This is a genomic window from Enterobacter sp. ENT03, from assembly GCF_019218745.1.
In the GTDB taxonomy this organism is placed as follows: domain Bacteria; phylum Pseudomonadota; class Gammaproteobacteria; order Enterobacterales; family Enterobacteriaceae; genus Enterobacter_D.
This window is the reverse complement of sequence record NZ_JAHUXA010000014.1, coordinates 1-110,914: the sequence shown is the minus strand read 5'-3', so window position 1 is coordinate 110,914 and position 110,914 is coordinate 1. Positions and strand designations below refer to the sequence as shown.

At 55.9% G+C, this 110,914-nt stretch carries 104 protein-coding genes; 71 read left to right on the top strand and 33 right to left on the bottom strand.

Going from position 1 to position 110,914, the window contains the following annotated elements; translation table 11 throughout:
• Positions 1 to 70, top strand: a 70-nt coding sequence (locus KW828_RS21965) for a hypothetical protein (RefSeq protein WP_232927287.1), incomplete at its 5' end; no start/stop codon positions are given.
• A gap of 125 nt (positions 71 to 195) precedes the next feature.
• Here KW828_RS21965 and yhhY read toward each other — a convergent pair.
• Positions 196 to 684, bottom strand: coding sequence for an N-acetyltransferase (gene yhhY, locus KW828_RS16790; RefSeq protein WP_218337466.1), 489 nt, complete (start codon positions 682 to 684; stop codon positions 196 to 198).
• Between the two features lie 76 nt (positions 685 to 760).
• Entirely contained in the window at positions 761 to 1,543 is a 783-nt protein-coding gene (locus tag KW828_RS16785; protein ID WP_218337465.1) for a DeoR/GlpR family DNA-binding transcription regulator, read from the bottom strand.
• Between the two features lie 309 nt (positions 1,544 to 1,852).
• Between KW828_RS16785 and KW828_RS16780 the strand changes: the two genes are divergently transcribed.
• The 7 genes from KW828_RS16780 (at position 1,853) to gntK (ending at position 10,163) form a co-directional block, all read left to right on the top strand.
• Positions 1,853 to 3,262 (top strand): PTS transporter subunit EIIC, encoded by a 1,410-nt coding sequence (locus tag KW828_RS16780; protein WP_218337464.1) that lies wholly within the window; start codon positions 1,853 to 1,855, stop codon positions 3,260 to 3,262.
• 69 nt (positions 3,263 to 3,331) lie between these two features.
• Complete coding sequence (locus KW828_RS16775) at positions 3,332 to 4,774, top strand: M81 family metallopeptidase (protein ID WP_218337463.1); 1,443 nt, start codon at positions 3,332 to 3,334, stop codon at positions 4,772 to 4,774.
• 38 nt (positions 4,775 to 4,812) lie between these two features.
• Complete coding sequence (locus KW828_RS16770) at positions 4,813 to 6,231, top strand: Xaa-Pro peptidase family protein (protein WP_256350233.1); 1,419 nt, start codon at positions 4,813 to 4,815, stop codon at positions 6,229 to 6,231.
• Between the two features lie 319 nt (positions 6,232 to 6,550).
• A complete protein-coding gene (locus KW828_RS16765; RefSeq protein WP_218337462.1) occupies positions 6,551 to 7,588 on the top strand; it encodes an oxidoreductase in 1,038 nt (345 codons plus the stop codon).
• Positions 7,589 to 7,710: 122 nt separating this feature from the next.
• Positions 7,711 to 8,406, top strand: a complete 696-nt coding sequence (locus tag KW828_RS16760) for a pirin family protein (protein WP_218337461.1) — start codon at positions 7,711 to 7,713, stop codon at positions 8,404 to 8,406.
• 102 nt (positions 8,407 to 8,508) lie between these two features.
• A complete protein-coding gene (gntR, locus tag KW828_RS16755) occupies positions 8,509 to 9,504 on the top strand; it encodes a gluconate operon transcriptional repressor GntR (RefSeq protein ID WP_088221003.1) in 996 nt (331 codons plus the stop codon).
• A gap of 137 nt (positions 9,505 to 9,641) precedes the next feature.
• Positions 9,642 to 10,163 carry a gluconokinase gene (gntK, locus tag KW828_RS16750; RefSeq protein ID WP_218337460.1) on the top strand — a complete coding sequence of 174 codons (522 nt, stop codon included), beginning with the start codon at positions 9,642 to 9,644 and terminating at the stop codon, positions 10,161 to 10,163.
• 69 nt (positions 10,164 to 10,232) lie between these two features.
• On the opposite strand, the gene KW828_RS16745 is transcribed toward gntK, so the two are convergent.
• On the bottom strand, positions 10,233 to 10,826 hold the full coding sequence (locus tag KW828_RS16745) for a YhgN family NAAT transporter (RefSeq protein ID WP_218337459.1): 594 nt from the start codon (positions 10,824 to 10,826) through the stop codon (positions 10,233 to 10,235).
• Between the two features lie 176 nt (positions 10,827 to 11,002).
• On the opposite strand from KW828_RS16745, the gene asd reads away from it, so the two are divergent.
• The 6 genes from asd (at position 11,003) to glgP (ending at position 21,791) form a co-directional block, all read left to right on the top strand.
• Positions 11,003 to 12,109, top strand: coding sequence for an aspartate-semialdehyde dehydrogenase (gene asd, locus KW828_RS16740; protein ID WP_218337458.1), 1,107 nt, complete (start codon positions 11,003 to 11,005; stop codon positions 12,107 to 12,109).
• Between the two features lie 236 nt (positions 12,110 to 12,345).
• On the top strand, positions 12,346 to 14,532 hold the full coding sequence (gene glgB, locus KW828_RS16735; RefSeq protein ID WP_218337457.1) for a 1,4-alpha-glucan branching enzyme: 2,187 nt from the start codon (positions 12,346 to 12,348) through the stop codon (positions 14,530 to 14,532).
• On the top strand, positions 14,529 to 16,505 hold the full coding sequence (gene glgX / locus KW828_RS16730; protein WP_218337456.1) for a glycogen debranching protein GlgX: 1,977 nt from the start codon (positions 14,529 to 14,531) through the stop codon (positions 16,503 to 16,505). The genes glgB and glgX overlap by 4 nt, the downstream gene beginning before the upstream one ends.
• A gap of 14 nt (positions 16,506 to 16,519) precedes the next feature.
• Complete coding sequence (gene glgC / locus KW828_RS16725) at positions 16,520 to 17,803, top strand: glucose-1-phosphate adenylyltransferase (RefSeq protein WP_218337455.1); 1,284 nt, start codon at positions 16,520 to 16,522, stop codon at positions 17,801 to 17,803.
• Positions 17,804 to 17,891: 88 nt separating this feature from the next.
• The gene (gene glgA / locus KW828_RS16720; RefSeq protein ID WP_218337454.1) at positions 17,892 to 19,325 is read left to right on the top strand and encodes a glycogen synthase GlgA; all 1,434 of its coding nucleotides are present in this window, start codon (positions 17,892 to 17,894) and stop codon (positions 19,323 to 19,325) included.
• Positions 19,326 to 19,343: 18 nt separating this feature from the next.
• Positions 19,344 to 21,791 carry a glycogen phosphorylase gene (glgP, locus tag KW828_RS16715; protein ID WP_218337453.1) on the top strand — a complete coding sequence of 816 codons (2,448 nt, stop codon included), beginning with the start codon at positions 19,344 to 19,346 and terminating at the stop codon, positions 21,789 to 21,791.
• Between the two features lie 100 nt (positions 21,792 to 21,891).
• Here glgP and glpD read toward each other — a convergent pair whose 3' ends face one another.
• Positions 21,892 to 23,397 carry a glycerol-3-phosphate dehydrogenase gene (glpD, locus tag KW828_RS16710; RefSeq protein ID WP_218337452.1) on the bottom strand — a complete coding sequence of 502 codons (1,506 nt, stop codon included), beginning with the start codon at positions 23,395 to 23,397 and terminating at the stop codon, positions 21,892 to 21,894.
• Positions 23,398 to 23,602: 205 nt separating this feature from the next.
• Between glpD and glpE the strand changes: the two genes are divergently transcribed.
• Genes glpE through KW828_RS16695 form a run of 3 tightly spaced genes read left to right on the top strand, consistent with a single transcriptional unit; the run spans position 23,603 to position 25,583 of the window.
• Positions 23,603 to 23,932, top strand: a complete 330-nt coding sequence (gene glpE, locus KW828_RS16705; RefSeq protein ID WP_218337451.1) for a thiosulfate sulfurtransferase GlpE — start codon at positions 23,603 to 23,605, stop codon at positions 23,930 to 23,932.
• A gap of 44 nt (positions 23,933 to 23,976) precedes the next feature.
• Positions 23,977 to 24,807, top strand: coding sequence for a rhomboid family intramembrane serine protease GlpG (gene glpG / locus KW828_RS16700; RefSeq protein WP_218337469.1), 831 nt, complete (start codon positions 23,977 to 23,979; stop codon positions 24,805 to 24,807).
• A 17-nt stretch (positions 24,808 to 24,824) separates the two neighbouring features.
• Positions 24,825 to 25,583: a DeoR/GlpR family transcriptional regulator gene (locus KW828_RS16695; RefSeq protein WP_218337450.1), complete on the top strand. Its 759-nt coding sequence runs from the start codon at positions 24,825 to 24,827 to the stop codon at positions 25,581 to 25,583.
• A gap of 10 nt (positions 25,584 to 25,593) precedes the next feature.
• Here KW828_RS16695 and malT read toward each other — a convergent pair whose 3' ends face one another.
• Positions 25,594 to 28,299 carry an HTH-type transcriptional regulator MalT gene (malT, locus tag KW828_RS16690; protein WP_218337449.1) on the bottom strand — a complete coding sequence of 902 codons (2,706 nt, stop codon included), beginning with the start codon at positions 28,297 to 28,299 and terminating at the stop codon, positions 25,594 to 25,596.
• A gap of 587 nt (positions 28,300 to 28,886) precedes the next feature.
• Between malT and malP the strand changes: the two genes are divergently transcribed.
• On the top strand, positions 28,887 to 31,277 hold the full coding sequence (gene malP, locus KW828_RS16685) for a maltodextrin phosphorylase (RefSeq protein ID WP_218337448.1): 2,391 nt from the start codon (positions 28,887 to 28,889) through the stop codon (positions 31,275 to 31,277).
• 8 nt (positions 31,278 to 31,285) lie between these two features.
• Positions 31,286 to 33,376 (top strand): 4-alpha-glucanotransferase, encoded by a 2,091-nt coding sequence (malQ, locus tag KW828_RS16680; protein ID WP_218337447.1) that lies wholly within the window; start codon positions 31,286 to 31,288, stop codon positions 33,374 to 33,376.
• A gap of 42 nt (positions 33,377 to 33,418) precedes the next feature.
• Here the strand turns inward: malQ and gntT are convergent, their stop codons facing one another.
• The 3 genes from gntT to gntX form a co-directional block, all read right to left on the bottom strand.
• Positions 33,419 to 34,735 (bottom strand): gluconate transporter, encoded by a 1,317-nt coding sequence (gene gntT / locus KW828_RS16675; RefSeq protein ID WP_218337446.1) that lies wholly within the window; start codon positions 34,733 to 34,735, stop codon positions 33,419 to 33,421.
• A 508-nt stretch (positions 34,736 to 35,243) separates the two neighbouring features.
• On the bottom strand, positions 35,244 to 35,819 hold the full coding sequence (gene nfuA, locus KW828_RS16670; protein WP_088220986.1) for a Fe-S biogenesis protein NfuA: 576 nt from the start codon (positions 35,817 to 35,819) through the stop codon (positions 35,244 to 35,246).
• A gap of 58 nt (positions 35,820 to 35,877) precedes the next feature.
• On the bottom strand, positions 35,878 to 36,561 hold the full coding sequence (gene gntX, locus KW828_RS16665) for a DNA utilization protein GntX (RefSeq protein ID WP_218337445.1): 684 nt from the start codon (positions 36,559 to 36,561) through the stop codon (positions 35,878 to 35,880).
• Between the two features lie 37 nt (positions 36,562 to 36,598).
• On the opposite strand from gntX, the gene bioH reads away from it, so the two are divergent.
• Both bioH and KW828_RS16655 read left to right on the top strand, forming a co-directional pair.
• On the top strand, positions 36,599 to 37,372 hold the full coding sequence (bioH, locus tag KW828_RS16660) for a pimeloyl-ACP methyl ester esterase BioH (RefSeq protein ID WP_218337444.1): 774 nt from the start codon (positions 36,599 to 36,601) through the stop codon (positions 37,370 to 37,372).
• Positions 37,373 to 37,490: 118 nt separating this feature from the next.
• Entirely contained in the window at positions 37,491 to 37,760 is a 270-nt protein-coding gene (locus KW828_RS16655; RefSeq protein ID WP_218337443.1) for a YdgH/BhsA/McbA-like domain containing protein, read from the top strand.
• A 33-nt stretch (positions 37,761 to 37,793) separates the two neighbouring features.
• Here the strand turns inward: KW828_RS16655 and feoC are convergent, their stop codons facing one another.
• From feoC to greB, 5 genes are all read right to left on the bottom strand, one after another.
• Positions 37,794 to 38,030, bottom strand: a complete 237-nt coding sequence (feoC, locus tag KW828_RS16650; protein WP_218337442.1) for a [Fe-S]-dependent transcriptional repressor FeoC — start codon at positions 38,028 to 38,030, stop codon at positions 37,794 to 37,796.
• Positions 38,031 to 38,041: 11 nt separating this feature from the next.
• Positions 38,042 to 40,363 carry a Fe(2+) transporter permease subunit FeoB gene (gene feoB / locus KW828_RS16645; protein ID WP_218337441.1) on the bottom strand — a complete coding sequence of 774 codons (2,322 nt, stop codon included), beginning with the start codon at positions 40,361 to 40,363 and terminating at the stop codon, positions 38,042 to 38,044.
• Between the two features lie 32 nt (positions 40,364 to 40,395).
• Positions 40,396 to 40,623 carry a ferrous iron transporter A gene (gene feoA, locus KW828_RS16640; protein ID WP_088220980.1) on the bottom strand — a complete coding sequence of 76 codons (228 nt, stop codon included), beginning with the start codon at positions 40,621 to 40,623 and terminating at the stop codon, positions 40,396 to 40,398.
• Positions 40,624 to 40,961: 338 nt separating this feature from the next.
• Positions 40,962 to 43,295, bottom strand: a complete 2,334-nt coding sequence (locus tag KW828_RS16635) for a Tex family protein (RefSeq protein ID WP_218337440.1) — start codon at positions 43,293 to 43,295, stop codon at positions 40,962 to 40,964.
• A 98-nt stretch (positions 43,296 to 43,393) separates the two neighbouring features.
• Positions 43,394 to 43,867, bottom strand: coding sequence for a transcription elongation factor GreB (gene greB / locus KW828_RS16630; protein WP_088220978.1), 474 nt, complete (start codon positions 43,865 to 43,867; stop codon positions 43,394 to 43,396).
• Between the two features lie 160 nt (positions 43,868 to 44,027).
• Between greB and ompR the strand changes: the two genes are divergently transcribed.
• Together ompR and envZ are read left to right on the top strand one after the other, a co-directional pair.
• Complete coding sequence (gene ompR, locus KW828_RS16625; RefSeq protein ID WP_001157751.1) at positions 44,028 to 44,747, top strand: two-component system response regulator OmpR; 720 nt, start codon at positions 44,028 to 44,030, stop codon at positions 44,745 to 44,747.
• Positions 44,744 to 46,090 (top strand): two-component system sensor histidine kinase EnvZ, encoded by a 1,347-nt coding sequence (envZ, locus tag KW828_RS16620; protein ID WP_218337439.1) that lies wholly within the window; start codon positions 44,744 to 44,746, stop codon positions 46,088 to 46,090. Before ompR ends, envZ begins: the two co-directional genes overlap by 4 nt.
• Positions 46,091 to 46,171: 81 nt before the next feature.
• On the opposite strand, the gene pckA is transcribed toward envZ, so the two are convergent.
• From pckA to KW828_RS16595, 5 genes are all read right to left on the bottom strand, one after another.
• Positions 46,172 to 47,791 carry a phosphoenolpyruvate carboxykinase (ATP) gene (gene pckA, locus KW828_RS16615; RefSeq protein WP_218337438.1) on the bottom strand — a complete coding sequence of 540 codons (1,620 nt, stop codon included), beginning with the start codon at positions 47,789 to 47,791 and terminating at the stop codon, positions 46,172 to 46,174.
• Between the two features lie 306 nt (positions 47,792 to 48,097).
• On the bottom strand, positions 48,098 to 48,976 hold the full coding sequence (hslO, locus tag KW828_RS16610) for an Hsp33 family molecular chaperone HslO (protein ID WP_218337437.1): 879 nt from the start codon (positions 48,974 to 48,976) through the stop codon (positions 48,098 to 48,100).
• A 24-nt stretch (positions 48,977 to 49,000) separates the two neighbouring features.
• Entirely contained in the window at positions 49,001 to 49,402 is a 402-nt protein-coding gene (gene hslR / locus KW828_RS16605) for a ribosome-associated heat shock protein Hsp15 (protein WP_218337436.1), read from the bottom strand.
• Positions 49,399 to 50,082 (bottom strand): GMP/IMP nucleotidase, encoded by a 684-nt coding sequence (yrfG, locus tag KW828_RS16600; RefSeq protein WP_218337435.1) that lies wholly within the window; start codon positions 50,080 to 50,082, stop codon positions 49,399 to 49,401. Before yrfG ends, hslR begins: the two co-directional genes overlap by 4 nt.
• Positions 50,083 to 50,144: 62 nt before the next feature.
• Positions 50,145 to 52,280: an intracellular growth attenuator family protein gene (locus tag KW828_RS16595; RefSeq protein WP_218337434.1), complete on the bottom strand. Its 2,136-nt coding sequence runs from the start codon at positions 52,278 to 52,280 to the stop codon at positions 50,145 to 50,147.
• 320 nt (positions 52,281 to 52,600) lie between these two features.
• Between KW828_RS16595 and nudE the strand changes: the two genes are divergently transcribed.
• Positions 52,601 to 53,161 carry an ADP compounds hydrolase NudE gene (gene nudE / locus KW828_RS16590; RefSeq protein ID WP_218337433.1) on the top strand — a complete coding sequence of 187 codons (561 nt, stop codon included), beginning with the start codon at positions 52,601 to 52,603 and terminating at the stop codon, positions 53,159 to 53,161.
• 36 nt (positions 53,162 to 53,197) lie between these two features.
• Here the strand turns inward: nudE and mrcA are convergent, their stop codons facing one another.
• A complete protein-coding gene (mrcA, locus tag KW828_RS16585) occupies positions 53,198 to 55,750 on the bottom strand; it encodes a peptidoglycan glycosyltransferase/peptidoglycan DD-transpeptidase MrcA (RefSeq protein WP_218337432.1) in 2,553 nt (850 codons plus the stop codon).
• Between the two features lie 121 nt (positions 55,751 to 55,871).
• Between mrcA and KW828_RS16580 the strand changes: the two genes are divergently transcribed.
• The 20 genes from KW828_RS16580 to KW828_RS16490 all read left to right on the top strand — a co-directional run bounded on the left by KW828_RS16580 (position 55,872) and on the right by KW828_RS16490 (position 73,575).
• Positions 55,872 to 56,654 carry a pilus assembly protein PilM gene (locus KW828_RS16580; protein ID WP_218337431.1) on the top strand — a complete coding sequence of 261 codons (783 nt, stop codon included), beginning with the start codon at positions 55,872 to 55,874 and terminating at the stop codon, positions 56,652 to 56,654.
• Positions 56,655 to 56,662: 8 nt separating this feature from the next.
• Positions 56,663 to 57,193 (top strand): PilN domain-containing protein, encoded by a 531-nt coding sequence (locus KW828_RS16575; protein ID WP_218337430.1) that lies wholly within the window; start codon positions 56,663 to 56,665, stop codon positions 57,191 to 57,193.
• Positions 57,177 to 57,638, top strand: a complete 462-nt coding sequence (gene gspM, locus KW828_RS16570) for a type II secretion system protein GspM (protein WP_218337429.1) — start codon at positions 57,177 to 57,179, stop codon at positions 57,636 to 57,638. The genes KW828_RS16575 and gspM overlap by 17 nt, the downstream gene beginning before the upstream one ends.
• A complete protein-coding gene (locus KW828_RS21960) occupies positions 57,628 to 58,083 on the top strand; it encodes a HofP DNA utilization family protein (protein WP_256350228.1) in 456 nt (151 codons plus the stop codon). Before gspM ends, KW828_RS21960 begins: the two co-directional genes overlap by 11 nt.
• Positions 57,968 to 59,188, top strand: a complete 1,221-nt coding sequence (gene hofQ, locus KW828_RS16565; RefSeq protein ID WP_256350227.1) for a DNA uptake porin HofQ — start codon at positions 57,968 to 57,970, stop codon at positions 59,186 to 59,188. Before KW828_RS21960 ends, hofQ begins: the two co-directional genes overlap by 116 nt.
• 350 nt (positions 59,189 to 59,538) lie before the next feature.
• Positions 59,539 to 60,060 carry a shikimate kinase AroK gene (gene aroK, locus KW828_RS16560; RefSeq protein ID WP_072571245.1) on the top strand — a complete coding sequence of 174 codons (522 nt, stop codon included), beginning with the start codon at positions 59,539 to 59,541 and terminating at the stop codon, positions 60,058 to 60,060.
• 54 nt (positions 60,061 to 60,114) lie between these two features.
• Positions 60,115 to 61,203, top strand: coding sequence for a 3-dehydroquinate synthase (gene aroB / locus KW828_RS16555; protein ID WP_218337427.1), 1,089 nt, complete (start codon positions 60,115 to 60,117; stop codon positions 61,201 to 61,203).
• A 90-nt stretch (positions 61,204 to 61,293) separates the two neighbouring features.
• Positions 61,294 to 62,628 (top strand): cell division protein DamX, encoded by a 1,335-nt coding sequence (gene damX, locus KW828_RS16550; RefSeq protein ID WP_218337426.1) that lies wholly within the window; start codon positions 61,294 to 61,296, stop codon positions 62,626 to 62,628.
• A 67-nt stretch (positions 62,629 to 62,695) separates the two neighbouring features.
• Positions 62,696 to 63,508, top strand: coding sequence for an adenine-specific DNA-methyltransferase (gene dam / locus KW828_RS16545; RefSeq protein WP_218337425.1), 813 nt, complete (start codon positions 62,696 to 62,698; stop codon positions 63,506 to 63,508).
• Between the two features lie 39 nt (positions 63,509 to 63,547).
• Positions 63,548 to 64,225, top strand: coding sequence for a ribulose-phosphate 3-epimerase (gene rpe, locus KW828_RS16540; protein ID WP_218337424.1), 678 nt, complete (start codon positions 63,548 to 63,550; stop codon positions 64,223 to 64,225).
• Positions 64,218 to 64,979, top strand: a complete 762-nt coding sequence (gene gph, locus KW828_RS16535) for a phosphoglycolate phosphatase (protein WP_218337423.1) — start codon at positions 64,218 to 64,220, stop codon at positions 64,977 to 64,979. Before rpe ends, gph begins: the two co-directional genes overlap by 8 nt.
• The gene (gene trpS, locus KW828_RS16530; protein WP_218337422.1) at positions 64,972 to 65,976 is read left to right on the top strand and encodes a tryptophan--tRNA ligase; all 1,005 of its coding nucleotides are present in this window, start codon (positions 64,972 to 64,974) and stop codon (positions 65,974 to 65,976) included. The genes gph and trpS overlap by 8 nt, the downstream gene beginning before the upstream one ends.
• A 175-nt stretch (positions 65,977 to 66,151) precedes the next feature.
• Positions 66,152 to 67,057 (top strand): GntR family transcriptional regulator YhfZ, encoded by a 906-nt coding sequence (gene yhfZ / locus KW828_RS16525; RefSeq protein ID WP_218337421.1) that lies wholly within the window; start codon positions 66,152 to 66,154, stop codon positions 67,055 to 67,057.
• A gap of 10 nt (positions 67,058 to 67,067) precedes the next feature.
• Positions 67,068 to 67,430, top strand: a complete 363-nt coding sequence (locus KW828_RS16520; protein ID WP_218337420.1) for a PRD domain-containing protein — start codon at positions 67,068 to 67,070, stop codon at positions 67,428 to 67,430.
• Between the two features lie 83 nt (positions 67,431 to 67,513).
• Positions 67,514 to 68,677 carry a YhfX family PLP-dependent enzyme gene (locus KW828_RS16515; RefSeq protein ID WP_218337419.1) on the top strand — a complete coding sequence of 388 codons (1,164 nt, stop codon included), beginning with the start codon at positions 67,514 to 67,516 and terminating at the stop codon, positions 68,675 to 68,677.
• Positions 68,677 to 69,903 carry a phosphopentomutase gene (locus KW828_RS16510; RefSeq protein WP_218337418.1) on the top strand — a complete coding sequence of 409 codons (1,227 nt, stop codon included), beginning with the start codon at positions 68,677 to 68,679 and terminating at the stop codon, positions 69,901 to 69,903. The genes KW828_RS16515 and KW828_RS16510 overlap by 1 nt, the downstream gene beginning before the upstream one ends.
• Positions 69,900 to 70,778, top strand: a complete 879-nt coding sequence (locus tag KW828_RS16505) for a phosphotriesterase-related protein (protein ID WP_218337417.1) — start codon at positions 69,900 to 69,902, stop codon at positions 70,776 to 70,778. The genes KW828_RS16510 and KW828_RS16505 overlap by 4 nt, the downstream gene beginning before the upstream one ends.
• 10 nt (positions 70,779 to 70,788) lie before the next feature.
• A complete protein-coding gene (locus tag KW828_RS16500; protein WP_218337416.1) occupies positions 70,789 to 71,142 on the top strand; it encodes a DUF2620 domain-containing protein in 354 nt (117 codons plus the stop codon).
• An 11-nt stretch (positions 71,143 to 71,153) separates the two neighbouring features.
• The gene (locus tag KW828_RS16495; protein ID WP_218337415.1) at positions 71,154 to 72,458 is read left to right on the top strand and encodes a YhfT family protein; all 1,305 of its coding nucleotides are present in this window, start codon (positions 71,154 to 71,156) and stop codon (positions 72,456 to 72,458) included.
• Between the two features lie 10 nt (positions 72,459 to 72,468).
• The gene (locus KW828_RS16490; RefSeq protein ID WP_218337414.1) at positions 72,469 to 73,575 is read left to right on the top strand and encodes an aminotransferase class I/II-fold pyridoxal phosphate-dependent enzyme; all 1,107 of its coding nucleotides are present in this window, start codon (positions 72,469 to 72,471) and stop codon (positions 73,573 to 73,575) included.
• Between the two features lie 50 nt (positions 73,576 to 73,625).
• Here KW828_RS16490 and KW828_RS16485 read toward each other — a convergent pair whose 3' ends face one another.
• The 6 genes from KW828_RS16485 to tsgA all read right to left on the bottom strand — a co-directional run bounded on the left by KW828_RS16485 (position 73,626) and on the right by tsgA (position 80,621).
• Complete coding sequence (locus tag KW828_RS16485) at positions 73,626 to 73,796, bottom strand: YhfL family protein (RefSeq protein WP_088220952.1); 171 nt, start codon at positions 73,794 to 73,796, stop codon at positions 73,626 to 73,628.
• Between the two features lie 198 nt (positions 73,797 to 73,994).
• Positions 73,995 to 75,368 carry a siroheme synthase CysG gene (cysG, locus tag KW828_RS16480; protein WP_218337413.1) on the bottom strand — a complete coding sequence of 458 codons (1,374 nt, stop codon included), beginning with the start codon at positions 75,366 to 75,368 and terminating at the stop codon, positions 73,995 to 73,997.
• A gap of 18 nt (positions 75,369 to 75,386) precedes the next feature.
• Positions 75,387 to 76,193 carry a nitrite transporter NirC gene (gene nirC, locus KW828_RS16475; RefSeq protein ID WP_218337412.1) on the bottom strand — a complete coding sequence of 269 codons (807 nt, stop codon included), beginning with the start codon at positions 76,191 to 76,193 and terminating at the stop codon, positions 75,387 to 75,389.
• Positions 76,194 to 76,265: 72 nt separating this feature from the next.
• Positions 76,266 to 76,592, bottom strand: coding sequence for a nitrite reductase small subunit NirD (gene nirD / locus KW828_RS16470; protein WP_218337411.1), 327 nt, complete (start codon positions 76,590 to 76,592; stop codon positions 76,266 to 76,268).
• A complete protein-coding gene (nirB, locus tag KW828_RS16465; RefSeq protein ID WP_218337410.1) occupies positions 76,589 to 79,132 on the bottom strand; it encodes a nitrite reductase large subunit NirB in 2,544 nt (847 codons plus the stop codon). Before nirB ends, nirD begins: the two co-directional genes overlap by 4 nt.
• A gap of 304 nt (positions 79,133 to 79,436) precedes the next feature.
• Entirely contained in the window at positions 79,437 to 80,621 is a 1,185-nt protein-coding gene (gene tsgA, locus KW828_RS16460; protein ID WP_218337409.1) for an MFS transporter TsgA, read from the bottom strand.
• Positions 80,622 to 80,900: 279 nt separating this feature from the next.
• Between tsgA and ppiA the strand changes: the two genes are divergently transcribed.
• The 5 genes from ppiA (at position 80,901) to KW828_RS16435 (ending at position 84,326) form a co-directional block, all read left to right on the top strand.
• Positions 80,901 to 81,473: a peptidylprolyl isomerase A gene (ppiA, locus tag KW828_RS16455; protein WP_088220946.1), complete on the top strand. Its 573-nt coding sequence runs from the start codon at positions 80,901 to 80,903 to the stop codon at positions 81,471 to 81,473.
• Positions 81,474 to 81,580: 107 nt separating this feature from the next.
• Complete coding sequence (locus KW828_RS16450; protein ID WP_218337408.1) at positions 81,581 to 81,751, top strand: YhfG family protein; 171 nt, start codon at positions 81,581 to 81,583, stop codon at positions 81,749 to 81,751.
• Positions 81,741 to 82,343, top strand: coding sequence for a putative adenosine monophosphate-protein transferase Fic (locus KW828_RS16445; RefSeq protein ID WP_218337406.1), 603 nt, complete (start codon positions 81,741 to 81,743; stop codon positions 82,341 to 82,343). The genes KW828_RS16450 and KW828_RS16445 overlap by 11 nt, the downstream gene beginning before the upstream one ends.
• A 110-nt stretch (positions 82,344 to 82,453) precedes the next feature.
• On the top strand, positions 82,454 to 83,017 hold the full coding sequence (gene pabA / locus KW828_RS16440) for an aminodeoxychorismate synthase component 2 (RefSeq protein ID WP_218337404.1): 564 nt from the start codon (positions 82,454 to 82,456) through the stop codon (positions 83,015 to 83,017).
• 88 nt (positions 83,018 to 83,105) lie between these two features.
• Positions 83,106 to 84,326 (top strand): aspartate aminotransferase family protein, encoded by a 1,221-nt coding sequence (locus KW828_RS16435; protein ID WP_218337403.1) that lies wholly within the window; start codon positions 83,106 to 83,108, stop codon positions 84,324 to 84,326.
• A gap of 81 nt (positions 84,327 to 84,407) precedes the next feature.
• Here KW828_RS16435 and KW828_RS16430 read toward each other — a convergent pair whose 3' ends face one another.
• Both KW828_RS16430 and crp read right to left on the bottom strand, forming a co-directional pair.
• Complete coding sequence (locus tag KW828_RS16430; protein ID WP_218337468.1) at positions 84,408 to 86,492, bottom strand: YccS/YhfK family putative transporter; 2,085 nt, start codon at positions 86,490 to 86,492, stop codon at positions 84,408 to 84,410.
• A gap of 53 nt (positions 86,493 to 86,545) precedes the next feature.
• Entirely contained in the window at positions 86,546 to 87,178 is a 633-nt protein-coding gene (crp, locus tag KW828_RS16425) for a cAMP-activated global transcriptional regulator CRP (RefSeq protein WP_000242758.1), read from the bottom strand.
• A 305-nt stretch (positions 87,179 to 87,483) separates the two neighbouring features.
• Here crp and KW828_RS16420 point away from each other — a divergent pair, with 305 nt between their 5' ends.
• A complete protein-coding gene (locus tag KW828_RS16420; RefSeq protein ID WP_088220939.1) occupies positions 87,484 to 87,888 on the top strand; it encodes an OsmC family protein in 405 nt (134 codons plus the stop codon).
• Positions 87,889 to 88,068: 180 nt separating this feature from the next.
• On the opposite strand, the gene KW828_RS16415 is transcribed toward KW828_RS16420, so the two are convergent.
• Genes KW828_RS16415 through KW828_RS16405 form a run of 3 tightly spaced genes read right to left on the bottom strand, consistent with a single transcriptional unit; the run spans position 88,069 to position 90,197 of the window.
• Complete coding sequence (locus KW828_RS16415) at positions 88,069 to 88,938, bottom strand: phosphoribulokinase (protein ID WP_072571264.1); 870 nt, start codon at positions 88,936 to 88,938, stop codon at positions 88,069 to 88,071.
• Positions 88,939 to 88,961: 23 nt separating this feature from the next.
• Positions 88,962 to 89,180: a YheU family protein gene (locus tag KW828_RS16410; RefSeq protein ID WP_072571265.1), complete on the bottom strand. Its 219-nt coding sequence runs from the start codon at positions 89,178 to 89,180 to the stop codon at positions 88,962 to 88,964.
• The gene (locus KW828_RS16405) at positions 89,181 to 90,197 is read right to left on the bottom strand and encodes a hydrolase (protein ID WP_218337401.1); all 1,017 of its coding nucleotides are present in this window, start codon (positions 90,195 to 90,197) and stop codon (positions 89,181 to 89,183) included.
• Positions 90,198 to 90,467: 270 nt separating this feature from the next.
• On the opposite strand from KW828_RS16405, the gene mdcA reads away from it, so the two are divergent.
• The 8 genes from mdcA (at position 90,468) to mdcH (ending at position 97,531) form a co-directional block, all read left to right on the top strand.
• Complete coding sequence (gene mdcA / locus KW828_RS16400) at positions 90,468 to 92,123, top strand: malonate decarboxylase subunit alpha (protein WP_218337400.1); 1,656 nt, start codon at positions 90,468 to 90,470, stop codon at positions 92,121 to 92,123.
• The gene (locus KW828_RS16395) at positions 92,123 to 92,983 is read left to right on the top strand and encodes a triphosphoribosyl-dephospho-CoA synthase (RefSeq protein ID WP_218337398.1); all 861 of its coding nucleotides are present in this window, start codon (positions 92,123 to 92,125) and stop codon (positions 92,981 to 92,983) included. The genes mdcA and KW828_RS16395 overlap by 1 nt, the downstream gene beginning before the upstream one ends.
• A gap of 9 nt (positions 92,984 to 92,992) precedes the next feature.
• Complete coding sequence (gene mdcC / locus KW828_RS16390; protein ID WP_072571269.1) at positions 92,993 to 93,292, top strand: malonate decarboxylase acyl carrier protein; 300 nt, start codon at positions 92,993 to 92,995, stop codon at positions 93,290 to 93,292.
• Positions 93,285 to 94,121 (top strand): biotin-independent malonate decarboxylase subunit beta, encoded by an 837-nt coding sequence (locus KW828_RS16385; protein WP_218337396.1) that lies wholly within the window; start codon positions 93,285 to 93,287, stop codon positions 94,119 to 94,121. The genes mdcC and KW828_RS16385 overlap by 8 nt, the downstream gene beginning before the upstream one ends.
• Positions 94,118 to 94,918 carry a biotin-independent malonate decarboxylase subunit gamma gene (gene mdcE / locus KW828_RS16380; RefSeq protein ID WP_218337395.1) on the top strand — a complete coding sequence of 267 codons (801 nt, stop codon included), beginning with the start codon at positions 94,118 to 94,120 and terminating at the stop codon, positions 94,916 to 94,918. The genes KW828_RS16385 and mdcE overlap by 4 nt, the downstream gene beginning before the upstream one ends.
• 127 nt (positions 94,919 to 95,045) lie before the next feature.
• The gene (locus tag KW828_RS16375; RefSeq protein ID WP_218337394.1) at positions 95,046 to 96,005 is read left to right on the top strand and encodes an AEC family transporter; all 960 of its coding nucleotides are present in this window, start codon (positions 95,046 to 95,048) and stop codon (positions 96,003 to 96,005) included.
• Between the two features lie 3 nt (positions 96,006 to 96,008).
• Positions 96,009 to 96,629 (top strand): malonate decarboxylase holo-ACP synthase, encoded by a 621-nt coding sequence (locus KW828_RS16370; protein WP_218337392.1) that lies wholly within the window; start codon positions 96,009 to 96,011, stop codon positions 96,627 to 96,629.
• Positions 96,629 to 97,531, top strand: coding sequence for a malonate decarboxylase subunit epsilon (gene mdcH / locus KW828_RS16365; RefSeq protein WP_218337391.1), 903 nt, complete (start codon positions 96,629 to 96,631; stop codon positions 97,529 to 97,531). Before KW828_RS16370 ends, mdcH begins: the two co-directional genes overlap by 1 nt.
• Before the next feature lie 205 nt (positions 97,532 to 97,736).
• Here mdcH and KW828_RS16360 read toward each other — a convergent pair whose 3' ends face one another.
• A complete protein-coding gene (locus KW828_RS16360) occupies positions 97,737 to 98,672 on the bottom strand; it encodes a LysR family transcriptional regulator (RefSeq protein ID WP_218337390.1) in 936 nt (311 codons plus the stop codon).
• 2 nt (positions 98,673 to 98,674) lie between these two features.
• Entirely contained in the window at positions 98,675 to 100,579 is a 1,905-nt protein-coding gene (locus tag KW828_RS16355) for an ABC transporter ATP-binding protein (RefSeq protein WP_218337389.1), read from the bottom strand.
• 148 nt (positions 100,580 to 100,727) lie between these two features.
• On the opposite strand from KW828_RS16355, the gene kefG reads away from it, so the two are divergent.
• The 4 genes from kefG (at position 100,728) to slyD (ending at position 103,979) form a co-directional block, all read left to right on the top strand.
• Complete coding sequence (gene kefG, locus KW828_RS16350) at positions 100,728 to 101,282, top strand: glutathione-regulated potassium-efflux system ancillary protein KefG (protein ID WP_218337388.1); 555 nt, start codon at positions 100,728 to 100,730, stop codon at positions 101,280 to 101,282.
• Positions 101,282 to 103,087 carry a glutathione-regulated potassium-efflux system protein KefB gene (kefB, locus tag KW828_RS16345; RefSeq protein ID WP_218337387.1) on the top strand — a complete coding sequence of 602 codons (1,806 nt, stop codon included), beginning with the start codon at positions 101,282 to 101,284 and terminating at the stop codon, positions 103,085 to 103,087. The genes kefG and kefB overlap by 1 nt, the downstream gene beginning before the upstream one ends.
• 9 nt (positions 103,088 to 103,096) lie before the next feature.
• Positions 103,097 to 103,297 carry a YheV family putative zinc ribbon protein gene (locus tag KW828_RS16340; protein ID WP_088220925.1) on the top strand — a complete coding sequence of 67 codons (201 nt, stop codon included), beginning with the start codon at positions 103,097 to 103,099 and terminating at the stop codon, positions 103,295 to 103,297.
• Between the two features lie 94 nt (positions 103,298 to 103,391).
• Positions 103,392 to 103,979 carry a peptidylprolyl isomerase gene (slyD, locus tag KW828_RS16335; RefSeq protein ID WP_218337386.1) on the top strand — a complete coding sequence of 196 codons (588 nt, stop codon included), beginning with the start codon at positions 103,392 to 103,394 and terminating at the stop codon, positions 103,977 to 103,979.
• A gap of 76 nt (positions 103,980 to 104,055) precedes the next feature.
• Here the strand turns inward: slyD and KW828_RS16330 are convergent, their stop codons facing one another.
• Positions 104,056 to 104,274: a protein SlyX gene (locus tag KW828_RS16330; RefSeq protein ID WP_218337467.1), complete on the bottom strand. Its 219-nt coding sequence runs from the start codon at positions 104,272 to 104,274 to the stop codon at positions 104,056 to 104,058.
• Between the two features lie 230 nt (positions 104,275 to 104,504).
• Between KW828_RS16330 and fkpA the strand changes: the two genes are divergently transcribed.
• The 9 genes from fkpA to KW828_RS16285 form a co-directional block, all read left to right on the top strand.
• Positions 104,505 to 105,326, top strand: a complete 822-nt coding sequence (fkpA, locus tag KW828_RS16325; protein ID WP_218337384.1) for an FKBP-type peptidyl-prolyl cis-trans isomerase — start codon at positions 104,505 to 104,507, stop codon at positions 105,324 to 105,326.
• 210 nt (positions 105,327 to 105,536) lie between these two features.
• Complete coding sequence (locus KW828_RS16320; protein WP_218337383.1) at positions 105,537 to 106,259, top strand: transcriptional regulator; 723 nt, start codon at positions 105,537 to 105,539, stop codon at positions 106,257 to 106,259.
• Positions 106,259 to 106,645, top strand: coding sequence for a sulfurtransferase complex subunit TusD (gene tusD, locus KW828_RS16315; protein ID WP_218337382.1), 387 nt, complete (start codon positions 106,259 to 106,261; stop codon positions 106,643 to 106,645). The genes KW828_RS16320 and tusD overlap by 1 nt, the downstream gene beginning before the upstream one ends.
• On the top strand, positions 106,645 to 107,004 hold the full coding sequence (tusC, locus tag KW828_RS16310) for a sulfurtransferase complex subunit TusC (protein ID WP_218337381.1): 360 nt from the start codon (positions 106,645 to 106,647) through the stop codon (positions 107,002 to 107,004). The genes tusD and tusC overlap by 1 nt, the downstream gene beginning before the upstream one ends.
• Before the next feature lie 7 nt (positions 107,005 to 107,011).
• The gene (gene tusB / locus KW828_RS16305) at positions 107,012 to 107,299 is read left to right on the top strand and encodes a sulfurtransferase complex subunit TusB (protein WP_218337379.1); all 288 of its coding nucleotides are present in this window, start codon (positions 107,012 to 107,014) and stop codon (positions 107,297 to 107,299) included.
• 123 nt (positions 107,300 to 107,422) lie between these two features.
• Positions 107,423 to 107,797 (top strand): 30S ribosomal protein S12, encoded by a 375-nt coding sequence (rpsL, locus tag KW828_RS16300; RefSeq protein WP_003023654.1) that lies wholly within the window; start codon positions 107,423 to 107,425, stop codon positions 107,795 to 107,797.
• A gap of 95 nt (positions 107,798 to 107,892) precedes the next feature.
• Positions 107,893 to 108,363, top strand: coding sequence for a 30S ribosomal protein S7 (rpsG, locus tag KW828_RS16295; RefSeq protein WP_072571286.1), 471 nt, complete (start codon positions 107,893 to 107,895; stop codon positions 108,361 to 108,363).
• Between the two features lie 94 nt (positions 108,364 to 108,457).
• Positions 108,458 to 110,572: an elongation factor G gene (gene fusA, locus KW828_RS16290; protein ID WP_218337377.1), complete on the top strand. Its 2,115-nt coding sequence runs from the start codon at positions 108,458 to 108,460 to the stop codon at positions 110,570 to 110,572.
• Between the two features lie 71 nt (positions 110,573 to 110,643).
• Positions 110,644 to 110,914, top strand: a 271-nt coding sequence (locus tag KW828_RS16285; RefSeq protein WP_048955487.1) for a GTP-binding protein, incomplete at its 3' end; no start/stop codon positions are given.

Genomic DNA, 110,914 nt, shown 5'->3' with positions numbered 1-110,914 from the left:
GTGGTACAGCACGAAAGTGGGGGTGATCGACCTGAAGAAAAAGTCGATCACCATGGGTAAAGGATGTTAAAAAGTGTTCACCATGTCCCCGAACACCTGTCTACCATGTCCCCGGACTGTACACCCGTGGGGAGAGGGGGGTATGGCATCGGTTTATGCCCTCTCCCTTGGGGAGAGGGGTAGGGTGAGGGGACGCTATTTCAGCCGCGCCATAAACAGCGCATCGACATATTCACCGTTGCGCAGCGCGTAATGTCTGCCGGTGCCTTCGGTTTCAAATCCATATTTACGGTACAGCGCCAGCGCGGGGGCATTATCGGTAAACACCGTCAGCTCGGTGCGCTCAATGCGCAGCCAGTTGTCGCACAGGTTCACCATCTCACGCACTAATGCGCTGCCAACGCCGCGATTGCGGAAGTCGGGCGATACGCTGATGCCGAAAGTCGCAACGTGGCTGCGGCGTGGATTCGGCTCAACGCTCAGGACCAGATGGCCTGTCACTACGCCGTCAATACAGGCCACAAGATGGCGACGACCCGGCTGCGGTTTTAGCCGCTCCTGCCACATTTCCATCGAGGGATGCGGAATTTGTAGCGTGTCGTGATAGACCTCCGGCTGGGCATTCAACTGGCGTAATGCTTCTGTATCGCTCGGCTGTGCATGGCGGATCACGATGTCGCTCATTCCTTCTCTCCTGTGGGTGAAATATCCCTTTTAACATCAGGTACTCTGCGATGTGCGTCAACTGCCATTTTTGTGACTAAGAGGAAGTGTGACTCAGACTCGTGGCTGAGATAATACGAGTAATTTTATGTATGGCGCAAAAGAGCGGTGCATTCTCATCGAGATCGGTGACAATTAAATCAACGTCATTTAAATCAGACGCTTTATGTAAATGTGTTAAACCAAATTTTGTATGGTCGGCCACGACGATAACCTGTTGTGCCTGGCGCATTATCGCTTTTTTTGTATAAGCATCTTCTTCATTGGGAAGGGTGATCCCTGAATTCAGATCAATACCTTCTGTGCCAATAAACGCAATATCAAAATTTAATTGTTTAATATAATCAACGGCTTGTATGCCTAGAAAACCTTGAGATAAACTGCGGTATTTACCAGGGATTACATTCAGAGTTATCGATTCGTATTTAGAAAGCGCATTCATCGCAAGAAGCGAATTAGTATAAAAGGTACAGTCTTCAGTACGGAATATTTCTTTTGCCACGGCGAGGGTTGTGGTTCCCGTTTCGATAAACACTGAGCTTCCTGGTTTCACCAGTTGCTTACACCAGGCAGCAATGCATTTTTTACCATCCGGGTTTGCTTCTTCTTTGAGGCTCATCGGGTACTCAGAGCTGTTCCTCTCACAGGAGATAGCACCACCGTAAATCAACTGTATTGCACCGGTACTCGCCAGCGCTTTAAAATCCCGATTGATAGTCATGGTCGAAACATTCAGCTTACGGGCCAAATCCTGCGTGTTCACCTCGCCATTAACCTTAATGGTTTCAAGAATATAGATTTGCCGTTTGGTTTGTTTCATCAAACTTTCTCTCATAGGTATTATCAGAGCGCTAGTGCTCATTAAATACTGATAAAACAACAAATTACACTTGTTTATAGACGTCCGGCAAGCATAAACCCCTCAGTTCCTTATTTCTGCTGCTCTTCTGTGAGACATAGCACAGTTGGGTGTTATTTTGATGTTTTTGCGTGATCTGCTGCTCATTTAATGATCAGAATATAACACAAATAAACATTTTATGTTTATTGTGTTGTCTTGTAACAAAGTGCAGACCCCTGATGAAGCTTTTATTATCAAATCTTATAACTCTCGCAAGGAGGGAGTGTTATGGGTAAATATACGGAAATGTCCAGGCTTGCCGTGGGGCATCTTGGTGGGAAAGAAAATATAAGTCATGTAACGCATTGTGCTACCAGACTTCGCATAGATTTTATAAAAAGAAGTAATATTAATTTCGAGGCACTGAAAACCCTGCCGGATTGCGCAGGTGTTATAAATAAAGATAAACAAATCCAGATTATTATCGGGCCGAATGTAAATGATGCCTGGCATGATTTTGTTGAGGTTTCTGGCTGGAAAAATAGTGCAGGCGAGAGGGGCAGCGTCGACGAAGAGGAAAGTGGCCCACGTAATGTCTCCTGGTATTTGAACAAGTTCGGAAACTTTGTATCACCCATTTTTATGCCTGTGGTTCCGGCAATGATTGTCGGCGGTATGATCCTGGCTATACGAAACCTGCTAATGAACTACTTTGGCATGGACATCAATAGCGGGACGGCAAACGTATTACTGGCAATATTTCAGGCTGGCTTTACCTTTCTACCTGTTTATATTGGTTATACCCTGGCATCGCAATTGAAAATGCAACCTATTATGGGCGCATTTCTGGGTGCGGTATTGCTGACGGAAAGGATAAATGATGTCGCTGGTCTGAACTTTCTCGGAATACCGATCCCGCAGATTGATTACGGTTCTGCCATTTTGCCGATAATTCTCGGTGTTTTTTTCATGTACTACGTCGATAAAGTGCTGAAAAAAGTCATTCCTGAAGCCGTTATCTACTTTGTAAAACCCCTGCTGACCATGTTTATCGTAGTACCGGTACAGCTAATCATACTAGGGCCTATGGGGACTTACTTAAGCGGCGCGATCGGTGATTTCTGTATATGGTTAGGCGATGCCGTGGGTTTCCTTTCGCAACCTATTCTGGCCGCGGTTTATCCGTATATGGTGATGCTCGGCATCGATAAGGCGATTTCCCCTATTTCTGTCCAGCTAATCGCAACCATCGGCTTCAACTCGGTTACCGGGACCATGGGGTTTATCTCGAATATCTGTATTGGCGCGACAGCTCTGGGAGTTGCCAGCAGTATTAAAAATAATAAAGCCCAAAAAGGTATGATTGCCTCCTTTGCCATTACTGCGTTGTGTGGTGTCACCGAACCCGCATTTTATGGCAGTTTGCTGGTGCGGCCCCGGGTGCTTATTGGTACCGCCATGGGAGCTGTGAGTGGTGGGATTATTGCCGGAATAATGGGGCTTCGCTCTTTCGTTGAAGGCGGCTGTCCGGGACTATTAACCTTTTTATTCTTTGTTGATAAAAGTGGCAGCCTGCATTACGTGATCATTGCCGCGGTTGTTGCCAGTGTTGCGATACTGGTGTCGTTTGTCGCCACCAGAATTATTTTATCCCTGGATGATAAAAAGCAGTTTAGCAACCGTAAGGTATTTGAATGATTGCGATCTTATAATCGTTTTCAACAGGTGAAAGTGATTTCTTATATCCTGATAAACAAGGAGTATAAAATGAAAGTGCTCGTTGGTCATTTCATGACGGAGTCGAATGCAAATATCCCACTTAAAAATAAAATCAGCGATTTTCTTTTATCATTCGGCGACGAATGTATTGAAAGAATGCATGTGGGAGCTGTTTTCGCTGAAGCAGGTATTGAATTAATCCCGGCAGTGTATGCGGATGCAGGTTCTTCAGGCGTCATAACTAAAGAGGCCTTCGACTACATTGAACATTGTTTCTTAGACGCGACGCAAAACCACCTGCATGAAATTGACGGCATTTATCTGATGTTGCATGGCGCCAGTCAGGTTGAAGGCCTTGGCTCGGGCGATCATCATATCCTGAAGAAAATCCGTGAAATAGTCGGAGCTTATATGCCTGTTGCCGTGGTATGCGATCCTCATGGTAATTTATGTGAGGATTATGTGAATGCTACCACGCTGATCCGCAGTTACAGAGAGTCGCCCCATACGGATAGCCTTGATACCGCTAAACAGGTGGCGTCAATGCTCTGTAATCTCCTGAGAGAGCGTCAGAATATTCACTCTGTCTATCGTAAACTACCTATGATCTTAGGCGGCGAACAAAGCGTCTCATCCGATGAACCTGTCAAAAGTATCAATCTCTATATGAATGAGCTGGAAAATGATCCACGGATCATGAGCGTCAGCTGGCATCCAGGATATATACGCCATGATACGGATGTCGCCGGATGTGGGATCGTTGTTGTTCCCGCTACGGCAGGCGATCAATCTTATGCTGAGGAGATAGCCGATCGACTGGCAGATTACGTGTGGAATAAACGGCATGAATTTCATTATACCGGGTTAACCGCGCAGCCTGATGACGCTTTAAAAATGGCTCTGGAGTTCAATGATAAACCGGTATTTATTACCGACTCTGGCGATAACACCACGTCGGGCGCTACCGGATGGAATACTTATATTTTGCGCCAGTTTTTAGAGGTCGGCGATCTGACTAAAAAGGTGTTGTTTGCCAATATTTGCGATCCGCACACTTATCAGCAACTTAGTCAGCTGAGAATGGGTGAAGAAGCGCATATTAACCTTGGCGTCAATTATGATGAGATGTCCAAAAGCGTTGACCTTGACGTTACTGTTAAAGCCAGTGGCGAATTACGCGGTTATATGCTTCATCCTCATGATGCCTGCTATGGATACAGTGTCACTGTGTCAGTCAAGGGACGACCTGTTGATATTGTCGTAGCCAGCACCCGGCAAACAATGGCCGAGCATCATCAGTTTACTGGCGCAGGGCTGAACTGGGATGAATATGACATCATTGTGGTTAAGCAGGGCTATATTTTCCCCGAGCTCAAAGATAAAGGAAAATTATGTGTGATGTCTCTGACCCTGGGCGCAACGCCGCAAAATACACGCGCTATTCCTTTTAAAAGAATTATGCGGCCCATGTTCCCAATTGATGATATGTAACATGTCGCTTTGCACGCTGATTGGCAAAAGAGGTTAAGATGAAAAAATATGACATAAGCCTTAAAAAAATCCGGCCACCCGAGAAAGACTGTGCAGGCACGCCTGTGGTACTTACTGATGAAACCATCCAGCATAGAAAAAACAAAATACTCACCATGATGAAGCAACGTGGTCTTGAGCAGCTGGTGATCTATGGTGATGTGGAGCATTGCGGCAATTTTGAGTACCTGACCGGTTTTTTTACCCGCTTTGAAGAAGCGCTGATGATTATTAACGTCGATGGTGAAATCACCCTGGTCCTCGGCAATGAAAATCTCAACAAAGTTAGTAAGGCGCGCGTCAAAGTCAGGGCGGTGCATTTATCGCATTTTTCACTGCCTAATCAACCCAACAGAAGCGATAAGTCGATTAAAGAATTGCTTGTTGAAGCAGGCATTCGTGAGAATGCGCGCACCGGTTTAGTTGGCTGGAAGATGTTTACCGATGCTTCAGAAATCAATAAAAAAATTTATGATCTTCCGTCTTTTATTGTCGATACCATTCGCAATATCGTCGGTGATGAAACCTGTTTGACGAACGAAACCGATTTATTTATTGGGGAAAACGGTGTCAGAACGGTCAACAATGCTAACGAAGTCGCGCACTATGAATATGGAGCAGCGTTAGCCTCCGACTGTATTCTGGATGCGATGAACAAGCTGGCTCCTGGCGTTACCGAGCAAGAATTAGGTGATTGCCTGGTGCGTGCAGGGCAACATACCAATATTGTCACTATAGCCGCCAGCGGGCCGCGCTTTATTAAAGGTAATCTATTTCCTGGCGACAACACGGTGAAGTATGGGGATACGATTTCGTTGACCGTCGGGTATCGCGGCGGCGCTTCCAGCCGAGCCGGATATGCCGTAAACGGTGATAATCTCTCATCCAGCGGGGCGGAAAATTATCTGGAGGCCATTGCTAAACCCTATTTTGCGGCCTATGTCCACTGGCTGGAGGTCATTAACGTGGGTATGCGCGGCGGGGATCTGTTCGATTCTATCGATGCGATATTGCCACGCACAAAATATCACTGGTCGCTTTGTCCAGGCCACTTGACCGCTGAAGAAGAGTGGATGTCTTCTCCCATTTATGAAGGCTCTCAGCAAACATTGCTTAGCGGAATGATCCTGCAAATTGACATCATCCCTTCCATACCCAACCTTGGTGGCGTTTCCGCTGAAAGCACGGTACTGCTGGCAGACGAACAGTTGCAACGGGAAATTCAGCTTCAATATCCTCAGCTATGGCAGCGGATGCAGCGGCGCAGACAATACCTTATCGAAACACTGGGGATACAGCTGTCCGCGGACATCTTACCGATGTGCAGTACGGTAGCTTATTTGCGCCCCTGGTTACTGGATAAGGACACCGCCTTTGTCTGCCATTTTTTACAAAAAGGGGTAGACAAGTGCGAATGATAATGATTATTATTGCCATGCGTTCAGGGGGACCGCTACGGTAAACCTGAAAGCACGACATTGCTCACATTGCTTCCAGTATTATCTTAGCCAGCCGCGTGCTGGCTTTTTTTTTGCCATTTTTAGCCTGGCTGACGTGCCATTTTGCTCCCGGGATGTGCTCGGGTTCCTCACGTACAGAGAGTACGCTCCGGACCCTGCGCGCTTGCCGTAAGCAAACTGACTGCGACGCCGACGGCAAAGTCCGTGAGACAAGTCGATTAAAATCCTGATCGGTATGCGCTATGGTTATGAAAGTAACCTTAAAAAGGACGATACCATGACCCTGCATTGCGCATTTATTGGATTTGGCAAAAGCACCACGCGTTATCACCTTCCGTATGTTCTCAACCGCAAAGATACCTGGCATGTGGCGCATATCTTCCGTCGCCATGCGAAGCCGGAAGAGCAACAGCCGCAGTATCAGCACATCCATTTCACAAGCGATCTGGATGAAGTGTTAAAGGATCCGCAGGTCAAACTGGTGGTGGTCTGCACCCACGCCGACAGCCATTTTGAGTACGCGAAACGCGCGCTGGAAGCGGGGAAAAACGTGCTGGTGGAAAAACCGTTCACGCCAACGCTTGCCGAAGCAAAAACCTTGTTTGAACTGGCGCGAAGCAAAGGGCTGACCGTCACGCCGTACCAGAATCGCCGCTTTGACGCTTGCTTCCTGACGGCAAAAAAAGCCATCGAGAGCGGAAAACTGGGGGAGATCGTCGAAATTGAAAGCCATTTCGATTACTTCCGCCCGGTGGCGGAAACCAAACCCGGCCTGCCGCAGGACGGCATGTTTTACGGGCTTGGCGTGCACACTCTGGATCAGATCATCTCGCTGTTTGGCCGCCCGGATCATGTCTCTTATGACATCCGCAGCCTGCGTAACAAAGCCAACCCGGATGATACTTATGAAGCGCAGCTGTTTTACGGCGATCTAAAAGCCATCGTCAAAACCAGCCACTATGTGAAAATCGATTACCCGAAATTTATCGTTCACGGCACCAAAGGCTCGTTTATTAAATACGGTATCGACCAGCAGGAAACCAGCCTGAAGGCCAATATCATGCCGGGCGAGGCGGGCTTTGCCGCCGATGACAGCATCGCCATTCTGGAGTACGTCAACGACGCTGGCGAAACCGTGCGTGAAGAGTGGCCTGCGGAAACCGGCGACTATGGCCGGGTGTATGACGCGCTGTATGCCACCCTCACCCAGGGACAGCCGAATTATGTCAAGGAATCTGAAGTAATGACCAACCTTCAGATCCTGGAACGCGGCTTCGAGCAGGCCTCGCCCTCCACGGTAACCCTCGCAAAATAAGCGGATTTGGCTCCTCTGCACTTGTTCACTTTTTTTGAACAGAGGAGTCAATTTTCACCCTCTATCATCCCGAATCGATTGCGTCCACACTTACTCCATCGAAAACAGACGGGGATGAAAAAATGATTTTCTTACGCAAAGCAAACGAACGTGGTCATGCAAATCATGGCTGGCTGGATTCCTGGCACACTTTCTCTTTCGCAGATTATTACGATCCGAACTTTATGGGTTTCTCTGCGCTGCGCGTCATTAATGATGACGTGATTGATGCAGGCCAGGGCTTCGGCACCCACCCGCACAAAGACATGGAAATTCTGACCTACGTGCTGGAAGGGGCGGTTGAGCACCAGGACAGCATGGGGAATAAAGAGCAGGTTCCGGCAGGTGAATTCCAGATCATGAGCGCCGGTACTGGCGTGCGTCACTCGGAATACAACCCGAGCGCCACCGATAAGCTGCACCTGTATCAAATCTGGATCATTCCAGAAAAAACCGGCATCACGCCGCGCTACGAACAGCGCCGCTTCGACGCCGCGCAGGGTCGCCAGCTGGTGCTGTCGCCGGATGCCCGTGACGGTTCGCTGAAAGTGAATCAGGATATGGAGCTGTCCCGCTGGGCGTTGCTGAAAGATGAGCAGTCCGTTTACCAGGTGGCCGCAGAACGTCGCATCTGGATCCAGGTGGTGAAAGGTGAGGTGTCCATTAACGGCACCAAAGCCAGCACGGCTGATGGTCTGGCAATCTGGGATGAGCAGGCGCTCTCTATCCATGCCGACAGCGACAGCGAAATTCTGCTGTTTGACCTGCCGCCAGTTTGATCCCGCTTAAATAAATAACACAACCTCCCTCTATCTCCGGGGAGGTTGTCTGCTGTCCGTGATAAACTGGAGCGATGTTTTCCCGTTTATCTTACAGGCACGATGAAAAAGAAAAGACCCGTACTTCAGGACGTTGCAGATCGCGTTGGCGTGACCAAAATGACCGTCAGTCGGTTCCTGCGTAACCCGGAACAAGTCTCCGTCGCGTTACGAGGCAAAATCGCTGCTGCGCTTGATGAACTGGGCTACATTCCCAATCGCGCCCCCGATATTCTCTCCAATGCTACCAGCCGCGCCATTGGCGTGCTGCTGCCTTCCTTAACGAACCAGGTGTTTGCCGAAGTGTTGCGCGGAATCGAAAGCGTCACCGATGCGAACGGCTATCAGACTATGCTGGCGCACTACGGCTATAAGCCGGAACTGGAAGAAGAGCGGCTGGAATCGATGTTTTCCTGGAATATCGACGGGCTGATCCTCACCGAGCGCAGCCATACCCCGCGCACGCTAAAAATGATCGAAGTGGCGGGCATTCCGGTGGTGGAGCTGATGGACAGTAAATCCCCGTGCCTTGATATTGCCGTCGGTTTCGACAACCTGGAAGCGGCGCGTCAGATGACGGCGGAAATCATCAGCCGCGGCCACCGCCACGTTGCCTATCTGGGCGCACGTCTGGATGAACGTACTATTATCAAACAGCAGGGGTATGAGCAGGCCATGCGTGAAGCCGGTCTGACGCCCTACAGCGTGATGGTGGAGCAATCATCCTCCTACACTGCCGGAATTGAACTGATGCGCCAGGCGCGTCGCGAATATCCGCAGCTCGACGGGATATTTTGTACCAACGACGATCTGGCCGTCGGTGCCGCTTTTGAGTGTCAGCGCCTGGGATTAACCATTCCCGGCGACATGGCGATTGCGGGTTTCCACGGCCACGACATTGGTCAGGTGATGGAGCCGCGTCTTGCCAGCGTCCTCACGCCGCGCGAACGCATGGGGCGCATCGGGGCTGAACGTCTGCTGGCGCGCATCCGTGGCGAAACCGTGACGCCCAAAATGTTAGATTTAGGTTTCACCCTGTCGCCGGGCGGATCCATCTAGTCTGACAAATTTGAAGTGGCTCACATTTATTCACTTCTGGCGCGAATGGATATTGCTTCTCCGCATCCCCGGCATGAAAATGTTACCGATAACTGTTACCCGTAACAATTCACCTTAGTACAAGTGGGAGCGACGCCTTGAGCACGACTAACCTTGATCACCATGTCTATGTCCTGATGGGCGTATCAGGCAGTGGTAAATCCGCTGTCGCCAGCGAAGTGGCGCACCAGATCCAGGCCGCCTTTCTTGATGGCGACTTCCTGCATCCGCGCAGCAACATCACGAAGATGGCCGCAGGCGACCCGCTGAACGACGACGACCGCAAGCCGTGGTTACAGGCGCTCAATGACGCCGCTTTCGCCATGCAGCGCACCAATAAAGTGTCGCTGATCGTCTGTTCCGCGCTGAAAAAGCGCTATCGCGATCTGCTGCGCGATGGCAACCCGAACCTCTCCTTTATTTACCTGAAGGGTGATTTCGATGTGATCGAAAGCCGCCTGAAAGCACGTAAAGGCCACTTCTTTAAAACGCAGATGCTGGTGACGCAGTTTGATGCGCTCGAAGAGCCGGGTGCCGACGAGCAGGATGTGCTGGTGGTGAATATCGATCAGCCGCTGGAAGGCGTTGTTGCCAGCACCATTGCCGTCATCAAGCAGTAAAGCAGAGCAGTAAAGCGGGTAACAAGACAGGAAGCCGGGTGAGGCGCAGGCCACGACCCGGCTTTTTTATTAGCTTTTCATCCACGCCCGGATGCCGTCCAGGAACATCTGGGTGGCGAGCATCACCAGGATTAGCCCCATCAGGCGCTCCAGCGCGTTCACGCCTTTATCCCCCAACAGACGCAGAAACAGCGACGACTGCAACAGGATCGCCACGGTACCGCCCCAGGCGAGCAGCAGCGCGATCACCAGATGTCCCATCTGATTCGGATACTGATGCGAGAGCAGCATCAAAGTGGCGAGCAGCGTCGGGCCTGCCACCAGCGGGATCGCCAGCGGTACAATAAACGGCTCTTCGCCCGCGGGCAGCCCGTGGCTGCCGCCGGTTGCGCTGGGGAAAATCATCTTGATGGCGATTAAAAACAGAATGATGCCACCCGAAATAGACACCGTTTCGGCGCGCAGATTAAGGAACGACAGGATCTTCTCGCCGGCAAACAGGAAAATCAGCATCAGCAGCAGGGCGATCAGCAACTCGCGGATCATAATGGCCCGGCGGCGCTTCGGCTCCGTGTGTTTGAGCACCGACATAAAAATGGGCAGGTTGCCGAGGGGATCCATAATCAGGATCAACAGCACTGCGGCGGAGATGATTTCGTTCATTTAATACTTTCCCTAATACTCGCCCCAGATTTTTTGCCTATAAGCTCTATTTCTGATGACGTCGCTATCATTGATTAATTTCACTTGCGACTTTAGCTGCATTTTGTAAGGTGAAGGGACGCCAGTCGGAAACTGGTTCGCACACACAGCACACACCTTCGCAGGAAAAATACGCTATGAAAAATGTTGGTTTTATCGGCTGGCGCGGCATGGTCGGCTCCGTACTCATGCAACGCATGGTAGAAGAGCGCGACTTCGACGCCATTCGCCCGGTTTTCTTTTCAACGTCCCAGTTGGGTCAGGCCGCGCCGACATTCGGTTCCACACCGGCTGGCACCCTCCAGGATGCTTACGATCTGGATGCGTTGAAGGCACTCGACATCATTGTCACCTGCCAGGGCGGCGATTATACCAACGAAATCTATCCAAAGCTTCGTGAAAGCGGCTGGCAGGGTTACTGGATCGATGCTGCCTCGTCACTGCGTATGAAAGACGATGCCATTATCATTCTGGATCCGGTTAACCAGGACGTGATCACCCGTGGTCTGAACGAAGGAGTGAAAACCTTCGTTGGCGGCAACTGCACCGTCAGCCTGATGCTGATGTCCCTCGGCGGCCTGTTTGCCGAGGATCTGGTGGAGTGGGTGTCGGTGGCGACCTACCAGGCGGCGTCCGGCGGCGGTGCGCGCCACATGCGCGAACTGTTAACGCAAATGGGCCAGCTGCATCACCATGTCTCTGATGAACTGAGCAACCCGGCGTCGGCCATTCTGGATATTGAACGCAAAGTGACGGCCCTTAGCCGCAGCGGCGAACTGGCGGTGGACAACTTCGGCGTACCGCTGGCGGGCAGCCTGATCCCGTGGATCGACAAACAGCTCGACAACGGCCAGAGCCGCGAAGAGTGGAAAGGGCAAGCAGAGACTAATAAAATCCTGCGCACCTCGTCGGTGATCCCGGTCGACGGCCTGTGCGTCCGCGTCGGTGCGCTGCGCTGCCACAGCCAGGCGTTCACCATTAAACTGAAGAAAGATGTGTCCATCCCCACAGTTGAAGCACTGCTGGCGGCGCATAATGAGTGGGCGAAAGTGGTGCCTAACGACCGCGACATCACGATGCGTGAACTGACGCCGGCGGCCGTCACCGGTACGCTGACGACGCCAGTGGGCCGTCTGCGTAAGCTCAACATGGGGCCGGAATATCTCTCTGCCTTTACCGTCGGTGACCAGCTGCTGTGGGGTGCCGCCGAGCCATTACGGCGCATGCTGCGCCAGCTGGCGTAAACGGTTTACTCAAAGCGGAGGTGCGGTGTCACCTCCTTTTTTTTGCGTAAAACATGGCGTTAACGCAAATGTTTTAAATAAGTCAGGAGATAAACACAGCGTTGGCTATGCTTTATGTTGGGCGTAGTCCCGGCAAAGCGAAAACGCCGGTGCGCCATTCAGGCCAAAAAAGTGCCGCCATCCGTGGTTTGTTCACGGCTGAACGCTATGGCACACATATAAAAGGATGAAAAAACATGTCCAGTCTTGTCGATAGAGACGTGATTAACGCGCTAATTGCAGGCCACTTTGCGGATCCTTTTTCCGTACTCGGCATGCATTACACCGATGCCGGACTGGAAGTCCGCGCATTGCTCCCTGACGCCACCGAAGTGTGGGTGATAGAAACCAAGACCGGTCGCAAGCTCGCCAGGCTTGAGTGCCTCGATTCACGCGGTTTTTTTGCCGGTATCATCCAGCGTCGCAAAAATCCCTTCCGCTATCAGCTTGCCGTCGTCTGGCACGGTCAGGAAAACCTGATCGATGACCCGTATCGCTTCGGCCCGCTGATCCAGGATCTCGATGTCTGGTTGCTGTCGGAAGGCACCCACCTGCGCCCCTATGAAACGCTCGGCGCGCACGCCGACACCATGGATGGCGTGACCGGCACCAAATTCTCCGTCTGGGCGCCGAACGCCCGCCGCGTCTCGGTGGTTGGCCAGTTCAACTACTGGGATGGCCGCCGCCACCCGATGCGTCTGCGCAAAGAATCCGGCATCTGGGAGCTGTTTATCCCCGGCGCCCATCATGGCCAGCTGTACAAATTCGAGCTGCTCGACGCCAACGGCAATCTGCGCATCAAAGCCGACCCTTATGCCTTCGAAGCGCAAATGCGCCCGGAAACGGCCTCGGTGATCTGCGGGTTGCCGGAAAAAGTCGTGCAGAGCGAAGAGCGTAAACGGGCCAATGACTTCGATGCGCCGATCTCCATTTATGAAGTGCATCTTGGCTCCTGGCGTCGGCATACCGATAACAATTTCTGGCTCAGCTATCGCGACCTGGCGGACCAGCTGGTGCCCTACGCCAAATGGATGGGCTTTACCCATCTGGAGCTGCTGCCGATTAACGAGCATCCGTTCGACGGCAGCTGGGGCTATCAGCCAACGGGCCTCTACGCGCCGACGCGCCGCTTTGGTACCCGAGACGACTTCCGCTATTTCATAAAAGCCGCGCACGCCGCAGGCTTAAGCGTGATCCTCGACTGGGTGCCGGGCCACTTCCCGGAAGATGACTTTGGTCTGGCCGAATTTGACGGTACGGACCTCTATGAACACAGCGATCCGCGCGAAGGCTATCACCAGGACTGGAACACGCTGATTTATAACTACGGTCGTCGCGAAGTCAGCAACTACCTGATCGGCAACGCCCTGTACTGGGTGGAGCGCTTCGGCATTGACGCCCTGCGCGTGGATGCGGTGGCCTCAATGATTTACCGCGACTACAGCCGCAAAGAGGGGGAGTGGATCCCTAACGAGTACGGCGGCCGCGAAAACCTCGAAGCCATCGAGTTCCTGCGCAAAACCAACCGCGTACTGGGCGAACTGGTGCCTGGCGCGGTGAGCATGGCGGAGGAGTCCACCGATTTCCCTGGCGTGTCCAGACCGTCAGAGAACGGCGGGCTGGGCTTCTGGTACAAGTGGAACCTCGGCTGGATGCACGACACGCTGGATTATTTCAAGCTTGATCCTATCTACCGCCAGCATCACCACGACAAGCTCACGTTCGGGATGCTGTACAACTACACCGAAAACTTCGTGCTGCCGCTGTCGCACGATGAAGTGGTCCACGGTAAAAAATCCATTCTCGATCGCATGCCGGGTGACGCATGGCAGAAGTTTGCCAACCTGCGCGCCTACTACGGCTGGATGTGGGCCTTCCCTGGCAAAAAACTGCTGTTTATGGGCAATGAATTCGCGCAGGGTCGTGAGTGGAACCACGACGCCAGCCTTGACTGGCATCTGCTGGAAGGCGGCGACAACTGGCACCACGGCGTGCAGCGACTGGTACGCGATCTCAACCACACCTACCGTGAGCATAAAGCGCTGCATGAGCTGGATTTCGATGGTTATGGCTTCGAATGGCTGGTGGTGGACGACAAAGCGCATTCGGTGTTTGTGTTCGTGCGTCGCGACAAAGCCGGCAACGAAATCATTGTTGCCAGCAACTTTACGCCAGTGCCGCGTCCGGGCTATCGCTTCGGCATTAATCAGCCGGGCAAATGGCGCGAAATCCTCAATACTGACTCGATGCACTACCACGGCAGCAATGCCGGTAACGGTGGCGCGGTTCAGAGCGAGCAGATTGACAGCCATGGCCGGACACACTCCCTGTGCCTGACCTTACCTCCTCTCTCCACGATCTGGCTGGTGCGGGAGGCGGAATGACGATACTCGCGGCAGGGAAGCCTGAGCCGCTCGGCGCGCACGTCGCCGACGGCGGCGTCAACTTCGCGCTTTTTTCCGCGCATGCGGAGCGCGTGGAGCTGTGCGTTTATGACCATGAAGGGAACGAGCAACGTTATGACCTGCCAGCCCGCAGCGGCGATGTCTGGCACGGTTTTCTCGCCGGCGCCCGCGCGGGCCTGCGTTATGGCTACCGTGTTCACGGCCCCTGGGCGCCGGAACACGGCCACCGCTTTAACCCGGCAAAAGTGCTTATCGACCCCTGCGCCCGTCGCGTTGACGGTGAACTGGTGGACGATGCGCTATTCCACGGCGGTTACGAGCGGCCCGATCCCCATGATAACGCCACCATCGCGCTGAAAAGCGTGGTGGTGAAAGACCTGTTTGACTGGGAAGACGACGCGCCACCGCGCACGCCCTGGGGCAACAGCGTGATTTACGAAGCGCATGTGAAAGGGCTGACCTACCTGCATCCGGATATTCCGCAAGCTGAGCGCGGGACTTACAAAGCGCTCAGCCATCCGGCCATGATCGCTTACTTCAAACGCCTCGGCATTACGGCGCTCGAACTGTTACCCATCGCGCAGTTTGCCAGCGAGCCGCGCCTGCAACGGATGGGCCTTAGCAACTACTGGGGCTATAACCCGCTGGCGATGTTTGCGCTGGAACCCCGTTATGCCGCCGATGCTGAGCGCGCGCGGGAGGAGTTTTGCGAGACGGTGAAAGCGCTGCATCAGGCGGGCATCGAGGTGATCCTTGATGTGGTGCTTAACCACAGCGCCGAGATCGATCTCGACGGCCCGACCTTCTCCCTGCGCGGAATCGATAACCGTAGCTATTATTGGATCAGGGACGATGGTGATTATGAAAACTGGACGGGTTGCGGCAACACGCTAAATTTAAGCCTGCCGGATACCGTGAAATATGCCGTGCAGTGTCTGCGTTACTGGGTGGAAACTTTCCATGTTGATGGTTTTCGTTTTGACCTGGCGCCGGTCATGGGGCGCACACCGGGATTTAGCCCGCATGCGCCGCTGTTCGAGGCCATTAAAAACGATCCCATGCTCAGTGCGGTGAAGCTGATTGCCGAGCCGTGGGACATCGGTGCCGGTGGTTATCAGGTGGGTAATTTCCCTCCGTTGTTTGCGGAGTGGAACGACCATTTCCGCGATGCTGCGCGCCGGTTCTGGCTGGCAAAAGATCTCTCGACTGGGGAGTTTGTCCGCCGGTTTGCTGGCTCCAGTGATGTGTTCAAACGACCGGGCCGTGCCCCTGGCGCGTCGGTCAATATGATCACCGCGCACGATGGTTTTACCCTGCGTGACTGCGTTTGTTTCAATCAGAAACACAATGAGGCGAACGGCGAGGAGAATCGCGACGGTACTAACAATAACCATAGCAATAACCATGGTATAGAAGGATTAGGTGGTTCCCTACATGTGATTGAGCGGCGTCGGGATAGTGTCCATGCCCTGCTGACCACGCTGCTCCTTTCTCAGGGAACGCCTATGTTGCTGGCCGGTGATGAACAGGGCCACAGCCAGCATGGCAATAACAATGCGTATTGCCAGGATAACGCGCTGACGTGGCTGGACTGGCGTCAGGCAAATGACGGACTGATCACCTTTACTGCGGCGCTCATTGCCTTGCGTCAGCAGATCCCGGCGTTAACCCTGAACGCCTGGTGGGAGGAAGGTGACGGTAACGTGCAATGGCTGAACAAAGATGCTCAGCCATTGCGTCCTGAGGAGTGGGCGCAAAGCGCGGGTCGTATGCAGATCCTGCTGTCGGAGCGGTATGTTATTACGCTCAACAACACGGACGACGTAGCACAAATCGTTTTACCCGACGGGGAATGGCGCGCCGTTCCCCCATTTGCCGGTGAGGATAATCCGGTTGTAATGGCTGTCTGGCATGGGCCCGCGCACGGAGTTTGCGTTTTCAAAAGGTCTTAAAAAAGGAGTTAGTCATGGTTAGATTAGATAAAAACGATCCGCTAATGTTAGCGCGCCAGCTCCCATTGAAATCGGTTGCCCTGATCCTTGCAGGGGGGCGTGGTACGCGTCTGAAAGACTTAACCACCACCCGGGCGAAGCCGGCGGTGCACTTTGGTGGTAAGTTCCGCATCATCGACTTTGCGTTGTCCAACTGCATCAATTCCGGCATCCGTCGGATTGGCGTCATTACCCAGTACCAGTCACATACCCTGGTACAGCACATCCAGCGCGGCTGGTCGTTCTTTAGTGAAGAGATGAACGAGTTCGTCGATCTGCTGCCTGCCCAGCAGCGCGTACACGGCGAAAACTGGTATCGCGGCACGGCGGACGCCGTCACGCAGAACCTCGACATCATCCGTCGCTATAACGCGGAATACGTCGTGATCCTCGCCGGCGATCACATCTACAAGCAGGATTACTCGCGCATGCTCATTGACCATGTGGAGAAAGGTGCGCGCTGCACCGTGGCCTGTCTGCCGGTGCCGATTGCCGAGGCCACCGCCTTTGGCGTGATGGCCGTCGATGAAAACGAAAAGGTCGTGGCCTTCGTCGAGAAGCCGGAAAACCCGCCCGCCATGCCTAACGATCCGACACGTGCGCTCGCCAGTATGGGCATCTATATTTTTGATGCTGACTATCTGTACGAGCTGCTCGAAGAAGATGACGCGGACGAAACGTCCAGCCATGACTTTGGTAAAGACATCATTCCGAAGCTGACGAAAGCGGGCATGGTCTACGCCCACCCGTTCCCGTTATCCAGCGTACAGTCCGATCCGCAGGCCGAACCCTACTGGCGCGACGTCGGCACGCTGGAAGCCTACTGGAAAGCCAACCTGGATCTGGCCTCGGTCACGCCAGAACTGGATATGTACGATCAAAACTGGCCGATCCGTACCCATATGGAACCGCTGCCGCCAGCGAAATTTGTGCAAGACCGTTCAGGCAGTCACGGTATGACGCTGAACTCCCTGGTTTCGGGCGGCTGCATCATCTCAGGCTCCGTTGTGGTGCAATCGGTCCTGTTCCCCCGCGTGCGGGTGAACTCATTTTGTAATATCGACTCATCCGTGCTGTTACCAGACGTATGGGTAGGGCGTTCCTGTCGCCTGCGCCGGTGCATCATCGATCGCGCCTGTCAGATACCGGAAGGCATGGTAATCGGCGAAAACGCGGAAGAAGACGCACGCCGGTTTTACCGTTCAGAAGAAGGCATTGTGTTAGTCACGCGGGAAATGCTGCGTAAACTCAAAGACTAACAGCATCAAGAATAACCTTGCGCGGAAGGGGTCCGCGCGCTGTTTTACCGTAATCGCAAACAGGCGGCGGTAATTAACAGGAGCGAGAATGCAGGTTTTACATGTATGTTCTGAAATGTTCCCGCTGCTTAAGACGGGCGGTCTGGCAGATGTTCTTGGCGCGTTACCCGCGGCGCAAATCGCCGCTGGTGTAGATACACGTGTCCTTTTGCCTGCTTTTCCTGATATTCGACGGGGCATTACCGATGCACGAGTGGTGAGCCGGCGCGACACATTCGCCGGTCCATTCACTTTATTATTTGGTCACTATAACGGCGTGGGGATTTACCTGATCGATGCGCCGCACCTTTATGACCGCCCAGGGAGCCCGTATCACGATACCAATCTTTTTGCCTATACCGATAACGTGTTGCGCTTTGCGCTGCTGGGTTGGGTAGGTTGCGAAATGGCCTGTGGCCTCGATCCGTTCTGGCATCCTGACATCGTTCATGCCCATGACTGGCATGCGGGACTGGCACCGGCGTACCTTGCGGCGCGCGGTCGTCCGGCAAAATCGGTGTTTACTGTGCACAACCTGGCCTATCAAGGCATGTTTTATGCACAGCATATGGATGAAATCGAATTGCCATCATCATTTTTTAATGTTCATGGTGTCGAATTCAACGGTCAGATCTCGTTCCTGAAGGCCGGTTTGTACTACGCCGATCACATTACGGCGGTCAGCCCGACCTATGCGCGCGAGATCACCGAGCCGCAGTTTGGCTGCGGTATGGAAGGGCTGCTGCGTCAGCGACAACTGGAAGGGCGTCTTACCGGCATCCTGAACGGTGTTGATGAGAAAATATGGAGCCCGGACCACGATCTGCTTCTGGCATCGCGTTATGATCGCGACTCGCTGGAAGAGAAAGCTGAAAACAAACGCCAGCTTCAGGTGGCGATGGGTCTGAAGGTGAATGACAAAGTGCCGCTGTTTGCAGTGGTCAGTCGCCTCACCAGCCAGAAAGGGCTGGATCTGGTGCTGGAAGCCCTGCCGGGCTTGCTGGAACAGGGGGGACAACTGGCCCTGTTAGGTGCAGGCGATCCGGTATTGCAGGAAGGATTCCTGGCGGCAGCGGCAGAACATCCAGGCCAGGTGGGGGTGCAGATTGGCTATCACGAAGCCTTCTCACACCGCATTATGGGGGGCGCTGATGTGATTCTGGTGCCAAGTCGCTTTGAGCCGTGCGGGCTGACTCAGCTCTATGGCCTGAAATACGGCACGCTGCCGCTGGTACGTCGTACTGGCGGGCTGGCGGATACCGTATCAGACAGCTCACTGGAAAACCTGGCGGACGGCGTCGCCAGTGGATTTGTGTTTGAAGACAGCAATGCCTGGTCGCTGTTACGTGCGATAAGGCGTGCTTTCGTGTTGTGGTCTCGTCCGTCGCTGTGGCGTTTCGTGCAACGTCAGGCGATGGGTATGGATTTTAGCTGGCAGGTGGCGGCGCAGTCCTACCGGGATCTGTACAACCGGTTGAAATAATTTCCAGGAATCGCTCATATGAATGCACCTTTTACGTATGCATCACCCACGCTGAGCGTCGAGGCGCTCAAGCACTCGATCGCCTATAAGCTGATGTTCACCATCGGCAAGGATCCGGCCATCGCCAATAAACACGAATGGCTGAACGCCACGCTGTTCGCCGTGCGTGACCGCCTTGTTGAACGCTGGCTGCGCTCCAACCGCGCGCAGCTGTCGCAGGAAACCCGTCAGGTTTACTACCTGTCGATGGAATTTCTGATTGGTCGTACGCTCTCCAACGCCATGTTGTCATTAGGTATTTACGACGACGTTAAAAATGCCCTCGAAGAGATGGGGCTGGATCTGGAAGAGCTGATTGACGAAGAAAATGACCCCGGTTTAGGCAACGGCGGTCTGGGCCGTCTGGCGGCGTGCTTCCTCGATTCGCTGGCGACGCTTGCACTGCCGGGCCGTGGTTACGGTATCCGCTACGACTACGGCATGTTCAAACAAAACATCGTTGATGGCCGCCAGAAAGAGTCGCCGGACTACTGGCTGGAATACGGCAACCCGTGGGAATTCAAACGCCACAACACGCGCTATAAAGTGCGTTTCGGTGGCCGCGTACAGCTGGAAGGGAAAAAATCCCGCTGGCTGGAAACCGAAGAAATTCTGGCGGTGGCCTACGATCAGATCATCCCCGGCTACGACACGGACGCGACTAACACACTGCGTCTGTGGAACGCCCAGGCGAGTAGCGCGATTAACCTCGGTAAATTCAACCAGGGCGACTATTTTGCCGCCGTGGAAGATAAAAACCACTCGGAAAACGTCTCCCGTGTGCTCTATCCGGATGACTCGACCTATTCCGGGCGCGAGCTGCGCTTACGTCAGGAGTATTTCCTGGTGTCGGCGACGGTGCAGGACATTCTTAATCGCCACTACTTGCTGCACAAAACCTACGCCAACCTGGCGGATAAGATCGCCATTCACCTTAACGATACGCACCCGGTACTCGGTATTCCTGAGCTGATGCGCCTGTTGATGGATGAGCATAAATTCTCGTGGGATGATGCCTTTGAAGTGACCTGCCAGGTATTCTCTTACACCAACCACACGCTGATGAGCGAGGCGCTGGAAACCTGGCCTGTTGATATGCTGGGTAAAATCCTGCCGCGCCATTTACAGATCATCTTCGAAATTAACGATTACTTCCTGAAGACCGTGCAGGATCAGTACCCGGACGACACCGACCTGTTGAGCCGCGTGTCGATTATCGACGAGTCCAACGGCCGCCGTGTACGCATGGCGTGGCTGGCGGTGGTGGCAAGCCACAAAGTGAATGGCGTGTCCGAGCTGCACTCCAACCTGATGGTGCAGTCGCTGTTTGCCGATTTTGCGAAGATTTTCCCGACGCGCTTTACCAACGTCACCAACGGCGTCACGCCGCGCCGCTGGCTGGCGCTGGCGAACCCGCCGCTGTCTGAGGTGCTGGATGAAAACATTGGCCGCACCTGGCGCACCGATTTGAGTCAGTTGCAGGAGCTTGAACAGCACATTGATTTCCCGAGCGTCAACCAGGCGGTACGCCAGGCGAAGCTTGAGAATAAAAAGCGTCTGGCGATCATGATCGCCCAACAGCTGAATGTGGTGGTCAATCCGAAAGCGCTGTTTGACGTGCAAATCAAACGTATCCATGAATACAAACGTCAGCTGATGAACGTGCTGCATGTGATTGCGCGTTACAACCGCATCAAGGCCGATCCGGATGCTGACTGGGTGCCGCGTGTCAACATCTTCGCCGGTAAAGCCGCGTCGGCCTATTACATGGCGAAGCACATTATTCATCTCATCAATGACGTTGCCAAAGTGATCAACAACGATCCGCAGATTGGCGACAAACTGAAAGTGGTGTTTATCCCCAACTACAGCGTCAGTCTGGCGCAGATGATCATTCCGGCTGCCGATCTCTCTGAGCAGATTTCGCTGGCCGGAACGGAAGCCTCCGGCACCAGCAACATGAAATTCGCGCTGAACGGCGCGCTGACCATTGGTACGCTGGATGGGGCAAACGTCGAGATGCTGGATCACGTGGGCGAAGAGAATATCTTTATCTTCGGTAACACCGCCGATGAAGTGGAAGCACTGCGCCGTCAGGGTTACCAGCCGCGCGATTACGTCGAAAAAGATGATGAACTGCGTGAAGTGCTGACGCAGATCGCTACCGGCGTGTTCAGCCCTGAGGAGCCGGGCCGCTACCGCGATCTGGTGGATTCACTGATTAACTTCGGCGATCACTATCAGGTGCTGGCCGATTTCCGCAGCTATGTGGATTGTCAGGATCGCGTGGACGAACTGTATCGTCACCCGGAAGAGTGGACCACGAAAGCGATGCACAACATTGCGGAGATGGGCTATTTCTCCTCGGATCGCACGATCCAGGAGTATGCCGACAAAATCTGGCATATCGATCCGGTACGGCTGTAAATCGGTAAATCGGTAAACAACAAACGGGGCCATTCAGTGGCCCCGTTTTTTATTTGCAGACCCGGCAAACTTACGCCGCCGGGCAAACCGAACGTTCGGCTTATGACGCTAACGACAGCTCGCGTTTCGCGTGGCGCGTCAGCCACTGAGAAATGCGCGACTGCTGCTCGGCGTTCAGCCACATCCCCTGTTTCGTACGACGCCAGATCGCATCGTCCAGACGACGCACCCATTCATGCTCGACCAGATAACGCAATTCTGCTTCGTAAAACTCATGGCCAAAATCTTCACCCAGATCGGCCAGCGACGTCGCGCTGGCAAGGATCAGCTCGCTGTTGCTGCCGTAAGTGCGGGCATAATGACGCGCCATTTGCTCACTGATAAACGGATAGCGACGACGCAGTTTAGCCGCGTAATCGTCACGATCGCCCTGCAGATCGCCACCCGGTAGCACGCAGTTTTTGGTCCACGCCGGGCCGATGTCTTTATAGTACGTCGACAGTTTTTCCATCGCGTGCTCTGCCAGCTTACGGTAAGTAGTCAGCTTGCCGCCGAATACCGACAGCAGTGGCGCTTTACCGTTTTCGTCGTGAATATCCAGCGTGTAATCACGGGTAATAGCCTGCGGCGAATCGGATTCGTCATCGCACAGTGGACGCACGCCAGAGTAAGTCCAGACAATATCGTCGCGCGCCAGTTGCTTTTTGAAGTGCGCGTTATAGACCTTCAGCAGGTAGTTGATTTCGCTTTCGTCGATCTCAACGTTTTTCGGATCGCCCTGATATTCCACATCGGTGGTGCCAATGATGGAAAACTCATCCATCCATGGGATCACAAACACAATACGTTTATCTTCGTTTTGCAGGATGTAGGCCTGTTTCTGCGTATGGACGCGCGGCACAACGATGTGGCTACCTTTGATCAGGCGGATACCATAAGGTGACGGCAGCTCCATCCCTTCGTCGAAGAATTGTTTCACCCACGGGCCAGTCGCATTCACCAGACCGCGCGCCTGCCAGGTGTATTTCTCGCCGGTATCAATATCTTCGGCTTCCACTACCCACAGACCGTTAACACGTTTGGCGGAGGTGGCGCGGGTACGGGTCATCACTTCGCCGCCTTTGCGCACTACCATTTGCGCATTCGCCAGTACCATGCGCGCATCGTCCACCCAGCAGTCAGAATATTCGAAACCGCGCACGATTTCGGGTTTCATTACGGATTCTGCGCCAAAACGCAAACCGGTAGACGCGGGCAGACTGGTGCGTTTACCCAGATGATCGTACATAAACAGACCAATGCGGATCATCCATGCCGGGCGTAAATGCGGGCGGTGGGGCAGGCGGAAGCGCATCGGGAAAGCAATGTGCGGCGCCATTTTCAGCAGCACTTCACGTTCGGCCAGGGCTTCGCTCACCAGGCGGAACTCGTAGTGTTCAAGGTAGCGCAGGCCGCCGTGGATCAGTTTCGAACTCGCTGACGAGGTGGCGCAGGCGAGATCCTGCGCTTCCAGCATGAGCACAGATAACCCGCGCCCTGCGGCGTCTGCCGCGATACCGGCACCGTTGATGCCCCCGCCTATCACAATCAGATCTTTGGTTTCCATGTTCGCCTCATGCACTTTCGTAAAAGCTCAAAAATGTTCGTTATCGCTCATGATAGCAAAGGAATGGCGTATTGGTAACATCAAAAAAACAATTTAGAGTGATATGCATAACATAATGGCGTTTACCTGCCGTGAGGACGTAAACTTGTCGCTAAGATGTGGGGCCAGCGTACCCGCCAGAATCAGCACAACGAAAGAGAGCACCATGGATCAATTTGAATGTATTAATGTGGAAGAAACCCATCAGAAGCTGCAGCAAAAGCAGGCGGTGCTGGTGGATATTCGCGATCCGCAAAGCTTCGCCATGGGCCACACCCCCGGCGCGTTCCACCTGACGAACGATACGCTCAGCGCCTTTATGCAGGAAAACGATTACGATACGCCGGTAATGGTGATGTGCTATCACGGCAATAGCAGCAAAGGTGCGGCGCAATATCTGCTGCAACAGGGTTTTGATCAGGTCTACAGCGTGGATGGCGGGTTCGACGCCTGGCACCGCCATTTTCCTGGCGAGGTGGCGCACGGATCGCGTTAACCCTTTATACTGTCCTCTTTTATGTGGAATAAGTGCAGACAGCGATGTTGATGATCACCTCTTTTACCAACCCGCGTATCGCTCAGGCGTTTGTTGATTACATGCAAACGCAGGGCATCACCCTGACGCTTCAGCATCATGACAAAACCGACGTCTGGCTGGCGGATGAAAGCCAGGCCGGGCGCGTCCACGCAGAACTTGAACGTTTTCTGCAAAACCCCGGCGATCCGCGTTATCTGGCGGCAAGCTGGACGTCAGGCCAGACCAACAGCGGCCTGCACTATCAGCGTTATCCTTTTATGGCGACGCTGCGCCAGCGGGCCGGGCCGTTTACACTGGCGCTGGCGGCGGTCTGTATTCTGGTGTTTATCATCATGAACGTGGTGGGTGATCAGCCGGTGATGGTATGGCTGGCCTGGCCGTACGATCCCTCCCTGCGCTTTGACGTCTGGCGTTATTTCAGCCATGCGGTGATGCATTTTTCCGTGCTGCACATTCTTTTTAACCTGCTGTGGTGGTGGTTTCTCGGCGGCGCGGTGGAAAAGCGCCTCGGCAGCGGCAAGTTAATTGTTATCACCATTATCAGTGCTCTATTAAGCGGCTACGTGCAGCATAAATTCAGCGGTCCGTGGTTCGGCGGCTTGTCCGGCGTGGTCTACGCGCTGATGGGCTACGTCTGGCTGCGGGGCGAGCGCGATCCGCAAAGCGGGATTAATTTGCCACGCGGCTTGATAGCCTTTGCCTTAGTATGGTTAATTGCCGGTTGGTTTGATCTGTTTGGCATGTCCATCGCCAATGGTGCGCATGTCACCGGTCTGGTTGTCGGTCTCGCCATGGCGTTTGTGGATACGCAGAATGTGCGAAAACGAACATAAATTTTCTGGGATATTTCATGAAGCAGACACAACGCCACGATGCCATTATCGAGCTGGTTAAAAAGCAGGGGTACGTCAGTACCGAAGAGCTGGTGGAGCAGTTTTCCGTCAGCCCGCAGACCATCCGCCGCGATCTGAATGACCTTGCCGATCAGAATATGATCCTGCGTCATCACGGCGGCGCGGCGTTGCCGTCCAGCTCGGTGAATACCCCGTGGCACGATCGTAAAGCCACGCAAACCGCTGAAAAAGAACGCATTGCCCGCAAAGTAGCAAGCCAGATCCCTAACGGCGCGACGCTATTTATCGATATTGGCACCACGCCGGAAGCGGTGGCCCATGCATTACTGGAGCACAGTAATCTGCGGGTGGTGACTAACAATCTGAACGTCGCCAACACGCTTAAAACGAAAGAAGACTTTCGTATTATTCTCGCCGGGGGCGAATTGCGCAGCCGTGATGGCGGGATTATTGGCGAAGCGACGCTGGATTTTATCTCTCAATTCCGCCTGGATTTCGGCATTCTTGGGATCAGCGGCATCGACAGCGACGGCTCACTGCTGGAGTTTGATTACCATGAAGTGCGCACCAAACGGGCGATCATTGAAAACTCACGCCACGTGATGCTGGTGGTGGATCACTCGAAATTTGCCCGTAACGCGATGGTGAACATGGGCAGCATCAGCATGGTGAATGCGGTGTACACCGACGTGATGCCGCCCGCCGGTGTGTTGCAGGTCATCAAGGATCACAATATTCAGCTTGAGCTGTGCTAAGCAACGGGGTTTACACCCCGTATCCCATCATCTTCAATAACTGCTGGGCGTGCTGCACCGCATCCTGACGATGCGCCACGCCAAGCTTCTGATACAGATTGCGAATGTGCGTTTTGATGGTGGTGGCCGCCACGGCCAGCTCCCCGGCAATCTGCTCGTTGCTGTAGCCGGAATAGATTAATCCCAGTACCTGCCATTCCCGCTGGGTCAGGGGACTGGTGCGGATCAGCTCCGGTACTTCCGGGTGATTAAGCAGCCTTTCGACAAAACCTTCATCAAAATGCGCAAACTTGTGGCGATGATGCTGGTTAATGTCGCGAAGAATACGCTGGGCGCGATGTCCTTCCAGTTCCGGCAGGGCATTAAGCTGGATCAGCTGACGCAGCTGCTGCGCCATCGCTTCCCCTTCGATCACAAAGTGGCTGATAAAGCCGGTGCGGTTAGCCAGCGTCAGCGCTTCCATCAGCACCCGCTGCGCATCGCTTTTACGGCCCGCCTGCCAGTAGAGTTGGTTCAGCAGCAACAGGTTGCGGTTCAGATCGCTCATCAGCCGCAGACTGCGCGCGTTTTCGTTTAACTCCTCCAGCACCATTTCTGCCGGATCAAAATCCCCAAGCAGGATCTGCGCACGAGCAATGTTGCGCCACTGGCTTTGCAGGAAGTGGTTATCGGCGAATTCCGGTTTCGGCGTCTGACGCAGCCACTGGGCGGCGGCATTTTTGTCGCCAATCATCTGCCAGTAGATCACCCGCACTTTATCGGCGTTGGACACCCAGTCGCTGTGATACTGACCGTTGCCGAGCAGGTTTTCCAGGCGGTTGAGATGGCTGCGGGCATTATCCAGATCGCCACGCGCCAGTGAATTTTGCACCAGCAGCGCCAGGCACTGCATCTGCTGCTGCGGCTGGTAGGCGGCGAGTACGTTCAGCCCTTCGCGGGCGGCCGCTTCGGATTCATCGAGCCGCGCCCATGCCCACAGCAGCTGCGCGCGAATGCGCAGCAAAAACTCGTGCAGCGGTAACTGCTCCAGGTGCTGCTCGCGGATCAGCGTAAAGGCTTTTTCCTGCGTTTCCCACGCGGCCTGTAAAAAGCCCTGGGCAAACAAAATTTCACTTTGCTGGATCAGACTCCACAGCGCGTAATGCCAGACATCGTGGCGACGCGCCATCTGCTCAGTCTGCTGCATCACTGTTAACGAGTTAGACAGCTGTCCTTTGCAGTGCAGCACTTCACCGTGCACCGAGGTGGCAACAATGCGGCTGTAGTAGTTCGCCAGTGGCAACTCTTCCAGCGCCACCGTCGACAGGCGCTCGGCTTCGGCGGGATCGCCGGCGTTGATGGCCACCTGTGCGCGCAGGGCGTTGAAATCGCCATGCAGGGAGCGATCCATTTCCATGTCCATCTCCTGCTCGGCGCGGGCCAGCAGGGTATTCACTTCACTGTAGCGGTACTGGCTCTGCATCAGCCACGCCTGTAACAGCACCAGACGCGGATTCTCCAGCAGGCTTTCCCAGGGCAGCGCCTTGAGGGATTCTTCCAGCAGCGCCAGTTCGCTGTGGTTAAACAGCCCCCAGGCGTGATGGAGCAGAATGTCGCGCAGCATGCAGCCATCGCCCGCCGCCAGCGCGTGATGAATGGCTTCGCTGGGGAAACCCTGCGCCATCCAGCTTTCCGCCGCCGCGCGGTGGATCTCCGGCAGCTCGGTCGCCAGTTCCCACTGACAGCGCTGACGCAGGAAATTGCCGAACAGCGGGTGATAGCTGAACCATTCACCGGAATCATCCATCCGTTGCAGAAAAAGGCCCTGACGTTCGATCTCTTCCAGGCGCATCTGCCCGTTTTCTTCGCCCGTGACACGCACAATCAGCGCATCGTTCATTGAGCGCAGCAGGGAACTTTTCAGCAACAAATGGCGGGTACTGAGATCGATATTATCCAGCACCTCATCCACCAGATAATCGGACAGATGGCTGGCGTTGATCCCGGCGAGGCGGCGCGCCGACTGGTGCGCGGCATGGTTATTTTGACGGGCGGAGAGGGCAATAAGCTGGAGCGCGGTGGCCCAGCCGGCGACATCGTCGCACAGACGGCTGCTTTCCGCCGGTTCAATAGGCCATTCCAGGCGACAGTCAAAAAACAGCTTCGCTTCCTGATGGGTAAAGGCCAGATGCTGACTGCCGATTTCCAGCAGTTGATCGCGCACGCGCAGGTTGGCAATGCCCAGCTGCGGCAGATTACGCGACAGCACCACCAGCGTCAGGCATTCCGGCTGATGGCGCAGGAAAAAGCGCATGGCGTCGTGGATCACCGGGTTGGAGATCAGGTGGTAATCATCAATCACCAGATACAGCGGGCGGTCCCAGTCTGCCAGCTCGATAAATAACTGCGCAAACAGCGATGACAGGCTGGCGTACTGGCCTTTTTGAGCAATGGCTTCGCTGGTAACGCAGTGGCCGTGGGTGGCCTGTTGCACCGCCGCCATAAAATAATTGGCGAAGCGCTCCTGTTGGTTATCCCCTTCATCAAGGGAAAACCATCCGAGATCGCTTTTCCCTGCGGCCCATTGCGAAATAAGGGTCGTTTTTCCATAACCGGCAGGACTTGTCACCAGCGCCAGGCGAAAATTGTTGGCGCCCGCAAGTTTAGCCAGCAAACGGTCACGCACCACTGTGTGGTCAAGGCGAACCGGGCGACTTAATTTAGACGGAATCAACATAGTCATCACTTCACTGTGAGGTAACGGGAAAGGCGATTTTTTTTGCGCTTCGTAATTAATAAGGAATACGTTCGGCCAGAATGCCATGTATTGCAAGTTATGTCCGAATTTGACCGCGCTTAATTTGCACTGTGTCACAATTCCATAACCTTTATGAATAATAGCTCCGAAGGGTAGCCATGGCGCATCAGCACTGAATTGTCGATAAAGCGCGCAAATGAAAAAACAGGGTTTTTTATTCCATAAAGAAGAATAATTATTATGAAAAACGGTGTCAGGTTATGACTAAAAAAATAGCCGTGACAGTGATTAAAAATTCAGCAAAACAATATTTCCGCCGCATTGCTTTTTCATGGCTGACGTATTTTCTCTAAAACAACATTTCATTTTTTTGAGCCTGTTCTGATTAATCAGCACATTGCCCCGGCAAAATGCGCGAGGCAGGGACGCTAAGTGCTCAGGATCACATTTTTTGCTCATCCCCGCTGCTCCTCCCTTTCTAATCCCTGGCGGGATGAGGTAGTCGAAACGGGAGCCAGGCACACTAGCACTAATGTTGTTTTTTACTTACAGGACCCGAGTTTTCTATGTCACAGCCCACATTTAACAAAGCACAATTCGAAGCGGCCCTGGCCCGTCAGTGGCAGCGTTTTGGTCTGCAGGCCGCAGACGAGATGACCCGGCAGCAGTGGTGGCACGCGGTCAGCGGCGCGCTGGCGGAATTACTGCCGGTGCCAGCGAAAGCGCCGGCGAAAAATCAGCGCCACGTGAACTACATTTCAATGGAATTTCTGATTGGTCGCCTGACCGGGAACAACCTGCTCAACCTCGGCTGGTATCAGGAAGTCAGCGATGTGCTTACTTCTCATGACGTTAACCTGACGGATTTGCTCGAAGAAGAGATCGATCCGGCGCTGGGTAACGGTGGGCTGGGGCGTCTTGCCGCCTGTTTCCTGGATTCAATGGCGACGGTGGGGCAGGCGGCGACCGGCTATGGCCTGAATTACCAGTACGGCCTGTTCCGCCAGTCGTTTGCCGGTGGAAAACAGCAGGAAGCGCCGGACGACTGGCATCGCGGCAGCTATCCGTGGTTCCGTCACAATTCCGCGCTGGATGTGCAGGTCGGCATCGGCGGTAAAGTCAGCAAAGACGGCCACTGGACGCCAGCCTTTACGCTTATCGGCGAAGCCTGGGATCTGCCGGTGCTTGGCTATCGCAACAGCGTCGCGCAGCCGCTGCGCCTGTGGCAGGCAAAACATGCCCATCCGTTTGATTTAACCCGTTTTAACAACGGTGATTTTCTGCGTGCCGAGCAGCAGGGCATCGACGCGGAAAAACTGACGAAAGTGCTCTACCCGAACGACAACCATCTGGCGGGCAAAAAACTGCGCCTGATGCAGCAGTATTTCCAGTGCGCCTGTTCGGTGGCTGATATTCTGCGTCGCCATCACCTTGCCGGTCGCGCCATTGCGCAGTTGCCGGACTTCGAAGTGATCCAGTTAAACGACACGCACCCGACCATCGCCATTCCGGAACTGCTGCGCGTGCTGATCGACGAGCATCAGCTGAGCTGGGACGACGCCTGGGCGATCGCCAGCAAAACCTTTGCGTACACTAACCACACCCTGATGCCGGAAGCGCTGGAGTGCTGGGATGAGAAACTGGTGAAAGCCCTGCTGCCGCGCCACATGCAGATCATCAACACCATTAATAACCGCTTTAAAACCCTGGTGGATCAAACCTGGCCGGGCGACAAAGACGTTTGGGCGAAGCTGGCGGTGGTGCACAACAAACAGGTGCGCATGGCGAATATGTGCGTCGTGAGCGGCTTTGCTGTCAACGGCGTGGCGGCGCTGCACTCGGATCTGGTGGTTAAAGATCTGTTCCCGGAATATCACCAGCTGTGGCCGAACAAATTCCATAACGTCACCAACGGCATCACCCCGCGTCGCTGGATAAAACAGTGCAACCCGGCGCTGGCCGCGCTGCTCGACACCACGCTGAAAACCGAATGGGCCGACGATCTCGATAAGTTGCAAGGGCTGGAAAAATACGCCGATGACGCCGCGTTCCGCGCGCAGTACCGCGACATCAAACGGGCGAACAAAGTGCGTCTGGCGAGCTATGTGAAAGCGCGTACCGGCGTCGACATCAATCCGGAAGCGATTTTTGATATTCAGATCAAACGCCTGCACGAATACAAACGTCAGCACCTTAACCTGCTGCATATTCTGGCGCTGTACAAAGAGATCCGTGAAAACCCGGCTGCCGACCGCGTGCCGCGCGTCTTCCTGTTTGGTGCGAAAGCAGCACCAGGTTATTACCTGGCGAAAAACATCATCTTCGCCATCAATAAAGTGGCGGAAGCGGTGAATAACGATCCCCGCGTCGGCGACAAACTGAAAGTGGTGTTCCTGCCGGATTACTGCGTGTCAGCAGCAGAAATGCTGATCCCGGCGGCGGATGTTTCTGAGCAGATTTCTACGGCGGGCAAAGAGGCCTCCGGCACCGGCAACATGAAGCTGGCGCTCAACGGCGCGCTCACGGTCGGTACGCTGGATGGCGCTAATGTCGAAATTGCTGAGCAGGTTGGCGACGATAACATCTTTATCTTCGGCCATACTGTTGAACAGGTGAAGGCACTGAAAGCCAAAGGCTACGATCCGCTGAAGTGGCGGAAGAAAGACAAAGTGCTGGATGCGGTGCTCAAAGAGCTGGAAAGCGGCATCTACAGCGACGGCGATAAACATGCCTTTGATCAGATGCTGCACAGCATGGGCAAGCAGGGTGGCGATCCGTATCTGGTGATGGCCGACTTCACCGCCTATGTTGACGCGCAAAAACAAGTGGACGTCCTGTACCGCGATCAGGACGCCTGGACGCGAGCCGCCATTCTGAACACCGCCCGTTGCGGCATGTTCAGTTCGGATCGCTCCATCCGTGATTATCAGACTCGTATCTGGCAGGCCAAACGTTAAGGAAAGCCATGGAAAGCAAACGACTTGATGCCGCCGCGCTGGCGGCGGGGATCAGCCCTCATTACATCAATGCTCACGGTAAACCGCAGTCTATTGGCGGTGAAACCAAACAGCGTTTGCTGGACGCCATGCATCGCCCGACCGCCCCGAAAAAGGGGGCGGTTCCGCCTGTTCCGCCGGTGAAGGTCTTTACCCACGGTAAAAAAATGCCGCTGCCCGTTGAAGGGAGCGGCGAATATCACTGGCGGCTCATCACCGAAGAGGGCCGGGAGTACACCGGCCAGGCCACGGGCGGTAAAGCGCTCAATCTGCCCGTGAAGTTGCCGGAAGGTTATCACCAGCTTGAGATCGGTAACGCCAGACAGCAATGGCCGTGCCGGGTGATCGTCGCGCCGAAACGCTGCTACGAACCGCTCGCGCTGCACGAAGGGAAAAAACTGTGGGGCGCCTGCGTGCAGCTCTACACCCTGCGTTCGGAAAAAAACTGGGGGATCGGTGATTTTGGCGATCTGAAAGCCATGCTGGTGGACGTGGCAAAACGGGGCGGCTCGTTTATCGGCCTGAACCCGATCCATGCGCTTTATCCGGCTAACCCGGAGAGCGCCAGTCCGTACAGCCCCTCATCCCGCCGTTGGCTGAATATCGTCTATATCGACGTGAACGCCGTGGAGGATTTCCAGCGCAGCAACGCGGCGCAGAAGTGGTGGAAACTGGCCTCGACGCAGGACGCCCTGCATGCCGCACGCGACGCCGACTACGTGGATTACGCGACCGTTACCGCGCTGAAGATTGCCGCGCTGCGTCTGGCGTGGAAAGACTTTTCTGCGCGTAAAGACAGCGATGCGCAGAAAGTGGCATTCACCGACTTTGTGGCGCAGGAAGGCGAGAGCCTGTACTGGCAGGCGGCGTTTGACGCGCTGCATGCGCAGCAGGTGAAAGAAGATGAAATGCGCTGGGGCTGGCCGGTCTGGCCGGAAGGCTTTCAGCGTACCGACAGCCCGCAAGTGAAGCAGTTTTGCGAAGACTTCGCCGACGAGGTGCAGTTCTTCCTGTGGCTACAGTGGCTGGCCTGCGAGCAGTTTGCGCAGTGCTGGGAAACCAGCCAGGGCTTCGCTATGCCGATCGGCCTGTATCGTGATCTGGCGGTGGGGGTGGCCGAAGGCGGTGCGGAAACCTGGTGCGATCGTGAACTCTACTGCCTGAAAGCGTCTGTTGGCGCGCCGCCGGATATTCTTGGCCCGCTCGGTCAGAACTGGGGCCTGCCGCCGATGGATCCCCACGTCATGACGGCGCGCGGCTATGAGCCGTTCATCCAGCTCTTACGGGCGAACATGAAAAGCTGTGGCGCGCTGCGTATCGATCATGTGATGTCGATGCTGCGTCTGTGGTGGATCCCTTACGGCGAAACTGCCGATCAGGGCGCGTACGTGCAGTATCCGGTGGATGATTTGCTGTCGATCCTTGCCCTTGAAAGCCAGCGTCACCAGTGCATGGTGATTGGTGAAGATCTGGGCACAGTACCGGTGGAGATTGTCAGCAAGCTGCGCGACAGCGGCATCTACTCCTACAAGGTGCTCTATTTCGAGAACAGCGAGAACGTCTTCCTGCCGCCGCAAAAATGGCCGCAACAGTCGATGGCGGTGGCAACGACCCACGACTTGCCGACGCTGCGTGGTTACTGGGAAGCCGGTGATTTAACGCTGGGCAAAACCCTGGGACTGTATCCGGACGAAGAGGTGCTGCGCGGTCTGTATCAGGATCGTGAGCGGGCGAAACAGGGGCTGCTGGAGGCGCTGCACAAGCAGGGCTGTCTGCCAAAACGTACCGGGCACAAGGCCTCACGTATGGCGATGACCAGCACGCTGAACCGCGGGATGCAGCGTTATATCGCGGATTCCAACAGCGCTCTGCTCGGTTTACAGCCGGAAGACTGGCTGGGAATGGCCGCGCCGGTGAACATTCCGGGCACCAGCTACCAGTACAAAAACTGGCGGCGCAAGCTGGATACCACCCTTGAGAAGATGTTTGCCGATGACGGCGTGAACAGGCTGATTAAGGATCTGGACAGAAGGCGTAAAACGGCAGGGAAGAAGTCGTAACAGGTTGCCCCTCTCCGGCTGGAGAGGGGCAAAGAATTAATGTTAAATCACCGCAGCCAGCAGCAGACAGCCTACCAGACCACATACCGAAATAATGGTTTCCAGCGCCGACCATGACTTCATGGTTTCACCGATAGTCAGGTTGAAGTACTCCTTGAACAGCCAGAAGCCCGGATCGTTTACGTGGGAGAAAATCACGCTACCGGAACCCACCGCGATAACCATCAGTTCAGGGCTGACGCCAGTGGTGGCGATCAGCGGTGCAGCAATGCCGCCAGCCGTAATCGCAGCGACCGTGGCCGAACCCAGCGCAATACGCAGTACCGCGGCAATCGACCAGGCCATAAAGATTGGCGACAAGTTGGTGGAGTGCATCATGGCGGCGATGTATTTATCCACGCCGCTGTCGACCAGCACCTGTTTGAATGCGCCGCCACCGCCGATGATCAGCAGCATCATGGCGATGATTTTGATGGAAGAGGTGATGGTGTCGGTCACATCATCCATTGAACGACCGCGGTTCAGGCCAAAGGTGAAGATGGCGATCAGCACGGCAATCAACGTTGCCATTACCGGGTCGCCGAAGAACTCAGCGTACGCCAGCAGCGGATGCCCTTTCGGCAGCACCATTTCTGCAATCGCACGGCCCGCCATCAGGATCACCGGTACCAGCGAGGTCCAGACGCTGACGCCAAAGCTCGGCATTTCTGCTTCGCTGAAGGTTTTGGCGTTATACAGACCTTCCGGGATCGGCTTATCAATCTTTTTCAGGAAGCGCGCATACACCGGACCTGCCAGAATGACGGTCGGGATCGCCAGCAGCGTACCGTAGAGCAGCGTTTTACCCATATCGGCATGGAAGATAGTGGCGATAGCGGTCGGGCCTGGGTGCGGCGGCAGGAAGCCGTGGGTCACGGAGAGCGCCGCCGCCATCGGAACGCCCACATACAGCAGCGGCACACGCGCTTTCGCGGCAATGGTGAACACCAGCGGCAGCAGCAGCACGAAGCCCACTTCATAAAACAGCGCAAAACCGACGGTAAAACCGGTCAGCACAACCGCCCACTGAATGTATTTCTGACCAAACTTATCAATAAGCGTGGTGGCAATGCGCTGCGCCCCACCGCAGTCTGCCAGCAGTTTGCCGAGCATAGCGCCGAAGCCCATGATCAGCGCAAGGCTGCCGAGCGTACCGCCGACACCCGCTTTAATAGAGGCGATCACCTTGTCCACTGGCATGCCCTGCATCAGTCCGACAGCGAGGGCCACCAGGATCAAGGCAATAAATCCGTTTAATTTAAAACGGATCATTAACAACAGTAACAAGACAACACCGATAGCAACGATGACTAATGGCATGATTTACCTGGCCTTTAATTTGTTATGGGTAACGTTGGCCCTGTGACGGGCGGTAACGGTTATCCCGAAGAGGAACAGAGAACGCATCGCACTGTCCTGGCCTGCATTTAGATTTGAACAACAGTTTAGCTGGCCGTTTTGCATTGATGCAGTACTGCTGCAAATGATACGGGTAACATATAAGGAATGAGAATGGCCCGCGCCGGGTAAATGTGAGAATTGCGAGGTGGGTCAAATTCTGAAGAATAGAATGTTAAATTTTTGTCTAGGTGTTGCCGGGTGGCGCTGCGCTTACCCGGCCTACGAAATGCCGCACGTATGTATTATGCAATACCACGTAAGCCCGGTAAGCGTGCAGGGAAGGTATCAATACGTAGGGCAAGTAAGCGAAGCATTATGGTGCCGAGAAAGTATCAATATGTAGGCCCGGTAAGCGAAGCACTACGGTGCAGGGAAGGTATCGATATGTAGGCCCGGTAAGCGAAGCGCCACCGGGCGGGGAAGGGCATCAGTAGTAAGAGTGTTCGCCGCGCTGGTGTTCGGTCAAATCGCGCACGCCTTTCAGTTCCGGGAATTCGTTCAGCAGCTGCTTCTCGATCCCTTCTTTCAGGGTCACATCGACCATTGAACAGCCGTTACAACCGCCGCCGAACTGCAAAATGGCGTAGCCTTCTTCCGTGATTTCCATCAGCGTAACGCGGCCACCGTGACCGGCCAGCTGCGGGTTAACCTGCGACTGGATCATATAATCGACGCGCTCCATCAGCGGCGCATCCTCAGACACTTTACGCATTTTGGCGTTCGGTGCTTTCAGCGTCAGCTGCGAACCCAGCTGATCGGTAACAAAATCGATCTCCGCATCGTCCAGATACGGCGCGCTCAACTCATCGACATACGCCGTCAGCAGATCAAATTTCAGGGCGGTGTCAGAAGCTTCCACTGCGTCCGGCGGGCAGTAAGAGACGCCACATTCAGCGTTTGGGGTACCCGGATTAATCACAAATACGCGGATTTGTGTTCCTTCTTCCTGATTTGCCAGCAGTTTGGCAAAGTGCGCTTGTGCAGCGTCGGAAATATGGATCATAGCAATGGCCTAATAGTTGACTATTTTACCTGGTTATAATACGCCCATCATCGAGGCTCTACAAGGTTCGACACAGGCACCATACCTGAACAGTCGCCGCGCCGCTGCGTAAAAGCAGCTGAGTAATTTCTGCGACGGTGCTGCCGGTAGTGACGACATCATCCACGATAGCGATATGGAGACCGCGTACCGGTAATTCAAGGCGAAAGGCATGGCGCAGGTTATGTTTACGCCGCCTGGCGCTGAGCTGATGCTGGGCGGGGGTGGCGCGCACACGCGTAATTGCCGTGCTCTCCCAGGCGCAGGACAGCCAGCGCGCGAGCGGGCGGCAGAGCGTATCATCCTGGTTAAATCCCCTGCGCCACTGGCGGCGAGAGTGGAGCGGCACGCTGATTAACCGATCGGGCCACGGTAATCCCCGCTCGCGGTGGGCCTTCAGAACCGCCAACAGCAGCAGGCGTGCCAGCGCCTGACCGACTTCCGGCTGGCGGGAGAATTTCAGCCGCTGGACAAGCGAACTGAGCGGCGGCGCATAGGCATTCACCATCACCAGTTGCTGCCATGGCGGCGGTTTTTGCAGGCAGCGACCACACGGCAGCATGGCAAAGGCCGCCGGTAAACCACATTGCGGGCAGACGGTCTGCGTGATGAACAGCGCACGACAGCACACCGAACAGATACCCCACGCGGCGAGCGCCAGCGGCATTCGGCATAGCCAGCATAAGCCAGGCACTGATAGCATAGCTCCCCTCCCTGTTGACTGAAGAGAAGCCTAACTGATGAATGACCTGTGGTGGGAAACCAAAGGAGAAGGAAAGTGTCATCTTGTGCTGCTGCACGGATGGGGACTGAATGCGCAGGTATGGGATTGCATTATTGCGGAACTCGCGCCGCATTTTACGCTGCATCTGGTGGATCTGCCGGGTTATGGTCGTAGCAACGGCTTTGGGGCGCTGACCCTTGCGCAGATGACGGATGCGGTGCTGGCCCGCGCGCCGGAGAGCGCCATCTGGCTGGGCTGGAGCCTGGGCGGGCTGGTAGCAAGCCAGGCGGCGCTCAGCGCTCCGCAGCGCGTGCAGGCGCTGGTCACCGTCGCGTCTTCCCCCTGTTTTTGCGCCGGGGATGACTGGCCGGGCATTAAGCCAGACGTACTGTCTGGTTTTCAGCGCCAACTGAGCGAGGATTTTCAGCGCACCGTAGAACGTTTTCTGGCGCTACAAACGCTGGGTACGGAAACGGCCCGAGCGGATGCCCGCAAACTGAAAAGCGCCGTGCTGGCGCTGCCGATGCCGGGCGAAGCCGTCCTTAATGGCGGTCTGGAGATCCTCAAAACCGCCGATTTGCGTCTGCCGCTGGCGTCGCTGCCGCTGCCGTTCCTGCGGCTTTATGGTCGCCTTGATGGCCTGGTGCCGCGTAAAATCGCCGCATTGCTCGACGAGGCGTGGCCTGCCAGCCGCTCGGTTATCTTCCCGAAAGCTGCCCATGCGCCTTTTATTTCTCATCCGCAGGATTTTTGCCAGGCGCTGCTCGACTTTACAGCATCGCTGGCCTGACACGCCGCGGGCGGGTGGCGAAATAATCAACTGACGTTAATACTTAAGGTTGTCACTGCGGCTTTGTGGGTGAAAAGCGTAATGACCTTAGAACCACCACCTTAAAGGAGTTAAGCCTATGAAACTTGCTACTGGTATTGTCGCGTCTCTGGTTATTGGTTCGCTGTCATTTGGCGTGTTTGCAGCAGAAGAGTTGCAGAAAGATAAAGTCAAAGAGATGAATCTGACCAAAATTGGCACGGTGACGGCGTCCGAAAGCACTGCGCCTATGGACGCACGCGAAGAAATCACTAAAAAGGCCGATGAGCTGGGCGGGAAGTATTTCGTGGTGACCAGCGCCGATAAAACCGGCAAAGACATTCACGCTACCGCAGACGTCTATAAATAACAGCAGCAGGCGGATCGTCGATCCGCCTGTCTGTCAGCACAACATCCACCACTCCCGCAGACAGGCTTTCCCGTCAGGACACTCCCGGCATTGCCCACTCAGACAGCCGCCTGGATCTTCCTGCACGCGCCGGGCTTTTCCCAGCGCTTCCATCCGTCCCAGCATCGCTTCCATCATCGCCAGCGGCGTCTGCAGCGCGTTGCTCAGGGTGCAGGCCTCCATTTTGCCATGCAGGGCCAGCATATCGCGGATCTCAAACAGTGAAGCCATGGCGCGTCTCCTTAGTGACAGTCACTGCCGGTACTGGCTTCGCAGCAGCGGGCAAGCTGTTTGCGGGTCGCCAGCAGGTCGACGTTCACCCGGCTTCTGGCGCGGCGCAGGCCGCCAATCACCAGCACGTTAAACAGGATCACCGCGAGGATACAGACCAGGCTGTAGCGCGGGTGCTGGCTAAAGGTAGCCGTCTGATAAAATACGGTTGCAAGGGAATAAGCAATGTTCAGCCCCCAGAGGATCGAGAAGCCCATCCAGCCGCGGCTCGCTTCACGGGCAATGGCGCCCATCACCGAAATGCAGGGGATATAGAGCAGCACGAAGATCAGGTAGCTGTAGGCCGCCGCCGGGCTGCCAAATTTCTCGCTCATCACCCCCATTGATCCCGTAGCCATTTCGCCGTCGCCTTTACTGGCTTCAATGGGGTTCGCCAGCGTGCTCAGACTTAAGGTGTCCACCAGGCTTTGCCAGGTTTCTTCTGCGGCACCCAACAGTTCTTCCGACACACTAAACTGCGTGGCATCGAAGGGCGCTTCCTGAATATTTTCCGCGGTATAGAGCGAGTTGAGCGTGCCGACCACCACTTCTTTGGCCATCGCGCCAGTAAACAGGCCGACGGTGGCCTGCCAGTGATCATTCTCCACGCCGATGGGTTTTAGCAATGGTGTGAACACCCGGCTGACCGACGCCAGCGCCGAATCGTTGATGCTGGTGGCCGCCTGGCCGCCCAGCGTAAAGCTGTTCAGGGCGCTGAGGAAAATACTGACCACCACAATCACTTTACCGGCGCGCAGCACAAATCCTTTCAGACGCTGCCAGGTTTGCAGCAGCAGGCTTTTCAGGTGCGGGACGTGATACACCGGCAGTTCCATCACAAAGGGCGAGGCTTCGCCGCGCATGATGGTGTGCTTCAGCATCAGGCCCGTGAGGATCGCCATGACAATCCCCAGCACATAGAGCGAGAACACCGCCAGCGCACCCTGTTGACCGAAGAAGGCCGACGCAAACACCGCGAAGATCGCCAGCCGCGCACCGCAGGACATAAAAGGCGCCATCATGATAGTCATCAGACGCTCACGCGGGGCATCCAGCGTGCGGGCGCCCATGACTGACGGCACGTTGCAGCCGAAGCCAACAATCAGCGGCACAAAAGATTTGCCCGGCAGGCCCAGCGACTGCATCAGGCGATCCATGACAAAGGCCGCGCGCGCCATATAGCCGGAGTCTTCAAGGAAGGAGAGAAACAGGAACATCATGCCGATTTGCGGTACCAGCGGCAGCACCGTGTTGATACCCCCGCCCAGCCCCTGAGCGAGGAAAATGGTCAGCCAGTCGGGGAAATGCAGCGTATAACCAATCCACTGAATGCCGTGGACGAAAATGGCGACGGAACCGGCGTCAAATATGGGTGACAGCGCGCCGCCAATGTTAATGGCGAGTACAAACATGACGTACATCACCAGCAGGAAGATCGGCAGGCCAAGCACACGGTTGAGGATGATCTTATCCATCGCGGCGGTAAAGCGCCCCGGCTCCGCCGTTAGGGTGTTGCTCACCGCGTCACACATGGCGGCGATAGTTTGATAGCGGGCATCAGCGATGTGCAGGCCGGGATCGTCCATTTCGTTTTTAAGACGGGCCAGCGTGTCCGGCAGATGCTGCGCCGCATCGCCCGCATAGCCACGGCTGTAAATATCACCTTCCAGCATTTGCAGCGCCAGCCAGCGGCGTTGCTGTTCCGGCATCTGCATATCCATGGCGTCGGCCAGCGTGGCGGCTTCCCGCAGCAGGGGGCGGGCATAGTGCACCAGGCTGATGGCCTGATTCTGCTGGTGGCGGTCAATCGCAAGCTTGAGGGCTTCGATGCCGCGCCCGCGCGTTGACACCAGCGGCACGACCGGGCAGCCCAGGCGGGCGGATAATGCGTCAATGTCGATGCGGATCTTCTGCTTCTCGGCAATGTCGAGCATGTTAAGCGCCACGATGCAGGGAATACCCAGCTCCAGCAACTGTAACGTCAGGTAGAGATTACGCTCCAGATTAGAGGCATCCACCACGTTGATCAGCATGTCTGCATCGCCGCTCAGAATGTAGTGGCAGGCGATCTGTTCATCGAGGGAGGTTTGCGACGAAATGGTCGTCAGAGAATAGGTGCCGGGGAGATCCACCAGCGTCACCGCATGATCGGTGGTGGAGAATAGACCTTCTTTGCGCTCCACCGTGACGCCAGCCCAGTTACCGACACGCTGACGTGCGCCGGTTAACTGATTGAATAAGGTTGTTTTGCCGGAATTAGGATTACCAATTAAACCGAGTGTTAATTTTTTCATAGTGTTGCTGCGCTCTGTGAGTCAGTCGCTTATTAACGGGATACGGCTTCTACTTCTAATAGCGCCAGATCTTTTTTTCGTAATACCAGGCTGACACGACGGGTTTCAATATGCACCGGATCGCCGAAGGGCGCGACGCGCACCACGTTAAATGACGAGCCGGGCAGCATGCCAAGCGAAAGCAGTTTCTGACGATAAGCCGGGCTGATTTCAGGCGCGAACCCGGTAATTTTCCACGCGCTGTCAGGTGAGAATGCCATAGGACCTACTTTGTTTTGTAAATCAGGGGAGCGTGCCGGGCGACGTAATCATTCAGGAGACGGGAAGGATTAGCCCGGTGACGGTGACAAAATAATCAACTGATAGAATGGTAATGAGAATGGTTTTTATCATCAACGGATAAAATGTGTGTGGATGTTATATTGGCAATGAATATGCGGGACTTTTGATATAGCTCAAAAATAAGCGAGGAAATGATTTTAAGGAAATGAATATGGAATTAACGCATTGTGTTAATAATGTGAAAAATAGTGATCTGTTAAGTTTTATTAATTATTTAACGTAAATGCCCTCTCCCGCAGGAGAGGGCGAAAAAAGATTAACGTTTTTTACCCATTGCCGCTGCCAGTGCATCCATCATCGCGCTGTTGCCGGAAGACTGAGCTTCACGACCACGTGGTTTTGCCGCGCCGCGTGCTGCCGGGCGGCTGGCCTGCTCGCGCTGTGGACCGTTGCCGCGACGGGAACTGGTTTCGCCTGGCTGTTCGTCAAGACGCATGGTCAGAGCGATACGCTTACGCGGCAGATCGACTTCCATGACCTTCACTTTCACAATATCGCCGGCTTTCACCACGCTGTGCGGATCGTCGACAAACTTACTGGACAGCGAGGAGATATGTACCAGTCCGTCCTGATGTACGCCGATGTCCACAAACGCGCCGAAGTTGGTGACGTTGGTCACCGCGCCTTCGAGGATCATCCCCGGCAGCAGATCGTTCATGGTTTCCACGCCTTCGGCGAAGGTGGCGGTTTTAAATTCCGGGCGCGGATCGCGGCCTGGTTTTTCCAGCTCTTTGATGATGTCGCTCACCGTCGGCACGCCGAAACGCTCATCGGTGAAGTCTGAGGCTTTCAGCTGGCGCAGTTCGTTGCCATTACCCATCAGATCGCGCAGCGATTGCTCGGTGGCGGCCAGAATACGCTCCACCACCGGGTAGGCTTCCGGGTGCACTGTTGAGGCATCCAGCGGGTTATCGCCGTGGTTAATACGCAGGAAGCCCGCGCACTGCTCGAATGCTTTCGGTCCCAGACGACTCACCTTCAGCAACTGCTGGCGGTTCTGGAACTGACCGTTTTCATCGCGCCAGGCCACAATGTTTTGCGCCATCATGCGGGTTAAGCCCGCCACGCGGGTTAACAGCGGCACCGACGCGGTATTCAGATCAACGCCCACGGCGTTTACGCAGTCCTCGACCACCGCATCAAGCTTACGCGCCAGCTGTGACTGGCTGACATCGTGCTGATACTGACCCACCCCGATGGATTTCGGATCGATCTTCACCAGCTCCGCCAGCGGATCCTGCAAACGACGGGCGATGGACACCGCGCCACGGATAGAGACATCCAGATCCGGGAACTCCAGCGCCGCCAGTTCAGAGGCAGAATAGACGGATGCGCCCGCTTCGCTGACGATCACTTTTTGCGCCGTCACTTTCGGGAACTGCTTTTGCACATCGAGGAAGAAACGCTCGGTTTCACGTGACGCAGTACCGTTGCCGATGGCCACCAGTTCAACGTTATGTTTTTCGCACAGCGCGGCGACTACAACGGCGGCTTTGGCAGCCTGACCGGTATGCGGATAGATGGTGTCGGTTGCGACCAGCTTGCCGGTGCCGTCAACCACCGCCACTTTTACGCCGGTGCGCAGGCCCGGATCGAGGCCCATGGTCGCGCGCAGGCCCGCAGGGGCCGCCATCAGCAGATCGTGCAGGTTACGGGCGAACACGTTAATGGCTTCGTCTTCGGCGCGCTCGCGCACGGTGCCCATTAATTCCGTTTCGAGGTGCATCAGCACTTTGATGCGCCACGTCCAGCTCACCACGCCACGACGCCAGCTGTCGGCAGGGGCGTTGTTCAGGCGCAGACCGAGATGGTCGATAATAATCTGTTCGCAGTGGCTCTCTTTGGGCGGCTCATCAAACTGCGGATCGGCGTTCAACGCCAGTTGCAGAATGCCTTCGTTGCGGCCACGGAACATCGCCAGCGCGCGGTGCGACGGCACGCTGCTAATAGGTTCGTGATGATCGAAATAGTCGCGGAATTTCGCGCCTTCTTCCTCTTTGCCGCTAATCACCGTCGCCACCAGATGCGCGTTTTTCCACAGATAGTCACGCACTTTCGCCAGCAACGCCGCGTCTTCCGCAAAGCGCTCCATCAGAATATAACGCGCGCCGTCGAGCGCGGCTTTGGTGTCAGCCACGCCTTTATCCGCATCAACAAACTTCGCGGCTTCGGTTTCCGGGTGATGGGACGGATCGTTCCACAGTAAATCGGCGAGCGGTTCAAGGCCCGCTTCAATGGCGATTTGCCCGCGCGTGCGGCGCTTCGGCTTATAGGGCAGGTAAAGGTCTTCGAGTTCGGTTTTGCTCAGCGTACTGTTGATGGCGCCAGCCAGTTCGTCGGTCAGCTTGCCCTGTTCGCCGATGGATTTGAGGATCGCCTGGCGTCGGTCTTCCAGTTCGCGCAGGTAGCCAAGACGGGTTTCGAGCTGACGTAATTGCGTGTCGTCCAGACCGCCGGTGACCTCTTTACGATAACGTGCAATGAACGGCACGGTGTTCCCTTCATCAAGCAGGCGAACGGCAGATTCTACCTGTTCGGTTCTGGCCTGAAGTTCACCCGCAATAATGCGGCAGAGCGAATTATTCATCATTTCAATATCATCTTCTGAGCAAAATCAGCCGATAGTTATACGGATTGAGGCAGCAAAATGCCAGCCGTAACGGGCGGCTTCTGGATTATTCCGGCGGGCTATTTTACATAGGTGATGTCGTTCACATACCAGGTGGCTTCCCCGCCTGGCGTCTGCACCACGGCGACGTCACCGACCTCTTTTTTCAGCAGCGCGCGCGCCATCGGCGAGTCGATAGAGATGTAATCCTTTTGACCAAAAATTTCATCGTAACCGACAATACGAAAACGGCGGGTATCGCCCTCGTCATTCTCTATTTCCACCCAGGCCCCGAAAAAGACTTTGCCTTCCTGCTGGGGGGAGTAATCTACGATGCGCAGGTTTTCCAGACATTTGGTGAGGTAGCGCACCCGGCGGTCGATCTCACGCAGCCGTTTTTTATTATACTGATAGTCAGCGTTTTCACTGCGGTCGCCCAGACTTGCCGCCCAGGTCACTTTTTTGGTGACTTCCGGGCGCTCCTGACGCCAGAGATAATCCATTTCCTGCTTGAGTTTGTCGTAACCCTCACGGGTAATCAGGGGCGTTTTCATTTTCCATGCCTTATTCTGTGAGCAAATGTACAGATAACTTGCTGTTAAATATGCTTTGTAACAATTTCGACTAGAATTCATACCAGAATTAACTGGTGGTAGGCGCACACTTTTTTAGAATACGCTTTCTAGATTGTCCGAACCTTTGGGAGTACAAACAATGCAAGAGAATTATAAGATTCTGGTCGTCGATGACGATATGCGCCTGCGTGCGCTGCTTGAACGTTATCTCACCGAGCAAGGCTTCCAGGTTCGCAGCGTCGCCAACGCAGAACAGATGGATCGCCTGTTAACCCGTGAATCCTTCCACCTGATGGTGCTCGACTTAATGTTACCTGGTGAAGATGGTTTGTCCATCTGCCGCCGTCTGCGTAGCCAGAGCAACCCGATGCCGATCATTATGGTGACGGCGAAAGGTGAAGAGGTTGACCGTATCGTGGGCCTCGAAATTGGCGCTGACGACTATATTCCAAAACCCTTCAACCCGCGTGAGCTGCTGGCCCGTATCCGCGCCGTGCTGCGTCGTCAGGCGAACGAACTGCCGGGCGCGCCGTCTCAGGAAGAAGCGGTGATCGCCTTTGGTAAGTTCAAGCTTAACCTCGGCACCCGCGAAATGTTCCGTGAAGATGAGCCGATGCCGCTGACCAGCGGTGAATTCGCCGTGCTCAAAGCGCTGGTCAGCCATCCGCGCGAGCCGCTGTCCCGCGATAAGCTGATGAACCTGGCGCGTGGCCGTGAATACTCCGCGATGGAGCGTTCTATCGACGTACAGATCTCCCGCCTGCGCCGCATGGTGGAAGAGGATCCGGCGCATCCGCGCTATATTCAGACCGTCTGGGGTCTGGGCTACGTCTTTGTGCCGGACGGTTCTAAAGCATGAGGCGAATGCGCTTCTCGCCGCGAAGCTCGTTTGCCCGCACGCTGTTACTGATTGTCACCTTGCTGTTCGTCAGCCTGGTGACGACCTATCTGGTGGTGCTGAACTTCGCGATCCTGCCAAGCCTCCAGCAGTTTAATAAGGTCCTCGCCTACGAAGTTCGTATGCTGATGACCGATAAACTGCAACTGGAGGACGGCACACAGCTGGTGGTTCCCCCTGCGTTTCGCCGGGAGATTTACCGCGAGCTGGGGATTTCGCTCTACTCCAACGAGGCTGCCGAAGACGCGGGCCTGCGTTGGGCGCAACATTACGAATTCTTAAGCCATCAGATGGCGCAGCAGCTGGGCGGCCCGACGGAAGTGCGCGTCGAGGTCAACAAAAGCTCGCCGGTCGTGTGGCTCAAAACCTGGCTGTCGCCCAATATCTGGGTGCGCGTGCCGCTCACTGAAATTCATCAGGGCGATTTCTCCCCGCTGTTCCGCTATACGCTGGCCATTATGCTGATGGCGATCGGCGGCGCGTGGCTGTTTATCCGCATCCAGAACCGGCCACTGGTGGATCTGGAGCACGCGGCGCTTAAGGTGGGTAAAGGCCAAATCCCGCAGCCGCTGCGCGAGTATGGTGCGTCTGAGGTGCGCTCGGTCACCCGGGCGTTTAACCAGATGGCGGCGGGCGTGAAACAACTGGCCGATGACCGTACGCTGTTAATGGCAGGTGTCAGCCACGATCTGCGTACGCCGCTGACCCGTATCCGGCTGGCAACGGAAATGATGGCCGAAGAAGACGGCTATCTCGCGGAATCCATCAATAAAGACATCGAAGAGTGCAACGCCATTATCGAGCAGTTTATTGATTATCTGCGTACCGGTCAGGAAATGCCGATGGAGATCGCGGATCTCAATTCGGTGTTGGGTGAAGTGGTGGCGGCTGAAAGCGGTTATGAGCGTGAGATCGAAACGGCAATGCATCCAGGCGAGATCCTGGTGCGCATGCATCCGCTCTCTATCAAGCGCGCCGTCGCGAATATGGTGGTTAACGCCGCCCGCTATGGCAACGGCTGGATCAAAGTCAGCAGCGGCACGGAACCGCACCGCGCCTGGTTCCAGGTGGAGGACGATGGTCCGGGGATCAAACCAGAACAGCGCAAGCACCTGTTCCAGCCTTTCGTACGGGGCGACAGCGCGCGCAGCACCAGCGGCACCGGCTTAGGGCTGGCGATTGTGCAGCGTATTGTCGATAACCATAACGGTCTGCTGGAGCTGGGAACAAGCGAGCGGGGTGGGTTATGCATCCGCGCCTGGTTGCCGATCCCGGTGGCGCGTGTGGCAAGTCAGGTGAAATAGAGTTAATTCACAGTGCCCGGTGGCGCAGTGAAACAGTAGGCCCGGCAAGCAACGCGCCGCCGGGCATAAAACAGATAAGATTTACAGCTTCGGTCCGGCACTCACCAGCGCTGCACCCGCCGGAGTATCGGTATACTTCTCGAAATTACTGATAAACAGCTTCGCCAGCGCTTCGGCTTTCTCCTGCCACTGTTCCGGTGACGCATAGGTATTGCGCGGATCGAGGATCGCGGTATCCACGCCCGGCAGCGTCGTCGGAATGGCCAGATCAAACATCGGCAGCGTAAAGGTTTCCGCCTGATCCAGTGAACCATTCAGAATGGCGTCGATAATGGCGCGCGTATCTTTGATCGAAATGCGTTTGCCGGTGCCGTTCCAGCCGGTATTCACCAGATAGGCCTGTGCGCCTGCTGCCTGCATGCGTTTCACCAGCACTTCGGCGTACTGCGTCGGATGCAGCGACAGGAACGCCGCGCCGAAGCAGGCGGAGAAGGTCGGCGTTGGTTCGGTCACGCCACGCTCGGTGCCCGCCAGCTTGGCGGTGAAGCCCGACAGGAAATGGTACTGCGTCTGGTTTGCCGACAGACGCGACACTGGCGGCAGCACGCCGAAAGCATCGGCGGTCAGGAAGATCACCTTAGTGGCATGGCCCGCTTTTGACACCGGCTTGACGATATTATCAATGTGATAGATCGGGTAAGAGACGCGGGTATTCTCGGTTTTTGAGCCATCGTCATAATCGACGGAGCCGTCTGCACGCACGGTGACGTTTTCCAGCAGCGCATCGCGGCGAATGGCGTGGAAAATATCCGGTTCCGCTTCTTCAGACAGTTTGATCGTCTTGGCGTAGCAGCCGCCTTCAAAGTTGAACACCCCGTCGTCGTCCCAGCCGTGCTCGTCATCGCCGATCAAGCGACGTTTCGGATCGGTGGAAAGGGTCGTTTTTCCGGTGCCGGACAGACCGAAGAACACCGCCACATCGCCTTTTTCACCGACGTTTGCCGAACAGTGCATCGAGGCGATCCCCTTCAGCGGCAGCAGGTAGTTCATGATCGAGAACATCCCTTTTTTCATTTCGCCGCCGTACCAGGTACCGCCGATCAGCTGAATGCGTTCGGTCAGGTTGAAAGCCACGAAGTTCTCGGAGTTCAGTCCCTGCTCTTTCCATTGCGGGTTGGTGCATTTCGCGCCGTTCATAACGATAAAGTCCGGCGTAAAGTCTGCCAGCTCTTCGTCCGTCGGGCGGATAAACATGTTTTTGACGAAATGGGCCTGCCAGGCGACTTCGGTAATAAAGCGCACCGACAGACGGGTGTCAGCGTTCGCGCCACAAAACGCATCGACAATAAACAGGCGCTTGCCGGAGAGCTGGCGGGTGACGAGACCTTTCAGATGCTGCCAGATTTCCGGGGAGAGCGGTTTGTTGTCGTTTTTGCCTTTGCCTTTGTCGGACCACCACACGGTATCGCGGGTGGTGTCATCGCGAACAATGTATTTATCCTTTGGTGAACGGCCGGTGAAAATACCGGTGTCGACGGCGATAGCACCAGAATTTGTCAGCACACCGCGCTCGTATCCTTCCAGACCTGGATTGAGCTCTTCCTGATACAGCGTGTCGTAATCAGGGTTGTGGACAATATTCTTAACGTCGTGGATACCATAAGCCTCGAGATCCTGCGGGGTTAAATCGTTAACGCGCATGTCACTACTCCTTAGCTAAATGTACTACCTGAGATTGTAGGGTTGTTATAGGGGTTTTAACCGCGACGGGGCTCATAGATTTACGCTTCAGGAAAATCTCACTATATAGGGTTACACCCGTCACCTGGCGAGACGAATTATGGATGTTTTGCTTTGACCCAGGGAGGAAACGTTACGCAATCGGGCTTTTTTAGAGGATTAGTCGGCGGCTTTGTGAGTGTAATCGCATTCATGAAAGGAAATTACGTAACTGTTTCATGAAGATTTTAAGAGGCGCGCCACCGGGCGGTGACGCGCACGTCAGGATTAGTGCACCTGCGGATCGGCTGGGGAGGCGTTATTGCGAATTTCCGCAATATCCATCGAATTGAACAGATAGTGATTACCGCAGTAATCACAATGCATGTCGATTTCGCCTTCTTCCGCCAGAATGCTGTCAATTTCTTCATCCGGCAGAGTGCGCAGCGCCCCGGCACAACGTTCGCGGGAGCAGGTACACTTAAACACCACGTCCTGCGGATCGTAAAGGGTCACTTCTTCTTCGTGATACAGACGCCACAGCACGTCGTTAGCCGGCAGCGTGGTCAGCTCTTCCAGCTTGATGGTGTCGGTCAGCGTCGCCAGATGCTCGAAATCATTGGCCTGAGTATCCTGCGCTGGCAGTACCTGTAGCAGCATACCGCCCGCAGCGGCTTTACCGTCGACGAGGCCGGTGCGAATGAACAGGCGCGTCGGTAGCTGCTCAGAACGCATGAAGTAATCTTCCAGGCATTCGGCCAGCGTATCGCCTTCCAGACCCACCACGCCCTGATAGCGCTCGCCTTCTTCTGGCGCAATAGTGATCACCAGATAACCGTTGCCAATGAGCGTTTTCAGATCGGCATCTTCCGGCACGTCGCCCTGCACGCGCGCAACGCCGCGCATTTCCTGCTTGTTGTTGCCATTGATAACGGCGAGGCTCATCGGGCCATCACCCTGCAACTGCACGGTAATATCACCCGCGAATTTCAGGGTGGCAGTCAGTAAACTTGTCGCGACCAGCAACTCTCCGAGGATCATTTTCACCGGCTGCGGGTAGTCATGATTTTCGAGGATATGTTGCAGGCTCCCGGATACCGATACCAGTTCGCCGCGAACGGCATAATTTTCAAACAGGTAGCGGTGCAATTGGTCGTGTTGGGCCATAGTCATCTCGTCTTAGGGTGAAGATTATTCTTTTTCACCGAATTTAAATTTTATCAGGTCGCGGCGTTCTTTCTTATCCGGACGGCGATCGGGGTGCGGCATGGTGAGGGCGTTGAGTTTACGTGCCTCGGCCATTTTCTCGCGCTTTTCAACGCTTTCTGCCGTTTCTTCGTACAGCGCCACCGCCTCAGTTGCCGGGCGGCGTTGCTCGGTGATGGCATTGACAATCACCGTGCGCTCGTCATTTCCCTGACGCAGCGTCAGCCGGGCATGCAACTCGACGATTTTACTCGGTTTGGAGCGCTGTCCGTTGTAATGCACTTTGCCGCCTTCGATCATCTCACGGGCCAGCGCGCGGGTTTTGTAAAAGCGTGCCGCCCAGAGCCACTTATCGAGACGAACCTGGGGTGCGGGTTTCTCTTTCATCGCGTCTCCTTCACACCGAGTGCGGGGATCAAACGGCGGTAATCATTTAGCCCCGGATGGCGCTGATACTGCTTCTCAGCAATACCGGAGTCAGGATTCGTAATGCCGAGGCAGTAGCGAATGCCGAACTGTGCTGCCGCATCAAGGATAGGTTCGCTGTCATCAACAAACAGGGTCCGTGCCGGATCAAGCCCGGTCTCCTGCTGTACGGCTTGCCATAATCGCTGATCCTCTTTCGGATAGCTAAATGTGTGGGTGGAAAGTAATAAATCAAGGTGTGAACCCAGGCCCGTATGCTCAAGCTTCACCGCCAGGTTATGCGGATGCGCATTGGTCAGCAAAATACGGCGTTTCCCGCAGGCTTTTAGCGCATCCAGAAACGGCACGGTGTCTTCACGTAATACCGCGCGTGCGCCCTGGGCGGTGGTCATGGCGCAAATGTCCAGTCCGAGGCGTTCACTCCAGTAATCCAGACAGTACCAGTTTAGCGTATGCTGCACGGCATGATACTGCTGGCCGATGTAATCCTGCGCTTCCTGCGGGCTAATGCCCCGCTGTGCGGCATAGGTTTCCGGCACCAGTTTTTGCCAGAAGTAGTTGTCAAACGCCAGGTCGAGCAGGGTGCCATCCATGTCCAGCAAAACGGTATCCACGTTTTGCCAGTCAATCTCAATATGCATAGAACACTCCGGGCAGAAAGCACCTTCGGCGCGGGCCGCAGAAAACGGCCGCGCGAAGGTGATCAGATCATATTTTCGGGGGAGGGGATCAGCGTCGGGTTAAAGCAGCTGTCATAGTATTGCTGAATATCAGCCAGACGAGTGCGATGACGCTGATAGCGGCGCAGCGCCTGAATGCCGTTATACAGGCTACAGATAATCAACACGGCCAGCAGCAGGGTCGTTGCCGCGTAACGCCACAGGCCGGCGCTGTCCGGCATACGGTGCAGTCTGATGTGACGGGTGCCGTTGGCGTCAGTATAAATATTGGTAATGATCCCTTCGGCGCTGAACGGTGTCTGCATCAGCATTTGCGCCAGCCGCTGAAACTCTCCCCATTGATCCTGCGCCGGATAATCATACAGCGCGACCGGCGGCCACGGTTGATCGACCAGCTCGCTGCCTTCATCGCTGGCAATCACAAAGCCGCCAGGAGCCGGGCTGTTCAGCGCCTGGGCCGCACGTGACGTTTCACGCGTAATAAAGGGCGCGGTGGACGTCGCCACAAGGTTATCCAGCGATTCGGCGCTGACCGGGCGTAACAGTACGTTCACGCCGCTGAGACGGCCAGTGCTGGCGCGGCGGGTGAGTGCGTCCCAGTCTTTGGTGTTACCAAGGTTAACCAGCGCATTTTTCAGGCGCAGACACTCATCTTCGGCGGCGCATAAATCCTGGGTTTTCAGCACGATGTCGGCAAAATCATCCAGCAGCACCATACCGGATTTTTCGATGGCGGAACGCAGGGCGGCGCTGACGCGAGAATCCTCTTCAGTCTGAGGATGCAGCTGGCGATTGACCGCCTGGATCAGCGCGCTGGCTTTAGTGACAGTATCCGATTCCGGCAACGGCAGCGGCGGCGCGTCGTTCCAGATGATCTGCGAGCAGTCGAACGGCGTAAACGGCGACTTTTGCTGGGTGCTCCAGTTACCTGCGGCATGAATACTGCACATGCCGGTACCGCGCAGGCTCAGCGTATCCCCCACGCGCACGGCTGCTTTTTCCAGTTCGCCGACGCTGGTCGCTTCAATGGTCTGCGCGCCTTTCATCCACGACACGGTAAATTTGATCGGCATATCCAGCGGGACCCAGATGATGAGCATCGCCAGCACTACCAGCGCGCCGATGGCGATAACGGCGCTACGTAACCAGTGCTGAATCGGAAAATGGGTGGCTTCATCATGCAGAGATAAAAAGCGTCCCTGACGCACAACGTGACGATCCAGATAAATATCAATGTCTGTCTGCTGCCCTAAATCCTGAGCGATATAGGGCTGCCAGTGCGGAGGATAAATCAGGTCAATGATGCCAAGGGAGATATTATTAATCTGTTCCTGATCGTTTTCACCGAACAACCCCCAGCGTTTTGGCGTGCCGCGCAGGCAATGGATCTCACGTAGCGTATTTTTGGCCGGTGGCGCAAATAATCCCCACAGCCCGGCGGCCAGCAGCATGATCGCACCGCCTGCCATCCACGGAACGAAGACATCGGGCGTCACCAGGCAGAAGAAAAACAGCAGAAAAGAGGCGCTGATCAACAGGGCTTCCCGCAGCCCGTCCGGGCGACTCAGGGCATACTCTTCCCGCGTTTGCTGACGAATATTCAGCAGCTCGATCTGCTCGCTCTCTTCGCCGCGGATCGACGCCTGGGTGGAAGTCTGCACTTCCAGCGAGTAGCCGCGTGTTTCCTGCATGTATTCACTCAGGGTATGACCGTTGAGCGAAATGACCAGCGGAAGGGTATCGGTGTAGATCAATTCCACCGCGTTTTCGTCGGTGATGTACTGTTCCCAGAACGGGGGCAAATGCACTTCTACCGCATCAAGGTAATAGCGCCATTTATTGAGATCGTCGGTGTTGATGCCGTATCGGGTGATCGAGTGCGTCACGGTAAAAACCGTGTTGCTTTGCGTATTTAGCGCCATCGCGACGGGCGGCGTGGTGGCGCCGGTCGGGCCGGGAACATCCAGCACGCGGGAGAGCGTATCAAGATAGCTTTCAACCGCACTGCGCTCATCGGCGGTTAACTTTCGCGTGGCGGCATCAGCAAAAGCCTGAGGATTTGGTAGCCGGTAGAGGCGCTTCGTCCGTCGCCTGAAAAACCACCATGCAAGAAGTGCGCAGGCAAGGCAGGCAGCGAAAAAAATCAAAATGGTGCTCATGCTTTCCCCATCTTACTTTTTTTACAGAGGTGTGGTCAGTAGCACCCTTTCCAAAAAAACGTCATCATGTGGCTGGTTTCGGGCAAGTATAAAACTGAATTCTTTTAAGCGCATACCAGCGCGCAGGATAGTAACAAAAGACACTCTGCATGCAATATCAGCAAATTCCTAATCTTAATTCAAGCTCTTGACTTTTTTAACGAAATGATGAATGTACTAGTTGACGTTACAAATATGTAAATAGAGCGCGAATGCCGTTGCCGAAACCGCTCGCTATACCGCACAATAACCCGAGTTTCCACTGTAAAGACCCCATCATAATGAGTAAATCATTGCAAAAACCCACCATTCTTAACGTCGAAACCGTCGCCAAATCACGGTTATTTAACGTTGAAAGCGTGGATCTGGAATTCAGCAACGGCGAGCGTCGTGTTTATGAGCGCATGCGCCCGTCCACGCGAGAAGCCGTAATGATTGTGCCCATCGTCGATGACCATCTGATTTTGATCCGTGAATATGCCGTAGGGATTGAAGCTTACGAACTGGGCTTCTCGAAGGGGCTTATCGATCCGGGCGAAAGCGTGTATGAAGCCGCAAACCGCGAGTTAAAAGAGGAAGTGGGCTTTGGCGCGAATAACCTGACGTTTCTGAAGAAACTCAGCATGGCGCCGTCCTATTTCTCCAGCAAAATGAATATCGTGGTGGCAGAAGATCTCTACCCGGAATCGCTGGAAGGAGATGAGCCTGAACCGCTGCCGCAGGTACGCTGGCCACTGGCTCATCTGATGGATTTGCTGGAAGATCCCGATTTTAACGAAGCTCGCAATGTCAGCGCGCTGTTTCTGGTTCGGGAATGGCTGAAGGGGCAGGGCAGGCTGTAGGTTTTTTGCCCTCTCCCGAAGGAGAGGGCTTTTGGATCAGAACAGCTCGTGCGTCTCGCCGTTATCAATGATCGTCGTTCCCACCTCATGTACCGCCTGCTGTGTCGGCTGCGTACCTTCGATGAAATACTCCTGACGACTGTTGCCACCGTTAGCCAGTTGACCCGTGCTGCGGTCGATATTCACTGTCACGATGCCCGGCGGCGGCGTCAGCGGCTCTTCAGGTACGCCTTCCAGTGCATGTTTCATAAAGGCGTCCCACGCGGGCTGAGCACTTTTCGCACCGCCTTCATAACCTGAAATCTGATCTTTAATCGCCCCCGAAGCGGTGGTGCGGCCCAGATCCCGCCGATGATCGTCAAAGCCGATCCACACAGAGGTGACTGCGCCCGGACCGTAGCCTGAGAACCACGCATCTTTCGAGCTGTTGGTGGTACCGGTTTTGCCGCCAATATCGTTGCGCTTCAGATCGCGACCTGCACGCCAGCCAGTTCCCTGCCAGCCCGGTTCGCCAAAGATATTGCTGTTGAGCGCGCTCTTGATTAAGAACGCCAGCGGGGTATTGATGACGTGCGGCGCGTACTCCTGCGCCCCGGTCTGCGCCACCAGCGCCTGATTGGCCTGGCCCAGTTGCGGCATTGGCACGACGGCATTTTGCTGCTCCTGCGAGCGGGCTACGTCTTCAACATCTTTATTTTCCAGCACGCCAGACTTCTGCGTTTCGCCGTAGATCACCGGGATGTCGCACTCCACACAGGCGATCTTCGGACGGGCTTCAAACAGCACGCCGCCCTGATCGTTTTCGATTTTGCTGATGAAATACGGATCCACCAGGAAACCGCCGTTCGCCATCACCGCATAACCGCGCGCGACCTGTAACGGCGTAAACGACGCCGAGCCGAGCGCCAGCGATTCGGTATGCACGATGTTTTGCGCCGGGAAGCCGAAGCGCTGCAAATACTCTGCCGCGTAATCCACGCCCATCGCGCGCATCGCACGGACCATCACCACGTTTTTCGACTGGCCTAAGCCCTGACGTAAACGGATCGGCCCGGCGTATTCCGCCGGAGAGTTTTTCGGCTGCCAGTCGGAGCCGGCACCCGCATCCCAGCGTGAAATCGGCACGTCGTTGAGAATGCTCGCCAGCGTCAACCCTTTGTCCATCGCCGCCGTGTAAAGGAACGGCTTGATATTTGAGCCGACCTGACGCAGCGCCTGGGTGGCGCGGTTAAACTTGCTCTGGTTGAAATCGAAGCCGCCCACCAGCGCCATCACCGCGCCGTTCTGCGGATTGATGGAGACTAGCGCGGAGTTCACATCCGGCACCTGCGCCAGCCACCAGGCATCGTCAACCTGACGCACCCAGATTTGCTGCCCGGTCTGTACCACATCGGTAACTTTACGTGGCGTGGCGCCCTGCGCGGTATCCGAACGGTAAGGACGCGCCCAGCGCATGCCTTCCATGCGCAACGAAACGGAGGTGCCGTCTGCCAGCATCGCCGTTGCTTCTTGCAGGCTGGTCGCGGTCACCACCGCAGGCAACAACGGCCCGTAGGTTGGCAGCGCTTTTAATGTCTGGGTGATTTTCTGTGTATCCCAGGCGCTTTCACCCAGCTTCCACAACACGTTCGACGGGCCGCGATAGCCGTGGCGCATGTCGTAATCCAGCACGTTGTTACGTACCGCCTGCTGCGCGGCCTGCTGGATGCGGCGTGTGATGGTGGTGTAAACGCGGTAGCCATCTTCATAAGCTTTATCGCCGTAGCGGGACACCATCTCCTGACGCACCATCTCTGACAGATAAGGCGCTGAGAAAGCGATTTCCGGGGCGTGATAGTTGGCGTCAATCGCCTCGCCGCGCGCCTGATCGTACTCCGCCTGCGAGATATAGCCTTCGCTGAGCATACGCGACAGCACCACATTGCGGCGGCTTGTAGCACGTTCCAGCGAATAGAGCGGGTTGAAGGTTGACGGCGCTTTTGGCAGACCGGCAATCACGGCGATTTCGCTGAGCGTCAGTTGATCGACGGGCTTACCGAAATAGACCTGCGCGGCGGAGCCTACGCCATAGGCGCGATAACCGAGATAAATTTTGTTGAGATAAAGTTCGAGGATCTCGTCTTTATTCATCAACTGCTCGATGCGGATGGCGAGGAACACTTCCTTTATTTTACGCATCAGGGTGCGTTCAGGACTGAGGTAGAAGTTTCGCGCCAGCTGCTGGGTGATGGTGCTTGCGCCCTGCGAAGCATGGCCGGAGAAAAGCGCCACGCTGGCAGCACGGAAAATCCCCACGGGATCAACACCATGATGCTCATAAAAACGGCTGTCTTCCGTCGCAATAAACGCTTTCACCATCACGGGTGGGATCTGATTTAACGTCAGCGGGATGCGTCTTTTTTCACCGTACTGGGCGATCAACTCGCCATCAGCGCTGTAAACCTGCATCGGGATCTGCAAACGCACATCTCTGAGCGTGGCGACATCAGGGAGTTGCGGCTCAACATATTTGTATAAGCCATAGATCGAGCCTGCTCCCAGCAGAATGCAACAGACTGCAAGGATCAATAAATACTTTACGAACTTCACCGGAGATTTCCCATTTAGTTTCACTTGGGCAGTTTATAAACAACCGCGCGGTAGTATAAAGGCAAGCCTGACGCATTGATAGCGTCGTCACTGTTGGCGGCAGATAAGGAGATCGACAGGTATGGCATTCGGGCACTGGCAAATAGGGCTGCATATTCAACAAGGTGGCGTGTACGGCATCGCGCTGGTTCGTGAGAAAGGGCAGTGGGCGCTGCGTCGCTGGTGGCAGGTTCCACTCGCCGGGGACATCGTCGTGGACGGGCAGATCAAGCAGTTTGATGCGCTCTCTCAGGCGTTGTTACCCTGGAGTAAAACGCTGCCGCGCCGCCACCGTATCAGGCTGGCATTTCCCTCCGGACGTACTCTGCAAAAGACCTTCCCCCGCCCGGCAATGCGCCTGGGCGAACGCGAGCGATTGTCGTGGATGGCGGGCAGCCTCGCGCGGGAACTCGATATGGCGAGCGACGATCTACGCTTCGACTACCGTGAAGACACCGTCCATGACGCCTACCGCGTGACGGCAGCGCAACACAAAGATGTGGCTGAACTGTTTGAACTGGCGCAGTCGTTGCGTCTCCATGTAGCCGCTATCACGCCCGATGCCTGCGCCCTGCAACGGCTGATCCCCTTACTCGCGCCCCCTGCCCGCTGGCTGAGCTGGCGCGATCCCGGCCAGTGGCTGTGGGCCACGCGGGAACGCTGGGGAAGACAGCCCGCGCAGGGTATCGATTCGCCGGAAGCGCTGGCGGCGCAATTAGGCCTCGATCCGGCGCAGGGGCAGGTGTGCGAAACATCCGCGGGCTTTGATGTCTGGTGCGCTGTGCCGCATCGCCAGCCGCCGTTACCGGTGAACGGCGATGCCTGGGCAGTCGCCATTGGGCTGGCACTGGGCGAGGAGCACTGAACGTGTACATGGTCAATCTCCTGCCCTGGCGTTCACACCGTCAGCGGCGGCATAACCGCTGCTGGTGTGGGGTGTCTGTCGCCACCGTGCTTACGCTGCTGACGACGACGCTGCTCTGCCGTCACGGCATCCAGGTGGAGCAGCGGGTTATTTATCTCACGCAGGACGCCGACGCCACGCTATTCGCCGCGCTTAACCGGCGTCACGCTGAGCGTCTGCAGGCGCAGCAGCGCTTACAGCAGCAGATAAAACGCGAACAGCAGCGCGCAGCTACACGGGAATGGCAGCTTACCCTGACGCCGCTGGCAGAACAGATGCCGGACGCGGCCTGGCTGACGCAACTGCACTATCAACCGGGGAAGCTGTCGCTGACCGGTTTTGCCACCTCGCTTGCGGCCTTATCCCGGCTTGACGGCGCGCTCAGCCACATCCCCGGCTTTCATCCCGGCACTGCCGGTGCGACCACACGGGATGCGCAGGGCCGCTGGCAATTTCAGCATCAGTTAATCGAGGATGCGGCCCATGCAGCGTTGCCTTGATTTCTGGTACGGCTTAACCACGCGGGAACGGGTGGCGCTGTGGGTAGTGCTGACGTGTTGCCTGGCCGTCTGCCTGTGGTGGATGGCGGTTCGCCCGCCAGGTAACAGACTGGCGCAGCTGAAGAACGAACGTGCCGCCCGGCAGGTAACGTTACGCCAGCATTATCAGCGAACCCATGCGTTGCGCCTGCCGGAGGCGCGGGCAGAAAGCCAGCCAGCGCGTACCTTCTCGCCGCTGGACTTTACGCCCCCGCGCGCCAGCCTGACGCGCTGGCAACCCGCGGTGAATGGCGGTGAACTGGTGCTGGCCGCGAAGTGGGCACAGGTTATGGACACTTTTGCGCGACTGGCGGAGTACGACATGGTCATTCGTGGTTTTACGCTGGAGCCGGAGGGCGAGCAGCTTCGCTTTACCCTGCAACTGGAGGCGGCCAATGATCGTTAAACGCTGGATGCTGGCCGTCATGACTTTCACCTGCCTTACCGGCATGCGGGACCCCTTTTTACCGCAGCCGGACGTCTGCCAGACGGCGCAGCTGACGCAGTGGCGCTATCAGGGTTTCGTTGCGGTGAAAGGCAGCGTCAGAGGGATCCTACGCGATGGCAGCGGAAAGTGGCATCGTGCAACCACAGGCGATCTTTTATCGCCCGGCTGGCGGGTGGGGAACATCACCGATCAGGAGATGCAAATTTTTACGGCGGCAGGCTGTGAACCGCCGCAGTGGCGATGGACACGACAGGGAGATCAACATGAAACGATGGGCAGGGATAATCATGATGTGCAGCGTACTGGCAGCAAGAGCGGAAGCGCCGAAGCCGGTCACGCTGATGGTGGACGACGTACCGGTGGTGCAGGTGCTGCAAAGCCTGGCGGAGCAGGAGAAGCATAATCTGGTGGTGTCCCCCGACGTCAGCGGTACGCTCTCGCTGCATCTGGTTAATGTGCCGTGGAAACAGGCGCTGCAGACGGTGATTGCCAGTGCCGGGCTGACGCTGCAACAGCAGGGCACAATCCTGCATGTGCATTCCCAGGCCTGGCAGCAGCAAAAGCAGGCCAGCCTCGAAGCCGAACAGGAAAAGCAGCGGCTGAACTTGCCATTAAAAGATCAAAGCATCGCACTGCGTTATGCCGATGCGGGCGAACTGGCCGCCGCGGGCGCGAAACTGCTCAGTGCCAGAGGTACGGTAACGGTGGACAAACGCACCAATCGCCTGCTGCTGCGCGACAATGCCGACACGTTACGCACCTTTAGCCGTTGGGTTGAGGAGATGGATCTGCCGGTAGCGCAGGTGGAGCTTGAAGCGCACATCGTCACTATTAATGAAAAAAGTCTGCGTGAACTGGGTGTGAAGTGGGATCTCGCCGAGGCGCCTGCCGATGCGGTGGCAAAAGTCGGGCATATGACGGCCTTAAGCGGCGATCTGTCGGTGGCCAACGCCACCACGCGGATAGGTTTTAATATCGGGCGCATCGACGGTCGCATGCTGGGCGTCGAGCTGTCGGCGCTGGAGCAGGAGCAAAAGCTGGATATTATCGCCAGCCCCCGCCTGCTGGCGTCCCATTTGCAGCCCGCCAGTATTAAACAGGGCAGCGAAATCCCCTATCAGGTCTCCAGCGGTGACAGCGGTGCCACCTCGGTTGAATTTAAAGAGGCGGTGCTCGGCATGGAAGTCACCCCTACGGTGCTGCCGGACGGGCGGGTGCGCCTGAAGCTGCATATCAGCCAGAACATGCCCGGTCAGGTATTACAGCAGGCGGATGGCGAAACCCTGGCCATTGATAAACAGGAAATCGAAACACAGGTTGAAGTGAAAAGCGGCGATACGCTGGCGCTGGGCGGCATTTTTCAGCATAAAAAGAAAACGGCCAGCGATAAGGTTCCGCTGCTTGCCAGCGTTCCCTGGCTGGGGCAGCTGTTTCGTCACGACGGTAAAGATAATGAACGGCGTGAGCTGGTGGTGTTTATCACGCCCCGGCTGGTGCCGCTGCGTTAGGGATATGCGCCGCTGCCCGCGAAAACACTGCCTGCGGGTGGCGACAGACATACGTGTGATATGCACGAAACTTGATGGTTTTTGCACTGAACTGAACTCCGGTGTTTGACGTGGGAGATGAATTAGCTTACAAGGAGTACCGATTTGAGCGTCAGATAGTCCTGACACACCTCAATTGACCTCTGTGAAGGATTGGTGATTTATTCAGTTGCCAAACAAGCCGGAGTATTGAGATAATTTTCAGTCTGATTCTCGAACTCACCATATGAGGTTTCAGTTCATGTCCTGCGGCGTTGTGTGTCTGCGAAGCGGGTTTATCATTAACGAATAGTCTTAGTAGTACCGAAAAAATGGCAGAGAAACGCAATATCTTTCTGGTTGGGCCTATGGGTGCCGGCAAAAGCACTATTGGGCGTCAGTTAGCTCAACAACTCAATATGGAATTTTACGATTCTGATCAAGAGATTGAGAAACGAACCGGAGCTGATGTGGGCTGGGTCTTCGATGTAGAAGGTGAAGATGGTTTCCGCGATCGCGAAGAAAAAGTCATCAATGAGCTGACTGAAAAACAGGGTATTGTGCTGGCAACTGGCGGCGGCTCTGTGAAATCACGCGAAACCCGTAATCGTCTCTCCGCCCGTGGCGTAGTGGTTTATCTGGAAACCACTATCGAAAAGCAATTAGCTCGTACTCAACGTGACAAAAAACGCCCACTGTTACAAGTGGATACACCACCGCGTGAAGTACTGGAAGCGCTGGCGAACGAACGCAACCCTCTGTATGAAGAGATTGCTGACGTCACCATTCGCACTGACGACCAGAGCGCTAAAGTGGTCGCAAACCAGATTATTAATATGCTGGAAAGCAACTGATTTCTGGCTAAACGTAAGCCCTCGGGTTTTAGCAACTAAGGTGGATGTCGCGTCATGGAGAGGATAAACGTCACTCTCGGGGAACGTAGTTACCCTATCACCATCGCGGCTGGCTTGTTCAACGATCCAGCTTCCTTCTTGCCTCTGAAGTCCGGTGATCAGGTTATGCTGGTCACCAACGAGACACTGGCTCCGCTGTATCTCGATAAGATCCGTCGTGTTCTCGAACAGACGGGTGTGAACGTGGATAGCGTTGTTCTGCCTGACGGCGAGCAATTTAAAAGCCTGGCAGTGCTCGATACGGTCTTCACCGCCTTGTTGCAAAAACCTCATGGCCGCGACACGACGCTGGTCGCCCTGGGCGGCGGTGTAGTGGGCGATCTTACCGGGTTTGCGGCAGCCAGCTATCAGCGCGGCGTTCGCTTCATTCAGGTGCCGACCACGCTGCTTTCGCAGGTCGATTCCTCCGTTGGCGGCAAAACGGCGGTTAACCATCCTCTTGGCAAAAACATGATTGGCGCGTTCTACCAGCCCGCTTCGGTGGTGGTGGATCTCGACTGCTTGTCTACTTTGCCTGCGCGTGAACTCTCCTCTGGTCTGGCTGAAGTCATTAAATATGGCATCATTCTTGACCGCGAATTCTTTATCTGGCTGGAAGATAACCTGGATGCATTGCTGCGTCTGGACGGGCCGGCGATGGCGTACTGTATTCGCCGCTGCTGCGAGTTAAAAGCCGAAGTTGTGGCGGCTGACGAGCGCGAAACCGGCTTACGTGCTTTACTGAACCTGGGGCATACCTTTGGTCATGCTATCGAAGCTGAAATGGGCTACGGTAACTGGCTGCATGGTGAGGCTGTCGCTGCGGGTATGGTAATGGCTGCGCGCGTGGCAGAACGTCTCGGGCAGTTCGACCAGCAGGATACACAACGTATTATTACGCTGCTCAAGCGTGCCGGCCTTCCGGTCAACGGCCCGCAAGAGATGTCCCGCGAGGCCTATTTGCCTCATATGATGCGCGACAAGAAAGTGCTGGCGGGCGAGATGCGCTTAGTGCTCCCGCTTGCCATCGGTAAAAGTGAAGTTCGCGGCGGCGTTCCGCATGATGTTGTACTTGGCGCCATTGCGGATTGCCAGCAAGCGTAACAATTAGAAAGGTCTGGCCGCGCCAGCCGTGGCGTTTTAACTTCGGGCGATATGCACGTGGTAAGCATAAGCCTATGAGTGGGGTGTTAAATGGATGAATATAAACCAGAAGACGAGCTGAAACCCGATCCCAGCGATCGTCGTACTGGTCGTTCCCGTCAATCTTCTGATCGTGACAGTGAACCGCAAATCAATTTCGATGATGTCGATCTGGATGCAGACGATCGCCGTCCTTCGCGATCCCGTAAGCCGCGTGAAGACGAGGAATACGAGGAGTACGAGGAAGAAGACGCCTCTGTGGATGAGCCGCGCGATACGCGCCGTCCGCGCAATCGCAAAAAAGCCGCCGCCGCTAAACCCGCTTCTCGTCAGTATATGATGATTGGCCTGGGCATCCTGGTGCTGTTGCTGTTAATCGTCGGTATCGGCTCCGCGCTGAAATCGCCGGTAAGCAAAAACAACAGCGAGCAGACGGCGTCCACTGAGAAAAATATCGATCTGGCTGGCAGCAACACCACCAGTAATGCCGCCGACCAGGCTAACGCAACGCAACCTGCCCCTGGCACCACCTCTGCTGAGCAGACGGCGGGCAACCAGCAGGATGTTTCTCTGCCGCCGATTTCGTCTACGCCGACGCAGGCGCAAACTGCCGCTACGCCGGAAGGCCAGCAGCGTGTGGAAGTGCAGGGTGATCTGAACAACGCGCTGACCCAGCCGCAAAATCAGGATCAGCTTAATAACGTGGCGGTAAACTCTACGCTGCCGACGGAACCGGCAACGGTGGCTCCGCTGCGTAATGGCGCTGCCGCACCGCGTCAGACCACCGATACGGCGGAACGTCAGACCGCGCCGCGCACCACCGAGCGCAAGCAGGCGGTCATTGAGCCGAAATCGCAAAGCAAACCGCAAACGGCGCCGAAAGCCGTGCCGGTTCAGCCGAAGCGTTCGGAAACCGTTATTGCCGCACCGGCGAAAACCCCGGCTGCAACCAGCACAGCACCGAAAGCAACGGCCAGCACACCGGCTAAGCCCGCGCCGACAACCTCTGCTGCCCCTGCAGCGACGGCTACCACTACCGCGCCAGCAGCGGGCACGCCGGCGAAATCCGCAGCGCCTGCCGCAACGACGGGGGGAACCACGGGTAACGTGAGTGCGTTAAAATCTGCGCCGTCCGGTCATTACACGTTGCAGTTGAGCAGTTCTTCCAACTCCAACAACCTGAACGCCTGGGCGAAGAAAGAGAATCTGAAAAACTACGTGGTTTATCAGACCTCCCGCAACGGTCAGCCGTGGTATGTGCTGGTGAGCGGTGTGTATGCTTCGAAAGAAGAAGCTAAACGCGCCGTGGCAACGTTGCCAGCCGATGTTCAGGCGAAAAACCCATGGGCGAAGCCAGTGCACCAGGTGCAGGCCGATCTCAAATAATGATTAAAGCGCAGGTTGCTGTCGGAGCTTTCTCCACAGCCGGAGAAGGTGTAATTAGTCAGTCAGCATGAAAAAGAATCGCGCTTTTCTGAAATGGGCAGGGGGCAAGTACCCCCTGCTCGACGACATCAAAAAGCACTTGCCGGAAGGCGAGTGCCTGATTGAGCCGTTTGTAGGTGCCGGGTCGGTATTTCTCAATACCGACTTTTCTCGTTATATCCTTGCCGACATTAACAGCGATCTGATTAACCTCTACGACATCGTGAAGACCCGTACCGATGAGTATGTGCAGAACGCGCGGGAACTCTTTGTTCCGCAAACCAATCAGGCCGAGGTTTACTACCAGCTGCGCGCTGAGTTTAATCAGTGCCGCGATACCTTGCGTCGGGCGGTGCTGTTCCTGTATCTGAATCGCCATGGCTACAATGGCCTGTGCCGCTACAATTTACGCGGTGAGTTCAATGTGCCTTTTGGTCGCTATAAGAAGCCCTACTTCCCGGAAGCGGAGCTGTATCACTTTGCCGAGAAAGCGCAGAACGCGTTTTTCTACTGTGAGACGTATGCGGACAGCATGGCGCGCGCCACCAAAGATTCGGTAGTGTACTGCGATCCGCCTTACGCACCGCTGACCTCTACCGCTAACTTTACCGCCTATCACACCAACAGCTTCAGCCTGGAACAGCAGGCGCATCTGGCGAAGCTGGCGGAAAATCTGCAGAAAGAGCAGATCACGGTGCTGATCTCCAATCACGATACGTCGTTAACCCGTGAGTGGTACAGTCAGGCAGAGATGTACTTGTTAAAAGTGCGGCGCAGCATAAGCAGTAATGGCGGCACACGTAAAAAGGTGGACGAACTGCTGGCTCTGTATCGCCCCTGAGCCGTTTCGCCCGCCGCTAAAACCTCTAAGGAGATGCGGATGAAACAGTATTTAATAGCCCCTTCGATTCTGTCGGCTGATTTTGCCCGCCTGGGTGAAGATACCGCGAAAGCGCTGGCAGCCGGTGGTGATGTGGTGCATTTTGACGTGATGGATAACCATTATGTGCCGAACCTGACCATGGGTCCGATGGTGTTGAAATCCCTGCGCAATTACGGCATCACCGCCCCGATTGACGTGCATCTGATGGTGAAACCGGTCGACAGACTGGTGCCGGATTTTGCCGCAGCGGGCGCGAGTATTATCACCTTTCATCCTGAAGCGTCCGAGCACGTGGACCGCACGCTGCAACTGATCAAAGAACACGGCTGTAAGGCCGGGCTGGTATTTAATCCGGCGACCTCCCTGAGCTACCTCGATTATGTGATGGATAAGCTGGACGTGATCCTGCTGATGTCCGTCAACCCCGGCTTTGGCGGCCAGTCATTTATTCCGCAGACGCTGGATAAGCTGCGCGAAGTGCGTCGCCGTATTGATGCCTCTGGCCGTGATATTCGTCTGGAAGTGGACGGCGGCGTGAAGGCGAGCAATATTCGCGACATCGCCGCTGCCGGTGCAGATATGTTCGTCGCAGGCTCAGCGATTTTCGATACGCCCGATTACAAACAGGTTATTGATGAAATGCGCAGTGAACTCGCAAAGGTCGGCCATGAATAAGAAGCAGGACATCCGGGGCGTCGCATTTGACCTCGACGGCACGCTGGTTGACAGCGCGCCGGGCTTAACCCATGCGGTAGATATGGCGCTGTATGCGCTCGAACTGCCGCAGGCGGGGGAAGAGCGTGTGATCACGTGGATTGGTAACGGGGCCGACGTGCTGATGCAGCGCGCGCTAAGCTGGGCCCGCCAGGAGCGTGCGGTTTTACGCTCATCAATGGGTAAGCCCGCGGTTGACCACGCCGATATTCCGGAAGACGAACAGGCGCGCATGCTGCGTAAACTGTTCGATCGTTATTACGCTGATGTCGTGGAAGAGGGCAGTTTCCTGTTCCCCGGTGTTGAACAGACGCTTGCCGCGCTACAGGCGCAGGGCATGCCGCTGGCGCTGGTCACCAACAAGCCGACGCCTTTTGTCGCCCCGCTGCTGGAGGCGCTTAATATTGCCCGTTTCTTTAGCGTGGTGATTGGCGGCGATGACGTTAAAAACAAAAAACCGCACCCGGAGCCGTTACTGCTGGTGGCGGAAAAACTGGGCATCGAACCGCAGGCGTTGCTCTTTGTCGGCGATTCCCGCAATGATATTCTGGCGGCACGTGCCGCAGGCTGTTGCTCTGTTGGCCTGACTTACGGCTACAACTACGGTGAAGCCATTACGCTTAGCGAGCCGGATCACGTGTTCGACCGCTTTAACGATTTACTGCCCGTGCTCGGGCTCAAGCACCGCGAGGATCAGGAAGAAAATCATGACTAAGCCCATCGTATTTAGTGGCGCACAGCCTTCAGGTGAACTGACCATCGGTAACTATATGGGTGCGCTGCGTCAGTGGGTAGGTATGCAGGATGATTATCACTGCATTTACTGCATCGTTGACCTGCATGCCATCACCGCCCGCCAGGATCCTGAAAAGCTGCGTAAAGCCACCCTCGACACACTGGCGCTCTATCTGGCATGCGGTATCGATCCGGAAAAAAGTACCATCTTCGTACAGTCTCACGTGCCGGAGCATGCGCAGCTGGGCTGGGCGCTGAACTGCTACACCTATTTCGGTGAGTTAAGCCGCATGACGCAGTTCAAAGACAAGTCAGCGCGCTATTCCGAGAACATCAACGCCGGTCTGTTCGATTATCCGGTGCTGATGGCCGCTGATATTCTGCTGTATCAGACCAACCAGGTGCCAGTGGGCGAAGATCAGAAGCAGCACCTTGAGCTGAGCCGCGATATTGCACAGCGCTTCAATGCCATTTACGGCGACGTCTTCAAAGTGCCGGAACCTTTTATTCCGAAATCCGGCGCGCGCGTGATGTCCCTGCTTGAGCCGACGAAGAAAATGTCCAAGTCCGACGATAACCGCAACAACGTTATCGGCCTGCTGGAAGATCCGAAGTCGGTAGTGAAGAAGATCAAACGCGCCGTGACCGACTCCGACGAGCCGGCAGTAGTGCGCTATGACGTGCAGAACAAAGCGGGCGTTTCCAACCTGCTGGATATTCTTTCTGCCGTGACCGGTAAGAGCATCCCGGAGCTGGAGCAGCATTTCGAAGGCAAAATGTATGGTCATCTGAAGGGTGAAGTGGCAGAAGCCGTATCCACTATGCTGACCGAGTTACAAGAACGCTATCACCGTTACCGCAATGATGAAGCTTTCCTGCAAAAAATCATGCGCGAAGGGGCGGAAAAAGCCAGCGCCCATGCCGCTGTGACGCTGAAAAAAGTGTACGAAGCAATTGGTTTCGTCGCGAAGCCGTAACTGATGTTAATGCCGGATGGCGTCGCCATCCGGTGTCTATCCGGAACCTTTTTCTCTCCGTTATCCCATCCATAATACAAAAATTGTGAAGCGCCTCGCCGTTTCCACATTCCTCGCTTGCTCCATATCTTCATTTTAATGAAAATATAAATATTCAATTTAATGAAAATTAATTATGCGTCGAACATTTATCAAGAAAGAGGGGGTAGTACTGACTACCCTGGCCCGTTACCTGCTGGGTGAGAAGTGCGGTAACCGACTGAAAACTATCGATGAACTGGCAAGCGAATGCCATTCCTCCGTGGGACTAACTCAGGCGGCGCTGAAAACCCTGGAATCATCGGGTGCCATCCGTATTGAACGACGCGGCCGTAACGGCAGTTATCTGGTCGAGATGGATAACCGTACCTTGCTGAAGCATGTGGATATTAACAACGTCGTCTGTGCAATGCCGCTGCCCTATACCCGCCTGTATGAAGGGCTGGCGAGCGGGCTGAAAGCGCAGTTCGACGGTATCCCGTTTTATTACGCACACATGCGCGGAGCAGATATTCGCGTCGAGTGCCTGCTTAACGGCGTGTATGACATGGCCGTCGTGTCCCGACTGGCGGCGGAAAGCTATCTGGCGCAGGACGGCTTACGTATCGCGCTGGCGCTGGGACCTCATACCTACGTCGGCGAACATCAGCTTATCTGCCGCAAGGGAGAGTCAGCTAGCGTGAAGCGCGTCGGGCTGGATAACCATTCGGCGGATCAGAAAATCATGACCGACGCCTGTTTTGGCGGTCAGGATGTAGAACTGATTGATCTGCCCTATCACGAAAGCCTGCAGCGTATTGCGAAAGGTGACGTGGATGCCGTGATCTGGAACGTGGCGGCAGAAGCCGAGCTGGCCGTTCTGGGACTCGAAGCCACGCCACTGACACGCGATCCGCGTTTCTTACAGGCCACGGAAGCCGTGGTGCTCATCCGCGCAGAAGATTACCCGATGCTGCAACTGCTGCGCGCCATGGTCAATAAAGAGGCGCTGCTTGCCCATCAGCAGCGTGTAGCAAACGGCGAACAGGAACCGAGTTATTAAAGGCGAATCTATGGAAAACAGACTTAATCTACTGTGCGAAGCGGGGGTTATCGACCAACCCATTTGCAGCAGCATGCGGCGTATTGTCAGGCGGCTGGACACGGAGTGGCATCTGCCGGTGCACACTGAGCAGGGCGCAATGGCGATAACCCATATGGCGAGCGCGCTCATGCGCAGCCGCCGGGGCGACGTTGTTGAACCGCTGGATAGCGAACTGCTGGCAGAAATGGCGCAATCGCCTTTCTGGCCGGCCATCATGCAGGCGCATCAGGCCTTGCTGAAAGAGTGCGATGTCACGCTTCATGCCAGTGAAGAGGGCTATCTGCTGGCGAATCTGTATGGATTATGGATGGCGGCGCAAGAGGGCGTCTGAAGTAAAGGGAAGACTGGGGTATTGCACCTTAAATATTCAGAAAAATGAATATTTAGCCGACGGATCAGAAACGAGGCACACCGATGTTTATACATGCACTAAAACGCCAGAATCCTGCGCTGATCGCAGCCGCAGTCGATCTCTGGCAGCAGGGAAAAATTGCCCCGGACAGCTGGGTTATTGATGTCGATCAGGTGATGGAAAATGGCCGACGTCTGCTGACAGTGGCGCGGGAGCAGGGCATTGCGCTCTATCTGATGACCAAGCAGCTTGGGCGTAATCCCTGGCTGGCGGAGAAGCTCCTGCAACTGGGATACGCCGGTATTGTGGTCGTCGATTACAAAGAGAGCCGTGTAATGCGCCGCGCCGGACTGCCGGTGGCGCATCAGGGGCACCTGGTGCAGATCCCCTCCCGACAGGTCAACGATGCAGTGGCGCAGGGAACGGATGTCATCACGCTCTATTCGCTGGAAAAAGCGCGTGAAGTATCAGCAGCCGCCGTACAGGCGGGCCGTGAGCAGAAAGTGATGCTTAAGGTCTACGGCGAGGATGATTTCCTCTATCCGGGTCAGGAGAGCGGCTTTGCACTGAGCAGTCTGACGGCGGTGGCGGCTGAAATACGCCGTCTCCCCGGTCTGCACCTGAGCGGGTTAACGCATTTTCCCTGCCTGCTGTGGGATGAGCACTCCGCGCAGACGGTGCCGACGCCGAATATGCACACGCTGGTCGCTGCCCGACAGCAACTGGCCGACGCGGGGATCGCCATTGAACAACTTAACGCGCCCTCGGCCAGTAGCTGCGCCTCGTTACCGCTGCTGGCGAAATACGGCGTCACCCATGCCGAGCCGGGACATGCGCTGACCGGCACCCTGCCTGCCAATCAACAGGGCGATCAGCCTGAACGTATCGCCATGCTCTGGCTGAGCGAAATTTCGCACCATTTTCGTGGCGACAGTTACTGCTATGGCGGTGGTTATTACCGTCGCGGCCATGCGCAAAACGCGCTGATCTTCACGCCCGGCACTGACACGCCGGTGGCGACGACGCTAAAGCGCGTTGATGACAGCAGTATCGATTATTACCTGCCGCTGGCGGGCGAGCACCCGGTGGGCAGTGCGGTGGTGTTCTGCTTCCGTACGCAGATCTTCGTGACGCGCAGCGATGTAGTGCTGGTGTCGGGTATTCAGCGCGGCGCGGCGCACATTGTCGCCCGTTACGACAGTCTCGGAAACGTTCTGGAGGAGTGATGGCGCGATGTGTGGTGTTGGTTATCGACAGCTTTGGCGTCGGTGCAATGAACGATGTGGCGCAGGTAAGGCCACAGGATGCGGGCGCGAATACCTGCGGGCATATCCTTGCGCGGTTGCCGCACTTATCGCTGCCGACGCTGGAAAAACTGGGACTTATCAATGCGCTGGGCTATACGCCAGGGGTAATGAAGCCTTCTGAGTGTGCGGTATGGGGTGTTGCAGAATTGCAGCACGAAGGCGGCGATACCTTTATGGGGCATCAGGAAATTTTGGGCACCCGTCCGCAGGCACCGCTGCGCATGCCGTTTAGCCGGGTGATAGATAACGTCGAGCGCGCGCTGAAAGACGCAGGCTGGCAGGTTGAACGGCGCGGTGGCGATCTGGCGTTTCTGTGGGTCAACCAGGCGGTAGCGGTGGGCGATAACCTCGAAGCGGATGCAGGCCAGGTCTACAACGTGACGGCCAATCTTTCGGTCATCCCTTTTGCCGAGGTGCAGAAAATCGGGCGCGTGGTGCGTGAGCACGTGCAGGTGGGGCGCGTCATCGCCTTTGGCGGGCAACTCGCTGACAGCCAGCGCATTCTGGACGCGGTAGAGACAAAAGACGCGCGCTTTATCGGCATCAATGCGCCGCGCTCCGGTGCCTATGAAAAGGGCTTTCAGGTGATGCATATGGGTTATGGCGTGGATGGCCAGGTACAGGTGCCGCAAAAGCTGCATGAGGCAGGTATCTCCACCGTTCTGGTGGGCAAAGTGGCGGATATTGTCAGTAATCCACACGGCCGCAGCTGGCAAAACCTGGTGGACAGCCAGCGCATCATGGACCTCACGCTCGAGGAATTTAACACGCATCCCGCGGTGTTCATCTGCACCAATATTCAGGAAACCGATCTCGCCGGTCATGCCGAAGATGTTGACCGTTACGCTGACCGCCTGCAGCTCGTCGATCGCAACCTTGCGCTACTGATGGCGGCAATGACGCAGGAAGACTGTCTGATCGTCATGGCCGATCACGGTAACGATCCGACCATTGGCCACAGCCATCACACCCGCGAAGTGGTGCCAGTGCTGGTGTATCAGCCGGGGATGACGCCCGCCCGGTTGGGCGTGCGCCCCACTTTGTCCGATGTCGGGGCGACAGTCTGTGAATTTTTCGGCGCGGCGCTGCCGCAAAACGGCACTTCATTTCTTTCGGCACTGCCACTGACAGGAGACGCGCGATGAATTTTGATCCGACGGGGTACACCTACGCCCATGAGCATCTGCATATTGATCTCTCCGGCTTCAAGAATAATCTCGACTGCCGCCTGGATCAGTACGATCTGATTTGCCAGGAGATGCGCGATCTGCGGGCCGCAGGCGTGAGTAATATTATTGAGATGACCAACCGCTATATGGGCCGTAACCCCCAGTTTTTGCTGGACATTATGCGCGATAGCGGAATGAACGTGGTGGCCTGCACCGGGTATTACCAGGATGCGTTTTTCCCGGAACACGTCACCACCCATAGCGTGGCGCAACTGGCGCAGGAGATGGTGGATGAGATTGTTATCGGTATTGACGGCACCGCGCTAAAAGCGGGCATCATTGCCGAGATTGGCTCCAGCGAAGGGGCGATCACCCCGCGTGAGGAAAAAGTGTTTATCGCCGCCGCGCGGGCGCACAACGAAACCGGATGCCCCATCTCGACCCATACCTCTTTCAGTACCATGGGGCTTGAGCAACTGGCGCTGCTGAAAGCGCAGGGCGTCGACCTGTCCCGCGTGGTCGTCGGCCACTGCGATCTGAAAGATAATCTCGACAACATCTTACGTATGATCGATCTGGGCGCGTATGTGCAGTTCGATACCATCGGCAAGAACAACTACTACCCGGACGAAAAGCGCATCGGCATGCTGCACGCGCTGCGCGATCGCGGGTTACTTAACCGCGTCATGCTCTCGATGGACATTACCCGCCGTTCCCATTTAAAAGCCAATGGCGGCACTGGCTACGGCTATCTGTTGACCTCTTTTATCCCACAGCTGCGCCATTCCGGATTCTCACAGACCGATGTGGACATCATGTTGCGCGATAACCCCTCACAATTTTTCCAATAAGGACCGACCCATGAAAAAGATTGGCGTTGCTGGCTTACAGCGTGAGCAGATTAAAAAGACCATCGAAACAGCGGCTCCCGGCTGCTTTGAGGTGTCCATCCATAACGACATGGACGCGGCGATGAAGGTGAAAGCCGGACAACTGGATTATTACATTGGTGCCTGTAACACCGGCGCAGGGGCGGCGTTGTCGATTGCCATCGCGGTGATTGGCTACAACAAAAGCTGCACCATCGCGAAGCCTGGCATCAAAGCGAAAGACGAGCATATCGCCAAAATGGTCGCGGAAGGGAAGGTGGCATTTGGCCTCTCCGTTGAGCATGTTGAGCATGCGATCCCGATGCTGATTAACCATCTGAAATAAAAGGGCGGATTATGGATCTGTATATTCAGATTATCGTGGTGGCCTGTCTGACGGGAATGACGTCGCTGCTGGCGCACCGCTCGGCCGCCGTTTTTCATGACGGTATCCGGCCCATTCTGCCGCAGCTGATTGAAGGCTATATGAACCGTCGTGAAGCGGGGAGCATCGCCTTCGGCCTGAGTATCGGCTTTGTGGCCTCGGTGGGCATCTCCTTCACTCTCAAGACGGGTCTGCTCAATGCGTGGCTGCTGTTCCTGCCGACGGATATTCTCGGCGTGCTGGCGGCAAACAGTCTGCTGGCGTTTGGCCTGGGCGCTGTCTGGGGTGTGCTGCTGCTGACCTGCCTGCTGCCAGTTAACCAATTGCTGACGGCATTGCCTGTGGATGTGCTGGGGAGCCTCGGCGAACTCAGCTCGCCGGTGGTTTCCGCCTTCGCTCTTTTTCCGCTGGTGGCGATCTTTTACCAGTTTGGGTGGAAGCACAGCTTGCTGGCTGCCGTAGTGGTACTGATGACCCGCGTGCTGGTGGTGCGTTACTTCCCGCATCTCAATCCGGAATCGATTGAGATTTTCATCGGCATGTTGATGCTGCTGGCCATCGCCATTACCCACGACCTGCGTCAACGGGGCGGCGAGGAGCTTGATACCAGCGGGTTGTCGGTCTTCGAGGAACGCACGTCACGCATTATTAAAAACCTGCCCTATATCGCCATTGTCGGGGCGCTGATCGCCGCCGTTGCCAGCATGAAGATCTTCGCCGGCAGCGAGGTGTCCATTTTTACTCTGGAGAAAGCGTATTCCGCCGGCATCACACCGGAGCAGTCGCAGACGCTGGTCAATCAGGCGGCGCTGGCGGAACTGATGCGCGGGCTGGGTTTTGTGCCGATGATTGCCACCACCGCGCTGGCGACGGGCGTCTATGCGGTGGCAGGCTTTACCTTTGTGTATGCCGTCGGTTACCTGGCGCCCAACCCCTGGCTGGCGGCCATTCTCGGCGCAGTGGTGATTTCCGCAGAAGTGCTGCTATTGCGCTCGATCGGCAAATGGCTTGGGCGCTATCCGTCTGTCCGTAACGCCTCGGATAATATTCGCAATGCCATGAATATGTTGATGGAAATGGCGCTGCTGGTCGGTTCCATCTTTGCCGCCATCAAAATGGCGGGCTACACCGGCTTCTCTATTGCGGTGGCGATCTATTTCCTCAACGAATCACTTGGCCGTCCGGTGCAGAAAATGGCGGCCCCGGTGGTCGCGGTGATGATCACCGGCATTGTGCTGAATATTCTCTACTGGGCGGGATTGTTCATTCCCGCCTGAGGAGGCAAACATGAAGACGTTTCCACTGCAAAGCCTGTCGCTTGCCGAGGCGCAGCAAAAGCAGTTTGCGCTGGTGGATACCATTTGCCGTCATTTCCCCGGCGCGGATTTCCTCGCCGGTGGCGATCTGGGGCTGAGTCCGGGGCTGAATCAGCCACGCATAACGCAACGTGTGGAAAACGTGCTGGCCGAGGCCTTTCATGCTGAAGCCGCTGTACTGGTGCAAGGCGCAGGGACCGGGGCGATCCGCGCTGCGCTTGCCGCCTTGCTCAGGCCCGGCCAGCGCCTGCTGGTACACGATGCGCCGGTTTATCCCACCTCGCGGGTGATTATCGAGCAGATGGGGATCGCGCTGATCACGGCAGATTTTAATGACCTGGCGGCAACAGAACAGGCCATTACTGAGCACCGTCCCCATGCCGCGCTGGTGCAGCATACGCGTCAGCAACCGCAGGACAGCTATTGTCTGGCGGAGATCCTGGCGATGCTGGCGCAGCACGGAGTGCCAACGCTGACCGATGACAACTACGCGGTAATGAAAGTCGATCGTATTGGCTGTGAATGCGGGGCGACCTTGTCGACATTCTCCTGCTTTAAGCTGTTCGGGCCGGAAGGTGTCGGGGCGGTGACAGGACAAGCAGACGCTATCGCCCGCATCCGCTCGACGCTTTATTCCGGCGGCAGCCAGATCCAGGGACCGCAGGCGCTGGACGTCCTGCGCGGTCTGGTTTTCGCGCCCGTGATGCATGCGGTGCAGGCGGGGGTGAGCGAGCGTTTGCTCACGCTGCTGAACAGCGGGCGTATCCCGGAGGTGAAACAGGCGGTGCTGGCGAATGCGCAGTCAAAAGTGCTTATCGTTGAGTTTCATCAGCCGATTGCGCAGGCGGTGCTGATTGAGGCGCAAAAACGCGGCGCGTTGCCGTATCCGGTTGGCGCGGAGTCGAAGTATGAAATTCCGCCGCTGTTTTACCGGCTTTCGGGCACGTTCCGCGAGGCAAAACCCGAACTTGCGCACGCAGCGATCCGCATTAACCCAAACCGCAGCGGCGAAGAAACGGTGCTGCGTATTTTGCACGAGAGCATCACGCAGGCTATCGCCGGGCAAATGCGGACGTAAAAAAACCGGGGTTTTCCCCGGTTTTTATCGGCGCAAGTGTAATTAAACGATTACTGTGCGGCCGCCGGGCCGCAGCCGCCGATGATTTTAGAAATAGAAATAGCCGGATGCAGCAGGTAGTCATAGCTACAGTTGTTGGCTTTATTCTGCACGTGACCCGTACAGGCGGAGAGGGTAGCGACTGCTGCAAACAGCACAGCGATTTTAACGATCTTCTTCATTCGATCTTCCTTGTCATTCAGAGTAATCAGCGAGTTTTTCATAATTGCGGTGGATATTTGCAAGGCGCAATATTTACATCGTCAATTATAACTGCATGATTATATTGAATTTTAAGGTGATCGCTTAGTCCGAAGCCGGACTGGTAAAGCAGGCGAAACAGTAATAAAGCCAGACGGCGCTGGCTTTATCCGGGGTTATCAATGGTTTGAAAACCAGTTGAGCTTATCGCGCAGGGCCACCACGCGACCGACAATAATCAGCGCCGGGCTTGCCACCTGGGTGGCCAGTTCACCCAGTTCATGGAGCGAACCGCTCACCACACGCTGTTTAATCGAGGTGCCGTTCTCCACCAGCGCTACCGGCATATCGCTTTCCATACCATGGGCGATCAGCTGTGCCTGAATGGTCGCGGCCTGGTTCAGCCCCATGTAAAACACCAGCGTCTGTTTTTCGGCCGCAAGGTTGGCCCAGTCCAGTTCCCCGCCAGTTTTCAGATGGCCGGTGATCAGCCGCACGCTCTGGGCATAATCACGATGGGTCAGTGGGATGCCGGAATAGGCTGAACATCCGGATGCTGCCGTGATCCCCGGTACCACCGAGAAGGGAATACCCGCATGGCACAGGGTTTCCAGCTCTTCGCCACCGCGCCCGAAAATAAAGGGATCGCCGCCTTTCAGACGCACGACGCGCTTACCGGACTGCGCGGCGCGCAGCAGGATCTGATTGATCTCTTCCTGCGGGACGCAGTGGTAACCCGCGCGTTTACCGACGAAGATGCGGTCGGCATCGCGGCGGACCAGATTCATAATGTCGTCGGAGACCAGGCGGTCATAGACCACCACATCCGCCTGCTGGATCTGTTGCAGGCCTTTCAAGGTCAGCAGCCCGGCATCGCCCGGCCCGGCACCCACCAGCACCACTTCGCCGCGCTTATCCAGCGGCTCGTTCAGCAGTTGTTCGGTGACGTCGCTGACGGCCTGGGTATCGTCATTAGCGAGCGACTGCGCGAGGCGATCGTTCACAAAGAATTTTTCCCAGAAACGGCGGCGCTCGCCCACGTTATTAAAGTGCGTTTTCACGCGATCGCGCAGTTTACCGGCATAGCCCGCAAGCTGACCCAGATGCTGCGGCAGCACGGCTTCGAGTTTTTCACGCAGCAGACGTGCCAGCACGGGCGAGGTACCGCCTGAAGAAACCGCCACCATCAGCGGCGAACGATCGATAATGGACGGCATGATAAAGCTGGCTTCTTTCGGCGCATCCACCACGTTGCAGAAAATACGACGCGCTTCCGCGGCGTCGCTGACGCGCTGGTTGACGTCGTTATCGTCAGTGGCGGCAATCACCAGCCAGGTGGTGTCGAGCAGCGCGTCGTTAAACTCGCCCGCCGCCAGCGTCAACATGCCTTCGTTTGCCCAGACGGTAAACTGGGGAGAAAAGGCCAGCGCGTTAACGGTGAGCCGTGCACCGGCTTCCATCAGCAGTCGGGCTTTACGTTCTGCGACATCGCCACCGCCGACCAGCAGGCAGTCGCGACCGTGTAATTGACAAAAGATGGGAAGATGGTGCACGACATTACCTCATTATTTTTATTGGCTCAGGGTTTCCGTGAGCGCCGCTTTCGCCGCAACGGGGCGTTCAGCGCGAGGAGTAGCATACCAATAACCCAGACCCATAAATACGGCACCGGATAACGTATTGCCGAGGGTTACCCACAAGAGGTTATGCCCGATTCCGGAGAGGGTATACGCATCACTGTGATGCCCAAACCAGGAGAGCGCGAACAGCGTCATGTTGGCAACGGAGTGCTCGTAGCCGGAGGCGATAAACGCCAGCAGACACCACCAGATGGCAAGGAATTTCGCGGCGCCTTCAGTGCGTACCGCCATCCAGATCGCCAGACAAACCAGCCAGTTACACAGGGCGCCTTTGAAGAACAGCACGCCCGCAGGCGCGGTGGTTTTTGCCAGCGCCGCAGTATGCACAAGGCTGGTATCGAGCGGTAACAGACTGCCGCCACCCCAGTTATAGAGCAGCGCGACGAACACCGAGCCAATCAGGTTACCGAGCCAGGTTTGCGGCAGGATAGTCCACATCTGGCCGTGGCTGATGGTGCCCGCTTTCACGCCAAAGGTCAGGAACATGGTGTGACCGGTGAATAATTCAGAACCGGCAATGATCACCAGCGTTAAGGCAATGCCAAAGGTTGCCCCCATCACCAGCGGACGAACGCTGGGATCGAGCAGATTGCCGAGAGTAAAAATGAGGATGATACCCAGCCCCACGTAAGCGCCCGCCATGGCGGAGCTGATCCAGAAGCCGAGGGGGTTTTGCGCCGAGAGTCGGGCAATACGCGCCGCGTTCGCGGCACACTTATTAATGGTGTCGGTAAACATAGTGATTATCCCAATGTATTGAAATAGAAAAACGTACGTAAAAAAGGGGAGGCAATGGGCCTCCCTGAATGCTTAACCGCGTACCTGCACCTGGCCATCCTTGACCCGCGCCTCGAAATGCGCGACGGAGTGGCTTTCATCTTCCATACACAGCCCATCCCGCAGACGGAAACGCTGTTTTTTCAGCGGGCTGGCGACCCACAGGTCGCCGTTGTGCTCGGCAATCAGCCCGCGCGACAGTACGCTCGCTTCAAAAAATGGGTCAATATTGCTGATGGCGAAAACCTCTTCGTCCTGACGCGGGCGAAAAATGGCCACCTGCTGATTATTCACCAGCGCGCACACGCCGGTCTGCGGAATGATGTCCGCGATGTTGCAGATAGTGTTCCACTGGCTCATACGGTTTCCTCCACCATGGTCACCGGAATACGCTCATAAGGCGTGGCCGGACGATGCTGTTGACGTTCCGGGACGATCTGCACGTTCGGATCGCGCTGCGGGCTGTTAATGAAGTGTCTGAAGCGCACCTGCGCCTGCGGATCGTTGACGGTTTCGGTCCATTCGCAGATCACCGCGTCACGCAGACGGGCCATTTCCGCTTCCAGCTGGGCGTTCAGGCCCAGCTTGTCGTCAATGATCACGCTCTTCAGGTAATCAATGCCGCCTTCCATATTTTCCAGCCATGGGGCGGTACGGGTCAGTTTGTCGGCGGTGCGGATGTAGAACATCATGAAACGGTCGAGATATTTCACCAGCGTATCGCGGTCGAGATCCGCCGCCAGCAGGTCGGCGTGGCGTGGTTTCATGCCGCCGTTACCGCAGACATACAGGTTCCAGCCTTTATCGGTGGCGATGATACCCACGTCTTTCCCCTGCGCTTCCGCACATTCACGGGTACAGCCGGACACCCCAAACTTCATTTTGTGCGGGGTGCGGATGCCTTTGTAACGGTTCTCCAGCTCCACGCCGAAGCCCACGCTGTCGCCCACGCCGTAACGGCACCAGGTCGAGCCGACGCAGGTTTTCGCCATGCGTAACGCTTTGGCATAGGCATGACCGGTTTCAAAGCCTGCTTCAATCAGCTGACGCCAGATTTCCGGCAGGTCATCTTTCTGCGCACCGAACAGGCCGATACGCTGGGAGCCGGTGATTTTGGTGTACAGGTTAAATTCGCGGGCGATACGGCCAACGATCATCAGTCCTTCCGGCGTGATTTCGCCGCCAGCCGAGCGCGGGATCACCGAGTAGGTACCGTCTTTCTGGATGTTTGCCAGGAAGTTGTCGTTCGTATCCTGGAGCGGCGTGTGCTGCGGTTTGAGCACGTACTCATTCCAGCAGGAGGCCAGCAGCGAGCCGATGGTCGGTTTACAGACTTCGCAGCCGTAGCCTTTGCCGTATTTGTGCAGCAGTTCGTCGAAGGTTTTGATGCCTTCCACGCGGATCAGGTGGTACAGCTCCTGACGGGAAAACGCGAAGTGTTCACACAGGTTGTGGTTAACTTCGATGCCCTGTTTCGCCAGTTCCGCATTCAGCACCTGGGTGACCAGCGGGATACAGCCACCGCAGCCGGTACCGGCTTTGGTTTCCGCTTTCAGCGCCGCGACAGTATGGCAGCCTTTATTGATGGCGGAGATCAGCATGCCTTTGGTGACGTCGAAGCAGGAGCAGATTTGCGCGCTGTCCGGCAGTTTATCCACGCCGATGGACGGTTTGCCGCTGCCTGCGTGGGCGGGCAGGATCAGCGCGTCCGGGTTCTCCGGCAGTTCAATGGCGTTCAGCACCAGCTGTTGCAGGTTGCCAAAGTCGCTGGTATCGCCCACCAGCACTGCGCCGAGCAGCGTTTTATTATCCGGGCTTACGATCAGACGTTTATAAACTTCTTTGCTTTCATCGAGGTACACGTAGCTGCGCGCACCTGGCGTGCGGCCATGCGCATCGCCAATACCGCCCACGTCCACGCCGAGCAGTTTCAGCTTGGCGCTGAGGTCAGCCCCTTCAAAGGCGTTGGTATTGCCGAGGATATGGTCAACCGCCACCTGCGCCATTTTGTAGCCTGGCGCGACCAGACCGTAGACGCGATTATTCCAGCTGGCGCATTCGCCGATGGCGTAGATGTCCGGATCTGACGTCTGGCAGGTGTCGTTAATCACGATACCGCCGCGTGCCGCAACCGCCAGGCCGCACTGGGTCGCCAGTTTGTCGCGCGGGCGAATACCGGTGGAGAAGACGATAAAGTCGATTTCCAGATCGCTGCCGTCGGCGAAGCGCATGGTTTTGCGGCCTTCAACGCCTTCCTGCACGATCTCCTGGGTATTTTTGCTGGTGTGCACACGCACGCCCATGCTTTCGATCTTACGGCGCAGCTGTTCGCCGCCCATCTGATCGAGCTGTTCCGCCATCAGCATTGGCGCGAACTCGATAACATGGGTTTCCACGCCGAGGTTTTTCAGCGCGCCTGCGGCTTCCAGACCGAGCAGACCGCCACCAACCACCGCACCGCGTTTACTGCGACGGGCACAGGCTTCAATGGCGTTCAGGTCTTCAATGGTGCGGTAAACAAAACAGTCCTGCGTATCAGAACCTTTGATTGGCGGGATCCACGGATAGGAGCCGGTCGCCATGATCAGTTTATCGTAATAGACCGTGCGGCCTGCGCTGGAGTGGATCACCTTTTCCTGACGGTTAATGGTGATAGCGCGTTCGCCGACCAGCACCTTAACGCCGTGCTTTTCGTAAAATCCTTCCCGCACCAGCGACAGCTCTTCAGCAGTGTGGTGAGAGAAGTAAGAAGACAGGTGAACGCGATCGTAGGCTTTACGGGGTTCTTCACAAAAAATGGTAATGTCGAACTGGCTGGCATCTGCTTTATCGAGAAGATCCTCAACAAAGCGGTGGCCGACCATGCCGTTACCAATAATAGCGAGTTTGACTTTGCTCATTTTTGCCTCGATTTCTTTTCTATTACTGCCTACCTTAACGATTCAGCAACGGCGTTTATTGATGTAAATCAATTACACCTTTACCTACCACTTAATGGGTAGATGATTGATTTCACGGGATTTTTATAAGTCTAAGAAATGTCAGGCTTTTCAGATTTGAGGAAAATCTGAGCAAAAAACAGGGTTTTTAAGAAAACGGTCTACTCCTAAAGTTCAGGCGTAATTTTCAGGGAAGGAGTAGCGATGTTGAAGCGGGGACCAGGGCAAAAAAAAGCCCCTCTCCGGGAGGAAAGGGGCGCAGAGATTAGTGCGCAGTTGCCGTTACGCCATGCTGACGATGGCGAGTCACGAAGCCCAGCACGAAGCACATGACGAAGACCACAGCGTACAGCGCATTCGCGGTGAACAGCGCCGCCTGCGGGCCGCTGTGGGCAACAATCGGGCCGGTGACGATAAAGGTCAGCATGGTGCCGATGGTGCCGCAGGTGAGAATAAAGTTAACCAGCTTCGGTGAAGCCACTTTAGTCTGCTGCGAGCCGAGCGTAATGATAGTGGTGTAGATCGCGCTGGAGAAGAAGCCCAGTGCCATGATAAACCACGCCATATGGTCGGCCGCGCTGGTGATGAACAGGTACATCAGTACCGCAGCCAGGCCTGCCAGAATGGTCAGAATGCGTTGCAGATCGAAGAAGCGCAGGATGAAGCTGAACGCCCACATGCCGACCATGTACGACATCCAGAAATCACTCACCAGTTTGCCCTGAGCGCTAACGTCCATGCCCATGCCTTTCACGTATTCCGGTACCCAGGCGATAAAGCCAAGCTGACCGAGGATGTAGCACATCGCCGCGATGGACAGGAACAGTACGCCGATGCCCCATTTTTCTTTCACTACCGGCTTGTCGCTCGGTGCGGCATGTTTGCCCAGCGCCGGGAATTCACAACCAATGGTCAGAATGAAGATGGCGACGTACACCAGGCCGATACAGGCGTAAACCCAGTACCATTCGATGCTGCGCGCCAGCAGGTAAGCGGCGACCATCGGGAAAATCATCCCGGCCATACTGAAGAAGGAGTCGGTAAACAGCAGGCGTGAACCACGCTGGCGTCCTTCGTACATCTGCGTAACCAGGAAAGTACCAATCGACATGGTGATGCCGCTGACCAGACCAAGCACGAACATGGCGGCAGAGAACAGCGCCAGGCTGTGGGTCAGCATCAGTCCGGCAACGGCCAGGATCATCAGCACAAAACCGAAGCGCAGCTGGGTTTTCAGCGGCACGATTTCCATCAGCCAGGCGTTCAGGAAGATAGAGATCAGGATCCCGGCGTTCAGGAAGGTGAAGGTGTTACTCATACTGGATACCGGCAGATTAAAATATTCTGCGATATTTCCCATCACCATCCCGGTGACGATCACCAATGCGCCGGTCAGGGCGTAGGAGAAGAAGCTGATCCATGTGAGCTTAATACGGTTGCTGTTAGTCATGTCTGGCCTGTGCATATAAGTGTAAAGCGCGTTGACAGCGCTGAGAACGGGCAGATTTTATTCAATAAAGTGATACATTTAAATGTTTAATAATGAATATGAAACTTATTGCAGTATTTATTATGAGATCGCTCACACTTTGACCCGTTATTTATCATAAATTTGTGAGGTTACAACTGTTTCAATTTCGTAAAATTAGGTAAAAGGCTGGCCTGTGGGCTACCGCCTCTTTAGAATCAACCCACTCGCTCTTTTACCGCTCTATGTTTAGGAATTCTCATGGTTAAAATGACTCTGGCGGCTGTCGCAGCTGTATTTGCTCTCTCTGCAATTTCCCCGGCTGCGCTGGCAGCAAAAGGTGATCCCCATGTTCTGTTGACCACGTCTGCCGGTGACATCGAACTGGAGCTGAATAGCCAGAAAGCACCGGTGTCTGTACAGAACTTCCTCAGCTATGTGAACAGTGGTTTTTATAACAACACCACTTTCCACCGCGTGATCCCAGGTTTCATGGTGCAGGGCGGCGGCTTCAATGAGCAGATGCAGCAGAAACAGCCAAACCCGCCGATCAAAAACGAAGCGGATAACGGCCTGCGTAATACCCGCGGCACCATCGCGATGGCGCGCACTGCGGATAAAGACAGCGCGACCAGCCAGTTCTTCTTAAACGTAGCGGACAACGCCTTCCTCGATCACGGACAGCGCGATTTCGGCTATGCGGTATTCGGTAAGGTTGTGAAAGGTATGGATGTGGCAGACAAAATTTCTCAGGTGCAGACGCACGATGTCGGCCCATACCAGAATGTGCCGACCAAACCAGTTCTGATCCTTTCCGCGAAAGTCCTGCCGTAAGCGTTTTGCACGGGCCTGTGCTGCCCGTGCTCCTCTTTGCTTCCCTGCGCAACGCCAGATTGCCGCTTATACTTGTGGCTCATGGGCGACATCAACAGGGAGGCGTCATGCCTAAAAAACTCACCGACCGGCAAAAATCCCGTCTCTGGGAGCAGCAGCGTAACGTCAATTTTCAGGCCAGCAGACGGCTTGAAGGCGTCGAGTGTGAAGAGATTAAACTGAGCGCCGATGAAGCGAACGCACGCATTGAAGCGTTAAGGGGGAACCATGAGCGATAAGTTTGGCGACGGGCGCGATCCCTATCTTTATCCTGGCCTTAATGTCATGCGCAATAAGCTTGGCATTCGTCAGGCGAAGCGTCTGGAAGAAGCCGCGTATGAATTTACCGCGCTGCGCGCCGCCACGCTGCCGTTAGGCACCGATACCCCTGGCCTGCCGCATCTGTGTGCCATTCACCACCACCTGTATCAGGATATTTTTGACTGGGCTGGCGACATCCGTGAGGTGGACATCTATCAGGGTGACACACGTTTCTGCCATTTCGATTACATCGAAAAAGAGGGCAACGCCCTGATGCAGGAACTGGAGGTGGAAAACTGGTTACAGGGCCTGGAAAAAGACGCTTTCACCGAACGCCTTGTGCACTACTATTGCGAAATTAACGTGCTGCACCCGTTCCGCATCGGCAACGGTATTGCCCAGCGCATTTTCTTTGAGCAGTTGGCGATCCACGCCGGTTTTTCGCTCGACTGGCGCGGTATCAAGCCGGATGCCTGGAGCGCGGCGAATCAAAGCGGCGCAATGGGCGATCTCTCTGCACTGACCACCATCTTCAGCAAGGTGGTCAGCGAAGCGAAAGAAGCCGAGTAAACCAATGCCCGGCGGCGCATTATGATGTGTAAGCCCGGCTGGCTTGCGCTGCCGGGCGATAAAACAGGTACAATCCCGGCATCGCATTTTTTGACTGAAAGATCCCCACCATGATCCTGCTTATCGATAATTACGACTCTTTTACCTGGAATCTGTACCAGTATTTTTGCGAGCTGGGGGCGCAGGTCGAAGTCAGGCGTAATGATGTGATTACCTTTGCCGAAATTGACAGCCTGTCGCCGGAAAAAATAGTTATCTCGCCTGGCCCCTGTACGCCGGACGAATCCGGCGTATCGCTGGACGTTATTCGCCATTACGCCGGCAAGCTGCCGCTGCTGGGCGTGTGTCTGGGACATCAGGCGATTGCGCAGGTGTTTGGTGCGCGCATTGTGCGGGCGCAGAAAGTGATGCACGGCAAAACCTCGCCGGTTACCCATACGGGGAAGGGCGTGTTTCAGGGACTGAACAATCCGTTAACCGTCACCCGCTACCATTCGCTGGTGATCGAACCCGCCTCGCTGCCTGACTGCTTTGACGTGACCGCCTGGAGCGAAACCCAGGAGATCATGGGGATCCGCCACCGGGAATGGGATGTGGAAGGGGTGCAGTTTCACCCGGAAAGCATTCTCAGCGAACAGGGGCACGAACTGCTGGCTAATTTCCTGTCGCGGTGATTATTTGTTGCCTTGTTGTGATTTTTTATGCATATTTCCTGCTTATATTTTCATGATTAATACAGCTAAGAATGGATGGGCGTGACACATGGCAACTGAAAAAAATGCAATTACCCGCGCAACATTTGACGACGTTATTCTGCCGATTTATGCACCCGCTGAGTTCATTCCGGTAAAAGGAAAGGGCAGCCGCGTGTGGGATCAGCAGGGGAAAGAGTACGTTGATTTTGCGGGCGGTATTGCCGTCACGGCGCTCGGTCACTGCCATCCGGCACTGGTTGAGGCGTTAAAAAGCCAGGGCGAAACCCTGTGGCACACCAGCAATGTCTTTACCAATGAACCGGCCCTGCGCCTGGGCCGTAAAATGATTGCGGCCACCTTTGCCGAGCGCGTGCTGTTTATGAACTCCGGTACCGAAGCGAACGAAACAGCCTTTAAACTGGCGCGCTACTATGCGTCCACCCGTCACAGTCCGTATAAAACCAAAATCATCGCTTTCCATAATGCCTTCCACGGGCGGTCGCTGTTTACGGTGTCAGTGGGCGGGCAGCCGAAATATTCGGATGGCTTCGGACCAAAACCGGCAGACATTATCCACGTGCCGTTTAACGATCTGCATGCGGTCAAAGCGGTGATGGACGATCACACCTGCGCCGTGGTCGTGGAGCCGATCCAGGGCGAGGGCGGCGTCACCGCGGCGACCCCGGAATTCCTGCAAGGGCTGCGCGAGCTATGCGATGAACATCAGGCGCTGCTGGTATTTGATGAAGTGCAGTGCGGCATGGGGCGCAGCGGTGAACTGTTTGCCTATATGCACTACGGCGTGACGCCGGATATTCTCACCAGCGCCAAAGCGTTGGGCGGCGGTTTCCCGGTGAGCGCCATGCTGACCACCCAGGAAATCGCCAGCGCGTTTCATGTCGGCTCTCACGGCTCAACCTATGGCGGCAATCCGCTGGCCTGTGCGGTGGCTGGCGCGGCCTTTGATATTATCAATACGCCGGAGGTGTTGCAGGGCGTAGGCGAAAAACGCCAGCGCTTCGTGAAACATCTTCAGACGATCGGCGAGCAATATGACGTGTTCAGCGATATTCGTGGCATGGGGTTGTTGGTGGGCGCGGAACTGCAACCGCAATACCGTGGCCGCGCGCGCGATTTTCTGCATGCCGCTGCCAGCGAAGGGGTGATGGTACTGAATGCCGGGCCGGACGTGATGCGTTTTGCGCCGTCGCTGGTGGTGGAAGAGCGTGACATCGACGAAGGGATGAAACGTTTTGCCGCGGCGGTAGCGAAAATCGTCCACGGCTAACCGTATTGCCCGGCGGCGCTGCGTTTGCACGGGCCGGGAAACTCGCAGGCCGGGTACGCGAAAGCGCCCCCGGCGAAGGTCTTAGTGTTTCTGCTTTCCTGTCCGCGTCAGCCAGATGCCGTGATGTGGACGCTGACGCCACGCCACCGACGAAATGGTGTGCATGGTGTTCAGATGTCCGATAATGCGTTGCAGATGCTGTTCCAGGGTGCTCATCGGGCCATGGGTTAACGTCTCCGGCGCTTCCAGAATATTGGCATCCCCTGAGGCTGCCGGCCCGTCATATTCCAGCCGTTGCTGACAACGCTGGAGCGCAATTTCACAGGATTCCAGATAACGCTGCGCCAGATCCGGCGTCAGCATGGTGTGCTCACGCGCCAGCGTGGTCATCGCATTAATATGCTCGACGATAAACTGGCTGTGCGTCACCCACAGTTTCATATCTTCCAGATAATGCGTGTTAAAGCCCGGTTCCTGCATCGCCTGATTGAGGGAGTTAAACAGCGTATTGTGTGCCTGATTGACGCGCATCCGCTGGTACGCCAGCGGCGTGGGCTGCGGATCGTCGCTGAGGATCAGACGGATGGCCTCCTGATCAGCCTCCAGCGCGTCGTGAGCATTCTGCCGTAACAACCCGCTCTGCCACTGGGGCCACAGCCAGACCATACCGCCAAAGGCGATCAGGCAGCCAATCAGCGTATCGATAAGCCGGGCGACAATAAACTGATCGCCACTCAGCGTCAGCAGCTGGAGTGAATACACGGCCGTGATGGTAAAGCCAACGGTCGCCCAACCATAATTCTTGCGAATAATCAGGTAGCTGATCAGCGTGATCACCAGCATACCCAGCAGCGTATAACCATCCGGTACATGAAAGTGCAAGGTGATCCCGGCAATAATCAGCCCCGCCATGGTGCCGCCCGCGCGGTGCAGAATTCGCACCCGCGTCGCGCCATAGCCATTTTGCGTCACCAGCAGCACCGTCATCAAAATCCAGTATGGCTTGGGCAGATGCAGGGCGATGCCCATCAGGCTGGCGATAGCGAGCATGACAGCAATGCGCGCCGCGTTGCGCAGTGCCGGGGATTTAAACGACAGATAACTTTTGAGCGCGGGGATCAACGGCTGGCGACGCTGCTTATCCGCCATCAGATCGCGCACATACAGTGGCCGCTGCGTGCGCAGCACCCGGGCGATACGGCTGAAGTGCCAGGCGCAGAACTGCCCGACCGGGTTATCCGGGTGCTGGTGGGCGATTTTTTCCAGCGCGCCGACCTGCTTATCCATATTAAAGCGACCGGGAAAGCGGTGATACAGGATGTCGTCTGCCAGTACCCGCAGCCGTGCGGCGACAACCTGCGCATTCCAGCGGATCACCGCTTCGGCATGGCTCTGCTCCACCAGCTTCTGCACTTCCTGCGGTTGGTGCAGGCTGACGGAAATATGTTCCTGTAAATCCAGCGCCATCTGGAATGCCCGCAGCAGGCGCTTGTAGTCGTTATGCTGATTAGCGGCGAGCATGTGCATTTGCTGATAGCACTGGCTGATCAGATCCACGGCTTTCTGCTGACGCGCCAGCAGCGGCGGCAGCGCTTTTTCCGGATCAGCATGCTGGGTTAACAGGCTGTATTTGGCTTCACAGTATTCCGCCAGTTGACGGTAGAGCAGGCTTAAGGATTCGCGCAGCGGCTGTTCGCGCCACATCCAGAACCACAGCCAGTTAAACAGCCCATACCATAGCGTGCCGGAGGCGTAGATCAGCAGCGGCTCCCACACCGGCATGTTTCCGGCAAGGCTTAGCGTAAAGATGGCGGCGATCAGTGATGCGGGAAGTAAACGCGCGTGCAGCGCGCTGATCTCCGCCGTCACGCCAAGCAGCAGCGCCAGCCCGCCGAGGATCAGTGGTAAGGGGATGCTTTCCGCCAGCAACAGCTGCACCGCGAGGCTACAGCCGGCAAACAGCGAGCCGCCAACGATCAGGCGTTTGAAGAAGCGTTTGTGCGGGGTATCGAGTCCGGCAATGTTGCAGCAGGCAGGAACGAGAGAGAAGAGTAAACCCTGTTGCAGGTGTCCTAAAGCGAGGCCGATAGCCACAGGGAGACACAACACCAGCGTTTGTCGCAGTGCGTAGTTGATTTCCGGGTGATAAATCAGCCTGCGCCACATGAGAATGCAAACAAAAACGGCGTCTTGCAAATGCAATACGCCGTTTGAGGGGCTTAGCGGGTTCCGTAAACCACGATGGTTTTACCGTGTGCAGAGATCAGGTTTTGATCTTCCAGCATCTTCAGGATGCGGCCTACGGTTTCACGGGAGCAGCCAACGATCTGACCGATCTCCTGACGGGTAATTTTAATTTGCATACCGTCCGGGTGGGTCATGGCGTCAGGCTGTTTGGCCAGGTTCAGCAGCGTCTGCGCGATGCGGCCAGTTACGTCGAGGAAGGCGAGGTTACCCACTTTCTCAGACGTGACCTGCAGACGGCGCGCCATCTGGGAAGAGAGGCGCATCAGAATATCCGGGTTCACCTGGATAAGCTGGCGGAATTTCTTGTACGAGATTTCTGCCACTTCACATGCGGTTTTTGCACGTACCCAGGCACTGCGCTCCTGACCTTCTTCAAACAGGCCCAGTTCACCGATAAAATCTCCCTGGTTGAGGTAAGAGAGGATCATCTCTTTACCTTCTTCATCCTTGATGAGCACTGCCACTGAGCCTTTAACGATGTAATACAACGTTTCCGCTTTTTCACCCTGGTGAATCAGCGTGCTCTTCGACGGGTACTTATGAATATGGCAATGAGACAAGAACCATTCGAGAGTCGGGTCTGTTTGCGGTTTGCCAAGCACCATGCGCGGTTATCCTCTGTTATAAGCTGGCTCCAGAAGCAGGATCAACACGCTGCGTCTGGGGTTGCAATCATATGCTTCCCTGTTCCTGGGAAGTGGCCGTTCGAAAATCCAGCCTTTAATGTTTGATGTCGTCTGCATACATGTACAACGTCAATGTATTACTGTAGCAGCCAGACTGTTTTAGCATAGCTTTTGCCGTGTGTCTCCTGGTGTCTCGCTTCAGCATGATGCAGGTCGCCTTCCGTTGCCAGATTTGTTATGTGCGCGTAATCTGAAGGGAAATTTACCGCGCCGGAGTGAATAAAATGCAAGCAAGAGTGAAATGGGTTGAGGGTTTAACGTTCCTGGGCGAGTCCGCTTCAGGCCACCAAATCCTGATGGACGGTAATTCCGGTGATAAAGCGCCAAGCCCGATGGAAATGGTGCTGATGGCCGCCGGGGGATGCAGCGCGATTGACGTGGTATCTATTCTGCAAAAAGGGCGTCACAACGTGACGGACTGCGAAGTTAAACTGACCTCTGAGCGCCGTGAAGAGGCGCCACGCCTGTTCACGCACATTAACCTGCACTTTATCGTCACCGGTAAAGACCTGAAAGACGCAGTTGTCTCCCGCGCCGTGGATCTGTCAGCCGAGAAGTACTGCTCGGTGGCATTGATGCTGGAAAAAGCCGCCACTATCACCCATTCGTTTGAGGTAGTTGAAGGCTGAGCCGGATAAGGCGTATCGGGTGGCGCTACGATTCCGCGACCTACAAAATGCTTTACCTGTAGGCCGGATAAGGCGTTCACGCCGCCATCCGGCAAAGAAATCAATGCCCGGCGGCGCAAGGCTTGCCGGGCCTACAGATTGGGGTAGGCCGGATAAGCGAAGCGCCATCCGGCACAAAAATCACTCGATCTTCTTCCCTTCCATCAGCCGCTGCACCAGCGGCAGCATGATCAGCTCCATCGCCAGCCCCATTTTTCCGCCCGGTACCACCAGGGTATTGATGTGGGAAATGAATGAGCCCTGCAACATCGCCAGTAGCCACGGAAAATCGATGCCTTCCAGATTGCGGAAATGGATCACCACAAAGCTTTCGTCGAGCGACGGGATCGCTTTCGCGGCAAAGGGGTTGGAGGTATCGACGGTCGGCACACGCTGGAAGTTAATGTGCGTGCGGGAAAATTGCGGCGTAATGAAGTTGATATAGTCTTCCATTGACCGTACCACCGAATCCATCACCGTTTCACGGGAATGGCCGCGTTCGCTGGTATCGCGCACCAGCTTCTGGATCCACTCCAGGTTGATGATCGGCACCACGCCCACTAACAGATCCACATGGCGCGACACGTCCTGCTGCGGCGTCACCACGCCACCGTGCAGCCCTTCATAAAACAGCACGTCGGTGGGTTCTGGCAGCGGTTGCCACGGTGTGAACGTGCCCGGCACCTGATTCCACGGCACGGCTTCATCATAGGTATGCAGATATTTACGCGACTGGCCGGTGCCGGTCAGTCCGTATTCGATAAAGGTCTGCTCCAGCAGTCCAAAGTCGTTGGCTTCCGGGCCGAAATAGCTGATATGCCGCCCCGCATCGCGCGCTTTACGGATCGCCATGTCCATTTCCGGGCGCGTATAACGGTGAAAGCTGTCGCCTTCCACTTCGGCGGCGCGCAGATCCAGTTGCGCGAAGATCTTACGAAACGCGAGGCTGGTGGTGGTCGTTCCGGCCCCGCTGGACCCCGTTACGGCAATCACCGGATGTTTGGCTGACATAGCAACGCTCCCTAAAACTGGTTTTATTCGCGAAACTGCTTCTTCGGCATGATGTTCACCGTTTCATGCAGTTCAGACCACACCAGCACCGCTTCTCCGGTTTGCAGCTGGCGCTTAACGTCGGCGACCTTTTGTTCAAGTGAACGCTCATGTTCACCATAATCAGTGCCTTCGCGCAAGACAAAGCTCTCGATCAGGCTGTCGAGCGTCTCGGTTGCCAGATCCTGCCAGGGGATAATCATTTACGCCTCCAGATATGTTGTCAGCCAGTCGGGGATGCGCTTTTCAAGCCACATTTCCGGGCGGCGCAGCGTCCCGCCAACAAAGCCCACGTGCCCGCCATGTTCTGTTAATTGGTACTCCACGTTAGGCGGTAAATAATCCGCCGCCGGAATAACATTATGATCCATAAATGGATCATCTTTGGCGTGAATGATAAGCGTCGGCTTGCGAATGTTTGGCAGTACGGGCATGGCGCTGCAACGACGATAATAGTCGATGGCGTCGGTGAACCCGTGAATGCGGGCGGTGATCAGATCGTCGAAATCACGGATACGGCGCATACGCCGCAGGCGGGCAAGATCCACCGGCAGCGAATCCGGGTACGCCTTCAGCTTGCGCATCGCGTTACCTTTTAACAGGTTCAGCAAATAGTGCTGATAAAAGCGCGAAAAGCCTTTATCCATATGATAGCTACAGGCTTCCAGCACCAGCGGGGCGGAAACAATCACCGCGGCATCAAGCGGCAAATCAGGCTCGTTTTTACCCAGCAGGCAGCCGAGCATATTACCGCCGAGCGAAAACCCCACCGCCGCCGTTGGCGCGGCGCCAAATTCACGGCGTAACCAGTGTAAAAACCAGGTGCCGTCTTCCGTTTCCCCGGAGTGATAAATGCGCTTCAGGCGATTAGGTTCGCCGCTACAGCCGCGAAAATGCATCACCACGCCGAGCCAGCCGCGGGCGCGGGCGGCATTGATCAAACCGTGGGCGTAAGGGCTGTGCAGGCTGCCTTCCAGACCGTGGAACACCACCAGCCGGGGCTTATGTTTTGCCGCGTGCGGATCGTCGCTCCAGGCGAGATCGACAAAATCGCCGTCCGGCAACTCCAGGCGCTGCCACTGAGGCGTGAACTGGAGTCGACGACGAATAAGGCGCGGCAGCATGGTTTGCAGGTGTGGATTGCCTGCGCCCGGCAGCGGGCGAAAAGACAGGTTATCGATGGGATTGTCTGAAATAGCTAAGGGCGTTGTCTGAGACATATGCGTGCAATATCTTCCTCGTAGTCTGCGCCTACTATACTCACAAACCGCGTTGCTGAGGATGAAATTGCGTTTCCAGTCCTGTCGTCTTGCCTGCCTTAGAGGCTTTTTGCGTTCCTTTTCCTGATCTCCATCACAAATTGTCACATTGATTATTACTCTCAGGCTAATGATTAAGCACAGGGCTTAATTGATGACTTTATCACCACAGCGCACACTTAGTGCAGTGTTAAGCAAATCAAAATGATGTGCTGAATCAGGAGGTTAATAATGTTATCAGGGCAAACGCCTGCACGGGTATGGAACACACGACGCACTGAGAAACAGCGTCGTCTGGCTTCTGTCCCGGTAGAAGGCAAAGTGCTGCCGACCGACGACCTGGTCGCCATGCTGGAAAAACTCATCGCCCCCGGCGACAAAGTGGTGCTGGAAGGCAATAACCAAAAACAGGCGGACTTCCTTTCCCGCTCCCTCGCCCAAGTCAGCCCGCAGAAAGTGCACGATCTGCACATGATCATGCCAAGCGTTGGCCGCAGCGAACACCTCGATATTTTTGAAAAGGGCATCGCCCGTAAGCTCGACTTCTCGTTCTCCGGTACGCAAAGCCTGCGCATTTCGCAGCTGCTGGAAGATGGCCTGCTGGAGATCGGCGCGATCCACACCTACATCGAACTCTATTCTCGTCTTTATGTTGATCTGTCGCCCAATGTGGCGCTGATCGCCGGCTACAAAGCTGACCGCAAAGGTAACCTTTACACCGGGCCGAGCACCGAAGACACGCCTGCACTGGTCGAAGCCGCAGCGTTCCGTGACGGTATCGTCATCGCCCAGGTTAACGAACTGGTGGATGACGAATGCGACTTGCCGCGCGTCGACATCCCGGGTTCCTGGATCGACTACGTGGTGGTAGCGGACAAACCTTTCTTCATCGAACCACTGTTTACCCGCGACCCGCGCCTCATCAAACAGGAACATATCCTGATGGCGATGATGGCCATTAAAGGCATCTATGCCGAGCACCAGGTGCAGTCCCTGAACCACGGTATCGGCTTTAACACCGCCGCCATCGAACTGCTGCTGCCCACCTATGGTGAACAGCTGGGGCTGAAAGGCAAAATCTGTAAACACTGGACGCTGAACCCGCATCCAACGCTGATCCCGGCGATTGAAAGCGGCTGGGTGGAAAGCGTGCACTGCTTCGGTGGCGAGCTGGGGATGGAAGAGTACATCCGCGCCCGTCCGGACATTTTCTTCACCGGTGCTGACGGCTCCATGCGCTCCAACCGCGCGTTCTGCCAGCTGGCAGGGCAGTACGCCGTCGATATGTTTATCGGTTCGACCTTACAGGTTGATGGCTATGCCAACTCCTCAACCGTGACCCGTGGTCGTCTGTCCGGTTTCGGCGGCGCGCCAAACATGGGCCACGATCCGCATGGTCGCCGTCATGCCACTCCGGCATGGCTCAACATGATCACCGAACCCGATCCCATGCAGCGCGGTAAAAAACTGGTGGTGCAGATGGTGGAAACCTTCCAGGCCGGGTCAAAACCGACCTTCGTGGAAAAACTCGATGCCATCGACGTGGCGAAAGCCTCGGGTATGCCACTCGCCCCGGTGATGATTTATGGCGATGACGTGACGCACGTGCTGACGGAAGAAGGTATCGCTTACCTCTATCGTGCCGATAGCATGGAGGAGCGCCGCGCGATGGTCGCCGCCGTTGCCGGGATCACTGATATTGGTCTTGGCGTGGACGCAAAACGTGTCGCCGACCTGCGCCGCAGCGGCAAAGTGGTTTACCCGGAAGATATTGGCATCCGCCGCACCGACGCCACTCGTTCGCTGCTGGCAGCCGGTAGCGTGGCGGATCTGGTGGAATGGTCTGACGGTCTTTATAACCCGCCTGCAAAATTCCGGAGCTGGTAATGAAACATCTGCCACAGATTGAAGCTTGCGGAGGTGCCGAATGGCTGGCGCGAACCGCCACCCAGTGTCTGATTGACGAAGCACGGTTAAGCCCGAAGCCCGGTCTGGTGGACAGTCGGGGGAATGGGGCGCATCACGACCTGACGCTGGCGCTGATGGAGTGCTCCGCGCGTAGCCTGACCCCTACGTTTCATGCCCTGGCGCAACAAAGCTGGCAACGTCCGGCAGACATTGCGCTACGGCAAACTATCGGGCGACTCGGCCGCGAAGGCGAACAGCAGATGATGGCTGCTACCGGCGGCGTAAATACGCACCGTGGCGCGATCTGGGCGCTGGGCCTGCTGGTCAGCGCGGCGGCGATGCTGGGCGGCAACGCCTCTGTACAGGCGATAGCGAATGTCGCCGCACAGCTGGCGCAACTGCCGGACGCCGCCGCGCCGAAAGTCTTTAGCAAGGGGCTGCGCGCCACTCACCGTTACCGGGTACCGGGCGCGCGGGAAGAGGCGCAGCAGGGTTTTCCGCACATCGTCCGACTGGCGCTGCCGCAACTGCATGCCAGCCGTCAACGCGGCGGTACTGAAACCCAGGCGCGGCTCGATGCGCTGATGGCGATCATGACCTCGCTTTGCGATACCTGCGTGCTGAACCGCGCCGGGATGACCGGGCTTGAAACCATGCGCGATGGCGCAAAAGCCGTGCTGTCAGCCGGCGGCACGGCGCAGCCTGCGGGCCAGCGTGCTCTGGCGCGACTGGATGCGCAGATGCTGGCGCTTAACGCCTCGCCGGGCGGTGCGGCTGATTTACTCGCCGCCACGCTACTGCTCGATCGTATCGCGACCTTGCCCTATTTATCTGATTAAGAGGATGTTATGGAACACATTACGATCTCTTTGCCTGCCAGCCGCACCCTGAGCGGTAAAGCACTGGCAGGCGTCGTTGGCTCCGGGGATATGGAGGTGCTTTTTACCGCCGACCAGGAGCAGACGCTCACTGTTGATATTACTACCTCCGTGGACAACAGCCGCGGACGCTGGGAAGCGCTGTTTAACCGTCTCACCCTGGCAGGCAGCCTGCCGTCCGGCAAGCTGGTGATCCACGATTTTGGTGCGACGCCTGGCGTGGCCCGCATTCGTATCGAACAGGTTTTTGAGGGGGTGAGCCATGCGTAATGACCGCAGTTTTATCGAATTAAAAGCGCGTGAACGCGCCCGCACGCTGCTGGACGACGGCAGCTATCGCGAACTGCTTGATCCGTTTGAAGGCATTATTTCTCCGTGGCTTGGGCCGCAGGGCATCGTGCCGCAGGCCGATGACGGCATGGTCGTGGCGAAAGGCACGATTAACGGTCAGCCGGCGGTGGTGATTGCCATCGAAGGCACCTTCCAGGGCGGCAGCATGGGCGAAGTGTCCGGCGCGAAAATGGCGGCGGCGCTGGAGTTAGCGGCGGAAGATAACCGCAACGGCATCCCGACGCAGGCGGTACTGTGCCTCGAAACCGGCGGTGTACGCTTACAGGAAGCCAATCTGGGGCTGGCGGCGATTGCCGATATTCATGCTGCCATTGTTGATCTGCGTCGTTATACGCCGGTTATCGGCATCGTGGCCGGTACCGTGGGCTGCTTCGGCGGTATGTCGATTGCAGCCGCGCTGTGCAGCTACCTGATCGTCACCCGCGAGGCGCGTCTCGGTCTGAACGGTCCACAGGTTATCGAACAGGAAGCCGGGATCGACGAGTACGACTCCCGCGATCGTCCGTTTATCTGGAGCATGACCGGCGGTGAAGTCCGTTATCAAAGCGGGTTTGCGGATGCGCTGGTTGGCGATGGGGTGAATGCCGTGAAAGGCGCGATGAACGACTTTATCGCCAAAGGCGTGCCGGAAAAACATCGCACCGATAACTACCAGTGGTATCTGGATCGTCTGACCCAGTTCGACACCCGCAAACAGGCCGATGCCGAACAGATCAAAGCGCTCTTTGCCGGGGAGGAAAAAGCATGAATACGACAGTAAGCCGTGGCGCATTATGGCTTGAAAAACTGGCGCCCAACGCATCACGTCTGAGCGGGTTATGCCCGTCTGTACAGGTGGCTGACGGTGAAATTAACGGTGAAGCGGCACGTTTTATCGCCGTGGTACCGGATGCGCACAATCACTATCCCCGCGCGGCTAAAGGTGAACTGGGGCTGCTGGAAGGCTGGACGCTGGCAAAAGTGGTTAGCGAAACCATCGCCGCCGACGCCGATAAACCGGTTAAACGTCCGATTGTGGCGGTGATTGATGTGCCGAGCCAGGCCTATGGCCGTCGCGAAGAAGCGTTTGGTATTCATCAGGCGCTGGCCGGTGCGGCGGGGGCTTACGCCAATGCCCGTCTGGCGGGTCACCCGGTGATTGGTCTTATCGTCGGCAAAGCCATGTCCGGTGCGTTTCTGGCGCACGGCTACCAGGCCAACCGCCTGATCGCCTTCAACGACAGCGGCGTGCTGATCCACGCGATGGGTAAAGCGTCTGCCGCACGTATCACGCTGCGTACCGTCGAGGCGCTGGAAAAACTGGCGGCGACCATTCCGCCGATGGCGTATGACATCAGCAACTATGCCACCCTGGGGCTGCTGGATCATCTGCTGAACATCAGCAACCCGGATGCGCCTTCCGATGCCGATCTGGCGGAGGTAAGCACCACGCTGCAACAGGCCATTCACGACGCCCGTCAGGACACCACGCTTAAAAACCGTCTCGGTGCCGACAACCGTCGCAGCTCGTCCATCGTGCGGGAGCGCATGCGCCAGAGCTGGTAAGTAGTAAAAAAAGACCTGCCGGAATGACCGCCCCGTGGGCACACTCTCTGTGCCCACGAGGAAGCGTGCATCTGAAAAATAATAAACATCGCGTCAGTGCTTACTCAATTCCTTTATAGGTGATTTTATGACTTACGTAATTGTTCATGCCCTTGCACCGATTTTTATCATTATGCTGCTGGGATTCTGGGCCGGTAAGGCCGGAATGGTTGATAACAAAAATGTTTCCCTGCTCAATATTTTCGTGATGGATTTTGCCCTGCCCGCCGCGCTGTTCAGCGCCACCGTGCAGACGCCGTGGGACGGCATTGTCGCCCAGTCGCCGCTGATCGTGGTGCTGACGCTGGCGATGTGGATCACCTACGCCATCATCTATTTCCTCGCCACCAGCGTCTTTAAAAAATCCCCACAGGATGCGGCGGTGCTGACCCTCACCGTTGCCCTGCCGAACTATGCGGCGCTGGGCCTGCCGATCCTGGGCAGCGTGCTGGGTGAAACCTCGTCCACCTCGCTCTCCGTTGCGGTATCCATTGCCTGTGGTTCCGTGCTGATGACGCCGTTCTGTCTGCTGATCCTGGAGCGTGAAAAAGCGCGTGCGGAAGGTGTTAACAGCGGCTCAACGCTGGCGATGCTGCCGGTGCTGATGTGGCGTTCGATTAAAAAACCTATCGTCATGGGCCCGCTGCTGGGTGTGATTTTATCCGCGATCGGTATTCATATGCCGGAGCTGGCGCTGGCGGCGATTAAACCGCTGGGACTTGCCGCCACCGCAGCGGCGCTGTTCCTGACCGGTTTGATCCTCTCGGCGCGTAAACTGCAAATCAACACCATGGTGATCACCTCGACCATTGCCAAACTGCTGATCCAGCCGGTGATTGCCTGGGGGATCGTGCTGGCGTTAGGCCTGTCTGGCCCGGTCGCCATTACCGCTATCCTGATGATTGCCCTGTCGGCCGGTTTCTTCGGCGTGGTCTTCGGTAACCGCTTTGGCGTCCAGTCGCCGGATGCCGAAGCCGTGCTGCTGTTAAGTTCGGTGCTGTGTATTCTGTCTCTGCCGCTGTTTATCTCGCTGACTTCAGGAATGTAAAACATGACTTCATCATCATTGCGCCCGCACGATCTTCTCTGGCTGACTGACCGCAGCGCCCTGCAAGGGGTGACTGAATCCTGGGTGGATACGGTCTGGCATGCGGGGTTGCCCGTGGTGGTGCGGCGTGATGTTGATGAGCAGGGGCGCATCCCGGTGGGGGTGCGCGGTCTGCGCCGCGACCAGCGTGCGCCAGGCTGGGTGGACGCACAGTATGCTGCGCGTGTCGTCACCCCGGAGCAGCTGACCGACGCCCAGGCGCTGGTCAACTCGCCCTTTATCTCCGCGCCACCAGTCCAGGTGGCGTTTCAGCTGGCGCAGCACGCCTGGCCGTGGGGCTGGGGGATCACCGGCAGCGTCGGCTATGCGCTGGCGACCGGTATCCCGGTGATCCATGCCGCAAGCGATCTGGATCTGCTGATCCGCGCCCCACACCCGCTGTCGCGCGACGCGCTGATGGAGTGGCAGCAGCGGCTGGCTACCACCCTGTGCCGCGCCGATACACAGGTGGAAACGCCAAACGGCGGTTTCGCGCTCAATGAGTGGCTGCGCGACGGCCAGGCACTGCTCAAAACCCGTCAGGGGCCGCGTCTGGTGAGCGATCCCTGGCGCAGGGAGGACTAATGAAAATTCTGTTTACCTTTCCCGGACAAGGGACGCAGCATCCCGGCATGTTGCAACAGCTGCCCGGCACGGCGCTTGCCGAGGCGCGTGCCGTGCTGGGTGCGGAAGTCGATACCCTTGATACGCCAGCGGCGCTGGAGCACACCCGCGCGGTGCAGCTGTCGCTGTTGATCGCCGGTGTGGCCTGGGCGCGCGAACTGAAGCGGCAGGGCGTGGCACCGGACATCGTCAGTGGCTTGTCGATTGGTGCCTACCCGGCGGCGGTGGTGGCCGGGGCGCTGGCCTTTGACGACGCGCTGCGGCTGGTGGCCCTGCGCGGCGATCTGATGGAACAGGCGTACCCGCACGGTTACGGGTTGACGGCAATCATGGGCCTGACGCTGCCGCAGGTGGAAGCGATCAGCGAAGGAAGTCATACCTGGATCGCCAACCTGAACGCGGAAACGCAAATTGTCATTGCTGGTCGTGATGAAGAGATGGCGAAGGTGGCGGAAAAAGCGATGGCGAAAGGGGCCAGCAAGGCGAAGCGTCTGGCGGTCAGCGTGCCATCCCACTGTGAGCTGCTGGCCCGTCCGGCAGAACAGCTGGCGCAGGCCTTTGCCGGGGTGAGTTTATCCCGTCCGGCATGCGCTTATCTGAGCGGCAGCACCGGACGGGTGCTGTGGCAGCCGGAGACAATTGCCGACGATCTGGCGATGAATATGGCGCGCACCGTGCGCTGGCAGGAGGCGATGATCGCCGCCAATGAGCGTGAAGCGCGGCTGGCCATCGAGATGCCACCGGGTGGCGTCCTGACCTGTTTAACCCGCCAGGCGGCCTGGGAAGGCGAGACGATTTCGCTGGAGCGCAGCGGCATTGATGTGGCGCGGCATCTGGCGAAACGCCTTCGCGAGCAGCGGTAACGCATTGCCCGGCGGCGCAGGCTTGCCGGGCCTACAAAATTACGCCGATCGCGTTGTCATGTAGGTCGGGTAAGCATTGCCGGGCCTACAACGACATAGTATGTAGATCGCGTAGGCCGGGTCAGGCGCAGCCGCCACCCGGCAAAAAGGTCCGTCATAGAGTCGTGTAGGTCGGGTAAGCGAAGCGCCACCTGACAGATTCAACTCAGCTACCCGCTTCCTGCAAACTGCGGGCGTACATGCGGCCCTCGGCGGCGAGCGCCAGCAGGCTGGGATCGTGCTCGCGGTTGCGGGGAAAGACGATGGCGATTTGCTGCTGCATCTGGTACGGCTCGGCGAGTTTTAACAGCTGCACCGAGTTTTCGTACACTTTCTTCATGCGGCCTGGCATCAGGGTAAAGCCAACGCCTGCCTGCACCAGACTCAGCATCGAGAAAATGTCGTTCACGCGGGTGACGATCTCCGGCTCAAAGCCGGCAATGTGAAACGCTTCCTGAAAGCCTGCGTAGGTGGCAAAACCTTCTGCCAGCGAGACAAATTTTTGCTGGCGGAAATCGCGCAAATCCGCCGGTGCTGACAGGTTGAGCGTGGCGGATGCGGGGGCAGCGAGAAAAATATCATCGTGAAACAGCGGCAGCACTTCGAGGCTGTTGCGATCGATTTGCGCCTCTGACAGCGAAATGATGATCGCGTCCAGCTCCCCGGCCTCCAGCATGTGCAACAGCGTGTCGTTAGAGCCCATGGTCAGCGCTATCTCCAGCTCCGGACGGCGCAGCTTCATGCCCATAATCAGCCGTGGCACGGTTTCCAGCGTCAGCGAGTAGAGCGTCCCCACGCGTAGCCGTCCCTGACCGACGCCTGCGGCTTTGCGCGCCTCTTCCAGACCGCGCGTCATCAGTTGCGTGACTTCCTGACAATACTCCAACAGCGTCCATGCCGCCGGTAGCGGCATCAGGGTGCGACCTTTATGCACGAACAGTGGACAGCGCACGTTCTCTTCCAGCGTATGCAGCGCGCGATGTACGCTGACGCCGCTTAACGCCAGCGCTTCGGCGGTGCGGGCAATGTTCCCCTTCTCCATAAACGTCATGAAAATGGCGAGCTTGCGAAACGTGATCTCACTGAGGATGTCGTGGTTCATGGTCAGTCGCTTTGCAGCATGGTTTCCAGCTGTTCCTGGGCTTCAAGCCAGGCCATTTCACACGCTTCAAGACCGGCTTTCGCGCTGGCCTGCGCCTGTAAACAGGCGGTGAGTTCGGCTTTACGGCTCTGGTCATACAGCTCGCTGTCACCCAGTTTTTCTTCCGCTGCCGCCTGCTGCGCCTGGAGTTTTTCCATCTCTTTTTCCAGACGAGCGATCTCTTTGCGCAGCGGCTGCGTTTGCGTGCGCAGTTCAGCTTCACGACGCTTCTGATCTTTACGCGACTGGGCGCTGTTGACGTTATCTTTCGCGCCGTCAGCAGGCTGGTTTTCCAGTTTCTGAATGTCGCTCAGCCACTGCTGATAATCTTCCAGATCGCCGTCGAAGGCTTCGACTTTACCGCCGTGCACCAGATAAAACTCATCGGTGGTGGAGCGCAACAGGTGACGGTCGTGCGAAACGACGACCAGCGCGCCTTCGAATTCGATCAGCGCTTCGGTCAGCGCCTGGCGCATGTCCAGATCCAGGTGGTTGGTCGGTTCATCAAGCAGCAGCAGGTTAGGGCGCTGCCAGACGATAAGCGCCAGTACCAGACGGGCTTTTTCGCCGCCGGAGAAGCGTTCGGTTACTTCGCTGACTTTATCGCCCTGGAAACCGAAGCCGCCAAGATAGTCGCGCAGTTTCTGTTCCAGCTCCTGCGGCGCAATGCGCGCCAGGTGCTGGATCGGGGATTCATCTGCGCGTAAAAATTCCAGTTGATGCTGGGCGAAGTAACCCAGCTTGATGCCTTTCGCCAGACCAATCTCACCGCTGACTGGATTTAACTCGCCCGCCAGGAGTTTGATCAGCGTTGATTTACCCGCGCCGTTACGCCCCAGCAGGCCGATGCGGGAGCCGGGCACGAGGTTAAGCTTGATGGAATCCAGAATGGTGCGATCGCCATACCCGGCGCTGACCTTTTCCATTTTCAGCAGCGGATTCGGCAGGCTTTCCGGTGCGCGGAAGCTGAAGTGGAACGGGTTATCCACGTGCGCCGGGGCGATAAGCTCCATACGTTCCAGCATTTTCACACGGCTCTGCGCCTGTTTGGCTTTGCTGGCTTTGGCTTTGAAACGATCGATAAAGCTTTGCAGATGCGCCACGCGCGCCTGCTGGCTTTCGTAGGTGGCCTGTTGCTGGGCCAGCCGCGTCGCACGCTGGCGCTCGAAAGCGCTGTAGTTGCCGGTGTACTCGAACATATTTTGCTGTTCGATATGAATAATTTTGTCCACCACCGGATCGAGGAAGTCACGGTCATGGGAAATCAAAATCAGCGTGCCCTGATAGCTTTTCAGCCATTTTTCCAGCCAGATCACCGCGTCAAGATCGAGGTGGTTGGTGGGTTCATCGAGCAGCAGTAAATCGGAACGGCAAATCAGCGCCTGCGCCAGGTTAAGGCGCATACGCCAGCCCCCGGAGAAGTCGCTTACCGGGCGCTCAAGCTGTTCATTCGAAAAGCCGAGGCCGTGCAGCAGGCTGGAGGCGCGGGAGCGGATGGTCCAGGCGTCGATGGCGTCGAGCTTGCCGTGCACCGTGGCAATGGCATGACCGTCGTTACGTTCGTTGGCGGCGTTCAGTTCGGCTTCAAACTGTCGGTACTGGCGGTCACCGTCAATCACGTAATCCAGCGCGGGTTCGCTGAGCGCCGGGGTTTCCTGATTCACCCACGCCAGCTGCCAGTTTGCCGGATAGGTGAAGCTGCCGCCGTCGGCGCTGAGTTCGTTTTTTAACAGCGCCAGCAGCGTGGATTTCCCGCAGCCGTTTTTACCGACCAGCCCGACTTTTTGACCAGGGTTGATGGTGGCAGTGGCATTGTCCAGCAGGACGCGTACGCCGCGACGAATTTGTAACGAGGAGAAAACAATCATAGAGCGCCGTTATGTTCCGACTATATTAATTTGTCATTATGATATTTTAGGGTAGTGGGCGATCCGCCGCACCGGGGCGCCATGGTAGCCCAAAACGAAGCTTATACACAAAATCATTAAAATGACGTGCACGACGCCCGGGAGGGGAATGATGTCACCAACAGCGAAAGTATTGCTGTTATATGCCCATCCGGAATCCGGAGAGTCGGTCGCCAACCGGGTCTTACTTAAACCGGCAACGCAACTCAACAATGTCACGGTGCATGATCTCTATGCACATTATCCTGATTTCTTTATCGATATTCCCCATGAGCAGGCGCTGCTGCGCGAGCACGATGTGATCGTGTTCCAGCATCCCCTCTATACCTACAGCTGTCCGGCGCTGCTGAAAGAGTGGCTGGATCGCGTATTAAGCCGCGGCTTTGCCAGCGGGCCGGGGGGAAATCAACTGGCGGGAAAGTACTGGCGTAGCGTCATCACGACCGGCGAGCCGGAGAGTGCCTATCGTTATGACGCCCTGAACCGCTATCCAATGAGCGATATTTTGCGCCCCTTCGAACTGACGGCAGCGATGTGCAAAATGCACTGGCTTACGCCGATGATTATCTACCGTGCGCGGCGGCAACGGCCGGATGAGCTGGCGAGCCACGCCAGAGCGTACGGTGACTGGCTGGCCGCACCTGTTGCCACGGGAGGCCTGTGATGGAAGGTTCTGATCTGTTACTGGCAGGAGTGCTGTTCCTGTTTGCCGCCGTGGTGGCGGTGCCGCTGGCAGCGAGGCTGGGTATCGGCGCGGTACTCGGTTACCTGCTGGCGGGGATTGCTATTGGCCCGTGGGGACTCGGGTTTATCAGTGATGTGGATGAAATTCTGCATTTCTCAGAGCTGGGCGTGGTGTTCCTGATGTTTATCATCGGCCTGGAGCTGAACCCGTCGAAGCTGTGGCAACTGCGACGATCGATTTTCGGCATCGGGGCGGCGCAGGTGTTGCTGAGTGCGGCAATCCTCGCCGGACTGTTGATGCTCACCGAATTCTCGTGGCAGGCGGCGTTGATTGGCGGGCTGGGACTGGCGATGTCTTCGACGGCGATGGCGTTGCAGTTGATGCGCGATAAAGGCATGAACCGCAACGAAGGCGGGCAGCTCGGCTTCTCGGTGCTGCTGTTCCAGGATCTGGCGGTGATCCCGGCGCTGGCGCTGGTGCCGCTGCTGGCGGGCAATGGCGACGAGCATCTCGACTGGATGAAGATCGGCATGAAAGTGCTGGCATTCGCCGGGATGCTGGTGGGCGGTCGTTATCTGCTGCGCCCGGTGTTTCGTTACATTGCCGGTTCCGGTGTGCGGGAGGTGTTTACCGCCGCCACGCTGTTACTGGTGCTGGGATCGGCGCTGTTTATGGATGCGCTCGGCCTGTCGATGGCGCTCGGCACCTTTATTGCCGGGGTACTGCTGGCGGAGAGTGAGTATCGTCATGAACTGGAAATGGCTATCGATCCCTTTAAGGGCCTGCTGCTGGGGCTGTTTTTTATCTCCGTCGGCATGTCGCTTAATTTAGGCATCCTTTATACCCATCTGCTGTGGGTGCTGGTGAGCGTCATCGTGCTGGTGGCCGTAAAAGGGCTGGTGCTATATGGCCTGGCGCGGCTGTACGGCCTGCGACGTTCCGAACGGATGCAGTTTGCCGGCGTGCTGAGCCAGGGCGGGGAGTTTGCTTTTGTGCTCTTTTCGGCGGCGTCATCCCAAAGATTGTTCCACAATGATCAGATGGCGCTGCTGCTGGTGACGGTCACGCTGTCGATGATGACCACGCCGCTGGTGATGAAAGTGGTGGATAAACAGCTGTCACGGCACTTCAACGGCCCGGAAGATGAAGACGAAGCGCCGTGGGTGGAGGATGACAAGCCGCAGGTGATTGTTGTCGGCTTTGGGCGTTTCGGTCAGGTGATCGGGCGTCTGCTGATGGCGAATAAAATGCGTATTACGGTGCTGGAGCGCGACATCAGCGCGGTCAACCTGATGCGTAAATACGGCTATAAAGTCTATTACGGGGATGCCACGCAGGTGGAGCTGTTGCGCTCGGCGGGCGCAGAGGCGGCGCAATCCATCGTCATTACCTGTAACGAGCCGGAAGACACCATGAAGCTGGTGGAAATCTGCCAGCAGCACTTCCCGCATCTGGCGATCCTCGCCCGTGCGCGGGGTCGTGTAGAAGCACATGAATTATTACAGGCGGGCGTGACGCAGTTCTCCCGTGAAACCTTCTCCAGTGCGCTGGAGCTGGGGCGCAAAGCGCTGATCACGCTGGGCGTGCATCCCCATCAGGCCCAGCGCGCGCAGCTGCACTTCCGCCGTCTGGACATGCGCATGTTGCGCGAACTGATGCCGGTGCACAGCGATACGGCACAAATCTCCCGCGTCCGGGAAGCGCGCCGCGAGCTGGAAGAGATTTTCCAGCGTGAGATGCAGCAGGAACGGCGGCAGTTTGACGGCTGGGATGAATTCGAATGAGGCAAAATGATGACAATACGTAAACGCTTTATCGCCGGTGCGAAATGCCCGGCCTGCCAGGCGCAGGATACGCTGGCCATGTGGCGGGAAAATAATATTGATGTTGTTGAGTGTGTTAAGTGCGGTCATCAGATGCGCGAGGCGGATAAAGAAGCCCGCGAGCATGTTCGCAAAGAAGAGCAAGTGATCGGCATTTTTCATCCGGACTAGCGATATACCCCAGCTTTTTTTATGCTTAAGGGTACACAGGGGCAGAATTCCGTTACAATCTGCGCCAGCAATTTTCCCACGCTCAGGAGATATCATGAAAGTAGCAAAAGACCTGGTGGTCAGCCTGGCCTATCAGGTACGTACAGAAGACGGTGTATTGGTTGATGAGTCTCCGGTGAGTGCGCCGCTGGACTACCTGCACGGTCACGGCTCCCTGATCTCTGGTCTGGAAACCGCGCTGGAAGGTCACGAACCTGGCGACAAATTTGATGTAGCGGTTACCGCAAACGACGCTTACGGTCAGTACGACGACAACCTGGTACAGCGTGTACCGAAAGACGTCTTCATGGGCGTTGATGAACTGCAGGTTGGCATGCGTTTCCTGGCTGAAACTGACCAGGGTCCGGTACCGGTTGAAATCACTGAAGTGGAAGACGATCACGTTGTGGTTGACGGTAACCACATGCTGGCCGGCCAGAACCTGAAGTTCAACGTTGAAGTGGTTGCCATTCGTGAAGCAACGGAAGAAGAACTGGCTCACGGCCACGTTCACGGTGCGCACGATCATCATCACGACCATGAACACGGTGACGGTTGCTGCGGCGGCCACGGCCATGATCACGGTGATCATGAGCACGGTAAAGGTGGTTGCGGCGGTCACGGCGGCTGCGGTTGCCATTAATTCGGCGCGGCTTCTACACTGCATGATCAAAAAAAGCGGGTTAATCCCGCTTTTTTTACGTCTTACTTTTTGCCTGTTAATAGTGGGGCGGCGGCGTCTCTTCTGATTGCGCCGCGATATGTGACGGCTGGCTGGCTTTGATTTTATCGGCCATCAGACGCAAATGTTCACGCATTTTCGCCATTTCCAGCTCATGCGCGGTGACGGTCAGGTTCAGTTCTTCGATGGTGATTTCCTGAAAAGCCAGACGGCTTTCCAGTTCTGCCAGTCGCATTTCCAGCGTCATTTCCTGCATCATTCACCTCTCATGTTGTCGTCGTTATGGGGCCTCGCGGCGGGCGGATTCTACTGAAGTTTACGCCCTCGCGCAGCAATACGACGTCCTGAAGAAACTAATTTAAACAAAAATAGTCTCAAAAGAAGCGATTATCGGGGAAGTCTATATGTTGATTTCTTCCGCAACGTTTTATAGTACGCATCTTATTAAGTTAACGAGGGGGGAACCCCCCGGCCCTGGAGAAATGGATGAAATCACTGTTAAAAGTAACGCTGCTGGCAACGACGATGGCTGTCGCATTGAATGCTCCGCTGACCTTCGCTGCGGATACCGCTGCGAAAGCCGCACCTGCGGCAGACAGCAAATCTGCATTCAAAAATGATGACCAGAAATCGGCCTACGCGCTTGGCGCGTCACTGGGCCGTTACATGGAAAACTCCCTGAAAGAACAGGAAAAACTGGGTATCAAGCTGGATAAAGATCAGCTGATCGCAGGTGTTCAGGATGCCTTTGCTGATAAGAGCAAACTGTCCGATCAGGAAATTGAACAGACCCTGCAGGCTTTCGAAACGCGTGTGAAATCTTCTGCCCAGGCGAAGATGGATAAAGACGCAGCAGATAACGAAACCAAAGGTAAAGCTTACCGCGACACCTTTGCTAAAGAGAAAGGCGTGAAGACCTCCTCTACCGGCCTGCTCTACAAAGTAGAGAAAGAAGGCACCGGCGACGCACCGAAAGACAGCGATACCGTAGTGGTGAACTACAAAGGTACGCTGATCGACGGTAAAGAGTTCGACAACTCCTACACCCGTGGCGAGCCGCTGTCATTCCGTCTGGACGGTGTGATCCCAGGCTGGACTGAAGGCCTGAAAAACATCAAGAAAGGCGGCAAAATCAAGCTGGTTATCCCACCGGCGCTGGCCTACGGTAAAAACGGCGTTCCAGGTATTCCGGCAAACTCCACCCTGGTCTTTGATGTTGAACTGTTAGACATCAAACCAGCACCGAAAGCGGAAGCGCAGGCTGAAGCCGCACCGGCTGAAAAAGCAGCAGAAGCGGATAAGAAGTAAGCATGCTGAAAGCCGCCGCCTGAATGGGCGGCGGTTTTTTATTGCAGGGCCGATATATACTCTATCTGACGCGCCTGTGACCCACAGCGCCGCGGAGTTAATTAACGCTGGCAAGCATTGCCCGCGCTGTATTAACTTAGTTGTCCGTGTAAATGATGAGCCTGCCCTGAAAAGTTAACGACAGGCTCCTGAAAAGGAGTGTTTTTTTTCATGTCCAGGTCGCTATTAACCAACGAAACCAGTGAGCTTGATTTGCTGGATCAACGTCCCTTCGATCAGACTGACTTCGATATCCTCAAATCCTACGAAGCGGTAGTGGACGGGTTAGCGATGCTCATTGGCTCCCACTGTGAAATTGTATTGCACTCGTTGCAGGATCTTAAATGCTCCGCCATTCGCATTGCTAACGGTGAACACACCGGCCGCAAAATCGGATCGCCGATCACGGATCTTGCCCTGCGTATGCTGCATGACATGACTGGTGCGGATAGCAGCGTCTCCAAATGCTATTTTACGCGCGCTAAAAGCGGCGTGCTGATGAAGTCCGAAACTATCGCCATCCGCAACCGTGACCATCGGGTTATCGGGCTGCTGTGTATCAACATGAATCTTGATGTGCCGTTCTCACAGATTATGAGCACCTTCGTGCCGCCGGAAACGCCGGATGTCAGTTCCTCGGTTAACTTCGCCTCCTCGGTGGAAGATCTGGTAACGCAAACGCTGGAGTTCACCATCGAAGAAGTGAATGCCGATCGTAACGTCTCTAATAACGCAAAAAATCGTCAGATCGTTTTGAATCTTTACGAGAAAGGCATTTTCGATATTAAGGATGCGATTAATCAGGTCGCCGATCGTCTGAATATCTCCAAGCACACGGTGTATCTTTACATCCGCCAGTTCAAAAGCGGTGATTTTCTGGGGCAAGAGAAGTAATGCGGTTTGCCATTCTGGTCACAGGCCCCGCCTATGGTACGCAGCAGGCGAGCAGCGCGTGGCAGTTTGCCCGGGCGTTGCTGGCTACCGGTCATGAGCTGGTCAGCGTGTTTTTTTACCGGGAGGGCGTGTATAACGCCAATCAACTTACCGCCCCGGCCAGCGATGAATTCGATCTGGTGCGCGCCTGGCAACAGTTGCACGCTGAGCATCAGGTTGCGCTGCACATTTGCGTCGCGGCAGCGCTGCGTCGCGGCGTGACGGATGACGCTGAAGCAGGTCGTCTGGGATTGCCTGGTGCGAATTTGCAGCCGGGGTTTGTGCTGAGCGGCCTTGGCTCGCTGGCAGAAACCGCGCTGACCTGCGATCGAATGGTGCAATTCTGATGAAAGCTGTCGCTTTTGTGTTTAAAACTGCGCCGCACGGCTCTGCTTCCGGTCGTGAAGGGCTGGATGCGCTGCTGGCAATGTCGGCGCTGACTGAAGAGATTGGCGTCTTTTTTATCGGTGACGGCGTGTTCCAGCTGCTGAAAGCACAGCAGCCTGCTGAGATTCTGGCGCGTGACTACATCGCCACCTTCAAAGTGCTGCCGTTGTACGACATCGAACAGTGCTGGCTGTGTGCGGCGTCGCTGCGGGAGCGCGGATTATCGGCATCCACGCCGCTGATACTTGATGTCGAGCCACTTGAGCCGGAGGCGCTGCGTGACCAGCTCAATAAATACGATGTCGTCATGACGTTCTGAGGCCCTTATGCTGCATACTTTGCATCACTCACCCTGGCAGTGCGATATGACAGCCCTGTTGCGTACGCTGCAGGCGGGGGACGATCTGCTTCTCTTATCCGATGGGGTGATCGCGGGCATTGAAGGCGGGCGTTACCTTGATTTATTGCTGGCCGCCCCCATATCGGTTCATGCGCTAAACGAAGACATCGCCGCGCGCGGTCTTTCTGGTCAAATTTCGAACAGCATTGCCAGGGTCAGCTATACTGAATTCGTCAGCCTGACGGTAAAACATGCCGTTCAGATGTCCTGGTAGTGTGGATCGCTGTATATTTCTTGACACCTTTTCAGCACAGCTCTAAAATTCTGCGTCCTCATATTGTATGAGGCCGATTTATTACGTGTTTACGAAGCAAAAGCTAAAACCAGGAGCTATTTAATGGCAACAGTTAACCAGCTGGTACGCAAACCACGCGCTCGCAAAGTTGCAAAAAGCAACGTGCCTGCGCTGGAAGCATGCCCGCAAAAACGTGGTGTATGTACTCGTGTATACACTACTACCCCGAAAAAACCGAACTCCGCACTGCGTAAAGTATGCCGTGTTCGTCTGACAAACGGTTTTGAAGTGACTTCCTACATCGGTGGTGAAGGTCACAACCTGCAGGAGCACTCCGTGATCCTGATCCGTGGCGGTCGTGTAAAAGACCTCCCGGGTGTTCGTTACCACACCGTACGTGGTGCGCTCGACTGCTCCGGCGTTAAAGACCGTAAGCAATCACGCTCCAAGTATGGCGTGAAACGTCCTAAGGCTTAATGGTTCTCCGTTAAGTAAGGCCAAACGTTTTATATTAATGTCAAACTAAACTCTTTGAGTTTTGGACAATCCTGAATTAACAACGGAGTATTTCCATGCCACGTCGTCGCGTCATTGGTCAGCGTAAAATTCTGCCGGATCCTAAGTTCGGATCAGAACTGCTGGCTAAATTTGTAAATATCCTGATGGTAGATGGTAAAAAATCTACTGCAGAATCAATCGTCTACACTGCTCTTGAGACCCTGGCTCAACGTAGCGGTAAAGGCCACCTGGAAGCGTTCGAAGTTGCTCTCGAAAACGTGCGTCCGACTGTAGAAGTTAAGTCCCGTCGCGTTGGTGGTTCAACTTATCAGGTTCCAGTTGAAGTACGTCCGGTTCGTCGTAATGCTCTGGCAATGCGTTGGATCGTTGAAGCTGCTCGTAAACGCGGTGATAAATCCATGGCTCTCCGCCTGGCGAACGAACTTTCTGATGCTGCAGAGAACAAAGGTACTGCAGTTAAGAAACGTGAAGACGTTCACCGTATGGCTGAAGCCAACAAGGCGTTCGCACACTACCGTTGGTAATCCCTTCGGAGTAATAGTCACCAGGCGGGCGCTTCACAAAAGCTGCCCGCTTTGGGCTACTTAAATTGAACGCCAAAGGCAATAGAGGAATCAAATGGCTCGTACAACACCCATTGCACGCTACCGTAACATCGGTATCAGTGCGCACATCGACGCCGGTAAAACCACTACTACCGAACGTATTCTGTTCTACACCGGTGTAAACCATAAAATCGGTGAAGTTCATGACGGCGCCGCAACCATGGACTGGATGGAGCAGGAGCAGGAGCGTGGTATCACCATTACCTCCGCTGCGACTACCGCATTCTGGTCTGGTATGGCGAAGCAGTATGAACCGCATCGCGTAAACATCATCGACACCCCGGGTCACGTTGACTTCACCATCGAAGTAGAACGTTCCATGCGTGTTCTTGACGGTGCTGTAATGGTTTACTGCGCAGTTGGTGGTGTTCAGCCGCAGTCTGAAACCGTATGGCGTCAGGCAAACAAATATAAAGTTCCGCGTATTGCGTTCGTTAACAAAATGGACCGCATGGGCGCTAACTTCCTGAAAGTTGTTGGTCAGATCAAATCCCGTCTGGGCGCGAACCCGGTTCCGCTGCAGCTGGCGATTGGTGCTGAAGAAGGTTTCACCGGCGTTATCGACCTGGTGAAAATGAAAGCCATCAACTGGAACGATGCCGACCAGGGCGTGACCTTCGAATACGAAGACATCCCTGCAGACATGGCTGACCTGGCTGAAGAATGGCACCAGAATCTGATCGAATCTGCTGCTGAAGCTTCTGAAGAGCTGATGGAAAAATACCTGGGCGGCGAAGAGCTGACCGAGGAAGAAATCAAAGGTGCTCTGCGTCAGCGCGTTCTGAACAACGAAATCATCCTGGTAACCTGTGGTTCTGCATTTAAGAACAAAGGTGTTCAGGCGATGCTGGATGCGGTAATTGATTACCTGCCAGCACCGACAGACGTACCGGCAATCAACGGTATGCTGGACGACGGTAAAGACACTCCTTCTGAGCGTCATGCAAGTGATGACGAGCCGTTTGCTGCTCTGGCATTCAAAATTGCTACCGACCCGTTCGTTGGTAACCTGACGTTCTTCCGCGTTTACTCTGGCGTGGTTAACTCTGGTGATACCGTTTATAACCCAGTGAAATCGGCTCGTGAGCGTTTTGGTCGTATCGTTCAGATGCACGCTAACAAACGTGAAGAGATCAAAGAAGTTCGCGCGGGCGACATTGCTGCTGCAATCGGTCTGAAAGACGTGACCACAGGTGACACCATCTGTGATCCGGATAACGTGATCATTCTGGAGCGTATGGAATTCCCGGAACCGGTTATCTCCATCGCCGTAGAACCGAAAACCAAAGCTGACCAGGAAAAAATGGGTCTGGCTCTGGGCCGTCTGGCTAAAGAAGACCCGTCATTCCGCGTATGGACCGACGAAGAATCTAACCAGACCATCATCGCTGGTATGGGTGAACTTCACCTGGACATCATCGTTGACCGCATGAAGCGTGAATTCAACGTTGAAGCTAACGTGGGTAAACCTCAGGTTGCTTACCGCGAAGCGATTCGCGCGAAAGTTACCGACATTGAAGGTAAACACGCTAAGCAGTCTGGTGGTCGTGGTCAGTACGGTCACGTTGTGATCGACATGTACCCGCTGGAGCCGGGCTCAAATCCGAAAGGTTATGAGTTCATCAACGACATTAAAGGTGGTGTAATTCCTGGCGAATACATCCCGGCCGTTGATAAAGGTATCCAGGAGCAGCTGAAGTCTGGTCCGCTGGCTGGTTATCCGGTAGTAGATCTGGGCGTGCGTCTGCACTTCGGTTCTTACCATGACGTTGACTCCTCTGAACTGGCGTTTAAACTGGCTGCGTCTATTGCCTTTAAAGATGGCTTTAAGAAAGCAAAACCTGTTCTGCTTGAGCCAATCATGAAGGTTGAAGTAGAAACGCCGGAAGAGAACACTGGTGACGTCATCGGTGACTTGAGCCGTCGTCGTGGTATGCTGCGCGGTCAGGAATCTGACGTGACTGGGGTTAAGATCCACGCTGAAGTTCCGCTGTCTGAAATGTTCGGATATGCGACTCAGCTGCGTTCTCTGACCAAAGGTCGTGCATCATACACGATGGAATTCCTGAAGTATGATGATGCCCCGAACAACGTAGCTCAGGCCGTAATTGAAGCCCGTAGCAAATAAGCTCAGGTTTTAAAAACATTGATCCCGTGCTCTCTCCTTGAGGGGGGAGCACTATAGTAAGGAATATAGCCGTGTCTAAAGAAAAATTTGAACGTACAAAACCGCACGTTAACGTGGGCACCATCGGCCACGTTGACCACGGTAAAACTACTCTGACCGCTGCAATCACTACCGTTCTGGCTAAAACCTACGGTGGTTCTGCTCGTGCATTCGACCAGATCGATAACGCGCCGGAAGAAAAAGCTCGTGGTATCACCATCAACACTTCCCACGTTGAATATGACACCCCGACTCGCCACTACGCACACGTAGACTGCCCGGGCCACGCCGACTATGTTAAAA

Bases quoted from the DNA above. Each gene is read 5' to 3' on its own strand.
- nudE (WP_218337433.1), top strand. From the start codon at position 52,601: ATGAGTAAATCATTGCAAAAACCCACCATTCTTAACGTCGAAACCGTC.
- KW828_RS16515 (WP_218337419.1), top strand. From the start codon at position 67,514: ATGTTTATACATGCACTAAAACGCCAGAATCCTGCGCTGATCGCAGCC.
- gntR (WP_088221003.1), top strand. From the start codon at position 8,509: ATGAAAAAGAAAAGACCCGTACTTCAGGACGTTGCAGATCGCGTTGGC.
- KW828_RS16780 (WP_218337464.1), top strand. From the start codon at position 1,853: ATGGGTAAATATACGGAAATGTCCAGGCTTGCCGTGGGGCATCTTGGT.
- KW828_RS16320 (WP_218337383.1), top strand. From the start codon at position 105,537: ATGTCCAGGTCGCTATTAACCAACGAAACCAGTGAGCTTGATTTGCTG.
- KW828_RS16580 (WP_218337431.1), top strand. From the start codon at position 55,872: ATGGCATTCGGGCACTGGCAAATAGGGCTGCATATTCAACAAGGTGGC.
- crp (WP_000242758.1), bottom strand. From the start codon at position 87,178: ATGGTGCTTGGCAAACCGCAAACAGACCCGACTCTCGAATGGTTCTTG.
- KW828_RS16785 (WP_218337465.1), bottom strand. From the start codon at position 1,543: ATGAAACAAACCAAACGGCAAATCTATATTCTTGAAACCATTAAGGTT.
- KW828_RS16420 (WP_088220939.1), top strand. From the start codon at position 87,484: ATGCAAGCAAGAGTGAAATGGGTTGAGGGTTTAACGTTCCTGGGCGAG.
- ompR (WP_001157751.1), top strand. From the start codon at position 44,028: ATGCAAGAGAATTATAAGATTCTGGTCGTCGATGACGATATGCGCCTG.
- asd (WP_218337458.1), top strand. From the start codon at position 11,003: ATGAAAAATGTTGGTTTTATCGGCTGGCGCGGCATGGTCGGCTCCGTA.
- KW828_RS16595 (WP_218337434.1), bottom strand. From the start codon at position 52,280: ATGAGCACCATTTTGATTTTTTTCGCTGCCTGCCTTGCCTGCGCACTT.
- KW828_RS16770 (WP_256350233.1), top strand. From the start codon at position 4,813: ATGAAAAAATATGACATAAGCCTTAAAAAAATCCGGCCACCCGAGAAA.
- KW828_RS16575 (WP_218337430.1), top strand. From the start codon at position 56,663: ATGGTCAATCTCCTGCCCTGGCGTTCACACCGTCAGCGGCGGCATAAC.
- gntT (WP_218337446.1), bottom strand. From the start codon at position 34,735: ATGCCATTAGTCATCGTTGCTATCGGTGTTGTCTTGTTACTGTTGTTA.
- hofQ (WP_256350227.1), top strand. From the start codon at position 57,968: ATGATGTGCAGCGTACTGGCAGCAAGAGCGGAAGCGCCGAAGCCGGTC.
- nirC (WP_218337412.1), bottom strand. From the start codon at position 76,193: ATGTTTACCGACACCATTAATAAGTGTGCCGCGAACGCGGCGCGTATT.
- feoA (WP_088220980.1), bottom strand. From the start codon at position 40,623: ATGGCATTCTCACCTGACAGCGCGTGGAAAATTACCGGGTTCGCGCCT.
- KW828_RS16495 (WP_218337415.1), top strand. From the start codon at position 71,154: ATGGATCTGTATATTCAGATTATCGTGGTGGCCTGTCTGACGGGAATG.
- KW828_RS16360 (WP_218337390.1), bottom strand. From the start codon at position 98,672: ATGAACCACGACATCCTCAGTGAGATCACGTTTCGCAAGCTCGCCATT.
- KW828_RS16635 (WP_218337440.1), bottom strand. From the start codon at position 43,295: ATGATGAATAATTCGCTCTGCCGCATTATTGCGGGTGAACTTCAGGCC.
- gspM (WP_218337429.1), top strand. From the start codon at position 57,177: ATGCAGCGTTGCCTTGATTTCTGGTACGGCTTAACCACGCGGGAACGG.
- nirD (WP_218337411.1), bottom strand. From the start codon at position 76,592: ATGAGCCAGTGGAACACTATCTGCAACATCGCGGACATCATTCCGCAG.
- KW828_RS16340 (WP_088220925.1), top strand. From the start codon at position 103,097: ATGACAATACGTAAACGCTTTATCGCCGGTGCGAAATGCCCGGCCTGC.
- KW828_RS16405 (WP_218337401.1), bottom strand. From the start codon at position 90,197: ATGTCTCAGACAACGCCCTTAGCTATTTCAGACAATCCCATCGATAAC.
- KW828_RS16385 (WP_218337396.1), top strand. From the start codon at position 93,285: ATGCGTAATGACCGCAGTTTTATCGAATTAAAAGCGCGTGAACGCGCC.
- KW828_RS16430 (WP_218337468.1), bottom strand. From the start codon at position 86,492: ATGTGGCGCAGGCTGATTTATCACCCGGAAATCAACTACGCACTGCGA.
- trpS (WP_218337422.1), top strand. From the start codon at position 64,972: ATGACTAAGCCCATCGTATTTAGTGGCGCACAGCCTTCAGGTGAACTG.
- fkpA (WP_218337384.1), top strand. From the start codon at position 104,505: ATGAAATCACTGTTAAAAGTAACGCTGCTGGCAACGACGATGGCTGTC.
- nirB (WP_218337410.1), bottom strand. From the start codon at position 79,132: ATGAGCAAAGTCAAACTCGCTATTATTGGTAACGGCATGGTCGGCCAC.
- KW828_RS16415 (WP_072571264.1), bottom strand. From the start codon at position 88,938: ATGTCAGCCAAACATCCGGTGATTGCCGTAACGGGGTCCAGCGGGGCC.
- ppiA (WP_088220946.1), top strand. From the start codon at position 80,901: ATGGTTAAAATGACTCTGGCGGCTGTCGCAGCTGTATTTGCTCTCTCT.
- mdcH (WP_218337391.1), top strand. From the start codon at position 96,629: ATGAAAATTCTGTTTACCTTTCCCGGACAAGGGACGCAGCATCCCGGC.
- KW828_RS16695 (WP_218337450.1), top strand. From the start codon at position 24,825: ATGAAGCAGACACAACGCCACGATGCCATTATCGAGCTGGTTAAAAAG.
- bioH (WP_218337444.1), top strand. From the start codon at position 36,599: ATGAATGACCTGTGGTGGGAAACCAAAGGAGAAGGAAAGTGTCATCTT.
- tusC (WP_218337381.1), top strand. From the start codon at position 106,645: ATGAAAGCTGTCGCTTTTGTGTTTAAAACTGCGCCGCACGGCTCTGCT.
- fusA (WP_218337377.1), top strand. From the start codon at position 108,458: ATGGCTCGTACAACACCCATTGCACGCTACCGTAACATCGGTATCAGT.
- glgX (WP_218337456.1), top strand. From the start codon at position 14,529: ATGACGATACTCGCGGCAGGGAAGCCTGAGCCGCTCGGCGCGCACGTC.
- malQ (WP_218337447.1), top strand. From the start codon at position 31,286: ATGGAAAGCAAACGACTTGATGCCGCCGCGCTGGCGGCGGGGATCAGC.
- KW828_RS16765 (WP_218337462.1), top strand. From the start codon at position 6,551: ATGACCCTGCATTGCGCATTTATTGGATTTGGCAAAAGCACCACGCGT.
- kefB (WP_218337387.1), top strand. From the start codon at position 101,282: ATGGAAGGTTCTGATCTGTTACTGGCAGGAGTGCTGTTCCTGTTTGCC.
- envZ (WP_218337439.1), top strand. From the start codon at position 44,744: ATGAGGCGAATGCGCTTCTCGCCGCGAAGCTCGTTTGCCCGCACGCTG.
- KW828_RS16330 (WP_218337467.1), bottom strand. From the start codon at position 104,274: ATGCAGGAAATGACGCTGGAAATGCGACTGGCAGAACTGGAAAGCCGT.
- KW828_RS16490 (WP_218337414.1), top strand. From the start codon at position 72,469: ATGAAGACGTTTCCACTGCAAAGCCTGTCGCTTGCCGAGGCGCAGCAA.
- mdcA (WP_218337400.1), top strand. From the start codon at position 90,468: ATGTTATCAGGGCAAACGCCTGCACGGGTATGGAACACACGACGCACT.
- feoB (WP_218337441.1), bottom strand. From the start codon at position 40,363: ATGAAAAAATTAACACTCGGTTTAATTGGTAATCCTAATTCCGGCAAA.
- pabA (WP_218337404.1), top strand. From the start codon at position 82,454: ATGATCCTGCTTATCGATAATTACGACTCTTTTACCTGGAATCTGTAC.
- gntX (WP_218337445.1), bottom strand. From the start codon at position 36,561: ATGCTATCAGTGCCTGGCTTATGCTGGCTATGCCGAATGCCGCTGGCG.
- rpsL (WP_003023654.1), top strand. From the start codon at position 107,423: ATGGCAACAGTTAACCAGCTGGTACGCAAACCACGCGCTCGCAAAGTT.
- glgA (WP_218337454.1), top strand. From the start codon at position 17,892: ATGCAGGTTTTACATGTATGTTCTGAAATGTTCCCGCTGCTTAAGACG.
- KW828_RS16500 (WP_218337416.1), top strand. From the start codon at position 70,789: ATGAAAAAGATTGGCGTTGCTGGCTTACAGCGTGAGCAGATTAAAAAG.
- glgB (WP_218337457.1), top strand. From the start codon at position 12,346: ATGTCCAGTCTTGTCGATAGAGACGTGATTAACGCGCTAATTGCAGGC.
- damX (WP_218337426.1), top strand. From the start codon at position 61,294: ATGGATGAATATAAACCAGAAGACGAGCTGAAACCCGATCCCAGCGAT.
- rpsG (WP_072571286.1), top strand. From the start codon at position 107,893: ATGCCACGTCGTCGCGTCATTGGTCAGCGTAAAATTCTGCCGGATCCT.
- KW828_RS16745 (WP_218337459.1), bottom strand. From the start codon at position 10,826: ATGAACGAAATCATCTCCGCCGCAGTGCTGTTGATCCTGATTATGGAT.
- glpG (WP_218337469.1), top strand. From the start codon at position 23,977: ATGTTGATGATCACCTCTTTTACCAACCCGCGTATCGCTCAGGCGTTT.
- mdcC (WP_072571269.1), top strand. From the start codon at position 92,993: ATGGAACACATTACGATCTCTTTGCCTGCCAGCCGCACCCTGAGCGGT.
- KW828_RS16370 (WP_218337392.1), top strand. From the start codon at position 96,009: ATGACTTCATCATCATTGCGCCCGCACGATCTTCTCTGGCTGACTGAC.
- aroK (WP_072571245.1), top strand. From the start codon at position 59,539: ATGGCAGAGAAACGCAATATCTTTCTGGTTGGGCCTATGGGTGCCGGC.
- yrfG (WP_218337435.1), bottom strand. From the start codon at position 50,082: ATGCATATTGAGATTGACTGGCAAAACGTGGATACCGTTTTGCTGGAC.
- kefG (WP_218337388.1), top strand. From the start codon at position 100,728: ATGATGTCACCAACAGCGAAAGTATTGCTGTTATATGCCCATCCGGAA.
- KW828_RS16450 (WP_218337408.1), top strand. From the start codon at position 81,581: ATGCCTAAAAAACTCACCGACCGGCAAAAATCCCGTCTCTGGGAGCAG.
- KW828_RS16410 (WP_072571265.1), bottom strand. From the start codon at position 89,180: ATGATTATCCCCTGGCAGGATCTGGCAACCGAGACGCTCGACAGCCTG.
- tusB (WP_218337379.1), top strand. From the start codon at position 107,012: ATGCTGCATACTTTGCATCACTCACCCTGGCAGTGCGATATGACAGCC.
- hslR (WP_218337436.1), bottom strand. From the start codon at position 49,402: ATGAAAGAGAAACCCGCACCCCAGGTTCGTCTCGATAAGTGGCTCTGG.
- KW828_RS16485 (WP_088220952.1), bottom strand. From the start codon at position 73,796: ATGAAGAAGATCGTTAAAATCGCTGTGCTGTTTGCAGCAGTCGCTACC.
- glpD (WP_218337452.1), bottom strand. From the start codon at position 23,397: ATGGAAACCAAAGATCTGATTGTGATAGGCGGGGGCATCAACGGTGCC.
- KW828_RS16510 (WP_218337418.1), top strand. From the start codon at position 68,677: ATGGCGCGATGTGTGGTGTTGGTTATCGACAGCTTTGGCGTCGGTGCA.
- yhfZ (WP_218337421.1), top strand. From the start codon at position 66,152: ATGCGTCGAACATTTATCAAGAAAGAGGGGGTAGTACTGACTACCCTG.
- yhhY (WP_218337466.1), bottom strand. From the start codon at position 684: ATGAGCGACATCGTGATCCGCCATGCACAGCCGAGCGATACAGAAGCA.
- glpE (WP_218337451.1), top strand. From the start codon at position 23,603: ATGGATCAATTTGAATGTATTAATGTGGAAGAAACCCATCAGAAGCTG.
- pckA (WP_218337438.1), bottom strand. From the start codon at position 47,791: ATGCGCGTTAACGATTTAACCCCGCAGGATCTCGAGGCTTATGGTATC.
- tusD (WP_218337382.1), top strand. From the start codon at position 106,259: ATGCGGTTTGCCATTCTGGTCACAGGCCCCGCCTATGGTACGCAGCAG.
- glgP (WP_218337453.1), top strand. From the start codon at position 19,344: ATGAATGCACCTTTTACGTATGCATCACCCACGCTGAGCGTCGAGGCG.
- KW828_RS16775 (WP_218337463.1), top strand. From the start codon at position 3,332: ATGAAAGTGCTCGTTGGTCATTTCATGACGGAGTCGAATGCAAATATC.
- aroB (WP_218337427.1), top strand. From the start codon at position 60,115: ATGGAGAGGATAAACGTCACTCTCGGGGAACGTAGTTACCCTATCACC.
- KW828_RS16355 (WP_218337389.1), bottom strand. From the start codon at position 100,579: ATGATTGTTTTCTCCTCGTTACAAATTCGTCGCGGCGTACGCGTCCTG.
- greB (WP_088220978.1), bottom strand. From the start codon at position 43,867: ATGAAAACGCCCCTGATTACCCGTGAGGGTTACGACAAACTCAAGCAG.
- KW828_RS16760 (WP_218337461.1), top strand. From the start codon at position 7,711: ATGATTTTCTTACGCAAAGCAAACGAACGTGGTCATGCAAATCATGGC.
- dam (WP_218337425.1), top strand. From the start codon at position 62,696: ATGAAAAAGAATCGCGCTTTTCTGAAATGGGCAGGGGGCAAGTACCCC.
- KW828_RS16375 (WP_218337394.1), top strand. From the start codon at position 95,046: ATGACTTACGTAATTGTTCATGCCCTTGCACCGATTTTTATCATTATG.
- KW828_RS16505 (WP_218337417.1), top strand. From the start codon at position 69,900: ATGAATTTTGATCCGACGGGGTACACCTACGCCCATGAGCATCTGCAT.
- KW828_RS16655 (WP_218337443.1), top strand. From the start codon at position 37,491: ATGAAACTTGCTACTGGTATTGTCGCGTCTCTGGTTATTGGTTCGCTG.
- KW828_RS16445 (WP_218337406.1), top strand. From the start codon at position 81,741: ATGAGCGATAAGTTTGGCGACGGGCGCGATCCCTATCTTTATCCTGGC.
- gph (WP_218337423.1), top strand. From the start codon at position 64,218: ATGAATAAGAAGCAGGACATCCGGGGCGTCGCATTTGACCTCGACGGC.
- tsgA (WP_218337409.1), bottom strand. From the start codon at position 80,621: ATGACTAACAGCAACCGTATTAAGCTCACATGGATCAGCTTCTTCTCC.
- KW828_RS16395 (WP_218337398.1), top strand. From the start codon at position 92,123: ATGAAACATCTGCCACAGATTGAAGCTTGCGGAGGTGCCGAATGGCTG.
- KW828_RS21960 (WP_256350228.1), top strand. From the start codon at position 57,628: ATGATCGTTAAACGCTGGATGCTGGCCGTCATGACTTTCACCTGCCTT.
- mdcE (WP_218337395.1), top strand. From the start codon at position 94,118: ATGAATACGACAGTAAGCCGTGGCGCATTATGGCTTGAAAAACTGGCG.
- hslO (WP_218337437.1), bottom strand. From the start codon at position 48,976: ATGGCCCAACACGACCAATTGCACCGCTACCTGTTTGAAAATTATGCC.
- slyD (WP_218337386.1), top strand. From the start codon at position 103,392: ATGAAAGTAGCAAAAGACCTGGTGGTCAGCCTGGCCTATCAGGTACGT.
- malT (WP_218337449.1), bottom strand. From the start codon at position 28,299: ATGTTGATTCCGTCTAAATTAAGTCGCCCGGTTCGCCTTGACCACACA.
- malP (WP_218337448.1), top strand. From the start codon at position 28,887: ATGTCACAGCCCACATTTAACAAAGCACAATTCGAAGCGGCCCTGGCC.
- KW828_RS16520 (WP_218337420.1), top strand. From the start codon at position 67,068: ATGGAAAACAGACTTAATCTACTGTGCGAAGCGGGGGTTATCGACCAA.
- nfuA (WP_088220986.1), bottom strand. From the start codon at position 35,819: ATGATCCATATTTCCGACGCTGCACAAGCGCACTTTGCCAAACTGCTG.
- feoC (WP_218337442.1), bottom strand. From the start codon at position 38,030: ATGGCTTCACTGTTTGAGATCCGCGATATGCTGGCCCTGCATGGCAAA.
- glgC (WP_218337455.1), top strand. From the start codon at position 16,520: ATGGTTAGATTAGATAAAAACGATCCGCTAATGTTAGCGCGCCAGCTC.
- rpe (WP_218337424.1), top strand. From the start codon at position 63,548: ATGAAACAGTATTTAATAGCCCCTTCGATTCTGTCGGCTGATTTTGCC.
- KW828_RS16435 (WP_218337403.1), top strand. From the start codon at position 83,106: ATGGCAACTGAAAAAAATGCAATTACCCGCGCAACATTTGACGACGTT.